At 73.1% G+C, this 109,881-nt stretch carries 111 protein-coding genes, 1 tRNA gene and 2 riboswitches (2 of these 114 only partly in view); of the genes, 55 read left to right on the plus strand and 57 right to left on the minus strand.

Going from position 1 to position 109,881, the window contains the following annotated elements:
- Positions 1-697, plus strand: the 3' portion of a protein-coding gene (locus tag HDG69_RS01635) for an ABC transporter ATP-binding protein (protein WP_171782042.1). The gene continues 302 nt to the left of window position 1, outside the view; only the last 697 of its 999 coding nucleotides appear in the window; its start codon lies off the left edge, out of view; its stop codon occupies positions 695-697.
- Positions 694-1,527: an ABC transporter permease gene (locus HDG69_RS01640; protein WP_171782043.1), complete on the plus strand. Its 834-nt coding sequence runs from the start codon at positions 694-696 to the stop codon at positions 1,525-1,527. Before HDG69_RS01635 ends, HDG69_RS01640 begins: the two co-directional genes overlap by 4 nt.
- Before the next feature lie 123 nt (positions 1,528-1,650).
- Here HDG69_RS01640 and HDG69_RS01645 read toward each other — a convergent pair whose 3' ends face one another.
- Positions 1,651-2,493: an aldo/keto reductase gene (locus HDG69_RS01645; RefSeq protein WP_171782044.1), complete on the minus strand. Its 843-nt coding sequence runs from the start codon at positions 2,491-2,493 to the stop codon at positions 1,651-1,653.
- Positions 2,494-2,608: 115 nt separating this feature from the next.
- On the opposite strand from HDG69_RS01645, the gene HDG69_RS01650 reads away from it, so the two are divergent.
- Positions 2,609-2,830 (plus strand): hypothetical protein, encoded by a 222-nt coding sequence (locus HDG69_RS01650; protein WP_171782045.1) that lies wholly within the window; start codon positions 2,609-2,611, stop codon positions 2,828-2,830.
- A gap of 13 nt (positions 2,831-2,843) precedes the next feature.
- On the opposite strand, the gene HDG69_RS01655 is transcribed toward HDG69_RS01650, so the two are convergent.
- Positions 2,844-3,197, minus strand: coding sequence for an ion channel (locus HDG69_RS01655; RefSeq protein ID WP_171782046.1), 354 nt, complete (start codon positions 3,195-3,197; stop codon positions 2,844-2,846).
- A gap of 212 nt (positions 3,198-3,409) precedes the next feature.
- Between HDG69_RS01655 and HDG69_RS01660 the strand changes: the two genes are divergently transcribed.
- The 4 genes from HDG69_RS01660 to HDG69_RS01675 all read left to right on the plus strand — a co-directional run bounded on the left by HDG69_RS01660 (position 3,410) and on the right by HDG69_RS01675 (position 7,753).
- Positions 3,410-4,105, plus strand: coding sequence for a hypothetical protein (locus HDG69_RS01660; RefSeq protein ID WP_171782047.1), 696 nt, complete (start codon positions 3,410-3,412; stop codon positions 4,103-4,105).
- 65 nt (positions 4,106-4,170) lie between these two features.
- Entirely contained in the window at positions 4,171-6,153 is a 1,983-nt protein-coding gene (locus HDG69_RS19490; RefSeq protein ID WP_171782048.1) for an ATP-binding protein, read from the plus strand.
- Positions 6,150-6,815 (plus strand): response regulator, encoded by a 666-nt coding sequence (locus tag HDG69_RS01670; protein WP_171782049.1) that lies wholly within the window; start codon positions 6,150-6,152, stop codon positions 6,813-6,815. The genes HDG69_RS19490 and HDG69_RS01670 overlap by 4 nt, the downstream gene beginning before the upstream one ends.
- Positions 6,816-7,231: 416 nt before the next feature.
- The gene (locus HDG69_RS01675) at positions 7,232-7,753 is read left to right on the plus strand and encodes a hypothetical protein (protein ID WP_171782050.1); all 522 of its coding nucleotides are present in this window, start codon (positions 7,232-7,234) and stop codon (positions 7,751-7,753) included.
- Positions 7,754-7,882: 129 nt separating this feature from the next.
- On the opposite strand, the gene HDG69_RS01680 is transcribed toward HDG69_RS01675, so the two are convergent.
- Entirely contained in the window at positions 7,883-8,350 is a 468-nt protein-coding gene (locus HDG69_RS01680; protein ID WP_171782051.1) for a hypothetical protein, read from the minus strand.
- A 150-nt stretch (positions 8,351-8,500) separates the two neighbouring features.
- On the opposite strand from HDG69_RS01680, the gene HDG69_RS01685 reads away from it, so the two are divergent.
- Positions 8,501-10,495 (plus strand): NHL domain-containing thioredoxin family protein, encoded by a 1,995-nt coding sequence (locus HDG69_RS01685; protein ID WP_171782052.1) that lies wholly within the window; start codon positions 8,501-8,503, stop codon positions 10,493-10,495.
- Positions 10,496-10,498: 3 nt separating this feature from the next.
- Here the strand turns inward: HDG69_RS01685 and HDG69_RS01690 are convergent, their stop codons facing one another.
- From HDG69_RS01690 to HDG69_RS19495, 4 genes are read right to left on the minus strand one after another with little or no spacing between them, the layout of a single operon-like run.
- Positions 10,499-11,314, minus strand: a complete 816-nt coding sequence (locus HDG69_RS01690; protein WP_171782053.1) for an SDR family NAD(P)-dependent oxidoreductase — start codon at positions 11,312-11,314, stop codon at positions 10,499-10,501.
- Between the two features lie 32 nt (positions 11,315-11,346).
- Positions 11,347-12,342, minus strand: coding sequence for a phosphotransferase (locus HDG69_RS01695; RefSeq protein WP_171782054.1), 996 nt, complete (start codon positions 12,340-12,342; stop codon positions 11,347-11,349).
- Between the two features lie 43 nt (positions 12,343-12,385).
- Entirely contained in the window at positions 12,386-13,063 is a 678-nt protein-coding gene (locus HDG69_RS01700) for a response regulator (protein ID WP_171782055.1), read from the minus strand.
- Complete coding sequence (locus tag HDG69_RS19495; RefSeq protein WP_171782056.1) at positions 13,060-14,328, minus strand: histidine kinase; 1,269 nt, start codon at positions 14,326-14,328, stop codon at positions 13,060-13,062. Before HDG69_RS19495 ends, HDG69_RS01700 begins: the two co-directional genes overlap by 4 nt.
- Positions 14,329-14,456: 128 nt before the next feature.
- On the opposite strand from HDG69_RS19495, the gene HDG69_RS01710 reads away from it, so the two are divergent.
- Positions 14,457-15,245 carry a GAP family protein gene (locus HDG69_RS01710; RefSeq protein ID WP_246255946.1) on the plus strand — a complete coding sequence of 263 codons (789 nt, stop codon included), beginning with the start codon at positions 14,457-14,459 and terminating at the stop codon, positions 15,243-15,245.
- A 72-nt stretch (positions 15,246-15,317) separates the two neighbouring features.
- Positions 15,318-15,728 (plus strand): TM2 domain-containing protein, encoded by a 411-nt coding sequence (locus HDG69_RS01715; protein ID WP_171782057.1) that lies wholly within the window; start codon positions 15,318-15,320, stop codon positions 15,726-15,728.
- Positions 15,729-15,743: 15 nt separating this feature from the next.
- On the opposite strand, the gene HDG69_RS01720 is transcribed toward HDG69_RS01715, so the two are convergent.
- Complete coding sequence (locus HDG69_RS01720) at positions 15,744-16,394, minus strand: HAD family hydrolase (protein WP_171782058.1); 651 nt, start codon at positions 16,392-16,394, stop codon at positions 15,744-15,746.
- A 186-nt stretch (positions 16,395-16,580) separates the two neighbouring features.
- Between HDG69_RS01720 and HDG69_RS01725 the strand changes: the two genes are divergently transcribed.
- The gene (locus HDG69_RS01725) at positions 16,581-17,438 is read left to right on the plus strand and encodes a sugar phosphate isomerase/epimerase family protein (protein ID WP_171782059.1); all 858 of its coding nucleotides are present in this window, start codon (positions 16,581-16,583) and stop codon (positions 17,436-17,438) included.
- Positions 17,439-17,479: 41 nt separating this feature from the next.
- On the opposite strand, the gene HDG69_RS01730 is transcribed toward HDG69_RS01725, so the two are convergent.
- Positions 17,480-18,085 (minus strand): TetR/AcrR family transcriptional regulator, encoded by a 606-nt coding sequence (locus HDG69_RS01730; RefSeq protein ID WP_171782060.1) that lies wholly within the window; start codon positions 18,083-18,085, stop codon positions 17,480-17,482.
- A 52-nt stretch (positions 18,086-18,137) separates the two neighbouring features.
- On the opposite strand from HDG69_RS01730, the gene HDG69_RS01735 reads away from it, so the two are divergent.
- From HDG69_RS01735 to HDG69_RS01745, 3 genes are all read left to right on the plus strand, one after another.
- Positions 18,138-18,689 carry a DinB family protein gene (locus HDG69_RS01735; protein ID WP_343036205.1) on the plus strand — a complete coding sequence of 184 codons (552 nt, stop codon included), beginning with the start codon at positions 18,138-18,140 and terminating at the stop codon, positions 18,687-18,689.
- 65 nt (positions 18,690-18,754) lie between these two features.
- Positions 18,755-19,759: a hypothetical protein gene (locus HDG69_RS01740; protein ID WP_171782061.1), complete on the plus strand. Its 1,005-nt coding sequence runs from the start codon at positions 18,755-18,757 to the stop codon at positions 19,757-19,759.
- A gap of 729 nt (positions 19,760-20,488) precedes the next feature.
- A complete protein-coding gene (locus tag HDG69_RS01745; protein ID WP_171782062.1) occupies positions 20,489-21,535 on the plus strand; it encodes a pirin family protein in 1,047 nt (348 codons plus the stop codon).
- Between the two features lie 21 nt (positions 21,536-21,556).
- Here the strand turns inward: HDG69_RS01745 and HDG69_RS01750 are convergent, their stop codons facing one another.
- Together HDG69_RS01750 and HDG69_RS01755 are read right to left on the minus strand one after the other, a co-directional pair.
- Positions 21,557-22,909: a hypothetical protein gene (locus HDG69_RS01750; RefSeq protein ID WP_171782063.1), complete on the minus strand. Its 1,353-nt coding sequence runs from the start codon at positions 22,907-22,909 to the stop codon at positions 21,557-21,559.
- A 109-nt stretch (positions 22,910-23,018) separates the two neighbouring features.
- Positions 23,019-23,513, minus strand: coding sequence for a DUF6328 family protein (locus HDG69_RS01755; RefSeq protein WP_171782064.1), 495 nt, complete (start codon positions 23,511-23,513; stop codon positions 23,019-23,021).
- Positions 23,514-23,593: 80 nt separating this feature from the next.
- Here HDG69_RS01755 and HDG69_RS01760 point away from each other — a divergent pair, with 80 nt between their 5' ends.
- Complete coding sequence (locus HDG69_RS01760; protein WP_171782065.1) at positions 23,594-24,082, plus strand: GNAT family N-acetyltransferase; 489 nt, start codon at positions 23,594-23,596, stop codon at positions 24,080-24,082.
- 73 nt (positions 24,083-24,155) lie between these two features.
- Here the strand turns inward: HDG69_RS01760 and HDG69_RS01765 are convergent, their stop codons facing one another.
- The 3 genes from HDG69_RS01765 to HDG69_RS01775 all read right to left on the minus strand — a co-directional run bounded on the left by HDG69_RS01765 (position 24,156) and on the right by HDG69_RS01775 (position 25,459).
- Positions 24,156-24,863 carry a hypothetical protein gene (locus HDG69_RS01765; RefSeq protein WP_171782066.1) on the minus strand — a complete coding sequence of 236 codons (708 nt, stop codon included), beginning with the start codon at positions 24,861-24,863 and terminating at the stop codon, positions 24,156-24,158.
- Positions 24,853-25,050, minus strand: a complete 198-nt coding sequence (locus tag HDG69_RS01770) for a hypothetical protein (protein WP_171782067.1) — start codon at positions 25,048-25,050, stop codon at positions 24,853-24,855. Before HDG69_RS01770 ends, HDG69_RS01765 begins: the two co-directional genes overlap by 11 nt.
- A gap of 338 nt (positions 25,051-25,388) precedes the next feature.
- Positions 25,389-25,459 (minus strand) — tRNA-Gly (locus HDG69_RS01775).
- A 172-nt stretch (positions 25,460-25,631) separates the two neighbouring features.
- Between HDG69_RS01775 and dcd the strand changes: the two genes are divergently transcribed.
- The 8 genes from dcd (at position 25,632) to mnhG (ending at position 33,863) form a co-directional block, all read left to right on the plus strand.
- Positions 25,632-26,207 carry a dCTP deaminase gene (dcd, locus tag HDG69_RS01780; RefSeq protein WP_171782068.1) on the plus strand — a complete coding sequence of 192 codons (576 nt, stop codon included), beginning with the start codon at positions 25,632-25,634 and terminating at the stop codon, positions 26,205-26,207.
- A 104-nt stretch (positions 26,208-26,311) separates the two neighbouring features.
- Positions 26,312-27,436, plus strand: a complete 1,125-nt coding sequence (locus HDG69_RS01785; protein WP_171782069.1) for a hypothetical protein — start codon at positions 26,312-26,314, stop codon at positions 27,434-27,436.
- 81 nt (positions 27,437-27,517) lie between these two features.
- Positions 27,518-30,400, plus strand: coding sequence for a Na+/H+ antiporter subunit A (locus HDG69_RS01790; protein WP_171782070.1), 2,883 nt, complete (start codon positions 27,518-27,520; stop codon positions 30,398-30,400).
- Positions 30,397-30,918, plus strand: coding sequence for a Na(+)/H(+) antiporter subunit C (locus tag HDG69_RS01795; protein ID WP_171782071.1), 522 nt, complete (start codon positions 30,397-30,399; stop codon positions 30,916-30,918). The genes HDG69_RS01790 and HDG69_RS01795 overlap by 4 nt, the downstream gene beginning before the upstream one ends.
- Positions 30,915-32,519, plus strand: a complete 1,605-nt coding sequence (locus tag HDG69_RS01800; RefSeq protein WP_171782072.1) for a Na+/H+ antiporter subunit D — start codon at positions 30,915-30,917, stop codon at positions 32,517-32,519. The genes HDG69_RS01795 and HDG69_RS01800 overlap by 4 nt, the downstream gene beginning before the upstream one ends.
- On the plus strand, positions 32,516-33,130 hold the full coding sequence (locus tag HDG69_RS01805) for a Na+/H+ antiporter subunit E (protein ID WP_171782073.1): 615 nt from the start codon (positions 32,516-32,518) through the stop codon (positions 33,128-33,130). The genes HDG69_RS01800 and HDG69_RS01805 overlap by 4 nt, the downstream gene beginning before the upstream one ends.
- Positions 33,127-33,465, plus strand: coding sequence for an MrpF/PhaF family protein (locus tag HDG69_RS01810; RefSeq protein WP_171782074.1), 339 nt, complete (start codon positions 33,127-33,129; stop codon positions 33,463-33,465). The genes HDG69_RS01805 and HDG69_RS01810 overlap by 4 nt, the downstream gene beginning before the upstream one ends.
- A complete protein-coding gene (gene mnhG, locus HDG69_RS01815; protein WP_171782075.1) occupies positions 33,462-33,863 on the plus strand; it encodes a monovalent cation/H(+) antiporter subunit G in 402 nt (133 codons plus the stop codon). Before HDG69_RS01810 ends, mnhG begins: the two co-directional genes overlap by 4 nt.
- A gap of 8 nt (positions 33,864-33,871) precedes the next feature.
- Here the strand turns inward: mnhG and HDG69_RS01820 are convergent, their stop codons facing one another.
- From HDG69_RS01820 to HDG69_RS01835, 4 genes are all read right to left on the minus strand, one after another.
- Entirely contained in the window at positions 33,872-34,387 is a 516-nt protein-coding gene (locus HDG69_RS01820; RefSeq protein ID WP_171782076.1) for a methylated-DNA--[protein]-cysteine S-methyltransferase, read from the minus strand.
- On the minus strand, positions 34,384-35,898 hold the full coding sequence (locus tag HDG69_RS01825) for an AlkA N-terminal domain-containing protein (RefSeq protein ID WP_171782077.1): 1,515 nt from the start codon (positions 35,896-35,898) through the stop codon (positions 34,384-34,386). The genes HDG69_RS01820 and HDG69_RS01825 overlap by 4 nt, the downstream gene beginning before the upstream one ends.
- Positions 35,899-35,962: 64 nt before the next feature.
- A complete protein-coding gene (locus HDG69_RS01830) occupies positions 35,963-36,934 on the minus strand; it encodes an alpha/beta hydrolase (protein ID WP_171782078.1) in 972 nt (323 codons plus the stop codon).
- A gap of 29 nt (positions 36,935-36,963) precedes the next feature.
- Positions 36,964-37,962, minus strand: coding sequence for an LppM family (lipo)protein (locus tag HDG69_RS01835; protein WP_171782079.1), 999 nt, complete (start codon positions 37,960-37,962; stop codon positions 36,964-36,966).
- A 126-nt stretch (positions 37,963-38,088) separates the two neighbouring features.
- Between HDG69_RS01835 and clpB the strand changes: the two genes are divergently transcribed.
- A complete protein-coding gene (gene clpB / locus HDG69_RS01840; protein WP_171782080.1) occupies positions 38,089-40,728 on the plus strand; it encodes an ATP-dependent chaperone ClpB in 2,640 nt (879 codons plus the stop codon).
- A gap of 30 nt (positions 40,729-40,758) precedes the next feature.
- Here the strand turns inward: clpB and HDG69_RS01845 are convergent, their stop codons facing one another.
- From HDG69_RS01845 to HDG69_RS01875, 7 genes are all read right to left on the minus strand, one after another.
- Positions 40,759-41,418, minus strand: a complete 660-nt coding sequence (locus tag HDG69_RS01845) for a response regulator (protein ID WP_171782081.1) — start codon at positions 41,416-41,418, stop codon at positions 40,759-40,761.
- A complete protein-coding gene (locus tag HDG69_RS19500; protein WP_171782082.1) occupies positions 41,415-42,773 on the minus strand; it encodes a histidine kinase in 1,359 nt (452 codons plus the stop codon). Before HDG69_RS19500 ends, HDG69_RS01845 begins: the two co-directional genes overlap by 4 nt.
- Positions 42,774-42,851: 78 nt before the next feature.
- Complete coding sequence (locus HDG69_RS01855) at positions 42,852-43,724, minus strand: hypothetical protein (protein WP_171782083.1); 873 nt, start codon at positions 43,722-43,724, stop codon at positions 42,852-42,854.
- Complete coding sequence (locus HDG69_RS01860) at positions 43,724-44,437, minus strand: ATP-binding cassette domain-containing protein (protein WP_171782084.1); 714 nt, start codon at positions 44,435-44,437, stop codon at positions 43,724-43,726. Before HDG69_RS01860 ends, HDG69_RS01855 begins: the two co-directional genes overlap by 1 nt.
- Before the next feature lie 198 nt (positions 44,438-44,635).
- Positions 44,636-45,499: a C40 family peptidase gene (locus HDG69_RS18800; protein ID WP_246255948.1), complete on the minus strand. Its 864-nt coding sequence runs from the start codon at positions 45,497-45,499 to the stop codon at positions 44,636-44,638.
- A gap of 1 nt (position 45,500) precedes the next feature.
- Positions 45,501-45,650, minus strand: a riboswitch (cyclic di-AMP (ydaO/yuaA leader).
- A 314-nt stretch (positions 45,651-45,964) separates the two neighbouring features.
- Positions 45,965-46,708 carry a septum formation family protein gene (locus HDG69_RS01870; protein WP_171782085.1) on the minus strand — a complete coding sequence of 248 codons (744 nt, stop codon included), beginning with the start codon at positions 46,706-46,708 and terminating at the stop codon, positions 45,965-45,967.
- A 9-nt stretch (positions 46,709-46,717) separates the two neighbouring features.
- Positions 46,718-47,536 carry an exodeoxyribonuclease III gene (locus HDG69_RS01875; protein WP_171782086.1) on the minus strand — a complete coding sequence of 273 codons (819 nt, stop codon included), beginning with the start codon at positions 47,534-47,536 and terminating at the stop codon, positions 46,718-46,720.
- A 31-nt stretch (positions 47,537-47,567) separates the two neighbouring features.
- Here HDG69_RS01875 and HDG69_RS01880 point away from each other — a divergent pair, with 31 nt between their 5' ends.
- Complete coding sequence (locus tag HDG69_RS01880) at positions 47,568-48,341, plus strand: SDR family NAD(P)-dependent oxidoreductase (protein WP_171782087.1); 774 nt, start codon at positions 47,568-47,570, stop codon at positions 48,339-48,341.
- Here the strand turns inward: HDG69_RS01880 and HDG69_RS01885 are convergent.
- From HDG69_RS01885 to HDG69_RS01895, 3 genes are read right to left on the minus strand one after another with little or no spacing between them, the layout of a single operon-like run.
- On the minus strand, positions 48,332-49,351 hold the full coding sequence (locus tag HDG69_RS01885) for a TetR/AcrR family transcriptional regulator (protein WP_171782088.1): 1,020 nt from the start codon (positions 49,349-49,351) through the stop codon (positions 48,332-48,334). The genes HDG69_RS01880 and HDG69_RS01885 overlap by 10 nt on opposite strands.
- Positions 49,352-49,382: 31 nt before the next feature.
- The gene (locus HDG69_RS01890; protein ID WP_171782089.1) at positions 49,383-50,204 is read right to left on the minus strand and encodes an ABC transporter permease; all 822 of its coding nucleotides are present in this window, start codon (positions 50,202-50,204) and stop codon (positions 49,383-49,385) included.
- Complete coding sequence (locus tag HDG69_RS01895) at positions 50,201-51,190, minus strand: ATP-binding cassette domain-containing protein (protein WP_171782090.1); 990 nt, start codon at positions 51,188-51,190, stop codon at positions 50,201-50,203. The genes HDG69_RS01890 and HDG69_RS01895 overlap by 4 nt, the downstream gene beginning before the upstream one ends.
- A 135-nt stretch (positions 51,191-51,325) precedes the next feature.
- Here HDG69_RS01895 and pyrE point away from each other — a divergent pair, with 135 nt between their 5' ends.
- On the plus strand, positions 51,326-51,907 hold the full coding sequence (gene pyrE / locus HDG69_RS01900; RefSeq protein WP_171782091.1) for an orotate phosphoribosyltransferase: 582 nt from the start codon (positions 51,326-51,328) through the stop codon (positions 51,905-51,907).
- 94 nt (positions 51,908-52,001) lie between these two features.
- On the opposite strand, the gene HDG69_RS01905 is transcribed toward pyrE, so the two are convergent.
- On the minus strand, positions 52,002-52,778 hold the full coding sequence (locus tag HDG69_RS01905; RefSeq protein ID WP_171782092.1) for an HAD-IIA family hydrolase: 777 nt from the start codon (positions 52,776-52,778) through the stop codon (positions 52,002-52,004).
- Positions 52,779-52,828: 50 nt separating this feature from the next.
- Here HDG69_RS01905 and HDG69_RS01910 point away from each other — a divergent pair, with 50 nt between their 5' ends.
- From HDG69_RS01910 to fbaA, 3 genes are all read left to right on the plus strand, one after another.
- The gene (locus tag HDG69_RS01910) at positions 52,829-53,800 is read left to right on the plus strand and encodes an undecaprenyl phosphate translocase family protein (protein WP_171782093.1); all 972 of its coding nucleotides are present in this window, start codon (positions 52,829-52,831) and stop codon (positions 53,798-53,800) included.
- Positions 53,793-54,434, plus strand: coding sequence for a TrmH family RNA methyltransferase (locus HDG69_RS01915; RefSeq protein ID WP_171782094.1), 642 nt, complete (start codon positions 53,793-53,795; stop codon positions 54,432-54,434). Before HDG69_RS01910 ends, HDG69_RS01915 begins: the two co-directional genes overlap by 8 nt.
- A 159-nt stretch (positions 54,435-54,593) precedes the next feature.
- Complete coding sequence (gene fbaA, locus HDG69_RS01920) at positions 54,594-55,613, plus strand: class II fructose-bisphosphate aldolase (protein WP_171782095.1); 1,020 nt, start codon at positions 54,594-54,596, stop codon at positions 55,611-55,613.
- An 85-nt stretch (positions 55,614-55,698) separates the two neighbouring features.
- On the opposite strand, the gene HDG69_RS01925 is transcribed toward fbaA, so the two are convergent.
- Positions 55,699-56,121 carry an STAS domain-containing protein gene (locus tag HDG69_RS01925; RefSeq protein WP_343036206.1) on the minus strand — a complete coding sequence of 141 codons (423 nt, stop codon included), beginning with the start codon at positions 56,119-56,121 and terminating at the stop codon, positions 55,699-55,701.
- A 114-nt stretch (positions 56,122-56,235) separates the two neighbouring features.
- Here HDG69_RS01925 and HDG69_RS01930 point away from each other — a divergent pair, with 114 nt between their 5' ends.
- Positions 56,236-58,494 (plus strand): ATP-binding SpoIIE family protein phosphatase, encoded by a 2,259-nt coding sequence (locus tag HDG69_RS01930; protein ID WP_171782096.1) that lies wholly within the window; start codon positions 56,236-56,238, stop codon positions 58,492-58,494.
- Positions 58,495-58,504: 10 nt separating this feature from the next.
- Here HDG69_RS01930 and HDG69_RS01935 read toward each other — a convergent pair whose 3' ends face one another.
- Positions 58,505-58,948, minus strand: a complete 444-nt coding sequence (locus tag HDG69_RS01935) for a DUF3151 domain-containing protein (RefSeq protein WP_216645133.1) — start codon at positions 58,946-58,948, stop codon at positions 58,505-58,507.
- A 92-nt stretch (positions 58,949-59,040) separates the two neighbouring features.
- On the opposite strand from HDG69_RS01935, the gene HDG69_RS01940 reads away from it, so the two are divergent.
- The 3 genes from HDG69_RS01940 (at position 59,041) to purD (ending at position 62,114) form a co-directional block, all read left to right on the plus strand.
- The gene (locus tag HDG69_RS01940) at positions 59,041-59,418 is read left to right on the plus strand and encodes an STAS domain-containing protein (RefSeq protein ID WP_171782098.1); all 378 of its coding nucleotides are present in this window, start codon (positions 59,041-59,043) and stop codon (positions 59,416-59,418) included.
- Between the two features lie 85 nt (positions 59,419-59,503).
- Positions 59,504-60,799 (plus strand): adenylosuccinate synthase, encoded by a 1,296-nt coding sequence (locus tag HDG69_RS01945; protein ID WP_171782099.1) that lies wholly within the window; start codon positions 59,504-59,506, stop codon positions 60,797-60,799.
- Between the two features lie 22 nt (positions 60,800-60,821).
- A complete protein-coding gene (purD, locus tag HDG69_RS01950; RefSeq protein ID WP_171782100.1) occupies positions 60,822-62,114 on the plus strand; it encodes a phosphoribosylamine--glycine ligase in 1,293 nt (430 codons plus the stop codon).
- A 15-nt stretch (positions 62,115-62,129) separates the two neighbouring features.
- On the opposite strand, the gene HDG69_RS01955 is transcribed toward purD, so the two are convergent.
- Positions 62,130-63,242 (minus strand): serine hydrolase domain-containing protein, encoded by a 1,113-nt coding sequence (locus HDG69_RS01955; protein WP_171782101.1) that lies wholly within the window; start codon positions 63,240-63,242, stop codon positions 62,130-62,132.
- A gap of 104 nt (positions 63,243-63,346) precedes the next feature.
- On the opposite strand from HDG69_RS01955, the gene HDG69_RS01960 reads away from it, so the two are divergent.
- A complete protein-coding gene (locus tag HDG69_RS01960) occupies positions 63,347-64,330 on the plus strand; it encodes a phosphoribosylaminoimidazolesuccinocarboxamide synthase (protein ID WP_171782102.1) in 984 nt (327 codons plus the stop codon).
- Here the strand turns inward: HDG69_RS01960 and HDG69_RS19505 are convergent.
- Positions 64,308-64,841, minus strand: a complete 534-nt coding sequence (locus tag HDG69_RS19505; protein WP_171782103.1) for a DUF4190 domain-containing protein — start codon at positions 64,839-64,841, stop codon at positions 64,308-64,310. The two genes, HDG69_RS01960 and HDG69_RS19505, sit on opposite strands and share 23 nt — an antisense overlap.
- Positions 64,842-65,059: 218 nt before the next feature.
- Between HDG69_RS19505 and purS the strand changes: the two genes are divergently transcribed.
- From purS to HDG69_RS01980, 3 genes are all read left to right on the plus strand, one after another.
- Positions 65,060-65,332 carry a phosphoribosylformylglycinamidine synthase subunit PurS gene (gene purS / locus HDG69_RS01970; protein WP_171782104.1) on the plus strand — a complete coding sequence of 91 codons (273 nt, stop codon included), beginning with the start codon at positions 65,060-65,062 and terminating at the stop codon, positions 65,330-65,332.
- The gene (gene purQ / locus HDG69_RS01975; RefSeq protein ID WP_171782105.1) at positions 65,332-66,063 is read left to right on the plus strand and encodes a phosphoribosylformylglycinamidine synthase subunit PurQ; all 732 of its coding nucleotides are present in this window, start codon (positions 65,332-65,334) and stop codon (positions 66,061-66,063) included. Before purS ends, purQ begins: the two co-directional genes overlap by 1 nt.
- 96 nt (positions 66,064-66,159) lie before the next feature.
- A complete protein-coding gene (locus tag HDG69_RS01980; protein ID WP_171782106.1) occupies positions 66,160-66,669 on the plus strand; it encodes a GNAT family N-acetyltransferase in 510 nt (169 codons plus the stop codon).
- 86 nt (positions 66,670-66,755) lie between these two features.
- Here HDG69_RS01980 and HDG69_RS01985 read toward each other — a convergent pair whose 3' ends face one another.
- Genes HDG69_RS01985 through HDG69_RS01995 form a run of 3 tightly spaced genes read right to left on the minus strand, consistent with a single transcriptional unit; the run spans position 66,756 to position 69,521 of the window.
- Positions 66,756-67,643, minus strand: a complete 888-nt coding sequence (locus HDG69_RS01985; protein WP_171782107.1) for an LLM class flavin-dependent oxidoreductase — start codon at positions 67,641-67,643, stop codon at positions 66,756-66,758.
- Between the two features lie 40 nt (positions 67,644-67,683).
- Positions 67,684-68,475: an MBL fold metallo-hydrolase gene (locus HDG69_RS01990; RefSeq protein WP_171782108.1), complete on the minus strand. Its 792-nt coding sequence runs from the start codon at positions 68,473-68,475 to the stop codon at positions 67,684-67,686.
- Positions 68,475-69,521 (minus strand): LLM class flavin-dependent oxidoreductase, encoded by a 1,047-nt coding sequence (locus HDG69_RS01995; protein ID WP_171782109.1) that lies wholly within the window; start codon positions 69,519-69,521, stop codon positions 68,475-68,477. Before HDG69_RS01995 ends, HDG69_RS01990 begins: the two co-directional genes overlap by 1 nt.
- A 124-nt stretch (positions 69,522-69,645) precedes the next feature.
- Between HDG69_RS01995 and HDG69_RS02000 the strand changes: the two genes are divergently transcribed.
- Both HDG69_RS02000 and HDG69_RS02005 read left to right on the plus strand, forming a co-directional pair.
- Complete coding sequence (locus tag HDG69_RS02000; protein WP_171782110.1) at positions 69,646-70,362, plus strand: hypothetical protein; 717 nt, start codon at positions 69,646-69,648, stop codon at positions 70,360-70,362.
- Positions 70,363-70,467: 105 nt separating this feature from the next.
- The gene (locus HDG69_RS02005) at positions 70,468-71,523 is read left to right on the plus strand and encodes an FUSC family protein (RefSeq protein WP_171782111.1); all 1,056 of its coding nucleotides are present in this window, start codon (positions 70,468-70,470) and stop codon (positions 71,521-71,523) included.
- Here HDG69_RS02005 and HDG69_RS02010 read toward each other — a convergent pair whose 3' ends face one another.
- The 6 genes from HDG69_RS02010 to HDG69_RS02035 all read right to left on the minus strand — a co-directional run bounded on the left by HDG69_RS02010 (position 71,524) and on the right by HDG69_RS02035 (position 76,635).
- Positions 71,524-72,795: an O-succinylhomoserine sulfhydrylase gene (locus tag HDG69_RS02010; protein ID WP_171782112.1), complete on the minus strand. Its 1,272-nt coding sequence runs from the start codon at positions 72,793-72,795 to the stop codon at positions 71,524-71,526.
- Positions 72,792-73,247: a rhodanese-like domain-containing protein gene (locus HDG69_RS02015; RefSeq protein WP_171782113.1), complete on the minus strand. Its 456-nt coding sequence runs from the start codon at positions 73,245-73,247 to the stop codon at positions 72,792-72,794. Before HDG69_RS02015 ends, HDG69_RS02010 begins: the two co-directional genes overlap by 4 nt.
- Before the next feature lie 188 nt (positions 73,248-73,435).
- Positions 73,436-74,017: an OmpA family protein gene (locus tag HDG69_RS02020; protein ID WP_171782114.1), complete on the minus strand. Its 582-nt coding sequence runs from the start codon at positions 74,015-74,017 to the stop codon at positions 73,436-73,438.
- A 5-nt stretch (positions 74,018-74,022) separates the two neighbouring features.
- Complete coding sequence (locus HDG69_RS02025) at positions 74,023-74,679, minus strand: hypothetical protein (protein ID WP_171782115.1); 657 nt, start codon at positions 74,677-74,679, stop codon at positions 74,023-74,025.
- 100 nt (positions 74,680-74,779) lie between these two features.
- Positions 74,780-76,024 carry a protein kinase domain-containing protein gene (locus tag HDG69_RS02030; protein WP_171782116.1) on the minus strand — a complete coding sequence of 415 codons (1,245 nt, stop codon included), beginning with the start codon at positions 76,022-76,024 and terminating at the stop codon, positions 74,780-74,782.
- A complete protein-coding gene (locus tag HDG69_RS02035; protein WP_171782117.1) occupies positions 76,021-76,635 on the minus strand; it encodes an RNA polymerase sigma factor in 615 nt (204 codons plus the stop codon). The genes HDG69_RS02030 and HDG69_RS02035 overlap by 4 nt, the downstream gene beginning before the upstream one ends.
- 90 nt (positions 76,636-76,725) lie before the next feature.
- Positions 76,726-76,841, plus strand: a riboswitch (SAM riboswitch).
- A gap of 31 nt (positions 76,842-76,872) precedes the next feature.
- Here HDG69_RS02035 and HDG69_RS02040 point away from each other — a divergent pair.
- Positions 76,873-78,309, plus strand: a complete 1,437-nt coding sequence (locus HDG69_RS02040; RefSeq protein ID WP_171782118.1) for an aminotransferase class V-fold PLP-dependent enzyme — start codon at positions 76,873-76,875, stop codon at positions 78,307-78,309.
- Positions 78,310-78,324: 15 nt separating this feature from the next.
- Here the strand turns inward: HDG69_RS02040 and HDG69_RS02045 are convergent, their stop codons facing one another.
- Entirely contained in the window at positions 78,325-78,795 is a 471-nt protein-coding gene (locus tag HDG69_RS02045; RefSeq protein WP_171782119.1) for a redoxin family protein, read from the minus strand.
- Between the two features lie 72 nt (positions 78,796-78,867).
- On the opposite strand from HDG69_RS02045, the gene HDG69_RS02050 reads away from it, so the two are divergent.
- Entirely contained in the window at positions 78,868-79,338 is a 471-nt protein-coding gene (locus tag HDG69_RS02050; protein WP_171782120.1) for a MarR family winged helix-turn-helix transcriptional regulator, read from the plus strand.
- 14 nt (positions 79,339-79,352) lie between these two features.
- Here the strand turns inward: HDG69_RS02050 and HDG69_RS02055 are convergent, their stop codons facing one another.
- The 4 genes from HDG69_RS02055 to HDG69_RS02070 form a co-directional block, all read right to left on the minus strand.
- On the minus strand, positions 79,353-80,801 hold the full coding sequence (locus HDG69_RS02055) for an amidase (protein WP_171782121.1): 1,449 nt from the start codon (positions 80,799-80,801) through the stop codon (positions 79,353-79,355).
- Between the two features lie 83 nt (positions 80,802-80,884).
- Positions 80,885-81,874, minus strand: a complete 990-nt coding sequence (locus HDG69_RS02060) for a MaoC/PaaZ C-terminal domain-containing protein (RefSeq protein WP_171782122.1) — start codon at positions 81,872-81,874, stop codon at positions 80,885-80,887.
- Positions 81,871-83,220, minus strand: a complete 1,350-nt coding sequence (locus HDG69_RS02065) for a 3-oxoacyl-ACP reductase (RefSeq protein WP_171782123.1) — start codon at positions 83,218-83,220, stop codon at positions 81,871-81,873. Before HDG69_RS02065 ends, HDG69_RS02060 begins: the two co-directional genes overlap by 4 nt.
- A gap of 16 nt (positions 83,221-83,236) precedes the next feature.
- Positions 83,237-84,580: an acetyl-CoA C-acetyltransferase gene (locus HDG69_RS02070; RefSeq protein WP_171782124.1), complete on the minus strand. Its 1,344-nt coding sequence runs from the start codon at positions 84,578-84,580 to the stop codon at positions 83,237-83,239.
- 90 nt (positions 84,581-84,670) lie between these two features.
- On the opposite strand from HDG69_RS02070, the gene HDG69_RS02075 reads away from it, so the two are divergent.
- Positions 84,671-85,396, plus strand: a complete 726-nt coding sequence (locus HDG69_RS02075; RefSeq protein WP_171782125.1) for a TetR/AcrR family transcriptional regulator — start codon at positions 84,671-84,673, stop codon at positions 85,394-85,396.
- A complete protein-coding gene (locus HDG69_RS02080; RefSeq protein ID WP_171782126.1) occupies positions 85,396-87,489 on the plus strand; it encodes an acyl-CoA dehydrogenase family protein in 2,094 nt (697 codons plus the stop codon). The genes HDG69_RS02075 and HDG69_RS02080 overlap by 1 nt, the downstream gene beginning before the upstream one ends.
- 81 nt (positions 87,490-87,570) lie before the next feature.
- Here HDG69_RS02080 and HDG69_RS02085 read toward each other — a convergent pair whose 3' ends face one another.
- Together HDG69_RS02085 and HDG69_RS02090 are read right to left on the minus strand one after the other, a co-directional pair.
- Entirely contained in the window at positions 87,571-87,885 is a 315-nt protein-coding gene (locus HDG69_RS02085; protein WP_171782127.1) for a hypothetical protein, read from the minus strand.
- Positions 87,886-88,039: 154 nt separating this feature from the next.
- Complete coding sequence (locus HDG69_RS02090; RefSeq protein WP_171782128.1) at positions 88,040-88,516, minus strand: hypothetical protein; 477 nt, start codon at positions 88,514-88,516, stop codon at positions 88,040-88,042.
- Between the two features lie 154 nt (positions 88,517-88,670).
- Here HDG69_RS02090 and HDG69_RS02095 point away from each other — a divergent pair, with 154 nt between their 5' ends.
- Positions 88,671-89,210 (plus strand): hypothetical protein, encoded by a 540-nt coding sequence (locus HDG69_RS02095; protein ID WP_171782129.1) that lies wholly within the window; start codon positions 88,671-88,673, stop codon positions 89,208-89,210.
- Here the strand turns inward: HDG69_RS02095 and HDG69_RS02100 are convergent.
- Genes HDG69_RS02100 through HDG69_RS02125 form a run of 6 tightly spaced genes read right to left on the minus strand, consistent with a single transcriptional unit; the run spans position 89,176 to position 94,240 of the window.
- On the minus strand, positions 89,176-90,072 hold the full coding sequence (locus tag HDG69_RS02100; RefSeq protein ID WP_171782130.1) for a prenyltransferase: 897 nt from the start codon (positions 90,070-90,072) through the stop codon (positions 89,176-89,178). The genes HDG69_RS02095 and HDG69_RS02100 overlap by 35 nt on opposite strands.
- On the minus strand, positions 90,069-90,380 hold the full coding sequence (locus tag HDG69_RS02105) for a lycopene cyclase (RefSeq protein ID WP_171782131.1): 312 nt from the start codon (positions 90,378-90,380) through the stop codon (positions 90,069-90,071). The genes HDG69_RS02100 and HDG69_RS02105 overlap by 4 nt, the downstream gene beginning before the upstream one ends.
- On the minus strand, positions 90,377-90,727 hold the full coding sequence (locus HDG69_RS02110; RefSeq protein WP_171782132.1) for a lycopene cyclase domain-containing protein: 351 nt from the start codon (positions 90,725-90,727) through the stop codon (positions 90,377-90,379). Before HDG69_RS02110 ends, HDG69_RS02105 begins: the two co-directional genes overlap by 4 nt.
- Positions 90,724-92,331: a phytoene desaturase family protein gene (gene crtI / locus HDG69_RS02115; RefSeq protein WP_171782133.1), complete on the minus strand. Its 1,608-nt coding sequence runs from the start codon at positions 92,329-92,331 to the stop codon at positions 90,724-90,726. The genes HDG69_RS02110 and crtI overlap by 4 nt, the downstream gene beginning before the upstream one ends.
- Positions 92,328-93,188 carry a phytoene/squalene synthase family protein gene (locus tag HDG69_RS02120; RefSeq protein WP_171782134.1) on the minus strand — a complete coding sequence of 287 codons (861 nt, stop codon included), beginning with the start codon at positions 93,186-93,188 and terminating at the stop codon, positions 92,328-92,330. Before HDG69_RS02120 ends, crtI begins: the two co-directional genes overlap by 4 nt.
- Positions 93,185-94,240, minus strand: coding sequence for a polyprenyl synthetase family protein (locus HDG69_RS02125; RefSeq protein ID WP_171782135.1), 1,056 nt, complete (start codon positions 94,238-94,240; stop codon positions 93,185-93,187). The genes HDG69_RS02120 and HDG69_RS02125 overlap by 4 nt, the downstream gene beginning before the upstream one ends.
- Before the next feature lie 86 nt (positions 94,241-94,326).
- Between HDG69_RS02125 and HDG69_RS02130 the strand changes: the two genes are divergently transcribed.
- Together HDG69_RS02130 and purL are read left to right on the plus strand one after the other, a co-directional pair.
- Positions 94,327-94,893, plus strand: coding sequence for a MarR family winged helix-turn-helix transcriptional regulator (locus HDG69_RS02130; protein WP_343036207.1), 567 nt, complete (start codon positions 94,327-94,329; stop codon positions 94,891-94,893).
- Positions 94,894-95,063: 170 nt separating this feature from the next.
- Positions 95,064-97,397, plus strand: coding sequence for a phosphoribosylformylglycinamidine synthase subunit PurL (purL, locus tag HDG69_RS02135; protein WP_171782136.1), 2,334 nt, complete (start codon positions 95,064-95,066; stop codon positions 97,395-97,397).
- A gap of 260 nt (positions 97,398-97,657) precedes the next feature.
- On the opposite strand, the gene HDG69_RS02140 is transcribed toward purL, so the two are convergent.
- A complete protein-coding gene (locus tag HDG69_RS02140) occupies positions 97,658-98,143 on the minus strand; it encodes a Dps family protein (RefSeq protein ID WP_171782137.1) in 486 nt (161 codons plus the stop codon).
- Positions 98,144-98,335: 192 nt separating this feature from the next.
- Here HDG69_RS02140 and HDG69_RS02145 point away from each other — a divergent pair, with 192 nt between their 5' ends.
- The 3 genes from HDG69_RS02145 (at position 98,336) to HDG69_RS02155 (ending at position 100,487) form a co-directional block, all read left to right on the plus strand.
- Positions 98,336-98,728, plus strand: a complete 393-nt coding sequence (locus HDG69_RS02145; RefSeq protein ID WP_171782138.1) for a hypothetical protein — start codon at positions 98,336-98,338, stop codon at positions 98,726-98,728.
- Between the two features lie 185 nt (positions 98,729-98,913).
- Positions 98,914-100,008 carry a fatty acid desaturase family protein gene (locus HDG69_RS02150; RefSeq protein ID WP_171782139.1) on the plus strand — a complete coding sequence of 365 codons (1,095 nt, stop codon included), beginning with the start codon at positions 98,914-98,916 and terminating at the stop codon, positions 100,006-100,008.
- A 116-nt stretch (positions 100,009-100,124) separates the two neighbouring features.
- Positions 100,125-100,487: a LapA family protein gene (locus tag HDG69_RS02155; RefSeq protein WP_171782140.1), complete on the plus strand. Its 363-nt coding sequence runs from the start codon at positions 100,125-100,127 to the stop codon at positions 100,485-100,487.
- 63 nt (positions 100,488-100,550) lie between these two features.
- On the opposite strand, the gene HDG69_RS02160 is transcribed toward HDG69_RS02155, so the two are convergent.
- The gene (locus tag HDG69_RS02160; RefSeq protein WP_171782141.1) at positions 100,551-102,788 is read right to left on the minus strand and encodes an NADP-dependent isocitrate dehydrogenase; all 2,238 of its coding nucleotides are present in this window, start codon (positions 102,786-102,788) and stop codon (positions 100,551-100,553) included.
- Between the two features lie 122 nt (positions 102,789-102,910).
- Here HDG69_RS02160 and HDG69_RS02165 point away from each other — a divergent pair, with 122 nt between their 5' ends.
- The 6 genes from HDG69_RS02165 to HDG69_RS02190 form a co-directional block, all read left to right on the plus strand.
- Positions 102,911-104,407, plus strand: coding sequence for an RNB domain-containing ribonuclease (locus HDG69_RS02165; RefSeq protein ID WP_171782142.1), 1,497 nt, complete (start codon positions 102,911-102,913; stop codon positions 104,405-104,407).
- Positions 104,408-104,608: 201 nt separating this feature from the next.
- Positions 104,609-106,342, plus strand: a complete 1,734-nt coding sequence (locus HDG69_RS02170; protein ID WP_171782143.1) for an ABC transporter substrate-binding protein — start codon at positions 104,609-104,611, stop codon at positions 106,340-106,342.
- Between the two features lie 53 nt (positions 106,343-106,395).
- Positions 106,396-107,388 carry an ABC transporter permease gene (locus tag HDG69_RS02175; RefSeq protein WP_171782144.1) on the plus strand — a complete coding sequence of 331 codons (993 nt, stop codon included), beginning with the start codon at positions 106,396-106,398 and terminating at the stop codon, positions 107,386-107,388.
- Positions 107,381-108,391: an ABC transporter permease gene (locus HDG69_RS02180; protein WP_343036208.1), complete on the plus strand. Its 1,011-nt coding sequence runs from the start codon at positions 107,381-107,383 to the stop codon at positions 108,389-108,391. The genes HDG69_RS02175 and HDG69_RS02180 overlap by 8 nt, the downstream gene beginning before the upstream one ends.
- Positions 108,388-109,281, plus strand: coding sequence for an ABC transporter ATP-binding protein (locus tag HDG69_RS02185; protein ID WP_171782145.1), 894 nt, complete (start codon positions 108,388-108,390; stop codon positions 109,279-109,281). The genes HDG69_RS02180 and HDG69_RS02185 overlap by 4 nt, the downstream gene beginning before the upstream one ends.
- Positions 109,278-109,881: the 5' portion of an ABC transporter ATP-binding protein gene (locus HDG69_RS02190; protein WP_171782146.1), read on the plus strand. Its footprint extends 230 nt past the window's final position; only the first 604 of its 834 coding nucleotides appear in the window; the start codon lies at positions 109,278-109,280; its stop codon lies beyond the right edge, outside the window. Before HDG69_RS02185 ends, HDG69_RS02190 begins: the two co-directional genes overlap by 4 nt.

Here is a 109,881-nt window from a genome sequence, read left to right on the forward strand (position 1 = left end):
CCAGGGGCGCTTCTACGGGCTCACGCCTGCCGAGTACAAGCGCCGGGCGAGCGACCTGGTCGAGGCGCTCGAGCTGAACGGGCTCGAGAAGCGGACCGTGCAGTCGCTCTCCGGCGGTCAGCGCCGACGGCTCGACGTCGCCCTCGGGCTGATGAACCACCCGCCGCTGCTCTTCCTCGACGAGCCCAGCACCGGCCTCGACCCGCACTCGCGCGCCAACCTGTGGGGCCACATCACCGCGATGCGCGAGCGCTACGGCATGACCATCGTGCTCACCACGCACTACCTCGACGAGGCCGACGACATGGCCGAGCGCGTCGTGGTCATCGACCACGGCGAGATCATCGCCGACGCCCGCCCGGACGTGCTCAAGCGCGAGCACGCCGACGACGTCCTCACCCTCGACGTGCGCGGCGGCTCGCCGGACGCCGTCCGCACGGCGCTCGCCGCCGTCGTCGGGCCGGGGACGGCGCACCCCGGGGAGGTGACCGTGCCCGACGACGGCGCACCGGACGGGCCTGACGGCCTGCGGGTGCGGGTGGCCACCTCGCGCGGGGCCGACCGGCTGCCCGAGGCGATCGAGGCGCTGCGGATCGCGGGCCTCACCACGACGTCGGCGACCGCCAAGCAGGCCAGCCTCGACGACGTCTTCCTCAACCTCACCGGCCGCAGCCTGCGCGAGGAGGCAGCAGCATGAGTGCTCAGACCCAGACGACCGGAACCGCCAGGCGGGAGGAACCCCGCATCGTCGTGCGCACGGGGCCCGGCAAGTTCGTCACCGACACCCGCGCGGTGTTCACCCGCGAGATCCTGCTGACGCTGCGCGACCCCTTCACGCTGATCTTCTCGCTGCTGCAGCCGCTGGTGTTCCTCGGGTTGTTCGCCCCGCTGCTCACCGGGACGTTCGCCGACACCGGGATGACCACGGCACAGACGCTGCAGTGGTTCGTGCCGGGCGTGATCGTCATGATCTCGCTGTTCGGCACCTCCATGACCGGTTCGAACCTGCTGTACGAGCTGATGACGGGCTCCTACGAACGGGTGCTGGCGACCCCGCTCGACCGCTCGGCGATCCTCGTCGGGCGCGCTCTCAAGGAGTTCGCCCCGCTGGTGGTGCAGGGCCTGCTCATCGCGGTGCTGTGCCTGCCGTTCGGGTTCCGCTTCAACCCGCTGCACGCCGTGGCCGCGTTGGCGCTGCTGGGGATCTTCGGCATCGGCGTCGGGGCGCTGTCGTACGCGCTGGGCCTGGCCGCCAAGAACCGCGAGTGGCTGTTCTGGGGGGTGCAGCAGGCGCTGATCTTCCCGCTGCTCATCCTGTCCGGCATGATGCTGCCGCTCGAGACCGGCCCCGGCTGGATGCAGGTCGCCGCGCGGTTCAACCCGCTGACCTACATCGTGGACGCGGAGCGGGCGCTGTTCGCCGGCGACGTCACCGACCCCGTGGTGCTCTGGGGCCTGGTGGCTGCCGTCGTGACGTGCGCGGGCGGGCTGCTGGTCGGCGTCCGCACCACCCGTCGCCACACCTGACCTGACCCGACCCCACCCGACCCCCGCTGAGCGCTGTGGGCGGGAAATCTGGCCCTTTTTGCACTTGATGCACCTTTTCCGGACCCAGATTTCCCGCCCACAACGCTCGGCAGGGGGCGGAGCTCAGCGGCCGGTGTTGTTCATCTCGTCCGGGTGCGAGCCGGTGCGCTCGCCGCGGTCCAGCGCCGTGATGTCCGCGACGTCAGCCTCGGAGAGCTCGACGTCGAAGATCCGGAAGTTCTCCTCGATGCGGGCGGGCGTCACGGACTTGGGGAAGACGACGTCACCGCGCTGCACGTGCCAGCGCAGCACCACCTGGGCGGGCGTCTTGCCGACGTTCTCGGCGATGCGCATGATCGTGGGGTCCTCCAGGAGGCGCCCGCGGCCCAGCGGCGACCACGCCTCGGTGACGATGCCGTGCTCGGCGTTCACCGCTCGGACGTCCTCGTTGCCCAGCCACGGGTGGACCTCGATCTGGTTGACGGCCGGCACCACCGTCGTGGAGTCCATCAGGCGCCGCAGGTGGTTCGGCTGGAAGTTCGACACCCCGATCGCCCGGGCACGACCGGACCGGTAGATCTCCTCCAGGGCGCCCCACGCCTCGACGTACTTGTCCACAGCCGGGAGCGGCCAGTGGATCAGGAACAGGTCGACGTGCTCCAGCCCCAGCTCCTCCAACGACTGGTCGAAGGCCGCCAGGGCGTCGTCGTGCGCGTGGAAGGCGTTGTTGAGCTTGGTCGTGACGAACAGGTCGTCGCGGGCCAGGCCGGAGGCGGCCAGCGCCTCGCCCACCCCGCGCTCGTTGCGGTACATCTGCGCGGTGTCGATGTGCCGGTAGCCGACCTCCAGGGCGGTCGTGACGACGTCGCGCGTCTGCTCCGGCGGGATCTTGAAGGTCCCGAACCCGAGCTGCGGGATCGCGACGCCGTTGTTGAGAGGAACGGTGGGGATCGGCTCGTTGCTCATCGGCCCATCCTGCGCACATCGGGCGTCCGGACGCGAGTGACGAACGTCGGCGCGCCCCGCCCTGTCCTCCGTGCACCGGTCGGGGGCACAATGGAAGGACACCGGGAGGTGCCTGATGGTCACGAGGGACGAGGCGCGAACAGCCAAGAGCGCGCTGCGCCACACGCTCGAGCACGTCGACGGCGTGTGCGGCGTCGGGCTCACGCAGCGCGGCGACGACCACGACTGGGTGCTGCAGGTCAACGTGCAGAGCGTGAGCGCGCGCAAGGACGTGCCGCCCGACGTCGACGGCGTTCCCGTGCGGGTCCACGTGGTCGGAGCCGTCGAGGCGCTGTAGCCGCCCGGCCGGCTCAGGCCTCCGCGTCGACGCCGTGATCCTCCCGGAAGGCGTCCACGATGCGCTCGGTGCCGCCACCCACGTGCAGGAACTGGTCGTCGAGCACCCGGGCGAGCTCGTCGAGCGCATCCTCGAGGACGCTGCCCATCCGACGGACGCGCCGGCGGGTCAGCGCCGGGTAGACCTGCAGCACCCAGGACACCGCAGCCGTGAGCAGCGCGAAGCCGAGGAGGCCCTCGACCGGCGCGGCGATCCGCAGCCACGGCGTCAGCGGGGTGATGTCGCCGTAGCCCACCGTCGTGAGGGAGACCAGCGAGAGGTAGAGCGCGTCGACCACGGCGCCCAGGCCCGTCAGTGTCCAGCTCACCCTCGGACGCTAGGCGTGCGGGCGGTCGCAGGCACGCCGGAGCCGCGCCGCGAGGCCGGGTGCCCTCGCCGCAGCTCATCCCTGGACCGGTCGGTCGCCCGGCAGCCCGGGACAGCCACCCCTGGTGCCCGGGACACCTCCCGCCGGATCGTCCTTCCCTAGCGACCAGTCCGCGGCAACCCGCTGCGGCCGCACCAGGAAGGACCGTTCCCGTGCACCCCAGCACCCCCACCACCGCACCGTCCACCGCAGCCACGACGTCGCGCCGCACCGCACGTCCGTCCCGCCGGGCCTGGGCATGGACCGGCGTCGCCGCCGGCGTCCTCGGCATCGTGTCGATCCAGGCCTCGATGGCGCTCAGCGCCAACTGGGAGGCCGTCGCCGGCGACGCCGAGGCGGTGGTCACCGACCTCGGTGGCCGCACCGGCACGCTGCTGCTCTTCCACACGACGACGATCGTCTGCGCCCTGCTGCTGCTCGTCTTCGCCGCGGGCCTCCGGCGACGCCTCGACGCCCAGGCGCCCGCCGGCTCGCTGCTGCCCACCGTCGCGGCATGGGGCCTGGTCCTGACCTCGGTCGCCGGTCTGCTCGGCTCCGGGCTCGACACCCAGTTCATGTTCGCGGTCACCGAGCCGAGCACGATGGTGGTCGAGTCCGGGGCGTTCTACAGCGACTGGGTCGCCACGATCCCGTGGCTCTGGGTCGGGGCCGGGCTCGCGGGCGTCTCGCTCGGCCTCGCCGCCCTGCGGCACGGGGCGGCCCCCCGATGGATCGGCGTCGTCGGGCTCGCGCTCGGTGGCATCGCGCTCCTGGCCGGAGTCTCGCCCTTCCAGTACCTCGCCGGCTTCGTCGCCCCGGTGTGGTTGCTCGTCACCGCGCTCGGGTTCGCTCTCGGGGACCGGCGCTGAACGCACCGGGTGAGGTTCTGCCGAGGACCTGGCCGGAGGCTCGGCCGCGGACCTACCGTGAGTCCGTGGCCGAGCCCCGGCCCGGCCGCGCCGGGATGCCCCGCACCGCGTGGGTGGTCGGCGCCCTCGCGTGGCTGCTCGGCCTGTCCGGGCTCGTGCTGCAGCTCGCCTCCGGTGTCACCGTGCTGCTCGGGGACCTGCTCTTCGTCGTCGTCGACGCCTCCGTCGCGCTCGTCTACGGGACGGTCGCCGCCGTGGTCCTGGCCCGTCGGCCGCACGTCGTCGGCTGGCTGACGGCGCTCGCGGCACTCGGCGGCGGGATCGCCGCGCTCGGTGGCGGGTGGCGCAGCTACGCGTCCACGCATCCCGCGCTGCCGCCCCTCGAGCGGCTCGCCGACGCCTACGGCTGGGCGTGGGTCCCGGGCACGGTCGGGCTGTTCGTCGTCCTGCCGTGGTTCGTCCGATCAGGCCGACCCGGGCCGGCCGGCATGCTCGGCGCGGCGGGAGGCGTCACCTCGATCGTCGCGTTCCTCCTGGTCGGCTCGGACCCTCGCCCTGCGATCGTCGGCGTGGTGGTCATGGGACTCGTCACGGCGGGTGCGACCGCGTGGCGCTGGCGGCGCGGGCCGGTCTCCGACCGGCGCGGACTCGGTCTCCTCGCGCTCGGCACCGCCCTCATGGCGCTGTCCTTCCTCCCGCTGCTGGTGACGTGGGCCTCGCCCCAGGTGACCTATGCGCTGCCGCTCACCCACCTGGCGTGCCAGGCGCTGTTCCCCGCTGCGATCCTCGTGTGCATCCTGCGCAACCGGCTGTGGGGCATCGACCTCGTGCTGTCGCGGGCGACGGTCGCCGCGATGCTCGCGGTCGGCCTCGCAGTCGTGTACGGCACCGTCGTCGTGGTCGCTGCGACGATCGTCGACGGGCCGGCGGTCCAGGTCGTCGCCGCGGTCGGTGTGGCGGTCGCCGTCCAGCCCTTGCACTCCTGGCTGCGGAGCCGGGTCCGCACGCTCGTCTACGGGGACGCCGACGATGCCGGGCACGCGGCGCTCAGTGTCGGCCGCCGCCTCGCGGCGACGGCGGAGGCGACAGACCTGGTGAGCACGCTCGGAGCCGGGGTGCGCGAGGCGTTGCGCCTCGAGTCGGTGACGATCGAGTGGCCCGCAGGGCAGTCCACCGTCGGTCCGCAGCCCGACGCCGCGTCCGCCGAGACGGTGCTCGACGTCGAGCACGGCGGGCGCCTGCTGGGCCGGGTGCGCGCCCGGCCGCGTGCGGGCGAACGGCTCGACCGACGCACCCGGGAGGCGTTCGACCAGATCCTGCCCGTCGTGGGCGCAGGCCTCGCGCTCGCCCAGGCCACGCGTGAGCTCGAGGACGCCCGGGACGCGACCACGCGGGCCCGGCTGGCCGAGCGGCGGGTGATCCGCCGGGAGCTCCACGACGGGATCGGCCCGTGGCTCAACGGCCTCCGCCTCGGTCTCCAGGGTGCTCGCAACACGGTCGAGGTCGACCCGCAGGCCGCTGCCGAGGTCCTCGACGTGCTCGGTGCGGAGGTCCGCCGTCGGGTGGAGGATGTCCGCATGCTCTCCCGCAGCCTGCTGCCGCCGTCGCTGGACGACCTCGGCCTGGAGGCTGCGCTCGGTGAGCTGGCGGGCCGGCAGGCGGTCGCCGGGTTCGTCGTCGACCTGCGGTGCGAGCCGTGCACCGGGCTCGACCCCCGTGTCGCCGCCGCCGCGTACGGGATCGCGAGCGAGGCCGTGGTCAACGCGGCACGACACTCCGGCGCGGACGAGTGCCGGCTCACCGTCGAGGTGACCGCCGACACCCTCGTCGTGACGTGCGAGGACGCCGGACGTGGCATCCGGGCAGAGGCACGGCCCGGTGTCGGGTCCCGGTCGATGCGTGAGCGTGCCGAGGAGCTCGGTGGCCGGCTCGTGGTCGAGCCGCTCGACCACACCGCCGAAGACCCGGGAACACGGGTCCGCGTCGAGCTGCCGCTCGAGCCCGGCCGGGGGGCCGGCGTCGGCGGGACGATCGAGGGGGTGCGATGAGCCCGCCCGTGCACGTCGCTGTCGTCGACGATCACCCGGTCTTCCGGCTGGGCATGGTCGCGCTGCTCGACTCGCTCGCCGGGATCGAGGTCGTCGGGCAGGCCGCGTCCGCCGCCGAGGCACGGGGACTCCTCGGGCTCGGGTCGGGCGACGGCTCGAGCGTCGACGTCGTGCTCATGGACGTCGACCTCGGGGACGGGTCCGGCGTCGAGGTCACCCGTGACCTCGTCCGGGCACGGCCGGACGTCCGCGTTCTCGTGGTGACGATGCACGAGACCGACGACGCCGTGGTGTCCGCCGTGCGGGCCGGGGCGCGCGGCTATCTCGTGAAGTCGGCGAGCCCTGCCGAGGTCGAGCGGGCGGTCCTCGCGGTGGCCGACGGCGCGATGATCCTCTCGCCGACCGTGGCGGAGCGTGCGATGGCCTACGTCGTCGGCGGTGGTGCGGCCGTGCGCATGCCGTTCCCCCAGCTGACGGCTCGTGAGCGCGAGGTGCTGGATCTCGTCGCCGCCGGCCTGGACAACAGCGCGATCGCCCACCGGCTGTCGCTGAGCCCCAAGACGGTGCGCAACACGGTCTCCGCCGTGCTCACCAAGCTCGCGGTGCGCGACCGGGCCGCGGCGATCGTCCGTGCGCGAGAGGAGGGGCTCGGGACGGCGTGACCGGTCCGGGGGCGAGCCGGTGCGCTCGCCACGGTCCAGCGCCGTGATGTCCGCGACGTCCGCCCCGGAGCTCGACGTCGAAGATCTGGAAGCTCTCCTCGATGCGGGCGGGCGTCACCGACTGGGGGAAGACGAGGGGCGAGGCGCGAACAGCCAAGAGCGCGCTGCGCCACACGCTCGAGCACGTCGACGGCGTCCCGGTGCGGGTCCACGTGGTCGGAGCCGTCGAGGCGCTGTCGGTCCACAGAAGTCGGCCGGCCTTGATGTCCGGCAGGTGCCAACGTCTGTGGGAAGCGTGGACGGACAGCCCGAGGTTGTCTTCGCCGCGTCCGCGCTCAAGAGGCAGCACGACCTCGACTACGACGAGGGCGACCTGGAGCGGATCATCCGATCCGACCTCTTCGTGACAGAGGTGGATGGAGGCGGTGATCGAAGTGGCGCGCACACTGGAAGAGCTGATTGCCTACGGCGAGGATCTCGCCGCGCAGTTCGAGGACGACGGCGACCGCAGGATGTTCCGCGAACCGTCGACCCGGAGCAAGTTGGCCCTCGCTGCGATGCGGCGGTCGTACGCGGAGCGGGACCTCCGCCTCGCTGTCGTGGAAGCCAAGGGCGAAGGCATGTCCTGGGACCAGATCGGCGAGACTCTCGGCGTCTCGGGTGAAGCCGTGCGCAAGCGGTACTCGAAGGCCGTGGGCGAGGAGAGGGATGCGTCCCCGAAGGAGGGCAACGTGGGCCTGCGCCCGGCCAGCGTGCGGTCAAGAGCGACGAGACCCTCGAAGGACCTGTCCGGACTCCTCCATCGCCTTGACTTCACCGAGCTCGGGCAGGTTCGCGAGGTCGTCATCATGCTGCACCACGAGGCGCAGGGCGCGGAGACCGAGAGGTTCGAGGAGCCTGAACCGACTCCTCGGGGGCGCCTGACTGGATCACCCTGATCTGATGGAGGCTCTGGTCTGCCCCCGGCTTCCGTGGAGCCAGCCCAGGTCGAGAGCCGCCTCACCCGAACCGTCGCAGCAGCGATCCTCGCCCGCCCAGCATGGTCGCGCCGTCGGGCGCGGAGGGTCTTACTCGCCGAGCGCGACAAGGACGAGGGTCGCATCGTCGACGTCGAGATACGCCGCCGTGACGAAACCGGACTCCGCGAACCTCTCGTCCAGGGCAGGTCCGGTGAGCAGCGGGCCGTCAGGCAGGGCGGGCACGAGGGCGTCGACGACGTCCGGTGCATCAGTCGTCTCCACCGGCGAGGTCTCGGCCGCCAGGGCTTGCGCGACCGCCGGGTCGACCTGAATGACGGCGTCGATCCAGTAGGTCGTCGGGCCCGGGACCTCGCGGTCGCCCGTGGTGCCGGACGCCCACGTCGCGCCCACCGGGGTTCCGAGCGCGGAGAACCGGTCGGTGAGCGGCTCCAGGTCCGCGCGGAGCTCGCCCTGGCCGGAGGTCGGCGAGCAGGCGGCGATCGCCAGCGCGAGGGCGAGGATCACACTCGGGCCGACGGTGCGCCCGGTTCGTCCGAGTCTGGTCGCGGTGCTCATCGTTCCTCCGGGGCGGGCGCGGCGACGACGGACCCTGCATCGTCCGTCGTCCAGGTGACCGGCCGTCCTCATGGTCCGGCATCCGGGACGCGGTGTCACTCCGGTCGGCGCCGCCGTGAAGACCCCGCGCCTCGGTCGTCACCCCACGTGATGCCGCAGAATATCCGAGTGGCTACCTCCCCCCGCCTGCCCCGTGTCCGCGCCTCCGAGCTGGTCGGCCGTGGGTGGCTGAACACCGGTGGCCGGGAGATCGCGCTGGCGGACCTGCGCGGGAAGGTCGTGATCCTCGACTTCTGGACCTTCTGCTGCCTCAACTGCCTGCACGTCCTGGACGAGCTGCGCGAGCTGGAGGAGTCCCGCCGCGAGGAGCTCGTCATCGTCGGCGTGCACTCGCCGAAGTTCGCGCACGAGGCCGACCCGGACGCCCTGGCCGCGGCGGTGGAGCGGTACGACGTGCGCCACCCCGTCCTGGACGACCCGGAGCTGACCACCTGGGACGCCTACACCGCCCGGGCCTGGCCCACGCTCGTCGTCGTCGACCCGGAGGGGTACGTGGTGGCGCAGATGGCGGGGGAGGGGCACGCGTCCGCGATCGCGGCGATCGTGGACGAGCTGGTGGCCGAGCACGAGGCCAAGGGCACCCTGCACCGGGGTGACGGCCCGTACGTGCCGCCCACACCCGAGCCGAGCACCCTGCGGTTCCCGGCCGAGGCGGTGCAGCTGCCGGGTGGCAACCTGCTCGTGGCCGACGCCGGCCACCACTCGCTGGCCGAGCTGGCGCCCGACGGCGAGACCCTGGTGCGGCGCATCGGCTCGGGCGAGCGCGGGTTCGTCGACGGCGGACCCTCGACGGACGGGAGCCACGCGGCCCGGTTCAGCGAGCCGAACGGGCTGTGCCTGGTCCCCTCCGAGCTACGCGCCCGCCTCGGCTACGACGTGCTGGTCGCCGACACCGTGAACCATGCGCTGCGCGGTGTACATCTCGACTCCGGTCAGGTGTACACGGTCGCGGGGACGGGTCGGCAGTACATGGTCGGCGGGCAGGAGAACGTCGCCGCGCCGGACGAGGCGCCCCGGGCGCACGAGACGGGCGACCAGTACCCACCCACCTGGGTCAACCTCTCCTCGCCCTGGGACGTGGCCTGGTCGCCGGACCTGGCCGCGTTCGTCGTCGCGATGGCGGGCAACCACACGCTGTGGATGTTCGACGACGAGCAGGGTTCGCTCCGGCTGCTCGCCGGCACGATGAACGAGGGTCTCGAGGACGGCGGCGGCGACGGCGCCTGGTTCGCGCAGCCGTCCGGCCTCGCACCGTCGCTCGATGCCGACGGTCGACCCGACGGCGGCCTCTGGCTCGCCGACGCCGAGACCTCCGCGCTGCGCCACGTCGCACCCGACGGCGGCTCGGGCGTCCGGGTGACCACCGCCGTCGGGCAGGGGCTGTTCGACTTCGGGCACCGCGACGGCCCGGCCGCGCAGGCCCTGCTGCAGCACCCGCTGGGCGTGGCCACGCTGCCCGACGGCAGCGTCGTCGTCGCCGACACGTACAACGGCGCGCTGCGCCGGTACGACCCGACCGCAGGCGAGGTCACCACCCTGGCGACCGGCCTCGCCGAGCCGAGCGACGTCGTCGTGCAGGCCGACGCCGACGGCGGCACCGTCCACCTGCTGGTGGTCGAGTCCGCCGCGCACCGGCTCACCCGGGTCGCGCTGCCCGCCGACCTCGCCGGGGAGGTGCTCGACGGCGGCGCGCACCGCGTCGCCCGCACGGCCACCGACGTCGCCCCGGGCGAGCTGCTGCTGGACGTGCCGTTCACCCCCGCGCCGGGCCAGAAGCTCGACGACCGGTTCGGACCCTCCACCGAGCTGCAGGTCAGCGCCACACCTCCCGAGCTGCTGCTCGACGGCGCGGGCGGCGGCACCGCGTTGAGCCGCGACCTACGCATCAACCCTGAGGTGCCCGAGGGAGTCCTGCACGTCACCGCGAAGGCGGCCTCCTGCGACGAGGTGCCCCTGGGCCCCGACGGCGAGCCGGACCCGGACGTGTTCCCCGCCTGCCACCTCGCCCAGCAGGACTGGGGCGTACCGGTGCGCGTCGTGCCCGACGGCGGCGCCACCCTGACGCTCCCGCTGCGCGGGGCGTAGGGGTCACACCATCGCGGCGGAACGTTCCCACAGCTCGCGCGCCGCGCCAGGGTCGGCCTTGCGCCGGACGCCCGTCGTGATCCGGCGGTGCTCGTAGTACGCCCCGGGGGCGAAGGTCTCCCCGGGTGTGCCCTCCGCCAGCCAGACGAGCTGGTCGGCGCCGCGCTCCGGGCTGACGGTGAACAGCCGCTTGAGCCGCCCGTGGTAGATCCGCCGCAGGACGTGCGTGGTGTCGCCCGCGAAGCCGGTGGCGACCACCCCGGGGTGGAAGGCGACCGCGCTGATCCCCTGGTCGCCGTACCGGCGCTGCAGCTCCTCGGTGAACAGGATGTTGGCCAGCTTGCCGTTGCCGTACGCCCGGTGCGGGGCGTAGCGCTCGGCGTTCTGCAGGTCGTCGACGTCGAACCGGCTGAACACCTGCGCGGCCCGGCTGGCGGTCTGGATCACCGTGGCCCGCCCGGCCACCAGCGCGGGCATCAGCAGCTCGGTGAGCAGGAACGGCGCCAGGTGGTTGACCTGGAACGTCTTCTCGTAACCGTCCACGGTCAGGGTGCGGTCGCCCATGATTCCGCCGGCGTTGTTGGCGAGCACGTCGATCCGCGGGCAGGCGCCCAGCAGCTCCTCGGCGAGGCGGCGCACCTGGGCCAGCTCGGCGAAGTCCGCCACGAAGGACGGGACGCCGAGCTCGTCGGCGACGGCCGCCGTCTTCTCCGCCGAGCGACCGACGAGGACGACCTGGTGCCCGTGCCGCACGAGCCGTCGGGCGGCGGCGGCACCGATCCCGTCGCTCGCCCCGGTGATGACGATGGTGCGGGGCACGGACCCTCCGGTGGTGTCGGTCGGCAGGCGGATCAGGCCGCCTCGAGCTCGTCGAGCATCCGCTCGAGATTCGCACGGGACGTCCCCACGTACCCGGTGACCCAGTCGCCCGAGTAGGCGCGCGGCACGACCTCGACCACGAGCAGGCAGGCGAAGTAGGCCCGGTACAGGCGCAGCCGCGTCCAGGCGGCCGGGTCGCCGTGTCCGGGCGTCCCGTCACCGAGACCGAGGTCGCCGCCGGCGTCCCGGTAGCCGCCGAGCACGTCGGGGTCCACGGCACCGGCCCCGAGCTGGTCGGCGCCGACCATCTCGAACAGAGGGTCTCCCCACAGGGCGCGCTCGGCGTCGAGCGCGGCGGCCAGCCCGTGGCCGGCGGGGTCCAGCAGGATGTTGCCCGGCCACAGGTCGGCGTGCACCAGGCGCGGCGTCGTGACGGTCGCCAGCACCTCGGCGTGGGCGTCGACGGCGGCCCGCAGGCGGCCGTGCGGCAGCGGGACGTCCCAGCGCACGGCGTCGTCCAGGACGGCCTCGACCATGGCGGCGAACGCTTCCGGCCACGTCGCCCGGCCGAGCCCGGACTCCGGGGCCGGGTAGCCGAAGCGATCGCCCGTGATCCGGTGCAGACCGGCCATGAAGCGGCCGAGCTCCCGACGCACCCGACGGGTGGTCTCGCCGTCGAGGCCCGCCTGGTGCCAGAGGACACCCGGCACGTGCTCGGTCACCAGGACGTCCCCGTCGACGTGCTCCCGGCTGCGGTCCGTGTGCAGGAGCGCCGGCACGGGCAGACCGGCCCGGCGGGCGAGCAGGTAGGCGTGCGCCTCCGTGCCCGCGATCCCGTGCTCGTAGCGCAGCAGCCGAGCGGTGTCCGCGCCGGTCACCTTCACCACGACCTGGCGGCCGTCGGTCAGGTCGGCGCGCAGCACGGTGGCGAACAGACCGCCCGCCAGGGGCTCGACGCCCCGCACGGTCCCGAGGGATGCCAGCACGGCGGCGACCTGGTCCTCGGTGACGGTGGTCTTGGTCAGCACCCGTCGAGCCTAGCCGCGCGCCCACCGGCCCGGAAGGGTCGCGTCACGCCAGGCCGCACTCGCGCGCGACCACGGCGGCCTGCATCCGGGAGGACACCTGCAGCTTGGTCAGCACCCGCGACACGTGCGTCTTCGTGGTGGCCTCGGAGATGACCAGCCGGGCGGAGATCTCCTGGTTCGACAGTCCTCGGCCCAGCGCGGCGAGCACGTCCGTCTCGCGGGGCGTCAGCCCGCCGACCCGCGGGTCGGCGGGCACGGGTGGTCCCGGGGCGGACGACGACGGCGCGGTCGCCGCGCTGAGCCGGGCCAGCACTCGACGGGTCACCTCGGGGGCGAGCACCCCGTCGCCGGCGGCGACCTGCCGCACGGCGCGCAGCAGGTCGGCGGGCTCGGCGGACTTGAGCAGGAAGCCCGCCGCGCCCGCCTGCAGCGCGCCGTCCACGTACTCGTCCAGGTCGAAGGTGGTGAGGACCAGCACGTCGGCCAACCCTCCTCCGACGATGGTGCGCGTCGCGGAGAGGCCGTCCGTGCCGGGCATCCGCAGGTCCATGAGCACGACGTCGGGGCGCAGCGCCCGCGCCATCGTCACGGCCGCGTCCCCGTCGGCCGCCTCGCCGACGACCTCGACGTCGTCTGCGGTCTGCAGCAGCAGCCGCAGGCCTGCCCGGATGGCGGCGTGGTCGTCCGCGACGAGCACCCGGACGGGGTGGGGTGCCGTCATGCCACGGTCCTGTCGTGCAGCGGCAGCTCGACCCGGACCACCCAGCGGTCCTGCGGGTCGTGCTCCGGCCCGGTGGACGTCGGCACCGCGGAGAACGTGCCACCGAGGGCCTCGGCACGCTCCCGCATGGTCAGCAGCCCGTCGCCGGCGCTGAGCACCTCGGGCGCGAGGGGCTGGGTGGTCGTCGCGGACAGCGCGTTGACGACCTCGAGCCGCAACGGGCCGTCGGCCGACCGGCGCAACGTCAGACGCACCGCGCTGCCGGGTGCGTGCTTGCGGACGTTGGTCAGGGCTTCCTGGACGATGCGGTGCATGGCCTGGCTCACCGCGGTGGGCCACGGCTCGTCCGCCAGGCGGTCGGGGTCGTCGACCAGCACCTCGTGGCCCCACGAGCGGGCCGTCTCCACGAGCCGGTCGAGGCGGTCCATGCGTTCCGGGGCGGACACGGGGTCGCGGGGCGCGTCGGCACGCAGCAGCTCGATCATCGACCGCATCTCCGTCAGCGACTCGACCGCGCTGTGGCGCACCTGGTCCAGGGCCTCGCGGTCCCGACGGGTGTCCGGCGTGCCCGCCAGCGCGGCTCCCGCGTGCAGGGCGATGCTGGACAGGTGCGAGGCGACGACGTCGTGCAGGTCGCGTGCCATCGCCGCTCGTTCCGCCTGGACCGCCTCGTGCCGCCGTGCGGTGGCGAGCCGGTCGAGGTCGGCGGCGCGTCGGCGCTCGAGCTCGGCGGCACGTGCCGCCTCGTCGGCGCGGGCACGCTCCAGCTCCGCGAGCTCGGTCTTCTGCCGGACGTTGTCGGCCCACCACATCGGCACGAGCAGGATCGCGCCGAGCTGGATGCCCGCGAAGACGAAGACCTGCAGGCTCCGCGTGGCCTCCCCGGCGACGACGGCACCCGCGACGCTGAGGACCGCCGCCGTCGTCCACAGGGCGGTCCGGGCCCGGCGCGACGACCACAGGGCGGCGGCGTACAGCAGGTCCCAGAGCACCAGGAGGATCGCCAGGCTGCCGCCCCACGCGAGATCGACCAGGGTGACGGAGACGCCGCCCGCCAGCGCCAGGAGGGGATGGGTGCGCTTGGCGAGGATGAGGAGGCACCCGGCGCCCAGCAGGGCGACGCGCCACCACGGCCGCGGTTCGACGGGCGTGAGGAGCCCGAGGTCCGGGGTGAGGCCGACGAGGCCCACCTGGAGAGTGACCAGGCCGCCCACGAACGTCAGCAGGGCTGTGCGCAGGTCCGCCCGGCGTGCGCTGGTGTCCACGACTCCCATCCCAGCACGGCCGGAGGATCTGCGCGTCGGTCGAAGGGTGTACACGGCGGTGCGGGGGAGCGGCAGGATCATCCGTCCGGGCGACGACGGCGCGGGTCGTGCCGGTCGATCCTGCTCGCATGGACCTCCTCGACCTCCCCGGCGCCGACGGCATGCTCCCGCTGGTCGGCGCTCTGGTGGTGCTCGCGCTGATCGACTCGACGAGCTTCGGCACGCTGCTCGTCCCCGTGTGGTTGCTGCTCGCCCCCGGGCGACCCCGGGTGGGCCGGATGCTCCTCTACCTCGGCACCGTGGCGGGGTCCTACCTGGTGATCGGGGTGGCGATCGCGCTCGGCGCCGGTCTTCTGCTCGACAGGTTCGACGGTGTGCTCGAGTCGCGACCGTGGCTCCTCGCCCAGCTTCTCGCGGGGGTCGGCCTGTTCGCGTGGAGCTTTCGCTTCGACGGCAAGCGGGCCCGCCGTCGGGCGGAGCAGGGGCGACCGTCCCGACTGGTCCGCTGGCGGGAGCGGGCGATGGGGACCGCTCCGGCCGGGAGCGGCCACGGCTCGGGCCCGAGCTCGGTGGCGACCACGAGCCTGACGCCGCTGCTGGGCCTCGCCGTCGGTGCCGTGCTGCTGGAGGTGGCCACGATGCTGCCCTACCTCGCGGGGATCGGGCTCGTCACCGCCGCGGACCTCCCCGCCGCCCTCGCGCTCGCCCTGCTGGCGGGCTACTGCCTCGTCATGGTGCTGCCCGCGCTGCTGCTGCTCGCCGCACGGAGGGCGGCTGCCCGGCGGGTCGACCCGCTGCTGCAGCGCGCGGAACGGTGGTTGTCCAAGAACGCCGCGGAGATGACCGGCTGGGTCCTCGGTATCGTGGGAGTGCTCCTCGCGCTGAACGCGCTCGGGCGGCTGGGGTGGACCGGCTGACACGACGGCGCGCCGCCGTCACGTGGGGCGATACCCTCCGGTGGTTCTCGATCCCGTCCGAAAGGCCCCCTCATGTCCGACCAGCCTCAGGACCCGCAGCAGCCGGGTCAGCCGCAGCCCGGTCAGCAGCCGTACGCCCAGCAGGGCCAGCCGTACCAGCAGCCGTACGCCCAGCCCGGTCAGCAGCCCTACGCCCAGCAGCCCTACGCGGCCTACCAGCAGCCCTACGGGTACGCCGACCCGAACGCCAAGTCGCGCATCGCCGCCGGCCTGCTGGGGATCCTGCTCGGCACGCTCGGCATCCACCGCTTCTACCTCGGCTACACCGGGCTCGGCCTGACGATGCTGCTGATCTCGGTGCTGTCCTTCGGCTTCCTGTCGTGGGCGGTGGCGATCTGGGGCCTGGTCGAGGGGATCCTGTACCTCACCGACAAGACCGGGAGCTTCTCCCGGGACGCCAAGGGCGTGCCGCTGCGCGACTGAGCCGGGCCGGTCGGCTCAGTCCGGCCGGCCGAGGCAGGCCGCCAGCTCGTGCAGGGAGTCGACGACGTCGACGCGCGCGGCCTCCGGACGGGTGGCGTGCAGGTAGCCCCACGGGCCGCGGCGGATCAGCACGGGCCGCATGCCGGCGTCGGCGGCGGGCAGCACGTCGTTGTCGAGCCGGTCGCCCACGTAGGCGATGCCGGACGGCGGCACCCCGGTGAGGTCGGCGACCCGTGCGAAGAACTCCGGGTCGGGCTTCTCCACGCCCCACTCGTCCGAGGTGCGGATGCTGTCGACGGGCAGGTCCATGGCCTCCAGCGCGCGCCGGGCCTGCGGCGGCTGGTTGCCCGCGACGACGACGGCGTACCCGGCGTCGCGCAGGGCGGCCAGGGCCGGCCGGACGTCGTCGTAGAGGTCGTCCGCGTCGAAGTTCTCCCGCAGGCCGTCGGGCTCGTCCGCCGCCCACCGGGCGATCTCCGCGGGCACGTCGAACCCTGGCCGGGCCAGCTCGAAGGCGTGCTCGAGCGGCCTGTCGGTGGCGGCGCAGGCGCCGATCAGGCCGAGGAACGTGCCACGGGGCAGGCCGAGCCGGTCGGCCCACCGGGAGAAGATGCGGGTCTCGTCGATCAGGGTCTCGCCGACGTCGAGGACCACCGCGCTCACCATGCCGCCGAGCCTATCCGCCGCCCCTCTCGCCTACCCCTCCCACACCGACCGCGAAGTAGTACCTCCGGTGCTGCGGAAGGACGCGCGGGGTACTTCCGCAGCACCGGAGGTACTACTTCGCGGCCGTCGACGTGCCGGAGTAGCGTATTCAGCGGACGTCCAGACCTCGGACCTAGGGTGAGAGACATGACCGAACCGGCGATCCCTGTGACGCTGTCGACAGCGTCGGTGTACCCGCGTCGTGCCGCGTTCGCCTTCGAGTCCGCCGCCGAGATCGGCTACGACGGCGTCGAGGTGATGGTGTGGCACGATCCGGTCTCCCAGGACCGGCGCGCCCTGTCGCGCCTCGCGGAAGACACCGGCATGCCGATCCGTTCCATCCACGCCCCGACGCTCCTGGTGAGCCAGCGGGTGTGGGGCCGTTCACCGGCGGACAAGCTCGCTCGCGCGGTGGACATGGCCGGCGAGCTGGGGGCGCGGACCGTCGTCGTGCACCCGCCGTTCCGCTGGCAGTACCGCTACGCGCGCACCTTCGAGGAGCAGGTCCGCACGCTCAACGCGTCCAGCGAGGTGACGGTGGCGGTGGAGAACATGTACCCGTGGCGCCCGCACTCACGGCTGGACCGGGAGCTCAAGGCGTACCTGCCCGGCTGGGACCCGATGGAGCACGGCTACGACGCCGTGACGCTCGACCTCTCGCACGCCGCGATCGCGCAGCAGGACGGGCTGACGCTGCTGCGCCAGTTCGGCGACCGGCTGCGTCACGTCCACCTGGCCGACGGCACGTTCAACGCCCGGGACGAGCACCTGGTGCCGGGCCGCGGAGACATGCACTGCGACAAGGTGCTCACCGAGCTCGCGCAGACCGGGTTCGACGGCGACGTCGTGCTGGAGATCTCCACCCGGAAGGCCTTCGACGCCCACGAGCGGCACACCGACCTCGTGGCCGGCCTCGAGTTCGCCCGGTCCTACCTTGCGCCGGAGCCCGTGCCGTACACGCCCCCCGAGCCGGAGCACCGCCACCTCCCGGCGGACGCCTGGTAGGTCGCGCGCCGCGCGGTCGTGCGGCAGATGGTGCGAGGCAGTCAGGCGGCCAGCGCGGGCCGTGCTCCGACCGCCCGCAGGACGAACGTCTCGGCGGCGCGGATGGCACGTTCGCGCGTCTCGGGGTCCTCGGGGATGAGCCGGCCCGACAGGCAGGCGTTGACGAGCTGCACGGTGGGCTCGATGTCCTGCCGGGGGAACGACCCGAGGGCGACGCCGTCGTGCAGGATCCGCTTGAGGATCGACTCCACGATCTCGGCGTGCTCCCGCAGCCGGGCCTGGGTGGACCGGGACAGCACCGTCCGCAGGTCGGGCCCGGGTGCCAGGTGGAAGACCCGGGCGAGCTGCGCCTGCTGGCGGATGTAGGTGCGCAGCTTCTCGACCGGGTCCTGCACCTCGGCCAGCGCCCGCTCGAGCGTCAGGGCGTACTGCTCGGTCTCGTGGGTGATGAAGCCCAGGAGCAGCGACTCCTTGTCGGAGAAGTGGTTGTAGACCGCGGTGCGCCCCACGCCGGCCGCGGTCGCGATGTCGGCCAGCGTGATCGTGTCGAAGCCGCGCTCCGCCATGAGCGTCGACAACGCCGTGAACAGCTTGTGTCGAGTCATCTGACGGTGCTCGTGCAAACTCTTCCCGATGATCTTGGGCATGCTGACATCATAGGCAGGCTGTGTCAGGTCAAAGGCCGCTATTGTCGCCGCTGTGACTGATGACACCGCTGCGGAGAATGCGTCGGACGGCATCTCGCCGGACACCAAGGACTGGACGTGGGTCGTCGAGCGGTCCTGCCCGGAGTGCGGCTTCGACCCGACCGCGGTCGACCCCCTCGCCGTCGGTGCCGCCGTGCGGGCGACCGTGCCCGTCTGGCGCGCGGTGCTCGCCCGCCCGGAGGTGCGACGTCGTCCCGCCCCTGGCGTCTGGTCGCCCCTGGAGTACGGGGCGCACGTCCGGGACGTGTTCCGGGTCTTCGACGAGCGGCTCGCGCTGATGCTGGACGCCGACGGCGCCGAGTTCGCGAACTGGGACCAGGACGCGGCGGCGGTCGAGGGGCGCTACGAGCAGTGCGACCCCGCGGTCGTGGCCGAGGAGCTGACCGAGGCGGGCGAGGCCGTCGCGCACCGCTTCGACGCTGTACGGGCCGATCAGCTCGAGCGGGTCGGACGCCGCTCGAACGGTTCCGTCTTCACGGTGCGGACCTTCGGGCGGTACTTCCTGCACGACGTGGAGCACCACCTGTCCGACGTCCGCGCCTGAGCCGACACGGCCGGCGTCACACGCCGGAAACACGGGGGGCTGCCGAGAGGAGTAGTTTGCGCCACATGTCGTACGTGCAGACGCTCGTCCCTCCGGAGCACGCCTCGAACCACGTGCTCGTCGTCCCGGACTCGTGGGAGCCTGCTCAGGTGAAGGGCCTGGCCGACGCCTGGTTCCCCGACGTCCAGTGGCTGCGCGAGCCGCAGGCGGACACCGGACCGCGTCCGACGGGTGGAGCACGGTTCCGCGGCATGGCGGCCGAGCGTGCCCAGCAGGCCGAGCCGGGCGTGCTCGGCATCGGCACCGAGCACGGGGCTGCTGGCCCCTTCCCGGTGGCGGACGGGCTGTCGCCGCAGGCGGGGCTGAGCGGCAGCGCAGCCGCCTACGCCCTCGGCCGGGTGGACGGGATGTTCGACCAACGGGCCGGCCGGCCCGTGTCCACCGACGACCGCGACGGGATCTCGCGTGCCTTCGCCGCCGGCCTGCCGGAGGGCGAGGAGCTCCGGCTCGTCCAGTGGGGCGTCGCGGTCGCCCGCAAGACCGGGGGCACCCTGCTCGCCGACGGGCGCCAGCTCCTGCATCCTGATCCCACCAGCGCCGTGGACCTCACGCTGTACGCCGCGCACCCGGTCGTCGCGGGCGAGCTCCTCGGGCTGCTGAGATCCCTCGTCGCGACGGCGGAGGTCGAGGCGCAGGAGAGTGCCGCGGACGGCACGGCCCGCACCAGGCTCGTGGCACGCACGCCGTACGACGGGACGATCGTGGTCGAGGCCGAACGGGTCGAGCGGGTGCCGCGGGCGCTGGCGGGGCTCGAGTGGCGGGAGTACGGGCCGCACGTCGCCCGGATGTCCTGGCTGCCGCAGGACTCCTTCGAGCTGGAGGTCGAGCGCCCGTCCGGGGTCCACGTGATCGCCCGGGCGCGGATGCGGGTGCTCGTCGCGCGGCTCGCTCTCCTGCTGCACGACCAGGTCGGCGGCGCGATGGTGGACGACGGCGCGTTCCTCGTGTCGACGGCCGAGGTCGAACGTCGGACCGACGAGCAGCGCACCGCTTCACGGGCCTGGATCTGACGTCTCTGCCGCGACGAGCGTGATGTTGTCCACAGGCGTGTGGACCGTTCCGCAGCGGGCCGGGCATCGGTGCCCGCCCTGGTGAACGCAGGATTCCCGGTGGTGGCGGCCTCCCGGCGCGACGAGTCGGACATCCTCCGCGAGACGCCCCGAGCCGCATGATCCTGCGGTTCCTTCCTGTTACCACGTCGTTCCCGCGGACGACAACCTGAACGCCCCACACCGTTCCGTGGGATGCGCGGCGCGCCGGATCTGGCGTGTCGTCCACAGATTTTGTCCACAGGGGTGTGGACGGTATGGGGATTCCGGGGGTCCTGCTGTGGACGAGCCTGTGGTCGAAGATCTCCTGCCCCGGACCTCTTGCAGTACCCACCGAGCGGGTCTAGAAACGTGCCTAACGGTCTCGACAGGATGAGCCTCGAGCTCATCGGTCGGGGCGAAGGTCGACCGGAGAACGACGGACCGATCCGCACCGAGTGCGGGCCGCGGGTGACGACGCGGGTGTCCGGCGGGGCCGGAAGACCACCCGCGTCCGGGATCCTGCGGAGAACGGGCCGGTCGGGGCGACGACGCACCAGGCCCTGACCGATCCGGTGGGAGGCCCGGGGCTGTGACGTCGACACAGCGCCCCGACTGCGATCGCCGGGGAACGCGGCAATCGCCGAGGCCCCCGGCCGCCCCGGGGGCCTCGGCCGTACCTGGGAGCGCGACCGCACGTACCCTCGGGCCATGAGCAACCTCGAGACGCGCCCGGACGAGCAGGTGTGCGCACCCGGCTCTGCCGTCGGCGGCGTGGAGCTGCTGGAAGCGCGGGACGTCCCGCTCGGCGGCCCGCGCGCCATGACCGTGCGCCGGACGATCCCGCAACGGCAGCGCTCCCTCATCGGTGCCTGGTGCTTCTGCGACCACTACGGGCCCGACGACGTCTCGTCGTCGGCGGGGATGCAGGTGCCGCCGCACCCGCACATCGGGTTGCAGACCGTCAGCTGGCTGTTCGCCGGGGAGATCCTGCACCGGGACTCGGTGGGGTCGTGGCAGACGGTGCTGCCCGGCGAGCTCAACCTCATGACGGCAGGGCACGGCATCTCGCACTCGGAGGAGTCGCCTGCGACCTCGGCGGGCCGTCCTCGCCCGCCCACGTTGCACGGCGTCCAGCTCTGGACGGTCCTGCCTCTTGCGGTGAAGGACAGCGCGCCGAGCTTCGAGCACCACGCTGACCTGCCCGTCGTCGTCCACGACGGTGCCCGGGTGCAGGTCTTCCTCGGGACGTTGCGTGTCGCGGACGAGGAGCTGGTGTCGCCGGCGCGCACCTACACCCCGCTCGTCGGCGCACAGATCGACCTGGAGGCCGGTGCGTCGGTCGTCCTCGACGTCGACCCGGTCTTCGAGCACGGGCTGCTCGTGGACGACGGCGACGCGCGCCTCGAGACCGACGCCGTGCCGCCCGGTGCGCTCGCCTACACGGCCCCCGGGCGGGCCCGGCTGACCGTGGCCGCCGGCGAGAGCCCGGTGCGTGCCGTCCTGCTCGGGGGCGAGCCGTTCGCCGAGGACGTCGTCATGTGGTGGAACTTCGTGGGACGCACCCACGAGGAGATCGTCCGCGCGCGGGCCGACTGGGCGGCGCAGCTCACCGACCTGGACGACGGTGGCACGGACTTCGAGCCGGGTGCCGGTGAGCGTCGCTTCGGCAGGGTCGACGGCTACGCCGGCGGGCCGTTGCGCGCCCCGGCGCTGCCGGAGGTCCGGCTGCGTCCCCGGCGTCGCCCCGGCTCCTGAAGGGTCGCTCGCGGGCCGGTCTCAGGGGAACGTGATCCGGAGCTTGGCGTTCTTCATCCCCTTGCCGACGTTGACGACCTTGATCTTCATCCCTCCGCTGCGGGTGGTGAAGGTCTGTCCCTCGCGCATGGTGGAGCGACGGGTCGACTCACGGCCCATGGGGACCACGAGGTGCTCGCCCGGGTACGCCCACGTGGACCGGCTGCCCGCCATGCGGGAGACCGTGATGCCGTAGCGCACGGTGTAGTCGGAGCTCGCCCGGTAGGGCAGGGGTGTGTACGGGTACCGCACACCGGGCTCGTTGCTGCGCAGCTCGATGAAGTAGACCTCCCCGGTCCGGGGGTCGCGGGCCCGGACGAGGGTCGGGCGCTTCGTGTCCCGGTGCCGGGCGGTGAGCAGGACGGTGCGGTTGCCGCCCTTCGCGCCGACGAACCGCTGCTCGGACTTCGGCAGGACGCCGAGGCGTCGCTTGTGCGCGCCGGAGAGCGAGGGGATGCCCTGCGCGGCGAACTCGGCACCCATCAGGTCCAGGGGGTCGAGCCCTTCGGCAGCGCCGCACCGCGAGCTGCGGAACCCGCCGTCGTTCTTGCCCCGGCACCACCCCACGCCGGAGTGCTCCAGCCCCAGGTTGTGGGCGAGCTCGTGCGCCAGCGTGGCCACGCCCTTGTCGTACTGGCGGTGGTTCCACCGGTTGGTGGACCTGAGCCCGTCGGGCCCGCCGAACAGGGAGAACGCCCACCCTCCCGGCGAGTCCCGGCCCGCCTTGGAGGGCATCGAGGCGAGCCCGACCTTGCCGGCGCAGGTCTTGCCGTAGCGAGACCCGCCGGCGTAGTCGCCCTTGCCGTACGGGTAGAGCACCACGAGGTGGGCGCGACGGTCGGGCCCCCGGTTCTTCGCGGAGTACCAGCCCTTCCCGTAGTGCTTGGCGCCGCCCCGCTTGACCTGCTTCAGCACCTGCTGGGTCGTGCGGCAGGCGCCGTCGCCGGTGTTGATGCGGTGGATCTTTCCCGATCGGACAAAGGTGACCTTTCCCCTGGACTGCTTCGACCAGTAGGAGGAGGTCCGGGAGAGAAGTCGGTCGACGTCGGTGTCCCGGACCATTTTCTTGACGCGCTTCTTCGACATGTTCTTGGGTGTCGCGACGACGACCTGCACGGTGTGGGTCTTCTTCTTGGTGCGGACCGCCGTCGCGAGCGCGCGGGTCCCGTCGTTGGTGGACGTCCGCCCGAAACGGGACGAGTCGACGGCGGACTCCCAGGTCACCGGGCTCCCGCCGTGCGGCTCCCGCACCTCTGGCGCGGCAGCGGCCGCCGTCGCGTCGACGAGGAGCAGTGCACCCACGATGGTGGCGACGACAGAAAAGCGCAGCGACATTCCGGATCCCCCGAACCGATCGACGTCGATGATTCGGAGCGTATCGACGAATATCGGAATGCGCCCGTCGGAAAGGAATGTCCTTTTGGTCGGGAAGATCCGGACGGGGCTATTGGTTCCGATGCCGGACGATGATCGGCAGGACGGCCCACAGGCCGAGGAGCAGCACCGCGCACGCACTCCCGACCACCAGTCCGGCCGTGCGGTCGAGGACGACGTCGAAGACCAGCAGCGCCGTGCAGGAGAGCGCGACGGCGAGCAGCACCAGCGCCGCCCTGGTCATCCGGTCTCCGATGGTGACCACCGGCCGCTTGAGGTGGCGGCGGAACAACGACCGGTGGATCGCCACCGGGGCGACGAACAGGCCGGTCGCCGTGATGCAGACGAGAAGGTCCACCAGGTACACGTTGCGCTGGAAGGCGTCGAGGTCCTGGAACCGGGACTGGAAGGGCAGGATCAGCAGGAAGCCGGTGAGGATCTGGACGCCGGTCTGCATGACCCGCAGCTCCTGGAGCAGCTCGACCCAGTTGCGGTCGGAGCGTTCCTCCGACGTCTCCTCCCGGCCGTGCTCCCGGGGCTCCGGCCTTCTTGCGGCGTCCGTCATCGCCCCTCCTCCGTGACTGCTGGTGGGCACCTCATCGTGCCACCGGGGGGCCGTGGGCGCAGCGACGGCACGATGTCGCGATGCTGGCTCCGTTCACGCTCCGTGCCGCGACACCCGACGACGCCGCCGGGTGCGCCCTGGTCCATCACACCTCGTGGGTCGAGACGTACTCCGGGCTGCTCCGTGCGGACCACTGGGACACCGACACCCTGGAGCGACGCACCCTGCTGTGGCAGCGCTGGCTCGCCGGCGACGGGGTCGTCGTGGCCGAGGCCGGGGGTCGTGTCGTGGGCATCGCCTCCGACGGCAGCGGGCGGACCGTCGGGGGCCACGAGCCCGTGCGTGAGCGCGAGCTGTACCTCCTCTACGTTCTGCAGGCGCACCACGGGTCCGGGGCAGGCCAGGCCCTGCTCGACGCCGTCCTGCCGCCATACGCAACTGCCCAGCTCTGGGTCGCGGAGCACAACCCGCGCGCGCGTCGGTTCTACGAGCGCAATGGGTTCGTCCCCGACGGTGCTCGGTGCGTCGATGAGCAGCTCGGCCTCGCCGAGGTCCGCCACGTGCGGTGACACCCCGTCGGGGTGCGCTGAGCGGGTGACGGGAATCGAACCCGCGCTATCAGCTTGGAATGGCGGGGGTTGCTCACCACTGCTTGTACGGCGCCAGGTGCGGCGTGAAGCCCTTCGTGGGCGGCGAGACGGTCCAGCCGTACTTCTGGAGGGTGGCTGCCGCTTCCTGCTGGAGGTCGCGGACGGTGGACCGGAACTGCCTCATGCGCCACCGCTCGCGTCCGGCTTCGAGCGCAGCCTGCCATCCTTCGACCGCGTCGACGCCGCAGTCCTTGATGAGCATCTCGAGCACGTCCTCCAGGCATGGCCTGAATCTCTCTCCGCCGACAGGGAGATGAACGCTGGAGAGATCGTGAGGCTGCTTGACCCGCCGACTGTCCTTGGCGTGCGCGATGGCGAGCAGGTGGCTGAAGGCACCGCGCTCTCCGTGGAACTGCCAGTGGCAGATGGGATCGGTTCGCATGTCGCTGAGGTACTCCAGCCGGACCAGCGGTGTGCTGTCCAGTGTCGAGTACACGGCGATGTCGGTGCGCGTCGCCTTCAGGTGCTCGCGGGCGTGGTCGAGCTGGAGGAAGACGGCGACGGCCAGGTCTGCGAGGTGCTGGCCCTGGACGTGCAGCGGGACCCGTTGGTTCTTCTTCGTCGTGCCGTCGGGTCGGACGGCGTATCGATCCCCGAGCTTCACGGAGACCATCTGCACGTGGTCGCCCAGGGTGGCGGCGATCATGTCGCCGATCTCACCGGCGAACTCGCGGGATCGCTCTTCGAGTTCAGAAGTCATCGGTGGTTTCCCCGAGGAGAAAAGCGATCTCCTCGAGTTCTTCCACCGCGTCCCATTCGAAGCCGGCCAGAGAGCCGCGGGCCACACGCTCGCGGAAGTCGTCCAACGTGGTCCCGAGCGTCGTGAGGATCTCCTCGCGCCGACGCTCGAGGTCGGCGCGAGTCACTTCGATCGTGCGGGGGGCCATGTCAGCGTCCTTCCGTTCGTCGGTAGTCCACCATCCTGCTACGAGGCACCGACACACACCAGATCGGGTGGAGTGTCTGTGCGAACGCGCTCATCGGGGGGCTGCCCTGTCGTGCGCGCGCCGCTCGAACTCCTGGCACACGGCCGAGTGCCATCGCACGGGAGCCTGGTTCATCTGTCGCGTGGCCGGCTCCGAGTGCCGTAGCCATCCGACCGTCCGGTCGTGCGATCCAGGTGCCGTCGTGGACGGAGCCGGTCGCGGCCTGGGAAGGGGTGCCAGAACCGGCCTCCGGCAGACGACGAGAGGCCCGGCCGTGACGGCCGGGCCTCTCGGTGCTGAGCGGGTGACGGGAATCGAACCCGCGCTATCAGCTTGGGAAGCTGAAGTTCTACCATTGAACTACACCCGCACGCCGGTCCTCGCGGGCCCAGGAAGGGCCGCCACGACGACGCGCGTCCCGATCATACCCAACACCCCGCCCGACGCCGAAACCGGGACGGAACCGGGGGCGTCGAGCCGCGCCGTCGGACGCCTCGCGAGACCGCGGTGCGCGCCGGGGGAGCGCCGACTACCGTGTCCCCGTGCTGCTCTCCGACCGCGACATCCGTGCCGAGCTCGACGCCGGGCGCGTCGCCCTGGACCCCTACGACCCGGCGATGGTGCAGCCGTCGAGCATCGACGTGCGCCTCGACCAGTTCTTCCGGCTCTTCGACAACCACCGGTACCCGTTCATCGACCCGTCGCAGGAGCAGCCGGAGCTGACCCGGCTGGTCGAGGTCGACCCCGGTGAGCCCTTGGTGCTGCACCCGGGGGAGTTCGTCCTGGGGTCCACCTACGAGGCGGTCACGCTGCCCGACGACGTCGCCGCCCGGCTCGAGGGCAAGTCCAGCCTGGGGCGGCTGGGCCTGCTCACCCACAGCACGGCGGGGTTCATCGACCCGGGGTTCTCCGGCCACGTGACGCTCGAGCTGAGCAACGTGGCGACGTTGCCGATCACGCTCTGGCCCGGCATGAAGATCGGTCAGCTCTGCTTCTTCCGGCTCAGCTCGCCCGCGGAGCACCCCTACGGTTCGGAGCGCTACGGGTCGCGGTACCAGGGGCAGCGCGGGCCGACGGCGAGCCGGTCCTGGCAGTCCTTCCACCGTTGGGGCGTATGAGCGCGTACTACCGAGGCGGCCGACGTCGGTACGCTCGGTCCCGCCGCGCGGGGTCGACGACCAGGAACGACGCGGCGCCCCGGTCCCGGAAGGAGCTCCGTCAGATGGCCAAGCAGTCGCCACCGTCCCTGCCCCCGCTGCCACGTGCGACCACGCAGGGGCACCAGGCGCGCCACCTGCTGGCCGTGCCCGCTGACGTGGAGGTCGACGAGGTCGAGGTGCTCGCGATGTCCCGGTTCTCCGGGGCGCGCTGGGACGTGGCGCCCGCGTCGCTGCTCGGCGCCGACCTGCCTGCCGGACGCATCGCCGCCCCCGGTGAGCCCGGCGTGCTGCGACTGACCCGTCACAGCCACGTCCACGGCCCCTACGCGCCGCGGGGTGACGGCTTCGAGACGGGTCTGCCCAGCGGCACGGCCATGGTCTTCGACGTCGTGACGCCGCGGGAGCGCTGGGACGACCCCCCGCTCCCGGGCGGCGGGGACCGGGACGGGCTGGCCCGGTCATTCCCTGCCGGTCTGCCGAACCGTGAGGAGGAGCGGGTCGTCGCCTGGCTCGTGGCGGCGGCTCGGCGGCTCGGCGGCTCGACCCGGCTCGACGTCGCGGCCCTGTGGGACCCCGCGGAGGCCGCGCGCCGCGACGCCGGGGCCGGTGTCGTGCTCACGCCGGACCCGGGCGCCGCCGTCGATCTCACGGTCTGGTCGGACATCTGGCTCGACCCGCAGGCCGCGCACCGGGTGCTCCAGGCGGTCCACCCGCGCGTCGTCCTCGCGACCGAGGGGGCGGACTACCAGGGACCGCCGCCCGGCATCGCCGACAAGCCGCTCTACCCCGGCGAGAAGATGGACCCGGAGGTGCGCCGGGCACTGCACGCCCGCGCCGACGACATCGACATCGCCGCGCTCCAGGAGCCGGTGGTGCTGGACGGCTACGGTCTGACGATCGACCTCGGCCACGACGGGTTCGTCACGGTGGAGGTCAGCGGCGACGAGGTGCTGCCGCTGCTGGTCAAGGAGCTGCCGTGGGCGGCCGGCGGGGCGATCTGCTACCGCGTCGTCTGGGACCCGCCGGACCTGCACGAGGCGCAGCGGGAGTTCCCGCAGCCCGCGCTGGTCGTGGCGCGCAGGCGGTCCGCGGACCTGGTCGGCAAGGTGGCCTCGGCCATCCAGGGTGCCGTCGGCGGCGAGATCGCCGACGAGTCCGAGTTCCTCCTGGCGCCCGAGGACCTGTAGCACCTCGGTCGTGGCGCAGGCCGGTCGGAGCCCGCGCCGATAGAGTGAAGCCCCGCCCCGCCCCCGGACGGACGGAGTGCCGTGCTGCTGGTCCTGCTGCTGACGTTCGTGCTGGCCCTTGCTGCGCCGGTGCTGGTGGGCTGGTGGGGCCGCCGGGCCTTCTGGGTCCTCGCGCTCGGCCCGGCGTCGGCCGCCGCCTACGCCCTCGCGGTGACGGGGAGGGTGTCCGCGGGCGACGAGCCTGCCTCCAGCACCCCGTGGGTCCCGGGCCTGCAGCTCTCGATCGACCTGCGGCTCGATGCGCTGTCGTGGCTGATGCTGATCGTCGTCGGGGGCGTCGGAGCACTCGTCCTCGTCTACTGCTCGGCGTACTTCGCGCGGGACGCCGTCGGCACCGGCCGGTTCGCCGCGATCCTGACGGCGTTCTCCGGGGCGATGATCGGCCTGGTCACGGCGGACGACCTGCTCCTGCTGTTCGTCTTCTGGGAGCTGACCACCGTCTTCTCCTACCTGCTCATCGGGCACTACGCCGACCGCAAGGCGTCACGCCGCGCGGCGATGCAGGCCATCGTGGTGACGACCGCGGGCGGGCTGACGATGCTCGTCGGCCTCATCCTGCTGGGGGTGAGCACGGGCACGTGGCAGGTGTCGCAGGTGGTGGCCGACCCGCCCACCGGGACGGCCGCCGTCGTCGCCTCCGTGTGCGTGCTGGCCGGGGCCGCCACCAAGGCCGCGCTCGTCCCGTTCCACTTCTGGCTGCCCGCGGCGATGGCAGCCCCCACCCCGGTGTCCGCCTACCTGCACGCCGCGGCGATGGTGAAGGCAGGCGTCTACCTCGTCGCGCGCTTCGCCCCGGCCTTCGCCGAGCTGACCGCGTGGCGCTGGCTGGTGCTGCTGCTCGGTGGCGGCACCCTGCTGCTCGGCGGCTACCGGGCGCTGCGCCAGCACGACCTCAAGCTCGTGCTGGCCTTCGGCACGGTCTCCCAGCTCGGCCTGCTCGTCCTCCTGCTGGGCCTGGGCACCCGGGCACTGGCGCTCGCCGGGCTGGCGCTGCTCGGCGCGCACGCGATGTTCAAGGCAGCGCTGTTCCTCCTCACCGGAGCGATCGACGTCGCCACGGGGACCCGCGACCTGCGCCGGCTCTCCGGGCTGTGGCGCACCATGCCGGTGGCCGCCCTGACCGGTGCGCTGGCCACCGCCTCCATGATCGGGGTGCCGCTGTTCGCGGGCTACGTGGCCAAGGAGGCCGCGTTGGAAGGGCTGTGGCACGACCTGTCCGACGGCGCCGAGGGACTCGAGGTGGCCGCGCTGGTCGCCGTCGTGGTCGGTTCGGTGCTGACCGTCGCCTACGGCCTGCGGTTCTGGTGGGGGGCGTTCGCCACGAAGCCCGTCGGCGTCGACGGCGTCGTCGCGCCGAGCGTCGTGGGTCGTCGGTCGTGGTTGCTCGTCCTGCCGCCGCTGGTGCTGGCCCTCCTGGGCCTGGCCGTGGCGCTGGTGCCGGCGGTGGGCGAGCGGATGCTCGGGCCGTTCGCCGCCACCTACCCCGCCGGGGAGCCGGGCCACCTGGTGCTGTGGGCCGGGCCGACGCCCGCCCTCGGGCTGTCGGTGCTGGCACTGGCCCTCGGTGCGCTGCTCTTCTGGCAGCGGCAGCGCGTCGAGGGGCTGCAGGAGCGCCTCTGGTCGCCACCTGCGGCGGACCGTGCGTACCGCCGCACCATGCGGCGGCTCGACGACGCCGCGGCGGACGTCACCGCGGTGACGCAGCGCGGTTCCCTGCCGTTCTACCTCGGGGTGATCCTCGTCGTCCTGGCGGTGGCCCCGGGCGCGGTCGTCGCCACCGGCCTGCTCGGCGGGCGCAGCGTGCAGGTGAGCGCCGTGGCCTGGGACCGCCCGGCGCAGGCCGCGGTCGTGGCCGTCGTGGTCGTCTCCGCGATCCTGGCCGCCAACGCCCGCCGCCGGCTCAAGGCCATGGTTCTCGTCGGGGTCGCCGGGTACGCCAACGCCGGGCTGTTCCTGCTGCACGGTGCGCCGGACCTGGCGCTCACGCAGGTGCTCACCGAGACGGTCACGATCGTGATCCTCGTGCTGGTGCTGCGCCGGATGCCCCCGTACTTCTCGGACCGGCCGCTGGCCGCCAGCCGGTGGATCCGGTTGAGCCTCGGGGTGGTCACGGGCGTGGTGATGATGGCGCTGACGGTCGCGGCGCCGCTGGCACGCGTGGACGTGCCGATCAGCGTGAACTTCCCCGAGGAGGCGGTCGAGTTCGGCGGCGGCAACAACATCGTCAACGTGATCCTCGTCGACATCCGGTCCTGGGACACCGTCGGGGAGATCTCGGTGCTCCTCGTCGCCGCGACCGGGGTCGCCTCGATGGTGTTCCTGCGCCAGCGCAGCGGCGAGGTGCTGCGGCTGTCGCGGGTCGACGACGAGACCCTCCACGACGACGTCCAGACCCGCAGCGTCTGGCTCGCCGCAGGCCGCACGGTGGCTCCCACGCGACGTTCGGTCATGTTCGAGGTCGTGACCCGGGTGATCTTCCACGCCATGGTCGTGTTCGCCCTGTTCCTGCTGTTCTCCGGGCACAACGCCCCCGGCGGCGGGTTCGCCGCGGGCCTGATGGTCGGCATCGCGCTGGCGGTGCGGTACCTCGCCGGCGGACGGTACGAGCTGGGCGAGGCGCTGCCGATCCAGCCGGGCCTGCTGCTCGGCACCGGCCTGTTCCTGTCGGCGGGGGTGGGCCTGGCCGCGCTGCTGACCGGCAACGAGGTGCTGCAGAGCGTCATCGTCGACCTGCACCTGCCGGTGCTGGGGGACGTCCACCTGGTGACGTCGTTGTTCTTCGACATCGGGGTGATGCTGCTGGTGGTGGGGCTGGTGCTGGACCTCCTGCGCACGCTCGGCGCCGAGATCGACCGTCAGGGTGACCCGGGCGTGCGGATGCCGCTGGTGGTGAGGGCGCCGTGATCGTCCTGGAGAACACCCCGTCGGCGGTGCTGGTGCTCGCCGTCGGCGTGCTGTGCGGCACCGGTGTGTACCTGCTGCTCGAACGCCCCCTGACACGGGTGCTGCTCGGGTTCATCCTGCTGAGCAACGGCGTGAACCTCATGCTGCTCGTGGCCGGGGGCCGTGCGGGGGCGTCACCGGTGGTGGGCAACGCCCCGCCCGGGGAGCGGATGAGCGACCCTCTGGCCCAGGCGATGATCCTCACCGCGATCGTCATCACGCTCGCGCTGACCGCCTTCGTGCTGGCGCTGGCGTACCGCTCGTGGCAGCTGCACGGGCACGACGAGGTCGCCGACGACGTCGAGGACCGGCGCGTCGCCCGGCAGGCGGCGCTCAACGCGCCGGCGTACGAGGACGCCGACGCCGCCGAGACGGGCGAGTCCCTCGACGAGGAGGCCGCCGAGGTCTACGACGAGGTCGCCGACGACGGCGGGCGCGACGACCGCCCGCGCCCCGGCGGGCAGGGTGGCGAGCCATGATCGACCTCGACGCGCTGTGGTCCGCGCAGACGCTCGTCCCGCTGCCGGTGCTGCTGCCGCTGTTCGCGGCCGGGCTGACGCTCGCCCTGCACCGGTTCGCGAACGTGCAGAGGACCATCAGCGTCGCGGCGCTGGCGACCACGACCGTGGCGTCCGGGGCGCTCATGGTGGCCGCCGACTCCGGCCCGGTCGTGGTCGACGTGGGCGGCTGGGCAGCACCCGTGGGTATCGCGCTGGTCGCCGACCGGCTCGCCGCGCTCATGGTCACCGTGAGCTGCGTGATGCTGCTCTGCGTGCTCCTGTACTCCCTCGGCCAGGGCATCGCCGAGGGCGAGGAGCCGTCGGACGGGATGGTCGCCGGGGCGATCCCGGTGGCGATCTTCCACCCGACGTACCTGGTGCTCGCCGCCGGGGTGGCCAACGCCTTCCTGTCGGGCGACCTGTTCAACCTCTACGTGGGCTTCGAGATCCTGCTCGCGGCGTCCTCGGTGCTCCTGACCCTCGGCGGGACGGCCGAGAGGGTCCGCGCGGGCTCGGTCTACATCGTGGTGGCGCTGCTGTCCTCGGTGCTGTTCCTGTCGGCGATCGCGCTGGTCTACGCCGCGACGGGCACGGTGAACATGGCCCAGCTCGCCGAGCGGCTGCCGGAGGTCGACCCGACCGTGCGCCTCGCGCTGCAGCTCCTGCTGCTGCTTGCCTTCGGGATCAAGGCCGCGATCTTCCCGCTGTCGGCCTGGCTGCCGGACTCCTACCCGACCGCCCCGGCGCCGGTGACCGCGGTGTTCGCCGGCCTGCTCACCAAGGTCGGCGTGTACTCGATCCTGCGGACCCAGACGCTGCTGTTCCCCGACGACGCCGTCGTCGACCGGGTGCTGATGGTGCTCGCCCTGGCCACGATGGTGGTCGGCATCCTGGGAGCCGTCGCACAGAACGACGTCAAGCGGCTGCTGTCCTTCACCCTGGTGAGTCACATCGGCTTCATGCTCTTCGGTGTCGCGCTGGCCTCGGAGGCGGGGACGGCGGCCGCGATCTTCTACGTGGTGCACCACATCTCCGTCCAGACGGCCCTGTTCCTCGTGGTCGGGCTGGTGGAGTGGCGAGGAGGGTCGACGTCGCTGGACCGGCTCGGCGGCCTGGCCCGCCTGGCACCGGCCCTGGCCGTGCTGTTCTTCGTCCCTGCGCTGAACCTGGCCGGCATCCCGCCGCTGTCCGGGTTCCTGGGCAAGGTCGGCCTGCTCACCGCCGGGGTGGAGGACGGGTCCGGCCTGGCCTGGGTGCTGGTCGTGGGGTCGGTCGTCACGTCGCTGCTGACCCTCTACGCCGTCGTGAAGGCGTGGAACAAGGCGTTCTGGCAGGCGGCACCGCCCGAGATCGTCGCGGACGTGCCGCTGCCCAAGGGGCTGGTCTGGCCGGCGGGCACCCTCGTCGCCCTCGGCGTGGCGCTCACCGTGGTCGCGGGGCCGCTGTACGGGTACGCCGAGCGGGCCGCACGGACGTCGATGGACGGGTTCACCTACGTGAACGCCGTCTTCCCGGACGGCGCGGACCGGGGGACGGGCGAGTCCGTCGACGTCTCCGCCGACACCGAGGAGCTGCCATGAGCGACCAGTCGTTGCGGGAGCTCGTGCGAAGTGGTCTGCGCCGGGCGCTGGTGCAGTGGCCCGCCGTGGTGCTGCTCACCGGGGTGTGGGTGCTGCTGTGGGGAGACGTGTCCTGGGCGAACCTGGTCGGCGGTGCGGCGCTCGCCGTCGTCGTCGTGACCCTGTTCCCCCTGCCGCCGGTGCGCACGGAGGCGACGTTCCGACCGGTCGCGGTCGGCCGCCTCGTGGTGTCCTTCGCCGCGGACCTGTTCGTCGCGTCGTTCCAGGTGGCCTGGCTCGCCCTGCGGCCGGGGCCCGTGCCCCAGGGGGCGGTGGTGCAGGTTCGGCTGCACAACCCCGACGACGTCTTCCTGACGGTGACAGCGGTGCTCGCCACCCTCGTCCCGGGTTCGCTCGTGGTGGAGACCAGCCGGCGCCGGGGCACGCTGTTCCTGCACGTGCTCGACGTCGAGGGGTCGGGCGGGGTGGAGGGCGTGCGTCGCCACGTCCAGCAGCTGGAGGAGCGGGTGCTGCGGGCGTTCGCCGCGGCCGCTGTCCTGGAGCGGACCGGCGTCGCGGTCCGGCCGACCGGGCGGCCGGACCCGCGCGCCGGGAAGGGGGCCGGAGCATGACGGTCGTGGTGGTCGTGGCGGCCGTGCTCGTGGCGGTGGCCGCCCTGCTGGCGCTGGTGCGCATCGAGCGTGGCCCGTCGATGCTCGACCGTGCGCTGGGCCTCGACCTGCTCACCGCGGGCCTCGTGGGAGCGATCGCGATCGAGGCGGCCTGGTCGCGTCGCACGGAGACGGTACCGATCCTGGTCGCGATGTCGTTGGTGGGCTTCGTCGGGTCGGTGGTGCTGTCCCGCTTCGCGGCCCGCGAGCCCGGCAGCGAGCCCGGCAGCGACGCCCACGCCTCGGGTGAGGTCCCGCCGGAGGACCGGATCGACGGTCAGGGGGGACGGCAGTGACCGAGGTCGACGCCGGGCTCTGGACGACGGTGGCGGACGTCGCCGCGGCCCTCTGCCTGCTCGCCGGTGCGTTCCTGACGTTCGCGGCCGGCGTCGGCGTGGTCCGGTTCCCCTCGCTGCTCGCCCGCATGCACGTGGTGACCAAGCCGCAGGTGCTGGGGCTGGTGCTGCTGCTCCTCGCGCTCGGTCTGCGCGTGCGGAGCTGGTCGGCGGTCGCCCTGCTGCTGCTGGTCGTCGTCTTCCAGCTCGCCACCGCCCCGGTGGCGGCACACCTGGTGAGCCGGGCCGGCTTCCGGACCGGCAAGGTGGACGAGACCGGGCTGCACCCCAACGAGATGGGGGAGGTCCCGGACGACGACCCGCCCGCCTCCGCGACGTCCGGACCTCGCGCTCCCTGACCGGCCGGTCAGACGGCCGCGCGCTCCCGGGCGAGCAGGGACTCCTTGATCGGCAGCCCGTAGCGGAAGCCGCCGAGGGTCCCGTCGCTGCGCAGCACCCGGTGGCACGGCACGAACAGGGCTGCGGCGTTGCGGGCGCAGGCCCCGGCCGCCGCCCGCACCGCGGCGGGGCGTCCCGTGCGGTGGGCGTACTCCGTGTAGGTGACCGGGTCGCCTGCCGGGACGTCGCGCAGCACCTGCCAGGCGTGCTCCCGGTACGGCCCGGAGCGCTGGCGCACGGGTACCCGCCCGACGGCGTCGACCTCGCCCGCGTAGTAGGCGAGCACGGCGTCCGCGGGGACGGCCACACCGGCGTCCGACGCGGGGACGGTCGGCACGTCGGCCCGGGCGGGGCGCAGGTCCGGGTGGATCAGGGTCAGGAGCGCGTCGACGTCGTCCGTCCAGCCGGAGGCGAGGACGACGCCGTCGTCGGCGAGGAGCGTGAACGGGCCGTCGGGCGTCTCGAGGGTGGTCGTGGAGGTCATGCGGAGGTCCTTCCGGTGAGGGCGGCACGCCAGACGTGCCGGGCGGCGTAGGAGCGCCAGGGCGCCCAGGTGGCGGCGCGCTCGGCCAGGGCGCGGGGGGTGTCGGGCAGGCCGAGCGTCCGGGCGCCGGCGCGCAGCGCGACGTCGCCGGTCAGCCAGGTGTCCGGGTGGCCCAGCACCCGCAGCGCGACGTACCCGGAGGTCCACGGGCCGATCCCGGGGCGGGCCTCGAGGTCGGCGCGCAGCGTGGCGACGTCGGCACCCACCCCGACGGCGAGCGCGCCGTCGGCGAGCGCCCGGGCGGTCGCCGTCACGGTCCCGCGCTGCCGGGCGGGCAGCGCGAGGTGGGCGCCGTCGTCGTCGGCGACCTGCTCCGGGGTGGGGAACAGGCGGGTGAGCCCGGGCAGGCGGGAGACGTAGGGGGTGCCGGTCGCGGTGGCCAGCCGACCGAGGTGCGTGCGTGCGGCGGGCACCGAGATCTGCTGGCCCACGATCGCGCGGACCACGAGCTCGTGCGCATCCGTGGTGCCGGGGACCCGGGTACCGGGTGTGGCGGTGACGCTCGCGGCCAGCACCGGGTCCGCCCCCAGCGCGGTGTCGACGGCGACGGGGTCGGCGTCGAGGTCCAGCAGGCGGCGCACGCGGGCGACGGCGGTGGCGACGTCCTGCAGGGACGTGAGCTCCAGGTGGAGGGCGACGGCGCCGGGGCCGACGGCGGCACCTGCCCGCACCTGCACGGCGCCCGGGCCGTGGGGGAGCCGCAGGGTGCGCGCGTACGTCGCGTCCGCGCCGTCGATCGTCGCGGACTCGACGCCGTCGACGGCTCGGGCTGCCAGGTAGGCGATCGTGCCGACGGCGTCGAACGGCTCACGGACCGGCAGGTCGAGGTCCAGGCGGACCGGCGCGGCGTCGTCGCGCCGGGGGTCGTGAGCGGCGGGCGTCCCGGCCGGGCGCCGGGCGCGCAGCGCCGTCGGCGTGGTCGCGAAGATCTCGCGCACGGTGTCGTTGAGCTGGCGGATGCTGCCGAAGCCCGCGGCGAACGCGACGTCGGCCACGGGCAGGTCCGTGCTGGTCAGCAGCGTCCGCGCGGTCTGTGCACGGTGGGCGCGGGCGAGCGTCAGGGGCCCGGCGCCGAGATCGGCGCGCAGGACGCGGTGCAGGTGACGAGGGCTGTAGCCCAGGCGGCCCGCCAGGCCCTCGACGCCCTCCCGGTCGACCACGCCGTCGGCCACGAGCCGCATGGCGCGGCCCGTCAGGTCGCCGCGCAGGTCCCAGGCGGGGGTGCCGGGCGTGGCCTCGGGCAGGCACCGCTTGCAGGCGCGGTACCCGGCGTCGTGGGCGGCGGCGCTGGTGAGGTAGAAGGTGACGTTCTCGCGGCGGGGGGTGCGGGCCGGGCACGACGGCCGGCAGTAGATGCCGGTCGTGCGCACGGCGGTGACGAACTGCCCGTCGAACCGGGCGTCGCGCGCGGCGATCGCCCGGTACCGCTCGGTGAAGACGTCGGGGGTCATGCCCCCATCGTCGCGCGGCGGACGGGGCGACGGCTAGCGGGAATCGGACACGGCGGTGGGCCGGTCAGACGCTCGCGCCCAGCCAGCCGACGACGGCACGCAGGTACTCCTCGCGGGCTTCCGGCGGCGACAGCGCCAGGTCGTGGGCCCCGCCGCGGATGGTCATGAGGCTGACGTCGTCGCCGAGCGCCGGCGCGACCGCGCGGATGTGCTCGACGGCCAGGACGGTGTCGGTGGTGAGGTGCTCGTCGGTCCCCGAGCGGTCGGAGGTGAGCACGAGCACCGGGACGTCGAGGTCGAGGCCGCGGGCGAGACGTCGTTGCGAGCGCAGCACCGAGCGCATCCAGCCCGCCCGGACGGGGAACGGCTCGTGCCACTTCCACGCCGGGTCGAAGTCCCACTCGCCGCCGTGGTCGGAGTGCATCGCGAGGGCGTAGTCGGGCTCGAGGTGGCTGACCACCGCGCGGGGGGCGACCAGGCCCAGGCCTGCGACGAGGACCGTGGCCGCCCACCGCTGGGGAGCGGGTCGGTTCAGGACGAACCAGGGGCTGTTGAGCACGACGGCGTCGGCCCGTCCGGGGCGCGCGGCGGCCCACAACGGGGCGACGAGTCCTCCCGTGGAGTGGCCGAGCACCACGAGTCGTTCGTGGCCCGCGGCCCGGATCCGCGCCGCCGCGGCGTCGAGGTCCTGGGCGTAGACCGCGATGTCACGCACCTGGTTGGGGTCGTGCCCGGCGGCCACGTGGGCGTCCCAGGACCGTCCGTGCCCGCGCAGGTCGACGGCGTAGAACGCGTGGCCGGCGGCCGCGAGGGCCTGCGCCGCGTGCGGGTGGAAGAAGTAGTCGACGAACCCGTGCACCGCGAGCACCGCGACCCGGGCCGGCGCACCGTCGGGGGCGACGGACGGCGCGTACCGCACGAGCGTGGCCTCGGCGTCGTCGGGCAGCGGCAGGGTGCGGGCCTCGAAGTCCTCGCCCAGCACGTCGGGCCGCCAGGCCGAGGTGCGGAGGTCCTGGGGGTCGGGTGCGGTGCTCATCGCATCGAGCCTACTCAGCCCGAGCCTGCTCAGCGCGGCGCGTCCGGTCCCTGCTCGGGGCTCGTTCCGGGGCCGGGGCCGGGGCCGGGGTCCGTCGGTTCCGCGGACGGGGAGGTCGGGTCCGTCGGGGGCGTGCCCTGCTCCGGAGACGTCCCCGGGGCCACGGGCGGCTGCTGGACGCCGAGCGGCGGGCCGGGCTGCGGCGGTGTCCCTCCGGGGGTGTACGGGTCCGGGACGGGCGTGGCGCCCGGGGTGGCGCCTGCCGTCGCGGTGCCCGGCGCCGCGGTGCCCGCCGTCGCGGTGCCCGGCGCCGCGGTGCCGTCCGCCGTCGGCGAGGTGCGCCGGTTGCTGCGGACGACGAGCACCGCGACCAGGGCGAGCACGGCGATGCCCAGCACCGCGCCGATGATCCACCAGGGGAACCCGCCGGAGCCGAGCCCGCCGCTGGCCTCGCCGCGGGCGAAGATCTCCGTGCTCTCGCCCATCGCGGGGCGCCACTCGACGGTGCTGCCGTCCACGGTGCCGTTGGTCTCGATGACCTCCCCGGGGAAGGTGACGGCCACCCGGACGTCGAAGCTGTCGGCGACCCCCGGGGGCAGCCCGCTCATCTGGCCGGTGTCGTCGGACATGTCCATCGTGCCCTGCACCACGAACTCGTCGCCGTCGCGGGTGACCGACAGCTCGTCGGTCCCGGTGCCGGCGAGCTCCTCGAGGGGCATGTCGGTGAAGGTCACGGTCGTGCCCGTGTACTCGCCGTCGGCGTAGGCCTCCTGCGAGCTGCCGTCCGGGAGGTCGCCGGCGATGTCGTCGCCCGCCTGGTCCCACAGGGCCTGCGGGTCCATCCCCATCGTCTCGGCCAGCTGGTCGGAGAACGCGACGGTCATCGACCCGGAGACGGTGTCGTCCGAGGAGAGGGTGAGGTCCATGTCGACCTTCATGCACCCGGCGAGGGCGAGCAGCCCCACGGCGGCGAGCACGGCGACGGCGGCGGTGCGGAGGCGGCGCGGGCCGCGGGTGGGTGTCTGCACGTCCTCAGCATCCCCCAGGTCGGCACGCGGGGCACCCGCTGGGCGGCGCGACAGGGTTGAGTGGAATAGACTCAACTTTGCGGAGGTTTATCCGAACAGACCACCCCGAGCGGACCCGGAGGATCCATGGACACCAAGTTCACCACGATGTCGCAGCAGGCCATCGGCGACGCCGTGCAGTCGGCGTCGGCCGCGGGCAACCCCCAGCTCGAGCCGGCCCACCTGCTCGCCGCGCTCCTGCAGCAGACCGGTGGTGTCGCCGTCGGGCTGCTGGAGGCCGTCGGCGCGAACCCGCAGCAGATCGGGCAGAAGGCGCGCGCCGCGCTCGTGGCGCTGCCCACCGTCAGCGGTGACGGCGTCGCCCAGCCCGCACCCTCCCGGCCGATGCAGTCCGTGCTCACCACCTCCGCCCGGGAGGCCGAGGCGCTCGGTGACGAGTACGTCTCCACCGAGCACCTGCTCATCGCGCTCGCCGCCGGGCAGTCCGCCGCCGCCCAGGCGCTGACGGGCGCCGGCGCGACCGCCGAGGCGCTGCGCGCCGCGCTGCCGTCCGTGCGCGGGTCGGGGAGGGTCACCAGCCCGAACCCGGAAGGGACCTACCAGGCGCTCGAGCAGTACGGCACCGACCTCACCGCTCGCGCCCGGGACGGGCGCCTCGACCCGGTCATCGGCCGCGACGCCGAGATCCGACGCGTCGTGCAGGTGCTGAGCCGCCGGACCAAGAACAACCCCGTGCTCATCGGGGAGCCCGGTGTCGGCAAGACCGCCGTCGTCGAAGGGCTCGCCCAGCGCATCGTCGCCGGCGACGTCCCCACCTCCCTGCAGGGCAAGCGGCTCGTCGCGCTCGACCTCGCCGGCATGGTCGCGGGCGCGAAGTACCGCGGCGAGTTCGAGGAGCGGCTCAAGGCGGTCCTGGAGGAGATCACCGCCTCCGACGGCGAGGTCATCACGTTCATCGACGAGCTGCACACCGTCGTGGGGGCCGGTGCGGGCTCCGACGGGGCGATGGACGCCGGCAACATGCTCAAGCCCATGCTCGCCCGGGGCGAGCTGCGCATGGTCGGGGCGACCACGCTCGACGAGTTCCGCGAGAACATCGAGAAGGACCCGGCCCTGGAGCGCCGCTTCCAGCAGGTGTTCGTGGGAGAGCCGTCCGTCGAGGACACCGTCGCGATCCTGCGCGGCCTCAAGGAGCGGTACGAGGCGCACCACAAGGTCACCATCGCCGACTCCGCCCTCGTGGCCGCCGCCGCGCTGTCCGACCGGTACATCACCGGTCGCCAGCTCCCCGACAAGGCGATCGACCTCGTCGACGAGGCGGCCTCGCGCCTGCGCATGGAGATGGACTCCTCCCCGGTCGAGATCGACGAGCTCCAGCGGGCCGTCACCCGGCTCGAGATGGAGGAGGTCGTGCTCAAGGACAACGAGAGCTCGGGGGACGCCGCCTCGCGCGCCCGGCTCGAGAAGCTCCGCGCCGACCTCGCCGACCGCCGCGAGGAGCTCGCGGCGCTGACTGCCCGGTGGGAGTCCGAGAAGGCGGGCCACAACCGCGTCGGCGACCTGCGCGCCCGCATCGACGAGCTGCGCACCGAGGCCGACCGGCTCCAGCGCGACGGCGACCTCGAGGCTGCCGCCCGGCTGCTCTACGGCGAGATCCCGTCCGTCGAGCGCGAGCTCGTCGACGCCGAGCTCGCCGAGGCCGACCAGCAGGTCGCCGGCGGCGCGGACACGTCCGCCGAGCCCGGGACACCGATGATCGCCGACAAGGTCGGTGCCGACGAGATCGCCGAGGTCGTCTCCGCCTGGACCGGCATCCCCGCCGGGCGGATGCTGCAGGGCGAGACCGAGAAGCTCCTCGGCATGGAGGACGTGCTCGGGCAGCGCCTGATCGGGCAGACCGGTGCCGTGTCCGCCGTGTCGGACGCCGTCCGGCGCTCGCGGGCCGGCGTGGCCGACCCGGACCGCCCGACCGGGTCGTTCCTGTTCCTGGGACCGACCGGCGTGGGCAAGACGGAGCTGGCCAAGTCGCTCGCGGAGTTCCTCTTCGACGACGAGCGGGCGATGGTCCGCATCGACATGTCCGAGTACTCCGAGAAGCACAGCGTCGCCCGTCTGGTCGGCGCCCCTCCGGGGTACGTCGGTTATGAGGAGGGCGGCCAGCTCACGGAGGCGGTCCGCCGTCGGCCCTACTCCGTGGTGCTGCTGGACGAGGTGGAGAAGGCCCACCCCGAGGTCTTCGACATCCTGCTGCAGGTGCTCGACGACGGTCGCCTGACCGACGGCCAGGGACGCACCGTCGACTTCCGCAACACCATCCTCGTGCTGACGTCGAACCTCGGGTCGCAGTTCCTCGTCGACCCCACCCTGGACGACGCCACCAAGCGGGAGAACGTCATGACCGCGGTGCGCACGGCGTTCAAGCCGGAGTTCCTCAACCGGCTCGACGACGTGGTCGTCTTCGACGCGCTGACGCTCGACGAGCTGGGGCGGATCGTCGACCTGCAGGTCGACGCGTTCGCGGCCCGGCTGGCAGACCGTCGGATCACGCTGTCGGTGACCGACGCCGCGCGCGAGTGGCTGGCCCTGGAAGGCTTCGACCCGGCGTACGGTGCCCGACCGCTGCGGCGGCTGGTGCAGCGCGAGATCGGCGACCGGCTCGCCCGGCAGCTGCTGGCCGGCGACGTGGCCGACGGCGACGCCGTCGTCGTCGACCGTGACCCCGAGGGTGCAGGGCTCACCGTCGCGCCCGAGGTGCTCAACGCCTGACCACGTCCCGCCGGGCGCTGAGCGTGCAGCTCAGCGCCCGGCGGTCGCCACGCCGCGCTCGAACGCCCACACCACGAGCTGGACCCGGTCGCGGGTGCCGGTCTTGGTCATGATGCGACCCAGGTGGGACTTCACGGTGCTGGCCTCGAGGTAGAGCGCGGCGGCGATCTCCGCGTTGGAGGATCCCCGGCACAGCAGCGCGAGGATGTCGTGCTCGCGGGGCGTGAGGAGCGCGGCCGCGTCGTCGTCCCGGGCGGCGGGCGCCCGGCGCCGGGCGAACTCCTCCAGGACCCGTCGGGTGAGGGAGGAGTCCACGAGCCCGTCGCCGCCGGCCACCCGTCGCACCGCGTCGACCAGCACCTCGGGCTCGGCGTCCTTGAGCAGGAACCCGCTCGCGCCCGCCTCGAGAGCGCCGAACACGTAGTCGTCCAGGTCGAAGGTGCTCACGACCAGGACCGGCACCGGGTCGGCCACGCCGGGCCCGGCGAGCTCGCGGGTCGCGGTGATGCCGTCGCCACCGGGCATGCGCACGTCCATGCACACGACGTCCGGTCGCAGCTCCCGTGCGACCCGGACACCCTGGGCTCCGCTCGACGCCTCGCCCACGACGTCGATCCCCTCGGAGCCGAGGATGACCGCGAACCCTGCGCGGACCACGCTCTGGTCGTCCACCAGCACGACGCGGATCACGGGGCCTCCTGCGCGACGGGCTGCCCGGTACGGCCCGGGACCGTGCGGGCACCGCAGGGGACCGCGAGCCGCACCCGCCAGGCACCCCCGGGCACGGCCCCGGCCTCCAGGGTGCCCTCGACCAGCGCGGCGCGCTCCCTCATCCCGATGAGCCCGTGCCCCGGCGGTGCGACCCGGCCGGGCCGGTCACCGGTCGACGTCGACGGCGCGAGGGCTGTGCTGTCCACGGAGACCCGGTTGCGGACGGTGAGGACGAGCTCGGCCGGACGGTGGTCCACGACGACGTCGACCGGCTGACCGGGGGCGTGGCGGCGTGCGTTCGCCAGCGACTCCTGCAGCACCCGGTAGACGGTGCGCTGGGTGTTCGGCGGGACGTCGCCCTGCGTGCCCCGCACCTCGTGGCGGATGTCGGCCCCCGCGGACCGTGCGAGGGCGAGCAGCTCCGGCAGGTCCTCCAGCGTGGGCTGCGGAGCGTCCTCGAGGTCGGCGCCGGTCCCGCCGTCCGACCGCAGCAGCCCGACGACGAGCCGCAGGTCGTCCAGGGTCGAACGGCCCTGGGTGCGGATCCAGCGCAGCGACTCCCGGGCACGCTCCGGGTCGTGGTCGACGAGGCGCTCCGCGGCTGCCGCCTGCACCACGATCCCGGACAGGTGGTGCGCGGCGATGTCGTGCAGCTCGCGCGCCATGCGGCCGCGCTCCTCGAGCACGGCACGGGCCGCCCGCGCCTCGCGTTCGCGCTCGGCCTGCTCCACGCGCCCGCGCAGCTGGGCCTCCAGCTCGCGCCGGGTGCCGACGTAGACGCCGATCAGCGTGGCACCGACGTAGGCGAGGACGGCGGAGACCAGACCCGCCCCGAGCTGGGTCGCGGCCGAGCCGGTGGCTGGGAGGTGCTCGGGGACCGGCCCGACGAGCACGAAGCTCAGGAGCGTGAGCGCCACGGAGGCGACCACGGCCCACCCCACCGCGGCGCGCCGCGGGACGTACGCGCCCACGGAGTAGGCAGCGACCAGGGTGGCCGGCGCCTGGAAGGACAGGAACGGGGGTAGCACCGCCACGAGCGCGACCTGGCCCGCGGTGACGAGCGCGAGGCAGAGCAGGGGGGAGCGCCGGCGCAGGCACAGCAGGGACGCCTGGGCGAGCATCACGGCGGTGACCGAGAGCCGGCCGGCGCCGTCGATCTGCGCGTCGTCGGCACCCTGGCCGACGAGCGGGACGACGACCTCGTCGAAGGCCACCCGCTCCACGACCAGGAACAGTGCGACCGTCAGCAGGCCGACCGCGACCCCCAGCAGCGCGTCGCGCCGACCAGGAGTGGAGCGGACGGCGTCGAGACGCCGGCGCGGGGGTCCGGTCACGGGGAGGCCGCCTCTCGTCGGGTGCTGGGGCGAGACTACTGTCCGGCCCGGCGGGTCCCCCCGCCGGGCCGGACGGGCTCACAGGAGGTCGCGGCGGGAGAACGTGACCGCGCCGGAGCCGAGCACGACGGCGACCCAGGCCGCCAGCCCGGCGAGCGCGGCCGCCGCCCCGGTCGTGGCGACGTCGCCGAGGAGCCCGGCCGCCTGACCCGCCGACGCCGTCGCGCCGAGGGTCAGCGGCAGCCAGGTCAGCGCCGACGACGTCCCGGCGGACACCAGCGCGACGACCGCCTGGACCAGCGGCTCGACGAACGCGACCGCGACGACGACGACGATCGCCGCGACCTGGTTGCGCACGAGGATGCCGACGCCCAGCCCGAGCCACGCGAACGCCACCAGGACGGCCAGGCCCCGCGCCCAGGTGCCGAGGACGTCTCCGCCGTCGACGGCGAGCCCGGCACCCGGCGTGCTCAGGACCGCCGTGGCCAGGCCGAGCGCCGAGACGAGCGCGAGGCCGACGCCGATCGTCGCCGCGGCGACCGCCGTCGCAGCGGCCTTGCCGAGCAGCACCCGGGTGCGCGAGGGGACCACGAGCGCCGTCGGGACGATCCCGCCCGTGCGGAAGTCGGTGGTACCGGCCAGCGCGCCGAGGATGAGCATGCACAGGGTCGCGACACCGACCGACCCGGTCCCCGAGGGGCCGTTGCCGAGGAGGTCGAGCATCCCTCGCTGGGCGCCGGCGGTGCCGAGGTCGGTGAGCGCGACCAGGTCGGGGACGAGGTCGGTCGCCGGTCCGGGGGAGGTGAGCGCGTCCAGCCGGTCGAGCCGGTCGAGCACCCGCGGCATCACGACGGTCAGGGCCTGCACGAGCACCGCGCCGGCGAGGGCGACGATGCCGATGACCCAGGCGGAGCGGGTGGAGCGGAGCTTGAGGATCTCGGCACGGAACATCAGCGGACTCCTGCGGTGGTGGCGGTCAGGTCGAGGTAGACGTCCTCGAGCGAGGCGTCCCGGACCAGCTCGTCGAGCGGTCCGGCGGTGATGACGCGGCCCTGCCCCAGGACCACGACGTCGTCGGCCACCTGGGTGACCTCGGCGAGCACGTGGCTGGCGAGCAGGACGGCACCGCCGCCGTCCGCGAAGGAGCGCAGCATCTCGCGCAGCCAGCGCATGCCCGCCGGGTCGAGACCGTTGGCGGGCTCGTCGAGGACGAGCACGCCCGGATCGCCGAGGAGTGCTGCGGCGAGCCCGAGCCGCTGCCGCATCCCCAGGGAGTACGTGCGCACGCGGCGGTCCGCGGCGGGCGTCATCCCCACGATCTCCAGCACGTCGTCGACCCGGCCGGCGGGGAGCCCGGCGGCCAGGGTGAGGATGCGCAGGTGGTCGCGGCCGGTGCGCCCGGGGTGCAGGCCGCCCGCGTCCAGGAGCGCCCCCACGGTCCGCGCGGGGTCGTCGAGGTCGCCGTGGCGCCGGCCCTGGACGAGCGCCTGGCCCGCGGTGGGGGCGGCGAGTCCGAGCAGGACGTGCAGGGTGGTCGTCTTGCCGGCCCCGTTGGGTCCGAGGAGCCCGACGACGCGTCCCGGCTCGACCGTGAGGTCGACGTCGCGGACGGCGTCGAACCCCCCGTACGACTTGCGCAGACCGGTGATCTGGATGGCGGGCACGTGTTCCCCTCTCGTGGTGGCCCGCACCGTGGCCGGCGCGGTGCTCCCAGACTGGCCGGGGCGACGTCGTCGTCGCTTCTGGCGGGAGGGGGAAGGTGACCTACGACTTTTGGTGGAACGCCGAACAGGAGCCTGGGCCCGTATTCCTCGCGGAATACGGGCCCAGGCTCCTGTTCGGCGTTCGCTTGCGGGAGAGTCTCAGACGCGGACGAACGTGGGGTTGCTCTGCCACATCTTCCGCTTGATGACGCCGGTCCCGGGGCGGGCGGCCTCGATGACCTGGCCCTTGCCCGCGTAGATGGCGACGTGACCCGGGGTGTAGACGATGTCGCCGGGCTTGGCGTTCTGGCGGGAGACCTTCTTGCCCGCCGAGCGCTGCGCGGAGGACGACCGCGGCAGGTTCTTGCCGGTCGCCTTCTTGTAGACGTACGACGTGAACCCCGAGCAGTCGAAGCCCGTCGCCGGGCTGGTGCCGCCGTAGGAGTAGCGGTGGCCGACGTACCGGTTGGCCACGTTGACGACCTTCGAGCCGCTCGTCTTCTTCGCCTTCACCGTGATGGTGCGGTTGCGCTGTACCTGGGCCAGCCCGGTGGACCTGGCCGGCACCACCGTCAGGCGGACACGGTTCTTGCCGACGTCGTAGCGCTTCAGCTGCGGCTTCATGCGCACGATGCCGTTGTTGTTCAGCTTCTTGACGTTGACCTTCTTGCCGTCGACGAAGAGGCGGACGCGACCCTTGACCGGGTCGCCACCCTTGGTCGCCTTGACCGTGAAGACGGGCCGCGTCTTCTTGCTGCCCTTCTGCGCGGACTTCCGGGACACGGAGACCTTGACGGCCGGCTTGGACTTCTTCGCGGCGACGAGCGCCTGACCGGCGACCGACACGTTCGCCACCGTGGAGGAGGTCGACGGGGCGGGTGCGGCGGACGCGGTACCGGCACCGACGACGAGCGTTCCGCCCGCGAGCGCGGCGGACAGGGCGACGGCGACGGCGGAGCGTCGCAGGCGCGGTGATCGTTCGGTGCCCTGCGGGCGCGCAGGACTGTACTGAGTGTGGGACATGGGTACCTCTCCAGCCTGCGAGATGAGCTGTCGGATGAGGCCGAGAAGTGATGGCCCGCCGTCGTGGGACGGCTTAACCCCAAGGACGGAACGAGTCCGCCCGAAGAACGTGGTTCTCCCGCTGCTGCCGTGGGTTCGGTGAAGCCGGACCACCGGCAGCACTGGGCTTGCGGTCCGACCTTTCACCCCGGACACGGGGCGACCCGGGCACGCTAACGGCAAGTGGCCGCTGATCACAATCAGGTAACGGCGCGTTGTCCGTCTTCTTTGCGGAGGAATGGTGAAGCATTCCGGAGGCGTGCTGATGACCGAATTGACCGATCAATACCTTCTCAGTCGGACAAGCCGCTCAGAATGCACGCCCGAGATGTACCGTCTCGGCTGGATATGCGCGCTCGTCGTCGCGGTCGACACCGCTCGTCCGTGCAGGTCGCGGGCGCCTCTTCACGACCGGGGTGACGATGGTCACTCCAGGAGGCTTCCCGTCCTCGGGGCTGTGGTCACCGCCACACACAGTCCGGCACGGTCACCCTGCGCCCAGGACTCCTCGCTCGGGGTCCAGACGACCCACGAGAGATCGGCGCCCGCGGAGGAGCCGACCTCCGACCCGCTCGGTCCGAGCAGATCGGGGCCGCAGGTCCGCGAGACCCGCGTGGCCAGGGCCTGTGCGCCGGGCCACACCTCGTCCACCGCCGAGTCGTGCCGTCCGACCACCTGCCCGGTGTGCTCCTCGGCGCACGGGACCGCCTCGACCGCCTCGACCGTCGCACCGTCCGGGACGTCGGCCAGGCACGAGCCGAGCACGAGCTGGACGGCGTTGACCCGCCTCGTCTCGTCGAGGTCCGCGGCCACCGGCTCCCAGGCCTGGTCGCGCGACTGGTTCACCGTCCAGGCCCCACCGGCAGCCACGCCGACCACGAGGACGATCACGCCGACCATCGACGCGACCCAGATCCTGGCCCGTCGGCGCGCGGCCGCCCGGTCCGCCGCCGTCGGGCCACCGGGAGCTCCCCACCGGGCGCCGAAGGTCGCCGGGTCGTCGGCGCCGACGACCGGGCCTGGTGCGCCGCTCCCGTGCGCACCCGTGCCGTGCGCACCCGTGCCGTGCGCACCTGTGCCGTGCGCCGCCGGCGCGGCCGGTGCGGCGTCCGCCGCCGGCCCCGGGGAGGTGAACAGCGGGTCCTCTGCGCGGTCGGGCACGTCGGTCATGAGAACAACCTAGTGGGGCGAGGGCGGGGCGTCCGCGAGGTCGACGACCACCGGGACGTGGTCGCTCGCGCCCTTGCCCTTGCGCTCGTCACGATCGATCGCCACGCCGGTGACGCGCTCGCGCAGCGCCGCCGAGGCGTAGGCGAAGTCGATCCGCAGACCCTTGTCCCGCGGGAAGGCGAGCTGCTGGTAGTCCCAGTAGGTGTAGGTGTGCTCGGCCGGCAGGTGCTCGCGCGTGACCTCGGTGTAGCCGGCCTCCTCGAACGCCGCGAAGGCCGCACGCTCGGCGGGCGAGACGTGCGTGTGGCCCTCGAACGCGGTGGCGTCCCAGACGTCGGTGTCGAGGGGGATGACGTTCCAGTCGCCCAGCAGGGCGACCTGCGCGGTGGGGTCGGCGGCGAGCCAGCCCTCGGCGTCCCGCCGCAGCCCGTCGAGCCAGGCGAGCTTGTAGGCGTAGTGCGGGTCGTCGAGGGCGCGCCCGTGCGGGACGTACAGCGACCACACGCGGACCCCGGCGCACGTCGCCCCGAGGGCACGGGCCTCGACCCGGGGCTCCTGGTCGGCCTTGCCGAAGGCGGGCTGACCGGCGAACGACGTCGCGACGTCCTGCAGGCCCACCCGGGAGACGATCGCGACGCCGTTCCACTGGTGGTACCCGGTGTGGGCGACCTCGTAGCCGGCGGCCTCGAACGCGGCGACGGGGACCTGCTCGTCCCGGCACTTGGTCTCCTGGATCGCGAGCACGTCGGTGCCCGACCGTTCCAGGAAGGCCAGCACTCGGTCGAGCCGGGTCCGCAGAGAGTTGACGTTCCACGTGGCGATACGCACGACACGCACCCTAGGCCTCTAGAGTGCGTCCATGGGAACCGCGCTCGTCACCGGTGCTACCGCCGGCCTCGGACTGGAGTTCGCCTGGCAGCTCGCCACCGCGCGCCACGACCTCGTGCTCGTGGCGCGCACCACCGAGCGCCTGGAGCAGGTGGCAGGGCAGATCCGTGCCGCCGCCGGGGTCCGGGTGGAGGTCCTGCCCGCCGACCTGGCCGTGCCCGACGACGTCGCCCGGGTCGCGGAGCGGCTGGCGGTCACGGGGGAGGAGCCGGGCGACGAACGCAACCCGGTCGGGCTGCTCGTCAACAACGCGGGGTTCGCCACCGCGCAACGGTTCGTCGGGGGCGACGTCCAGGTCGAGCTCGGGGCGATCGACGTCATGGTGCGGGCCGTCGTCGAGCTCACCCATGCCGCCGCCGGACAGATGACCGCCCGGGGGCGCGGTGCGGTGCTCAACGTCGCCTCGGTCGCAGCGCTGACGGCCGGGGGGACCTACGCCGCGGCCAAGGCGTACGTGCGTTCCTTCACCGAGGGGCTCGCGGTGGACCTCCAGGGCACCGGGGTCACGGCGACGGTGCTGTGCCCCGGGTTCGTCCGGACCGAGTTCCACGACCGGGCCGAGCTGGACATGACGTCGGTGCCCGCGATCGGCTGGCTGGACGCCCCGTACGTCGTCTCGCAGGCGCTCGCCGACGTCCGCCGCGGCGTCGTCATCTCCACCCCGTCGTTGCGCTACAAGGCCGGCTCGGCGTTGCTGCGGCTCCTGCCGCGCTCCGCCGTCCGGGCCATCGGCCACTACCGCTGAGCGGCCTGACGGGCGGCAGCGGCCTGCGCCGCCTCCGCCTCGGCCCTGCGGGCGTCGCGTAGCGCCTTCTCGTGCTCGCGCACCTTCTTCTGCGCCTCGCGGACCTTGCGCTCGGCCTCCTTGCGCTTCGCCGCGGCCTTCTTGACCTTGGCGTCGGAGGAGTAGGCCTGGACGACGGCGGCGACCTCGGCGAGCGCCGCCTCGTCGTCCGGTGCGCCGGCGAGGCCGCCCGCGTGCTCCTCGACGCGGTCACCGCCGTCGGAGGGGGCGCACCGGGTGATGAACGCCGCCACCCCGTCGAGGGTGCGTTCGAGACCCCAGGCGACGTCGTCGACCTCATCGAGCTCGGGGACCTCCGGCACGTACGACCCGCGTTCGACGAGCGGACGCAGGTACGGGAAGCGGATCTCGTCGACGAGCATCCGCAGGGTGTCGGCGATCCCGGCGGCGTCGTACGTGCCGTCCGTCTCGCCGGCCGCTCGGTGGAGGTCGCGGCCGAGCAGGGCGGCGTTGCGGGTGTAGCCGTTGACGAGCAGGATCGTGGCGACCTTCGCGCCGTCGCCGAGCGGGGTGGAGCGCAGCGCGCGCAGGGCGACGTCGGCGGCGCGCAGGTTGTTCGGGGTCATCGGGGCGCCGCTGATGGGGATGTCCAGCACCCAGGGGTGCTGCCGGTAGGTGGCGAGCACGAACAGCGCCCACTCGCGCAGCTCGGCGCGCCAGTCCGGCGGCTCGTGCGCGGGGGGGAACTCGACGTCGAACGCCATCTCCTGCATGAGCAGCAGCAGGTCGTCCTTGCTGGTGACGTACCGGTACAGCGACATCGTGGTGAAGCCGAGACTCTTGGCCACCCGGGCCATGGAGACCCCGGCGAGGCCCTCGGCGTCGGCGATCTCGACGGCGGCCTCGACGATCCGCTCGATGCTGAGCTCCCGGCGAGGGGCCCGCTCGGGACGTTCGGCGACCCCCCAGGTGAGCGCGAGGCGGGCGGGGAGCTCGGGCACGTCGGTCATGGCCCCATCATGACCGACGTGCCCGGGCCCGTCATCGAGCCGTTCGCCGGCGGTAGGTCACGGACCCGGCCAGGATGCTCGCCGCCAGGAAGCCGGCGAGCCACGCGCAGGCGGCGAGGAGGGTGCCCGCGTCGGGAGTGTCCATGAGGAGCCCGCGCACGGACTCGATGACCGGGGTGAACGGCTGGTTCTCGGAGAAGCCGTGCAGCCAGGTCGGCATCGTCTCCACGGGGACGAAACCGGAGCTGAGGTACGGCAGGAAGAGGAAGATCATGGTGACGGACTGGGCGGCCTCGACGCTCATCACCAGGCCGAGCGTGGCGCTGATCCAGGTGAAGGTCAGGACGGCGAGCACGGCGAGGCCGAGGAACCCGAGCCAGCCGGCGATCCCGGCATCGGGTCGGAAGCCCAGGGCCACGGCGGCGAGCACGACGACGACGGCGGAGGCGAGGTTGCGCACGACGCTGGCGATCACGTGTCCCCACAGGGCGGACGGACCGAAGATCGGCAAGGTCTTGAAGCGGTCGATGGTGCCGGTCGTCATGTCCTGCGAGACGCCGATCGCTGCGCTGGCGGAGTTCATGCCCAGGCACATGACGAGCACGCCGGGCACGACGTAGTCGATGTAGTCGCCATCGGTGCTGCCGGAGATCGCCCCGCCGAAGATGACGACGAACACGATCATGATCAGCACGGGCAGGGCGAAGGCGGTGATGAGCCCGTCGACGGAACGCAGCGAGCGCCTGGTCTCGCGCCGGGTCATGGTGACGACGTCGCGCACGGCGGAGCGGTGCTTCAGCGGGGCAGCGGCGCGGGGGGACGCGGTGGTCGCGACGGGCAGGGTGGTGGTCATCGTCGTGCCTCCTGGCGGTCGCGGTCCGAGGTGGCCGGCGACGCGGGCCGGTGGGTCAGGGCGAGGAAGACGTCGTCGAGCGTGGGCTTGACCACGCTGACGGCGGCGATGTCGAGCCCGTCGCGCTCTGCGCGGGCGAGGATCTCGCGGATCGTGTGCACGGGGGTGCTGGTCGGCAGGGTGAGCGTGAGCTGCTTGTCGTCCGACTCGGCCTCGGTGAGTCCGGCGATGCCGGCGAACGAGCGCTCGCGCGCGGTGGTCAGTCCGTCCGTGTCGTCGAAGGTGACCCGGACCCTGTCGTCGTCGACGAGCGCCTTGAGCTCGGAGGCGGTGCCGCGGGCGGCGATGCGGCCGTCGGCGAGCACGGCGATCGTGTCCGCGAGCTGGTCGGCCTCCTCCAGGTACTGGGTGGTGAGCAGGATGGTGGTGCCGTCGGCGGCCAGCGAGCGCACCACCTCCCACAGCTGGGTGCGCGACGCCGGGTCGAGCCCGGTGGTCGGCTCGTCGAGCACGAGGACCTCCGGGTCGGCCACGAGGCTGATCGCCAGGTCGAGCCGGCGGCGCATGCCTCCGGAGTAGGTGGAGACCCGGCGTCGCGCGGCGTCGGCGAGGTCGAAGCGCTCGAGCAGCTCGGCGGCGCGTCGGCGGACGGCGCGCCGCGGCAGGTGGGCGAGGTCCGCCATCATGACGAGGTTCTCCTCGCCGGTCTGGAACTCGTCGACGGACGCGTACTGGCCGGTCAGGGCGATGCTGCGGCGCACGGCACCGGGCTGTCGCACGACGTCGGCGCCCGCGATGGCCGCCGTGCCGCCGTCGGGCCGCACGAGGGTGGTGAGGATGTTGACGCACGTGGTCTTGCCGGCACCGTTCGGGCCGAGCAGCGCGAAGATCTCGCCGCGGCGGACGTCGAGGTCGACGCCGCGCAGCACGGGGTGACGCCCGTAGGACTTGTGCAGCCCACGGACCTCGATCAGCGGGTCGTTCATGGCCGGGCTCCTGGGTCGGTGTGTGTATGACGTACACGAGCGTACGTCATACACAACGGTGTAGGAAATACATCTGGTGTGGTGCGTAGACATCCCTGCCGCCCCCTGCTCAGGCACCCGGATATCCTGGGCCTCGTGACTTCCGCCGACTTCTCCCCGACCCCCCGTGAGCAGCTGCTCGAGCTCGTCCAGGAGCTCGCCGTCGTGCACGGGAAGGTGACGCTCTCCTCCGGCAAGGAGGCCGACTACTACGTCGACCTGCGCCGGATCACCCTGCACCACCGTGCGGCCCCGCTGGTCGGGCACGTGCTGCTGGACCACCTCGAGGAGGTCGGGCTCGGTACGGCCGACGTGGACGCCGTCGGCGGGCTCACCCTCGGGGCGGACCCCATCGCCGACGCGCTGCTGCACGCCGCCGCCTCCCGCGGGCAGGAGCTCGACGCCTTCGTCGTGCGCAAGTCCGCCAAGACCCACGGGATGCAGCGGCAGATCGAGGGGCCCGACGTCACCGGGCGGCGCGTCGTCGTCCTCGAGGACACCACCACCACGGGCGGCTCACCGATCACCGCTATCGAGGCGCTGCGTGCGGCCGGGGCCGAGGTGCTCGGCTGCGCCACCATCGTGGACCGCGACACCGGTGCGGGGGCGAAGATCGAGGCTCTCGGGGTGCCCTACCACTACCTCTTCGACCTGGACGACCTCGGCCTGAGCCGGTAGCGCAGCGGAGGTCGTGGTTGTGGGCGCGATTCTTGGGGCCTGAAACTCCTATTTTCCATGCATATCGGGCCAGGGTTCGCGCCCACAACCGGGTTCAGACGCGGTCGACCAGGTCCGCGATCGAGTCCACGACGTGCGAGGGCCGGAACGGGTGATGGTCCACCTCGTGCTCCGCGGTGGACCCGGTGAGCACGAGGAACGTCTCCAGCCCGGCCTCGATCCCGGCCACGACGTCGGTGTCCATGCGGTCGCCGATCATCGCGGTCGTCTCCGAGTGCGCATCGATCCGGTTGAGCGCCGAACGGAACATCATCGGGTTGGGCTTGCCCACGTAGTAGGGCGACCGGCCCGTCGCCGCGGTGATCATCGCCGCGACCGCACCGGTGGCGGGCAGCGGGCCCTCGGTGGAGGGGCCGGTCGTGTCCGGGTTCGTGGCGATGAACCTCGCGCCGGCCTTGATGAGGCGGATCGCCTTGGTGATCGCCTCGAACGAGTAGGTGCGGGTCTCGCCCAGCACCACGTAGTCCGGGTCCGTCTCGGTGAGCGTGTAGCCGGCCGCGTGCAGGGCCGTGGTCAGCCCGGCCTCGCCGATCGCGTACGCCGAGCCGTTCGGCACCTGGTCGGCGAGGAACTTGGCGGTCGCCAGGGCCGACGTCCAGATCGCCTCCTCCGGCACCTCGATGCCGGACCTGGCCAACCGTGCGGACAGGTCGCGCGCGGTGAAGATCGAGTTGTTGGTCAGCACCAGGAAGGGACGACCGGCCTCCCGCAGCGCGCGGATGAAGTCCGCCGCCCCGGGGATCGCCTCGCCCTCGTGCACGAGGACGCCGTCCATGTCCGTCAGCCAGCACTCGATCGTCCGTCCGCTCATGCGCACACGCTATCGCCAGCGGCGCCCGGTGGGGCCGTAGGCTTCCCTCCGTGACCGACGAGCCGCAGGAATCGACTCACTCCGGCGCCGTGCGCCGCCACGCCGCGCCGCATCCCGGTACGCCCTGGCGCGCCGCGCCCGGCCTCGCCGTCCGTGGCGGGCTGGTCGGCATGGCCGAGTCGGTCCCCGGCATCTCCGGCGGCACCGTCGCCCTGGTCACCGGCCTGTACGACCGGCTGCTCGCGGCCGCGAGCCAGGTGGTGCACGCCGGCCGCGAGCTCGTCCAGGGCATCGCCCGGGGCCGTGGCCTGCGACCGGCAGGACGTGCCCTGCGCGCCGTCGACGCCCGGTTCCTCGTGCCGGTGCTCGTCGGCATGGCGGTGATGCTCCTGGTCTCCCTCAGCCTGGTCGCGCCGCTGCTGGAGGAGAACCCCGTCCCGGTGCGGGCGGTGTTCTTCGGCATGATCGCCGTCTCGGTGATCGTGCCCCTGCGGATGATGCCGGACCGGTTCCGCCCGCTGGACGCCGGCCTCCTCGTCGTCGCCGCGGTCGCCGGGTTCTTCCTGGTCGGCCTGCCCCCGAGCGACCTGTCCGACCCGTCGCTCTGGTACGTCGCCGGGTGTGCGGCGATCGCCATCAACGCGCTCGTGCTGCCCGGCGTCTCGGGCTCGACCCTGCTGGTCGTGCTGGGGATCTACATCCCCGTGCAGCAGGCGATCTCGGACCGTGACCTGGCGTTCGTCGGCGCTTTCGCGCTCGGTGCGATCGTCGGCCTGGCGTCCTTCGTCAAGCTCCTGCACTGGTTGCTGGAGCACCGGCGGCAGGTGACCATGGCGGTGCTCGCCGGCCTCATGATCGGCTCGCTGCGTGCGCTGTGGCCCTGGCAGGACGCCGACGGCGGTCTCCTCGCGCCGCCCGACGCCGGCGCCACCGTCGGGCCGGTGATGCTCGCCGTGGCGGGTGCCGCCGTCGTCGGCGCCGCGATCTGGTGGGAGTCGGTGCGGGGCGACGAGGATGCCTGAGGCGGACGGTGCCGGGGAGCAGGTCGGCGTCGGGCCCTGGTCCGGCGGCTCGCCGCCCGACGACCCCCGCTACGACCCCGAGCTGCTCGCGCACGGCGACCGCCGCAACGTCGTCGACCGCTACCGGTACTGGACGGTCGAGGCGATCCGGGCCGACCTCGACGCGCGGCGTCCGCCGGACCGTCACCTGCACGTCGCGATCGAGAACTGGGCGCACGACCTGAACATCGGGTCCGTGGTGCGCACGGCCAACGCCTTCAACGCGGCCGGGGTGCACATCGTGGGACGGCGGCGGTGGAACCGCCGGGGCGCGATGGTCACCGACCGGTACCTGCACCTGCACCACCACCCGGACCCCGCGGCGTTCGCCGCGTGGGCCGCCCACGCCGACGACGGTGCGCGGCTACCGGTCGTCGGGGTCGACAACGTGCCCGGGTCCGTCCCGCTCGAGGGGCGCGAGCTCCCGGCGCGGTGCGTGCTGCTCCTCGGGCAGGAGTCGAGCGGGCTGACGCCCGAGGCGCAGGCCGCGTGCGACGTCGTCGTGCACATCACCCAGCACGGCTCGACACGCTCGCTGAACGCGGGTGCGGCGGCGGCCGTCGCGATGCACTCCTGGGCCCTGCAGCACGCGTGATCGGGGCGACCGTCTCGCTGGGCGGTACCGGATGTGACGGCCATGACCCGCTCGTGAGAAAATCGGGGCGCATGTGGTCCTGGCGATCGCTCGCCACCAGTGAGGGTGTGTCGCCGCCCGCCTGCGTTCCTCGTACGTTCCCTCATTGGAGTACCGCAGATGCCTATCGCAACCCCCGAGGTCTACGCCGAGATGATCGACCGGGCGAAGGCCGGCAAGTTCGCCTACCCCGCCGTCAACATCACGTCGTCGCAGACCGTCACCGCCGCGCTCCAGGGCTTCGCCGAGGCGGAGTCGGACGGCATCATCCAGGTCTCCGTGGGCGGCGGTGAGTACGCCTCGGGCGCCACGATCAAGGACCGCGTCACCGGCTCCCTGGCCCTCGCCGCGTACGCCGCGGAGGTCGCCAAGAACTACCCCGTGAACATCGCGGTGCACACCGACCACTGCGTCAAGAAGAACCTCGACTCCTGGGTCCGCCCGCTGCTCGCCCTCGAGGCGGAGCAGGTCAAGGCCGGCAAGAACCCGACCTTCCAGTCCCACATGTTCGACGGTTCGGACATCCCGCTCGAGGAGAACCTCGTCATCGCCGAGGAGCTGCTCGAGCTGTCGCAGGCTGCGCGGACGATCCTCGAGGTCGAGATCGGCGTCGTCGGCGGCGAGGAGGACGGCCACGAGGCCGAGATCAACGACAAGCTGTACACGACGGTCGAGGACGGCCTGGCCACGGTCCGGGCGCTCGGCTCCGGCGAGAAGGGCCGCTACCTCACGGCGCTGACCTTCGGCAACGTGCACGGCGTGTACAAGCCCGGCGCCGTCAAGCTGCGCCCGGAGATCCTCGCCGAGATCCAGAAGGCGGTCGGTGACGAGATCGGCAAGGAGAACCCGTTCGACCTCGTGTTCCACGGTGGTTCGGGCTCCACCGCCGCGGAGATCTCCGAGGCGGTCGACAACGGCGTCATCAAGATGAACATCGACACCGACACCCAGTACGCGTTCTCGCGCCCGGTGGCCGGCCACTTCTTCACCAACTACGACGGCGTCCTGAAGGTCGACGGCGAGGTCGGCAACAAGAAGGCCTACGACCCGCGCGCCTGGGGCAAGCTGGCGGAGGCCGGCATGGCCGCCCGCATCGTCGAGGCGGCGCAGCAGCTGCGCTCGGCCGGTCACAAGATGTGATCGTCGCCTGACGTGCGCAGTGCCCCTCCACCGACCGGGTGGAGGGGCACTGTGCGTTCTGCGCTGCCTGGGGGAGCGGGTCGGGCTACCGCGGCCCGGCGGCGGTGATGTCGAGGTCGACGCCCGGGTCCTCGTCGACGATCTCGAGGAGCTCGCCGATGCGGGTGACGTCGAGGAGGAAGCGGACGGTCGGCGGGGCGCGCAGCACCCGGACCTTGTGCGGGCTGCGCGACGCCAGGCGAGCCAGGAAGGCCACGCCGGAGGAGTCCATGAACGTGACGTGGTGCGCGTCGAGCTCGACCGGCAGGCCGGAGGCCTCGGCGTCGGAGATCGCCTCGCCGAGCTCGGCGCTCACGTCGGCGTCGATCTCGCCCGACAGCACCACCCGGGCCCGTGACGTCCCGACGATGACGTGGATGCTCGCAGGGTCACCGATCTGGGGCGCCGTGGAGGCTGCGCCGTCCCCGTTCCCAGGGGTGCCCGGCGTCGTGTTCGATCCGTCCTGCACGGTGCTCCTTCCTTGAGCTGTTCGCTCTCCTCAGGTCTCAGCGGACACCAATCTACGGTTGAATGTGCAGCGAATGCACCAACTTGGCCGTGACACGACGGAAACGGAGGGCGTATGACCGATTTGCCCTACCCCGTGTCGACGACGGCACCGGTTTCCGGGGAGCAGCTGGCTCTCGCGCTCACCACGACCACCGTCCCGGCGTTCGTCACCGGGCCCTGGGAGGCCGGCATGCCGGTCATCTGGGTGAACGAGGCGTTCGAGCGGCTCGTCGGTGTCGGGGCGGAGGACCTCGGACTGCTGGGACCTCATCCCCTGCTGGCCCTGGTCGAGGACGACCCGCACCGCGCGGCGGCCCAGGCGGACCTCGCCGCCGGACGGGCGATGCGGCGCATCGTCAGCGCCCGCAAGCGTGACGGCGGGGTGAGCTGGCTGCAAGTGGACGTCACGCCGATGCCGCGCGCCGAGGGCGAGGAGCTGCGCTGGGTGGGCGTGACCACCGACGTCTCGGAGTACGTGGACCAGCAGGCGGCGCAGCTCGCCTCCCTCGAGGTCGAGCGCCGCGAGCGGGCCGACCTCGACCTCATCGCGCAGACCACGGAGCTGCTGGGTGACCTGGAGTACCCGTTCGCGCTGCGGGACATCGCCGACCTGCTGCGGTCGCTGGTCCCGTGGAGCGGCTTCTACCTGAACGACGACGGGTTGCAGTACGCCGACGGCGTCGACGTCGCGTCCCCGCCGACGGGGCGCGGTCGTCGGCACACCCGGTACGTGCCGGAGACGTGGCACGTCGACCTCGCCGGCGACCCCTCCGGGGTGGTCGGCGGTCACGCTGACGTCCACGACGTCGGAACCGCTCCCAGCCCGGACGCCGCGCCCGCCGTCGACCACGTCCAGGAGCTGCTCGACGGCGTGGTCGACGGCCCCGTACGGCTCGACCTGAGCGGGTCCTACGGTCCGCACACCGCCTCGGGATGGTTGCGGCGGGACCTGGTGCGGCGCGTGGTGGAGGAGTCCGGCGTGGTGCCGCGCTCCGTCGTCGTGCACGCGGTCGCCGGACGACGGCGGGTGCTCGGCCTGCTGGCGACGTGGCACGGCGACGCCGCCCGCGGCCCCGGCGCCGATGCCGGCGGCCGGGCCGAGCCCGCGCCCGAGCACATCTTCACCGTGGTCGAGGTGGTCGCCCGCCGGGCCGGGACGGCGATCGACAACGCCCGGCTCTACGCCCGGGAGCACCGGCTCGCCGAGGCGCTCCAGCGCGCCATGCTCCCCGAGCAGGCCGACGTGACCGGGCTGGACGTCTGGACCTACTACGCCCCCAACGCCGAGCACGCCCAGGTGGGTGGCGACTGGTACGACGTCCTGCAGATCTCCGAGGGAACCGTCGGGCTCGTGATCGGCGACGTCGTCGGGCACGACGTCGAGGCCGCGGCCGCGATGGGGCAGCTGCGCTCGGTGGTCCGTGCCTACGCCTACGAGCTGACCACCCCCGGCACCGTGCTCGACCGGGTCGACCAGCTCGTCACCGGGATGCGCGTGCCGCGCCCGGCCTCCATGGTCTACGCCACCCTGCACCACGTGACCGACGACGACTCCTGGTCCGTCGAGTACACCCGGGCAGGTCACCTGCCACCCCTGCTGCTGCGCGACGGCGACGTGCGGCTGCTGTCCGGTGCCAGCGGCTCGCTGGTGGGGTTCGGCACCGCGGCACGCAAGACCGGCCGTGAGGTGCTGCGCCGCGGCGACGTGCTGCTGTTCTACACCGACGGGCTCATCGAGCGTCGCGACCGTTCGTTGAAGGTGGGGCTCGACACCCTGGTGGAGATGTCGGGCCGGATCACCGCACGGGACGCCGCCGGCGTCGGCGAGGAGCTGCTCTCCCGGCTGGCGGACTCCCCGGAGGACGACGTCGCGATCGTCGTGGTGCGGGTGCCCGACCCGGTCCAGGACGCCCAGGTGACGGCGCTCAGCCCGCGGTCCCGCCGGTGGTTGCTGCCGAGCGAGCCCGCCTCGATCGGGCGCGCACGCCACGCGGTGCTGCGGACCTGCCAGGCCTGGGGTCTGGTGGAGTCCGCGGCGGCCGAGCTCGTGGTCTCCGAGCTCGTCGCCAACGGGGTGCTGCACGGCTGGGGCAACATCGCGCTGCGCCTCTTCGACACCGGCGACGGTCTGCGCATCGAGGTCGAGGACGCCAACCCGGCGCCCCCGGTGGCCACCGACGGTCACCCAAACCGAGTCGGCGGGTTCGGCATGCAGATCGTCGAGCGGCTCGCCGACTGGGGCTGGCGGCCGGCGGGGACCGGCAAGCTGGTCTGGGCCAAGCTCCGGCCGCAGCCGATGCAGCCCGACGAGCCGGCCCCCGCCCTCGGCTGAGGGTGACGACTCAGGCCAGCGCGCGGACCTCGCCCACGGAGGTCCCGGAGTCCACGAGGAACTGCCGGCACCGGTCCGCCTCGGCCGTCTCCCCGATGCGGCCCGCGGCCCGGGAGAGGGCCAGCACGGACCGCAGGAACCCCTGGTTGGGGAGATGGTCCGCGGGGATCGGCCCCTGGCCTCGCCAGCCGGCCCGGCGCAGTGCGTCCAGCCCCCGGTGGTAGCCGGTCCGGGCCTGCGCATAGGCGGTCACGGCGTGGACGACGTCGTCGCCCCCGTCGAGGGTCTGCTCGGCCAGCACGGCCCAGGCCAGGCTGGACGCCGGGTGCGCCGCGGCGACGTGCGCCGGGACGCCCCCCTCCGCCAGTGCGGCGCGGGCAGCGGCGTGCTCGTCCGGCAGGTAGGTCGGTGCCGGACCACCGAGCAGGTTCTCCACAGGATCACTTGGGCTCATGCGGCCCATTGTTCCAGGCAACAGGAGTGGCGCGTGCCCGCCGCGGGTGTTCAGGGCGTCGCCGGGCTCCCGACGCGGGTAGTCTCGTGCGCATGATCGAGATCGCGACGTCCTCGACGACGACGACGCTCGTGATCGCCGGTGATCTCGACCTCGCCGAACGGGACCAGTTCCCCGAGATCGCGGCGCGGGTCGTCGGGCTGCGCCGACAGCTCCTGGTGATCGACATGTGCCGGGTGACCTTCATGGACTCCACGGGCGCGGCGTTCCTCATCTCGCTGGCGGACTCGGGGCGCAAGAGGGGCGGCGCGACGGTCCTGCGCGGCGCCGACGAGCGTGACCTGTTCGTGCTGGAGGTGTGCGGTGCGCTCGACCTGTTCCGCGTCGACCACGACCACCACTGCGAGCAGTCGGACGTCTCCACGGGCGCCACACCGGTACATCTCCCGCAGCGGCACCGTCCTTCCTGACCCGCAGACAGGTCACGGGCGGGTAAACTCTGCCGAGGCCCGGCGGCAGCCCCCGGGTCCACCGATTCACGAGGAGAGTTGATCCATGCCAGCCGTGGTGCTCGTCGGCGCCCAGTGGGGCGATGAGGGCAAGGGGAAGGCGACCGATCTTCTCGGAGACCGCGTCGACTACGTGGTGAAGTTCAACGGCGGCAACAACGCCGGGCACACCGTCGTCATCGGGGACGAGAAGTACGCCCTGCACCTGCTGCCGTCCGGCATCCTGTCGCCCGGCGTCACGCCCGTCATCTCGAACGGTGTCGTGGTGGACATCGAGGTCCTCTTCGAGGAGCTGGACGGCCTGATCGAGCGTGGGGTGGACGTGTCGCGTCTGCTCGTCTCGCAGGGAGCCCACGTGATCGCCGGGTACCACCGCACCGTCGACAAGGTGACCGAGCGGTTCCTCGGCAAGCGCAAGATCGGCACCACCGGTCGTGGCATCGGTCCGGCGTACGCGGACAAGATCAACCGGGTCGGCCTGCGGGTCGCGGACCTCTTCGACGAGAAGATCCTCGCCGAGAAGATCGAGGGCGCGCTCGACCAGAAGAACCACCTGCTGGTGAAGGTCTACAACCGGCGTGCGATCGAGGTGCAGGAGACGGTCGACGAGCTGCTGCAGCACGCCGAGCGGCTGCGGCCGATGGTGGCCGACACGGGGCTCGCCCTGAACCAGGCGTTGGACCGTGGCGAGACCGTCCTGTTCGAGGGCGGCCAGGCGACCATGCTCGACGTCGACCACGGCACGTACCCGTTCGTGACGTCGTCGAACGCGACGGCGGGCGGCGCGGTGACCGGGTCGGGCGTCGGGCCCACGCGTGTGGACTCGGTGATCGGTGTCGTCAAGGCCTACACGACCCGGGTGGGCGAGGGACCGTTCCCCACCGAGCTCTTCGACGACAAGGGTGCCTACCTGCAGAAGGCCGGCGGCGAGTTCGGCGTCACCACCGGGCGGCCGCGCCGCTGCGGCTGGTACGACGCCGTCATCTCCCGCTATGCCGCCCGCGTCAACGGCCTGACGGACCTGGTGCTGACCAAGCTCGACGTGCTCACCGGGCTCGAGAAGGTCCCGGTGTGCGTGGCCTACGACGTCGACGGCGAGCGGTACGACGAGATGCCGATCGACCAGACGGCGTTCCACCACGCGAAGCCGATCTACGAGGAGCTCGACGGGTGGTGGGAGGACATCTCGCACTGCCGCACCTTCGAGGACCTGCCGGTCAACGCCCAGCGCTACGTGCGCCGGCTGGAGGAGATCTCCGGCTGCCGCGTCTCCGCCATCGGTGTCGGTCCTCGTCGCGACGAGATCATCGGCATCCACGACCTGGTCCACCCGCGGGCCTGAGCGCCGCCTACACTGGCTGCCCGTGAAGATCCTCGTCGTCGGGAACGGTGCTCGCGAGCACGCCATCGTCCATTCCCTCGCAGCGGAGCCGGTCACGGTCGGCGTCACGCACGAGCTGCACGCCGCCCCGGGCAACCCGGGGATGGGTGCGCAGGCCAGGTTGCACGCGGTCGACCCGGACGACGGCGGAGCGGTGGCGACGCTCGCCACCTCACTGGGCGCTGACCTCGTCGTCGTCGGCCCGGAGGCACCGCTCGTCGCCGGCGTCGCGGACGCCGTGCGCGACGCGGGGATCCCGGTGTTCGGGCCGTCCGCCGAGGCGGCGCGGCTGGAGGGCTCGAAGGCCTTCGCCAAGGAGGTCATGGCCACCGCGAACGTGCCGACCGCGATGGCGCACGTGTGCACCACCCTCGACGAGGTGGCTGCCGCGTTGGACGCCTTCGGTCCGCCCTTCGTGGTCAAGGACGACGGGCTGGCCGCCGGCAAGGGCGTCGTGGTGACCTCCGACCGGGACGCCGCGCTGGAGCACGCGCGCGCCTCCCTGGTCGCTCGCGGGGACGCAGGCACGGTGGTGGTCGAGGAGTACCTCGACGGTCCCGAGGTCTCGCTGTTCTGCCTGTGCGACGGCTCGACCGTGGTGCCGCTCGTCCCGGCCCAGGACTTCAAGCGCGTGGGCGACGACGACGCCGGTCCGAACACGGGCGGGATGGGCGCCTACACCCCTCTCGACTGGGCGCCTGCGGGGCTCGTCGGCGAGGTGGTCGACCGCATCGCCCAGCCCACCGTCGACGAGATGGCCCGCCGCGGCACCCCGTTCTCCGGTGTGCTCTACGTCGGGCTCGCGCTCACGTCCCGCGGCACCCGCGTGGTGGAGTTCAACGTGCGCTTCGGCGACCCGGAGATCCAGGCCGTCCTCGCGCGGCTGCGCACGCCCCTGTCCGGGGTGCTGCTGGCCGCCGCCCAGGGTGGTCTCGCCCAGCTCGAACCCCTGACCTGGACCGACGACGCCGTCGTCAACGTCGTCGTGGCCTCGCAGGGCTACCCGGAGTCCCCCCGGAAGGGCGACCCGATCACCGGGATCGACGCCGCAGCCGCGCTGGACGGCGTGCACGTGCTGCACGCGGGCACCGCGGTCGACGACGGCGCGCTGGTGAGCGCGGGCGGTCGCGTGCTGTCCGTGGTCGGGCGGGGTGACGACCTCGCCGCCGCGCGCGCCGCGTCGTACGCGGGGGTCGCGCTGATCGACCTGCCGGGGTCGCACCACCGGACCGACATCGCCCTGAAGGCCGAGCGTGGCGAGGTCGCGGTTCCCTGACCTCGCGCCGGGCGGCTACGCGGACGTGACGTGGTCGAGGACCGGTGCCAGCAGCCGAGGCAGCGGCCCGGTGTCCAGCCCGCCGTCGTAGCGTCCGGTGGTCTGCACGACGACGAGGTCGTGCTCGGGGAGCAGGTGCAGGCGCTGGTCGCCGTTGCCGATGCCGCCCACCCAGCGGTCCCGCCCCTCGCCCTGCAGGTACCACTGGTAGCCGTAGCCGCCCCAGCCGGTCGACGTGTGCCGGGTGAGCATCGTGGCGATCCAGTCGGCGGGGACGACCTGCTGCCCGTCCCAGGTGCCGCCGTCGAGCACGGTCTGCCCGATCCGGGCGAGGTCGCGCGGCGCGAACCGCAGCCCCGAGCAGGCGATGGGCGTGCGGTCGGTCGTGGCGGTCCACTCGACCCTCCCGAGACCGAGCGGGGCGAACAGGCGGCGTCGCGCGAACTCTGCCAGCGGCAGGCCGGTGCCGCGCGAGATCAGCCGGCCCAGAACCTCGGTGGTGCCGCCGCTGTAGTTCCACCGCTCGCCCGGGGGTGACACGACGGGACGCCCCAGGACGTAGCGGTACGGGTCCGCGGCCAGTCGCATCGCGATCTCGCCGTTGCGGGGGTCGGTGTACGGCGGCCGCTCCCACCACTCCAGCCCGGTGGTCATGGTCAGGGCGTGCCCGACGGTGATCCGGGCACGCTGCGGGTCCGTCGCCAGGTCGGCGTGCTCCGGGAACTGCTCCAGCAGCGGCGCCTCGGGGTCGGGCACCGAGCCGTCGGCCAGCGCGATGCCGTACAGCAGGGCCACGACGCTCTTGGACACCGAGCGCACGTCGTGCAGCGTGCGCGGCCCGAACGTCACGGTGCCGAGCGGCCTGCCCTGCCGGAAGTCCTTCCCGCGCCCGTACCACTCGGCGACCAGCTCGCCGCGGTGCACCACGACGACGCCGTGCAGCCCGGGGACCTGGTCCGCCACCTGCCCGACGGCGGCACGCAGCTCCGCGGACGCCCCGCCGTCGGGCAGGGGCGCGCCCGAGGGCGCCGACCACGGTGCGCCCGGTTCGCCGTCACCGATGCGCAGCGTCGGGTTGAGGACGAACTCGCGCAGCGTCTTGACCGGGTGGGACGCGAACAGGTGCATGCTGCCTATCGTGGCGCACGGGCGAGGGCGTGAACAGGGTGGGTGCCGCGGCTGTCCTCGGACGCCGACGTCACCGGTCGAGCGGCAGTGAGAGACTGGGCGCCGTGACCGACGCGCGCCCCTCGACCACGCCCGACGCCTTCGCCGGCGGCCCGCTCCCGCTGCCCGGCTGGCGGCACGTCTACTCCGGCAAGGTCCGGGACCTGTACGCCCCGGACCTGCCCGCGCTGGGCGGCGTGCACCCGCTGGGCGACGTCGTCCTCGTCGTGGCGAGCGACCGGGTCTCGGCCTACGACCACGTGCTCAGCCCCGGCATCCCGGACAAGGGCGTGGTCCTGACCCAGCTGAGCCTGTGGTGGTTCGACCAGCTCGCGGACCTCGTCGACAACCACGTGGTGTCGATCGAGCCCAGCGCCGAGCCGGGGGACGGGCTGGTCCCCGACGTCGTCGTCGGGCGCGCCATGGTCTGCCGGCGGCTGGAGATGTTCCCGGTGGAGTGCGTGGCCCGCGGCTATCTCACGGGGTCAGGGCTCGCGGAGTACCGCGCGAACGGTGAGGTCACCGGCATCCCGCTGCCCGACGGCCTCGTGGACGGCTCGCGCCTCCCGGAGCCGATCTTCACCCCGGCCACCAAGGCCGAGGTCGGCGAGCACGACGAGAACGTGTCGTTCGACGAGGTGGCCCGGCGCGTCGGCGACGACGACGCCGCTCGCCTGCGCGACCTGACGCTGGCGGTCTACGGCAGGGCCGAGGAGATCGCCCGCGAGCGTGGCGTCATCCTCGCGGACACCAAGCTGGAGTTCGGTGTGGTGCCCGACGGCGCCGCGGGCGCCGGGCGGATCGTGCTCGGCGACGAGGTGCTCACCCCGGACAGCTCGCGCTTCTGGCCCGCGGACTCGTGGGAGCCGGGGCGCGCCCAGCCGAGCTTCGACAAGCAGTTCGTGCGCGACTGGCTCACCTCGGACGCGTCCGGGTGGGACCGCGCGAGCGACGGCGTGCCACCCGTGCTGCCGGACGACGTCGTCCGGCGCACCCGGGACCGCTACCTCGAGGCGTACGAGCGGATCACGGGCGCGGCGCTGCACTGAGCGCGTCGGTCGTCAGGTCCGGCTCCAGCTCCACGGACTGCTGGGAGAGCTCGTTGATGCCCTCCTGGACGCCGTCCTGGAACTCCTCGGTGGTCACGATCCAGAGTAAGAACGCCACGAGCAGCGTCCAGGCGATCGTGCTCAGCACGCCGAGCACGAGGCCCGCGATGGCGAGGCCCCTCCCGGAGCGGCCGGACCTCTTGGTGCGGACCATGCCGGCGATGCCGAGGCCGACGGCGAGCAGCGCCGTGCCGAGCAGCCCTGCCACGAGGGCTGCGATGGCGACACCGTCCGTGCCTGCGGGCTGCTGCTGCGGCGCGGGGTAGGGCGACGGCCCGCTCGTCGGTGGCTGGGCCGGACCGTAGGGCGCGGCGCCCTGGGGCGGACCGTAGGGAGAGCTGCTCGGCGCCGGCGTCGTGCCGGGAGCGCCGTACGGGTCCGCGGGCCCCGGTCGCGCGGGGCCGGCGTCGTCGGGCGGCCGGTAGGGGTCGGGCGAAGAGGTCGACGTCACGAGGTTCTCCCAGGGTGTTCGAGGTCGTGTCCGACCTCGACCCTAGCGGCGCCCACCGATGTCGGGCGAGACACGGCACCGGGCCGACGGCGGGTAGACTGACCGCGGAATCCCGCCGTCGTGCTCCCGCCCCGTCTCGCGCCGCGTCGTACGCACCGCTCGCGCGCGGACCGGGAACCCGGAGCGACGGCCCGTGCTGAGCCCCTGAGGAGCCCGAAGTGGGACGCGTCGTCGTCGAGGTCATGCCCAAGCCCGAGATCCTGGACCCCCAGGGCAAGGCTGTGGTCGGGGCGCTGCCGCGTCTTGGCTTCACCCAGTTCTCCGGTGTCCGCCAGGGCAAGCGGTTCGAGCTCGAGGTCGACGGCGAGGTGACGTCGGAGGTCCTGGACGCCGCGCGCCAGGCCGCGGAGACGCTGCTGTCGAACCCGGTCATCGAGGACGTCGTGCGGGTCGCCGACGCCTCCGAGGAGTCGGCCGGAGCGGTGGCCTGATGAGCGCCGGCTCCGCCAGCACCACCTTGGACAGCGCCCGGATCGGCGTCGTCACGTTCCCCGGCACGCTCGACGACCGCGACGCCGCCCGGGCGGTCCGCCTCGCCGGTGGTGAGCCGGTGTCGCTGTTCCACGCGGACGGCGACCTGCAGGGCGTCGACGCCGTCGTCCTGCCCGGCGGCTTCTCGTACGGGGACTACCTGCGGGCCGGGGCGATCAGCCGGTTCGCGCCGGCGATGGACGCCCTCGTGGACGCCGCCAAGGGTGGGTTGCCGGTGCTCGGCATCTGCAACGGCTTCCAGGTCCTCACCGAGGCGCACCTGCTGCCGGGGTCGATGATCAAGAACGACCACCTGCACTTCGTGTGCCGCGAGCAGGTGCTCGCCGTCGAGAACGCCGAGACGGCCTGGACCAACGCCTACACCGCGGGGCAGCACATCACCATCCCGCTGAAGAACCAGGACGGCCAGTTCGTCGCCGACGAGCGCACCCTCGACGAGCTCGAGGGGGAGGGGCGCGTCGCCTTCCGGTACGTCGGGGGCAACCCGAACGGGTCGCGCCGCGACATCGCCGGCATCTCGAACGCGGCGGGCAACGTCGTCGGCCTCATGCCGCACCCCGAGCACGCCGTCGAGGCAGGGTTCGGCCCGGACAGCCCTGCCGGGCAGCGTGCGGGCACCGACGGGCTCGGCTTCTTCACCTCGGTGCTGGCGTCCCTCGTCCACGCATGAGCACGAGGAGCCCCCGCGGAGGTGCGCCGAGGGACGAGGTGTGCCGGAGCGAGGCACCGCAGGGTTCATGCGCAGGGAACCCCTCATGAGCCACGCATGACGGCTCAGACCTGCACCAGCACCGTCGAGGTCGGCGAGGTGCCGTGGGACCACCCCGACGCCGTCGCGCTGCGCGCGGAGGCGGTCGCGGACCTCGGACGCCGCTACGGCGGTGACGAGGACGCACGTGAGGTCATCGACCCCGCCACGATCGTGACGACGGTGCTGGCCCGGCTCGGTGGCGCCGTCGTGGGCTGCGGCAGCGTGCGCGACGTCTCCGGCACGCGCGACAACCGCGGCCCGGCGTCGACGCACCCCGCGGCGACCGGAGAGGTCAAGCGGGTGTTCGTGGCACCGGCGGCTCGCGGTCACGGCGTCGCCCGCTCGATCATGGGCGACCTGGAGCGCACCGCGCGGCGGGCAGGGTTCCGCCGCCTCGTGCTGGAGACCGGCACCGCGCAGCCCGAGGCCATGGGGCTCTACGAGACGCTCGGGTACGCGTCGATCGAGTCCTACGGCCGGTACGCCGCCGAGGCGGACCAGCGCTGCTACGGCAAGGACCTCTGACCCGGCCCTCGCTCCGGCACGCATCACTCGGCAGTTCTGGTTCCACTCGGCAACTCCAGCAGCCGAGCGGAGCTGGAACTGCCGAGTCAACCGACCGACGTCAGCAGCGGCCGCACCTCGGCACCGAGGAACCGTGCGAACGCCGGCAGGTCCGGCTCGGAGGCGCTCGGCTGGATCGCCACGGCCGTGGCCCCGGCGTCGACGAGCGTCCGCACCGCCGCAGCGATCGACGCGGCGTCGCCGGCCGCGCCGATCCCTCGTCCCGGTTCGGCACCCCACTGCGGCAGCTCGGCGTCGAGCCGCTCCTGGGCGCGGGGCCCTGTCGTGGCGATGAGCGTGGCGTGCACGTCGGTCAGCTCTCGCCCGGCGTCCTGCGCGGCGCTCCGGGCCGCCGCCACCGACCCCCGCACGTCGTCGGGCGTCAGGGCGTTGGCGAGGATCAACCCGTCGCCGAGCTCTCCCACCAGCGCGAGCGACCGCGGGCCCACGCCGCCCAGCCACAGGGGGACCGGCTCCGTCGGCGGCCAGTCGAGCCGGACGGCGTCCAGCGAGACGTAGCGGCCCGACGTCGTCACCTCGTCGCCGGCGAGCAGCCGTCGCAGCGCCTCGGTGTGCTCGCGCAGCAGCGTGAGCGGCGACGAGACCCGCACGCCGGACTGGCCCATCCACTCCTGGACGCCGTGCCCGACACCGGGCACGAACCGTCCGGGGAAGGTGCGTGCCAGGGTCGCGACCTCCATGGCCGTGACGGCGGTGCTGCGCAGGGGGACGGGCAGGAGCCCGAGACCGACCCGGATCCGGTCGGTCCACGCGAGCGCCGCGGCCGCCGAGGCGAGTCCGCTCTGCTTGAAGCAGTCCTCCCACACCCACAGGTCGTCGAGCCCTGCGGCTTCCGCCGCCTCGGCGAGCGCGCGCAGGGTCTCGGGGGCGTGCGTGGGGACGTGGGCGATGCCCAGACGAACGTCGGTGGTCATGCGCCCATCGTGCCGCACGGTGCCGACAGGGCGGCAGGCCTCAGGTGTCCGTGCTCGGGAGGGTGCGCAGGTAGTGGAGCTGGGCCGCCACCGACTGCCGTGCGGCGCCGATCACCGACGCGTCGACGTCCGCGTACACGCGCGCGACGACGTCGCCGACCGTGGCGTCGGACCCGAGCTCCGCCAGCACGGCCCGGACCTGGTCGAGCCGTTCCAGGCGGTGCTCCCGGTAGGCGCGGACGGCGGTACCCAGGTCCTCGATCACCGGACCGTGCGCGGGCAGCCCCCGGCGGCCGTCACCAGCACGCTCCAGCACGTCCAGGCTGGCGAGGTAGTCGCCCAGCGACCCGTCCGGTGCCGCGATGACCGTGGTGCCCCGTCCGAGCACCGTGTCGCCCGTGAGCACCACCGGGTCCTCGCCGGGCGCGCGGACCACGAAGGACACGGAGTCGGCGGTGTGTCCCGGGGTCGCGAGCACCTCGATCCGCAGACCGGCGGCCTCGATCACCTCGCCTCCGCGCAGGGGCGCGGCCGAGGCGCCGTGGCAGTGGGCGAGGTCGGCCGCCCGCACCGGGGAGCCGGTCATGGCGTGCAGGGCGGTCGAGCCGGCGGTGTGGTCGGCGTGCCGGTGCGTGACGAGGACGAGCTCGACCGGACCGGAGGCCAGCGCACCGAGGTGGACGGCGTCGTCGGGCCCCGGGTCGACCACGACGGCGCTCGGCGCCCCCGGTGCGCGCAGCACGTACGAGCGGGTACCGTCCAGCGTCATCGGGCCCGGGTTGTCCGCGCGGCGCACGGACGCGAAGGGGGTGACCGGTGCCAGCCCGGGCATCACGCCATGGCCTCGGCCAGCAGCTCGAGCGTCGCCACCCGGCCGGGCGTCGCGTCCAGGGGTTCGGTGGCGTACGTGCCGGCCACGGGCACGACCATCACCTCGTCGACCTGGTGCCGGTCGGCGAGCCGGCGGATCTCGGCGGCGGCGTCGTCGGGCGTGGCGATCAGCCACCGGCCGCGCATGTCCTCGATCATCTGCTGGCCGAGACCGTCCAACGGCGTGGCCAGTGCCTCCTCCACCGTCTCGCTGCGCCCCATCGGCTTGCCGGTGCGCAGCCGAGCCATCGCGCGGAGCTGGGGGAGCGCCCGCTCGTGGGCCTCGTCGCGCGTCGGGGCCACGACCGCGTTCACGGTGAGGAAGGTCCGCGGTTCCGGGTGCTCGGCCGACGGGCTGTAGCCGTCCCGGTAGAGGGCGAGCACCTGGTCCATGCCCGCTCCCGAGAAGTGGTTGGCGAAGACGTACGGCAGGCCGAGCTCGGCGGCGAGGCGCGCCGAGTAGTCGCTGGAGCCGAGCAGCCACAGCGTCGGTGCCGAGTCGGCCGCCGGGGTCGCGTGCACGTCGTACACCTTGCCGTCGGTGAGCCGCAGCCGGGCACCGTCCGGGGACATGAGCGACTGGATGTTCTGCACGTGGTCGGGGAAACGGTCCACGTCCGAGGTCGGCCCGGACGAGCGCAGCAGCGCCGTCACCACCGGGTCGGACCCCGGTGCCCGGCCGATGCCGAGGTCGATCCGTCCCGGAGCGAGGGCCTCCAGCGCCGCGAACTGCTCGGCGACCACCAGCGGGGCGTGGTTCGGCAGCATCACGCCGCCCGAGCCGACCCTGATCCGGGAGGTGCGGGCGGTGGCGGCCGCGATCATCACCGGCGGCGTGGAGGCGGCGACGGCCGCCATGTTGTGGTGCTCGGCGAACCAGTAGCGCTCGTAGCCGAGCGCGTCGGCGCGCTCGACGAGCGCCATCGAGGAAGCCAGCGCCTGGGCGCTCGACTGCTCGGTGCGGACCGGTACCAGGTCCAGGACGGAGAGGGCGGGCGAGGTAGTCATCAGACCGGTGAACGCTCGCCGCGGGGCCGAGCATTCCGACGGTCCTCTCATCGTCGTCTCATGAACGCCCGGTAGCGTCCGCCCAGCACTGAGACGATCCACGAACGCACCCGGGGGAATGGGCATGCAGCACGTCCGGCGCGTCGCAGAGACGCTCGGCGTCCGGCGCGGACCGGCCGCCACCGTGCTGGCCATGTGCTGGGGGACGCTCGCGATCCTCGTCGTGGCGCACGTCGGGTTCCGGCAGTACCGGGTCCCGGGTGACGTGGACTTCGCCCTCGGTCGTGAGCGCGGGTACGGCGAGGTCTTCTTCATGATCATGACGATCTGGTGCGTCGCGCTCTGCCTCGCCCTGATGTGGCGCCTGCGCGCCCCGGTGATGGGTGGCTGGGCGCTGGGGTTCGGCATGTTGTTCGTCGACGACTGGTTCCAGCTCCACGAACGGTTCGGCGCCGTGCTCGGACCGTCGCTCGGGGTGCGCAACGCGCTGGGTGAGATCGTCTGGCTCGGCGCCCTGGCCCTCGTGGTCGGGGTCGCGCTGGTCGTTCTCCACCTGGTCGCGCCGGCCGGGACGAGATCCATCTCGGCCGTGCTGTTCGGCCTGGCTGCCGCGCTGGCGGTGGCGGGCGTCGGGATGGACTACCTGCACTCGCTGACGTCCGGGCACGGGCGGTGGCTCAACACCGTCATGATCATCCTGGAGGACGGCGGCGAGATCCTCGTGATGTGCCTGGTGACCTGCTACCTCTTCGCGGTACAGGCGCTCGGTCACCGTCCACGGGTGAGCGGCTGGTTCGGCCGGGTCACGGGCGTCCCGGCCGAGCATCGCGCCCTGCGCTGACGGCCGGCGCATGCTCCTCGTCCGGTCTCCGGGTGCGGCGGACGCCCGCCGCGCCCACCATCAGCTCAGGGACGGCGGGGGCTGGACCGGGAGGTGGCGGACAGCATGGACCGACGCAAGGTGGTCAGAGCGTTGGCGAGGGTGCACCGGACGTGGTTGCGTCACCCGCGCTGGTCGTTGGCGAGCCGGGGCGCGCTCGCCGCGGGCATCGCATGGTTCGTGGGGGTCCTCGCCCCCGCCCCGTTGTCCGACTACCCGTACTACGCGCCGCTCGGCGCGGTCATCGCCACCACGAGCACCCTGGTGCGGTCCGTGCGGGACTCGGTCCAGGTCACCGCGGCGCTGCTCGTCGGCGCCGGGATCGCGCGGGCGGCAGATGTCTTCCTGTCGCCCGGGGCGCTGTCGGTCGCGCTGGTCGTGGGTGCCTCGCTCCTCATCTCCGGTTGGCGGGGCTTCGGCGAGATGGGGAGCTGGGTCGCGACGTCGGCGATCTTCGTGCTGATCCTCGGCAACGTCGACGCCCTGGAGTACGTGGGGTCCTTCGCCGGTCTCGTCGTGGCGGGTGCCGCGGTCGGGGTCGCGATCAACCTGGCGCTGCCTCCGCTGCCGCTGAGGCTGACAGAGGACGCGCTCGAGCAGCTCAGCGACGTCCTGGCCGACGAGATGGAGGATCTGGCGGACGACCTGGACGAGCCGGGAGCGTTGGTGGTCGACGCCTGGGACCTCCGCCGCCGAGCGGTCCACGGGACGCTCGACCGGACCCGTGCGGCGGTCGAGGGGATCCGCGAGGCGGGCCGGGCCAACGTGCGGGTGCGCCGTCACCGTCGCTGGAGCAGGGGCCAGGAGGTCCGGTCCCGGGAGCTCGAGACGGCGGCGGCCTCGGTAGAACAGGTGCTGGGCCTCCTGGTCGACGTCACCGCCCCGATCGACCTCGGTGTGTCGTTGCGGTCGGCCCTGGTGGACGCCCTGCGGTCCACGGCCGCGGTGCTGCGCGCGGACGCCTGGGACCCTGAGCGGGACGAGCTGGTCGATCGCCTGGCCGAGGTGGTGCGGGAGTTCGAGCGAAGGGTCCGGGAGGAGGCCCCGCAGGTCGAGGTGGAACTGGTCGCCGGAGCGCTGGTCGTGTCGCTGCAGCGCGCCGTCGAGGCCTTCCGGGAGTGATCAGGCCCGCAGCGCCTGCTCCACGTCCTCGATGATGTCCAGCGGGTCCTCGAGCCCGACGGACAGCCGCACCGTCGTGTCGGTGATCCCGACGGCGGCACGCCCCTCCGCGCCGAGCTTGCGGTGCGTGGTGGTGGCCGGGTGGGTCATGATCGACTTGGCGTCGCCCAGGTTGTTGGACAGGTCGATGATCCGCAGGGAGTCGAGGAACGCGAAGGTGTGCTTCTTCGCCTCGTCCGGCCCGGCGCCGTCGGGCACGGCGAGCTCGAAGGTGACGACGGTGCCTCCTCCGGTCTGTTGCGCCTTCGCGAGCTCGTGCTGCGGGTGCGAGGGCAGGTACGGGTAGAGCACGCGCGCGATCTCCGCACGGCCCTCGAGGGCCGTGGCGACCTGCAGGGCGGCGGCGTTCTGGGCGCGCACCCGGACGTCGAGGGTCTCGAGCCCCTTGAGCAGCACCCAGGCGTTGAACGGGCTCATCGAGGGCCCGGTGTGCCGCAGGAAGGTCTGGACCGGGCCGGCGAGGAACTCCTCGGACCCGAGGATCGCCCCGCCGAGCACGCGCCCCTGCCCGTCGATGTGCTTGGTCGCGGAGTAGACGACGACGTCGGCGCCGAGCGCGAACGGCTTCTGCAGGATCGGCGTGGCGAACACGTTGTCGACCACGACGACGGCGCCGGCCGCGTGGGCGAGCTCGGCCACGCGGCGCACGTCCACCAGGTCCTGCATGGGGTTGGACGGCGTCTCGAAGAACACGACGTCGGCGGGGGTGGCGAGGGCCTGCTCCCACTGCTCGGGGACGTGTCCGTCCACCAGGTCGACCTGCACGCCCCACGTGGCGAGGATCTCGTCGTAGATGACGTTGGTCGAGCCGAACAGCGCGCGGGCGGAGACGATGCGTGAACCGCTGGACACCAGGGCCGCCAGCGTGGTGAACACCGCGGACATGCCGCTGGCGGTCGCGTAGCAGGCCTCGGCGCCCTCGATGAGGCGCAGCCGCTCCTCGAAGGTGCGCACGGTGGGGTTGCCGTAGCGCGAGTACATGAAGCGCGAGGTCTCGCCGGCGAACGCCGCCTCGGCGTCGGCGGCCGAGGAGTACGTGTAGCCCTGCGTCAGGAAGAGGCCCTCGGACATCTCCTCGAAGTCGGAGCGGCGGTGACCGCCGCGCACGGCGAGCGTGGCCGGGCGGACGCCGTCGGGCAGCGGGCCACGGCCGGAGCCGCCCGGCCTGGTGGCGTCGGCGCCGGGCCCGGTGGGGACCTCGGCGCCGGTCACGCCGTGGCCTCGTCGTAGGAGCCCCAGGGCAGTCCGCGCACCTTCCAGCCCTGCTGGTCGCGGACGCCGCCGAAGCCGGGTGCGCCCTCGAAGCCCTCGAGGACGTTGTAGGACGGCCCGATGCCGGCGGACGTGGCCAGGCGGGCGGCACCGATGGAGCGCTGCCCCGAGCGGCACAGGAAGACGACCGGCTTGTCGGGGCCGACGCCGGCGGTCTCCAGCTCGGCGAGGAACGCGGGGTTGGGCCGACCGTCCGCGGTGACCCACTGGCTGAAGACGGTGTCCTTGCCGAGCCCGGTGACGTCGGGGACGCCGACGGTGCGCCACTCGCCGTCGGTGCGGACGTCGACGAGCACGGCGTCCGGGTCGGCGGAGAGCAGGTCCCAGGCCTGCTGCGGGGTGATGTCCCCGGCGTAGCCCTGCGCGGGGCGGGCCTCGATCGGTGCGGTCATGGCACTCCTCCCATCGGTCGTGGCGGTAGCACCGCGTCCGAGGGCTGAAGGCCCCCGCGGGTTGCTGCGGCGTCGACGTGCCACGTCACTCGGCCGCTCGGGATGGTCAGGGCGATCGTACGACACCGCGTCCGTTGGATGGACAGTCCGTCTCGCAGGCTGGGCACCGGGTCGGGTGCACACCGCGGTCAGCCCTCGTAGCGGAGCTCGACGCGACGGTTCTGCTCGCGGGCCTCGGCCACTGCGTCCTCGTCGCCGCGCTCGTCGACCTTGAGCCGGCTCTCGCCGAAGCCCTCGACGTCCAGGTCCAGGTCGTCCCGGGCCTGCTCGATCGCTGCGGCGACGGCATCTGCGCGCCGTTCGGACAACCCTTGGTTGAACTCCGCGGTGTCGACCGTGTCGGTGTGACCGTGGACCTTCACCGTGGCGTCCTGAGGGATGTCGGCGACCAGCTCGCCGACGCGCCGGACCGCGTCGTCGGACAGCTCCGACTCCGAGGGGTCGAAGAGGATGTCGGAGGACAGCGTCACGACCGTCTCCTCGTCCTCCTGCTCGACCGTCTGCACCTCGTGGACGCTCCGGGCGGGGTCTGCCCAGGAGGTGACGGAGCGGCCCGGGTCGGACCACTCGACGATCGACTGGGCGATCTCCCGGGGCGTCGGGTCCTCGAAGCCCAGTTCCTCCGGTGTGGGCCACTCCGCGGTGGACGGGGTGGAGGCCACGAACGCCAACGTGAGCGCGGCGGCGAGGTGGATGCTGTGCGCGGGCACGCGGATCACTCCCCGGAGGTCAGCGGGACGTCGTCGAACACGGGCCACGAGCTGCTGATCTGGACGTCGACGGCCGAGACGTCGTCCTGGGGGGCCGCGAAGAAGATCTGGAACCCGATCGACTCGCCCTGGGCCGCCTCGGCGTCGTGCCAGTTGGCGTGGTGGATCGGCTGGTACGTCTTCAGGTGGGCGCGGTCGACGAGCTGCGGCCTGTCCGTGCCCAGCAGGGTGTACACCGAGGACAGGCCGTTGCCGCTGCCCACGAACTGGGGCGTCAGGACCAGGCGTAGCTCGGTGGTGCTGCCGTCGGTGGTCAGCGACTCGATGCCGACGCGTACGTCGTCGTCGGTGCCGGGGAGGGTGAAGGTCGCGTCGGCGACGACCTGGTCGGGGTCGGCAGGCGTCACGCCGATGACATCCGTCCGGGAGGCGTCGGCGGTGGTGTCGTTCTCGGGCGCCGGGGTCGCGGCGTCGTCGTCGCTGACGTCGTCGCCCTCGTCGTCTGTGTCGGGATCGGACGGTGCCCCGTCGGTCTCGGGCTGCGTGCTGCTCTGGACGGCCTCGCCCTCGAACGTGGCGTCCTCGGTGCCGAACAGCGCGCAGCCGGACAGGCTGAGCGAGGCGAGCAGGGCGACCGGGACGAGTCGGGTGATGGTGCGCATGGCGTTCTCCTTGATCGGTGGACACCTGGTGGGTCGTCGAGCAGCCCGGAAAAGTTGCATGCGGGGGCGCGCCGATGTCATTCGATGATGTCGGTGCTGGTCATGGCGTGACCCGCAGGGGAAGATCGGCCTCGAGCGGGCGGTCGCCGTCGCGAGTCTGGAGGCGTACCCGCGCCTGGCCGGTGGACGCCGGCGTGAGCGTGATCGACGGTTCGTCGGCCACGTACTGACCGGTGGGCAGCACCCAGACCCAGTGCTCGGTCCCCGCGACGTCGGCCACGAAGGTGGCTGTCTCGCCGACGGAGACCTGCGTGGGCCCCTCGATCGCCACCCGGACGGTATCGGTCCGGTCCGGTGGCGCCGGGCCGGGGCCGAGCAGCGCACCCAGCGTCAGCCCTGCGACCAGTGCCGCCGTCGATGCCGTCGCGGCGACGCGGACCGTCCGTCGCCGCCGTGGCGGTGCGTCCGGTGCGTCCTGCGCGGGGGCGGCAGCGACGGGCTGTGCGTCCTGTGGTGGGCGCGGCACGGGTGGTGGGGTGAGCGCGCGCTCGACGTCGGCGAGCCACTGTGCGGCGTCGTCGTGCCGGTCGGTGGGGTCTGCGGCCAGGGAGCGGTGCAGGGCGTCGTCCAGCGCGTCGGGCAGCTCGGCGCCGTCGCACAGCCATCGCATCAGCGCCGACATGGCCCACAGGTCGGCTCTGGTGTCGACGCGTCCCGGCCCGGCGGACTGCTCAGGCGGACGGAAGCCCTCGGTGCCGCCCGCCACGGTGAGCCCGGAGCTGACCGCCAGGTCTTTGCACATGCCCAGGTCGGCGACGAGCAGACGTTCGTCCTGGGCGACGACGCGTCCGGGCGCGGTGCCGTGCGGTGTCTCGTCGGGCGCCGCGGTCGTGGCCTCTGCCGACGTCAGCAGCACGTTGCCGGGGCTGAGGTCCCGGTGCACGATCTGCACGCGGTGCACGGCCTCGACGGCCGCTGTCAGGCCGCGGGCGACGGCGAGCACGTCGTCGACGGACGCCGTCCACCCGCTCGAGCGCAGGCGTCGCACCCGGTCCCGGAGCGTGCCCCGGTCGGCGCGCTCCAGCACCAGGAACGGCTGCTGACCTGCCGACTCGCCGATGTCGTGCACGGCGACCACGTGCGGGCTCCGGACTCGCCGCAGCGCGCGACCCTCGGCGATGAACCGTTCGCGGACCTCGGGGTTGATGCTGTGGTTCTCCGCGAGCACCTTGACGACGACGTCGTCGTCGAGCCGGTCGTCCCGGGCGGCGTGGACGGTGGCGAAGGAACCGGCGCCGAGCACGATCCCCAGACGGTAGCGGCCGACCCGTGACGCGCCCGTCACATCTCCCCCAGGCGGGCCGCGACCAGCGCGCGACCCCGGGAGACCTGGGCCTTGACGGTGCCGACCGGGCGGCAGAGCCGTTCGGCGACCTGCGCGTAGGTGAGACCATCGATGTCCCGCAGCGCCACCGGTGCGCGGTAGATCTCCGGCAGGCCGGACAGGGCGTCCCGGACGCTGGCGCGTGTCGCCAGCATCGAGCTCATCCGTTCCCCGGGGCCGATGTCGTCGTCGGGCAGGGAGGTGGTGGCGCGGCGCCGGCGCAGGTGGTCCACGACGCGGCGCCGGACGATGCTGTGCACCCAGGTCGTCACCCTGGACGTCCCGGCGAAGCCGTGGATCGACGTCGCCACCGAGATCAGCACGTCCTGCGAGACGTCGTCCACGTCGTTCTCGTCGAGGAGGGCGGCTCGTACGAAACGCCGGACCACGCCGGAGTCGTCGAGGAGCTCGACCAGCAGCTCGACGGCGAGCTCGTCGCCGTCGGCCGCGTACCGGGCGAGCGTCGCGAGGGCGTCGTCGTCGGCGGCCTCGAAGGCGATCCGGCGCGCCGTCGCGGGGTCCGCACCCTCCAGTGCCCGTGCCAGGCCGTCGAGCATCCCGTCCCCCCGCATCGATCTCCGATCGATCCTATCCATACCAGATGATGAGACATGGAGCCCACCTGTTGACACCGCCCGTGTCGATTGGTGACCATGACGACAGGTCATGAGCGCCAGCGCGAAGCCCCGGCTCGCTGGCCGGCAACCCTCCCCTCGCGGCGGGGTGCCCCGGGTGACGACCAGGCACGGCGCCGACCGGCGTCCGGCAAGCGCGGGGAGGCCCCTCCCCGAACGAACGAGGAGGACGTCATGACCACGCTCACCGAGCACCCCGCCTGTCCGGGCACGGACGCCACCGTCGCGGACCTCGCCCCGCTGCTGCCCGTCGTCGGGCACGAGACGCTCGCCCCCCTCGTCGACGGCCGGCGCGTGCCGTACGCGAACCTCGACGTCGCCGCCTCGGCCCCGGCGCTGCAGGCCGTCGCCGACCGCATCACCCGCACGCTGCCGCTGTACGCCTCCGTGCACCGCGGCGCCGGCTACCTCTCGCAGGTCTCCACCTCCCTCTACGAGGCGGCGCGACGCACGATCGGTGCGTTCGTCGGTGCCCGCGAGGACGACGCGACGCTCATCGTGCGCAACACCACCGACGCGCTCAACCTGCTCGCCGGTTGCCTCCCGACCTCCGACGACGGTGCCCCCGGCCGCGTCCTCGTCCTCGACGTCGAGCACCACGCGAACTTCCTGCCCTGGCAGCGCGGCGCCGACGCCACCGTGCTGACCGGCCGGGCCACGGCCGCCGAGACGGTCGTCGCGCTGCGTGACGAGCTGACCGCGGGTGCCACGTCCGGGCGGCCCTACGCGCTGCTCGCCCTGACCGGTGCCTCGAACGTCACCGGCGAGGTGCTGCCGGTCGCCGACATCGTGGCAGCGGCCCACGCCGTCGGCACGCGCGTGCTCCTCGACGGGGCCCAGCTCGTGCCGCACCGCCGCTTCTCCCTGGCCGGGACCGGCGTCGACTACCTGGCCTTCTCCGGGCACAAGACGTACGCGCCGTTCGGCGCCGGGGTGCTCGTCGGCCGGCGCGACTGGCTCGACGCCGGCACCCCCTACCTGGCCGGCGGCGGCGCCGTGCGCAGCGTGCGCGTGGACGGCACCGAGTGGCACGACGGCCCCGCCCGGCACGAGGCCGGCTCGCCGAACGTGCTCGGCGCCGTGGCGCTCGCGGCCGCCTGCGAGGCGCTCGCCGACGTCGACGGCGAGACGTTGCGCGAGCACGAGAACGTGCTGCGCGGCCGCCTGGTGGCCGGGCTCGAGACGATCGACGGTGTGGAGATCGTGCGGCTGTGGCCCGACGCGGCCGACGCCGTCGGGGTCGTGACGTTCACCGTCGACGGCTACGAGCCGGGTCACGTCGCGGCCTACCTGTCCGCCGAGCACGGCGTCGGGGTGCGGGACGGCCGGTTCTGCGCGCACCCGCTGCTCTCCCGCCTGGGGTACGGCGCCGGCGCGGTCCGCTCGTCGGTCGGGGTCGGCACGGCCGGCGAGGAGGTCGAGCGGCTCGTGGCCGCGGTCCGGACCCTCGTGACCGAGGGGCCCCGGGCGCGCTACGACGTCGTCGACGGCCTGTGGATCGTGGTGGACGACCCGCGCCCGGTGCCGGAGGGCTCCGGCCTCGAGGGGCTGCTGGCCACCGCCGGCCCGGGCCGCGACGAGGCCTTCGGCTGCCTGCCCGAGGACGCCTGACCCTCCGATCTCGCGTCAGCGGGGGGCGAGTGCCGCGCGCACCTCGTCCGCCGAGAAGCTCGACACGGGCAGGGCAGAGGTGCGGGCCGAGCGCACCGCTCCGCCGTCGTCGACCACGAACGTGCCGCTGTGCTGCAGCAGGGCGATCTTCTGCAGTCCCACGTCGGAGTGGTCGCCGGTGGCCCAGACCTCGGCCAGCGGTGCCCGGCGCGCCGCGCGCCCGGCGGCCGTGGCGGCCTCGGGGGAGGACCCGGGGGCCAGGAGCAGGAACGCCGCGCCGTGCAGCTCCCCGGCGTCGTGCATGCGCTGGACCGTGGCCGCGTGCGCGAGGCAGACCGGGCACGTCGCCGAGCGCATGAAGTGCACGACGGCGGGGCGCCCGGCCAGCACGTCGGCGAGCGTGCGTCGCTGCCCGTCGGGAGCGACGAGCCCCAGCGGCGGCAGGGTGGTGCCCAGGGCGGGGTGGTGCGAGGCGTCGATGCTCATCGGGGTCCTCCGTCGTAGACTGGAGCCTTATCGTCAATCGGCTTGCGCATATTGTCAAGGGAGTTGCCTAGTTTGTACGACGAGACGCTCGCCCGGCTGGCCGCCGGTGCCCGCGACGACCTGGGCTTCCTCCTGCTGACCGCGGCCGACGCCGTCGTCGCGGCAACCCTCGCGGAGGTGGCCGGCCAGGGGTACCCGCAGATCCGCCGCGTCCACGTGCCCGTCTTCGTGCACCTGGACCCCGACGGCACCACGATCAGCACCCTCGCCGCCCGAGCGGGCGTGACGCGGCAGGCGATGACCGGCGTCGTGCGCGAGCTCGAGGAGGAAGGGTTCGTGAGCACCGCGCCCGACCCCGAGGACCGGCGCGCGCGGCGGGTGTCCCTCACGGCCTCGGGCGCCGAGTACTGCCGGGCCGCGACCGCCGCCAGCGAGCGGCTCAGCGCCCGGTGGGCCGACCGCCTCGGTCCGGAGGCGGTGGACGTGCTGCGCGACCAGCTCCGTCAGCTCGCGGCCGGGTCGTCGCCGACCGTCCCCGACTGAGCGGGCCGGCGGGGTCACCAGGTCGGCGGGCGTCGCTCCGGCCAGCGCAGCACGTCCTCGAGCTGGGCCGCCAGGGCCAGGAGCGTGAGCTCGCCGCCCGCGCGACCGATGATCTGGACGCCCATCGGCAGGCCGTCCTGCGTCCAGTGCGTCGGGACGGTGATCGCCGGCAGCCCGGCCACGTTGAGCCAGGACGTGAAGGGCGTGTACTGGCACTGCTGGGCGAAGTTGCGGTCCGGGTCCTCGGCGTCGAACCAGCCGACCGGCCGCGGCGTCATCGCCAGCGCCGGGGTGATGACGGCATCCAGGGAACCGAGCCCGGCGATGATCCGCCGCTCGAACGCGGACAGCACCCGCAGTGCCTCGACCAGCTCGCGTGCCGGCACCTCGCGACCCCGACGGACCAGCCAGGCGGTCAGCGGCTCGAGCTGCTCCAACGCCGCGGGGTCGTCGATCGGGACCGCAGACGCCCCGGCCATCCACAGGCTGCGGAAGGCGTCCCCGTACTCCGGCGCCGGGTCCCAGACATGGTCCGCGAGCTCGTGACCCAGCCCGGCCAGCGCCGCCACCCCTGCCTCCAGGGCCGCCGTCGCGTCCGGGGCGACGGTGATGTCGTAGTAGTCGTCCCAGGCCGACCAGGTGCTGACGCCGAGCCGGAACCGGCCGCCGTCCTCATCCCGCCCCGCGACCTCGCCGCGCTGCGCCGCAGCAAGGTAGGCCCCGGCGTGCTCGGCCGGGGTGCGCAGCGTGAACGGGCGCCGCACCGCGCCGCCGGGGTCGCGGGCGAGCATGCCCTCCAGGAGCAGCGCGGTGTCCGCCGTGGTGCGGGCGAGCGGGCCGTTGGTGACCAGCCCGCCCGCCGACTCCACCCCCGATCCCGACGGCAGCAGCCCCCGCGAGGGCTTCAGCCCGACCACTCCGCAGGCCGCGGCCGGGATGCGCACCGACCCGCCGCCGTCGGACCCCGGGGCGAAGGGCAGCATCCCGGCCGCCACCGCGACGGCCGCGCCACCGCTCGACCCACCCGCTCCGCGTCCCAGATCCCACGGGTTGCGCGCGACCGGTCCGGCGAGCGGCTCGGTGTAGGCGGGAAACCCGAGCTCGGGGGCGGTGGTGCGGCCCAGGCTGACGCTGCCGGCGGCGTCGAGGTCGAGCACCACGCCGTCGGAGACCTCCGGGACGAACCCGGCCAGGGCCCGCGAACCGAACGCGGTCGGTACGCCGGCGCGCGCGAAGAGGTCCTTGTCCGCGGTCGGCAGGCCCCACAGGGTGCCCGACGGCGGGCCGAGGGTCGCGGCGCGCTCGCGCGCCAGCTCGGGAGTCACCAGGGAGAACGCGCCGAGCTCGGCGTTGCGGGCCGCGATGCGCGCCAGGAAGTGCTCGGTCGCCTCGGCGGGTGTGAGCTCGCCGGCCCGGAGCCGGTCGCGGAGCTCGACGGCGGTCAGCTCGTGCAGGGCATCCATGCCCCGACCCTACGACGGTGCCGAGCAGGAGGTTGGGCCCGCATTGACGGCCCAAAGCGGGCGCAACCTCCTGCTCGGCAGCCTCACAGGGGTGTGACCGTCCCGCAGAAGTGCTGCAGCCGCCGGCGTCCGTTCCACCCGACGTAGGCGAACCCGTCCGTCTCCGGGGTGATCGCCACGTCCACCGTCCCGGGCAGCAGCACCGGTTTGGCGAACTCCACCGTCCAGCGGTAGGCGTCGCCGCGCACGTGCCCGACGTCGGCCAGCGCGCGGGCGGCGGTGTACATGCCGTGGGCGATCGCCCGGGGGAAGCCGAAGGCCTTCGCGGACAGGGCCGACAGGTGGATGGGGTTGCGGTCGCCCGACACCGCGCCGTACGCGCGGCCGGTGCCGGGACCCAGCGCCCAGCGGCCGGTGGGCAACGGAGGGTGCCAGTCGGCGCGGGGTGACTCGTCGCCGGTCGGCGCGTCCGGGAGCTCGAAGCCCTTGGCGAGATAGGTCGACACCCCCCGCCAGGAAGGCTGCCCGCCGTCGGCCCCGCTCTCCGCCCAGACCTCGGACACCAGGTCCACCTGCACGCCGCGCCGGTGGGGGCGCAGGTTCTCCGCCCACGCCCGCACCTCGAGGACGTCGCCGACCCGTACCGGCCCGCGCAGCTCGACGGCGTTGGCCAGGTGCACCATCCCCAGCAGCGGCAGGGGGAAGTCGCCGCGCACCATGACGGCCGTCGCCAGCGGGAACGCCAGCACGTGCAGGTACCCGGCGGGCAACGTGTCGCCGACCGGTTCGTGCAGCAGGCGTTGGTACTCGTGGAGGTGCCGGGCGAGGCCGGTGGTCGTCACACCCGGGACGCGGTAGGCGACCTCGGGCAGGGCGAGGTCGGTCGCGGCACCGGGGTCGTGGTCCGAGCGACCGGAACCGATGCCCGGCAGCCCCGGCAGGGCGCGCCCGGCAGCGATCCGGCCCGACGCCGCGGCGCCCCGTGCGTAGAGGCCGCCGAGCCCGGGGAGGCTCGGCTGGGTCTCGACGTGCAGGGCGGTGCCGTCGCCGGTCCGCAGCGGCTCGGCGGTCACTGGCCCACCAGGTGCTGCCCGCAGACCCGCAGCACCTGTCCGTTGACCCCCGCGGCGGCCGGGGAGGCCAGGAACGCGATCGCCTCGGCGACGTCGACCGGCCGTCCGCCCTGCGCGAGGGTCGGCAGCCGGCGGGCCACCTCGCGGGTGGCGAACGGGATGCGGGACGTCATCTCGGTCTCGATGAAGCCGGGGGCGACGGCGTTGGCGGCGCCCCCGCTCGACGCGAGCAGACCCGCGGTGGCCCGGGTGTGCCCGATGACGCCTGCCTTGGAGAACCCGTAGTTCGTCTGCCCCTTGTTCCCCGCGATGCCGGACGTCGAGGCGAGCGACACGATGCGCAGCCCTTCGATCCCGGCGGCGAGCAACGTCTCGTTGATCCGCAGCTGCGCGGCGAGGTTCACGGCGACCACCGAGTCCCACTGCGCCGACTTCATGTTCGCCAGCAGCTTGTCCCGCGTGATCCCGGCGTTGTGCACGACGACGTCGAGGCGACCGTGGCGCTCGCGGGCATGAGCGAGGATGCGCTCCCCGGCGTCGTCCGTCGTGACGTCGAGCTGCAGCGCGGTGCCGCCGACGGCGTTCGCGGTGGCGGCCAGCGCCTCCCCGGCGGCGGGGACGTCCACGCAGACCACCGTGGCACCGTCGCGGGCCAGGACCTTGGCGATCGACGCGCCGATGCCGCGGGCGGCACCGGTCACGACGGCCACCTCGCCCTCCAGCGGGCGGCGGCCGGTCGTCTCGGACCCCGTGGTGGCGTCGGTGGGCCCGACGCGCAGGAGCTGGCCGTCGACGTACGCGCTCCTGGCCGACAGGAAGAAGCGCAAGGTCGCGAGCGCCGACGTCGAGTCCACGCCGGCGCCGTCGGTGAGCACCACGCCGTTGCCGGTGGCTCCGGCGCGCAGCTCCTTGGCGACCGAGCGCAGGAACCCGTCGACGCCGTTGCGGGTGGCGGCCAGCGCGGGGGAGTCGCCGTCGGCGGGGGCGCGGGACACGGTGACGACGCGCCCGTTGCCGGCCAGCCGCCGCAGCACGGAGCCGGCGGCGAGGACGGTCTCGGCGACGTCGGTGGGTGCGGCGGCCTCGGTGAGCACCAGGACGACGGCGCCCCAGCGGACGTCGTCGGTGGGCTGGCGGCGGACGTCGAGGTCCCAGCCGAGGAGCGCCTGGGCGAGCGCGTCGGCGTCACCCTTCGAGGCGCCGTCGGACAGCACGAGGACAGGGCCGACGGTGAGCGGGTCGCCGGCGCGGTACCGGCGCAGGATCGCCGGGCGCGGCAGGCCCAGCTTCTTGGCGAGGGTCTTGGTGAACCCGGAGTTGACGGCCTGGGTGTAGCGGTCGGTCATCGGTTTCCTTCCCGGCTCAGACGGACTCGACGATGGCGGTGGCCCCGAGGCCGCCGGCGGCGCAGACGGAGATCAGGGCGCGGGCGGGCTCGCCCGTCTCGGCGGCGCGCTGCGCGACGAGCTTGGCGGCGGTGGCGACGATCCGGCCGCCGGTGGCGGCGAACGGGTGGCCGGCGGCCAGCGAGGAGCCGTTGACGTTGACCTTGCTGCGGTCGACGGTGCCGAACGCCCCGGCGAGGCCGAGCTCGTTCTTGCCGTAGTCGGCGTCCTCCCAGGCGGCCAGCGTGGTCAGCACGGTGGAGGCGAAGGCCTCGTGGATCTCGAAGAAGTCGAAGTCGTCGAACGACAGCCCGTTGCGGGCCAGGAGCCGCGGCACGGCGTGCGCCGGCGCCATGAGCAGGCCTTCGTGGCCGTGCACGAAGTCGACGGCGGCGGTCTCGGCGTCGACGAACCGGGCGAGCACGGGCAGGTCGTGGGACTCGGCCCACTCGCGCGAGCCGAGCAGCACGGTGGAGGCGCCGTCGGTCAGGGGGGTGGAGTTGCCGGCGGTCATGGTGGCGGGCGTCTCGAGGGACCGGCCGAACACCGGCTTGAGGCTCGCGAGCTTCTCGATCGAGGTGTCCGCGCGGAGGTTGTCGTCGCGGGTCAGGCCGCGGAACGGGGTGACGAGGTCGTCGAAGAACCCGGACTCCCACGCGGCGGCGAGGTGCTGGTGGCTGGCGAGCGCGATCTCGTCCTGCGCCTCGCGGGAGATCTCCCAGCGGGCGGTGGTGATCGCCTGGTGCTCGCCCATGGACAGGCCGGTGCGCGGTTCGTCGGTGGCGGGGGCCATCGGCTTGAGGTCGCCGGGGCGGATCGTGGCGAGCGCCTTGGCGCGGGCCTGCCAGGTCTTGGCGTGCTGGGCCTCGAGCAGCGCGCGGCGCAGGCCCTCGCTGACGGCGATGGGAGCGTCGGACACGGTGTCGGTGCCGCCGGCGACGCCGGAGTCGATCTGGCCGAGCCGGATCTTGTTGGCGACGTTGATGGTCGCCTCGAGGCCGGTGGCGCAGGCCTGCTGGAGATCGAAGGCGGGGGTGGTGGGCGACAGGGAGGAGCCGAGGACGGACTCGCGGACGAGGTTGAAGTCGCGCGAGTGCTTGAGGACGGCGCCGCCGACGACCTCGCCGAGGCGTTCGCCCTGCAGGCCGAAGCGGGCGACGAGGCCCTCGAGCGCTGCGGTGAACATCTCCTGGTTCGAGGCGTCGGCGTACTTCTTGCCGGCGCGGGAGAACGGGATGCGGTTGCCGCCGACGACGACGGCGTCGCGGACGTCCGGCCGGGCGCCGGCCGCGGGGGCGGGGGTCTGCTGGCGAGTAGCCACTGCGTGCTTCCTTACACTCCGACGATTTCAGGTAGTACTCACAGTACCTGATACTCTGATTCTCGTGAGACGAGTCACAGGGGGTGGCCGATGACGGTCGCAGCGCAGGGTTCCCAGGCCGGCCCGAGGGCCGACGGCCGCTCGACCCGGTGGGACGACCACCGCGCCCAACGGCGGACCGCGCTCGTGCGCGACGCACGCCGGGCGATCCACGAGCTCGGCCCGGGCGCGTCGATGGACGAGATCGCCGCCGTCGCCGGAACCTCCAAGTCGATCTTCTACCGGTACTTCGACGACAAGGCGGGCCTGCGGCTCGCCGTCGCGGAGGCCGTCGTGGCCGGCATGCACCGCAAGCTCGCCGAGGCCGCCCACGAGGCACCCACCCCGCACGCAGCGCTGCGGGCCATGGTGCGCGTCTACCTGCAGACCATCGAGCGCTCACCCCACGTCTACTGGTTCGTGACCCGCACGGCCATCGGCGGCAACGGCCCCGACGACGGCACCTCCGGTCGGGCCGAGGCCCTCGGCGCCTACCTGGACTCGGTCATCACGCTCGTCGCCGAACCGGCGGCCCAGGCCGCCGGCGTCCCGCAGTCCACGGCGGCCGCCTGGGCCGCCGGGGCGGTCGGGTTCGTGCGGGGCACGGGGGAGTGGTGGCTCGGCCACACCCTCGCCGCGGGCCTGACCCGGGACGAGCTCACCGACCAGATCACCACCTGGCTCTGGAACGGACCGGTCGGGGTGCTGCACCACGGCACCGCGGACCGGGCCACCGAGACGACGGAAACCACCCCCACCGAGAAGCAGGAGTCCTGATGACGACGACGTCCGACCGTACGGCCCAGCACGACAGCGCCACCTCCCCGGGCAGCGCGGACGAGCGCATCGACGTCGGCGGGCTGTCCGAGCTGCTCCTGGGCCGGTGGCCCGAGCACCGCCGCGCGGCCCGTGCCCGCGCCGGCGACCCGCGCTTCCACAAGGACGAGACGCTGACGCCGGCCGAGCACCGCGAGCGCACCCTCGAGCAGATGCGCGAGATGGTCGCCGAGGAGGACAAGCTCTCCTGGCTGGCCTTCCCCGAGCGCATGGGCGGCCTCGACCAGCCCGGCGCGAACCTCGCCTGCTTCTCCGAGCTGGTCGCGGCCGACCCGTCGCTGCAGATCAAGGCCGGCGTCCAGTGGGGACTCTTCGGTGCGGCGATCCTGCACCTGGGGACCCCCGAGCAGCAGGACCGGCTGCTCCCGGCCGCGATGGACCTCACGGTCCCCGGCGCCTTCGCGATGACGGAGACCGGGCACGGCTCCGACGTCGCCTCGATCGGCACCACCGCGACCTACGACCCTGCGACGGAGGAGTTCGTCCTCGACACGCCGTTCCGCGGCGCCTGGAAGGACTACCTCGGCAACGCGGCCCAGCACGCCACCGCCGCCACGGTCTTCGCCCAGCTCATCACGAACGGCGTGGACCACGGGGTGCACTGCTTCTACGTGCCGATCCGCGAGACGCTGGCGGACGGCTCCGCTGGGCCCTTCCTCCCCGGCGTCGGTGGCGAGGACGACGGCCTCAAGGGCGGCCTGCGCGGCATCGACAACGGTCGCCTGCACTTCAGCGGCGTCCGCGTCCCGCGCGCCGACCTGCTGGCCCGCTACGGCTCCGTGGCCCCCGACGGCACCTACTCGTCGCCGATCGACAGCCCCGGTCGCCGCTTCTTCACCATGCTGGGCTCGCTCGTCCAGGGCCGGGTCTCCCTGGACGGGTCAGCCGTCAACGCCGCCAAGATCGGCCTCGCCATCGCCGTGAAGTACGGGGCCGAGCGCCGCCAGTTCGCCGGTCCGGGGGTCGATGAGATGGTCATCCTCGACTACGCGACGCACCGCCGCCGCCTGTTCCCCCGCATCGCCGAGGCGTACGCCGGGCACTTCGCCAACGAGCGCCTGCTCGACCTGTTCGACGACGTCTTCTCCGGCGAGCACGACACCCCCGAGAACCGCGAGGACCTGGAGACGACGGCGGCCGCCCTGAAGTCGACGTCGACGGCCTTCGCGCTCGACACGCTGCAGGAGTGCCGCGAGGCGTGCGGCGGTGCCGGCTTCCTCACGGAGAACCGCATCACCTCGCTGCGTGCGGACCTGGACGTCTACGCCACGTTCGAGGGCGACAACACGGTGCTGGCCCAGCTCGTCGCCAAGCGGCTGGTGGGCGACTACGGCCGCGAGCTGAAGGGGGCCACCAAGTCACCCGCAGGCATGGCCCGGTTCGTGGTGGAGCGTGCCGCGGACGCCGCCCTGCACCGCACCGGTCTGCGCCGTGTCACCCAGGCGCTCGCCGACGTCGGGGACCCGCGCCGGGCCGCCGGGCACCTGCGCGACGCCGAGACCCAGCGCGAGCTGCTCGCGGACCGGGTCGCCACGATGGTCGAGGAGGTGGCCATGGCCCTGCGGCCCGCGCAGAAGGCGGCACCCGCCGAGGCCGCCCGCATCCTCGACGAGAACCAGGTGGCGTTGGTCGAGGCGGCCCGCGCCCACGCGGACCTGCTGCGCTGGGAGGCGTTCACCGACGCCCTGAGCTCCATCGAGGACCCGGCCACCCGTCGCGTCATGACCTGGGTGCGCGACGTGTTCGGGCTGACCGTCATCGAGCGGAACCTCACCTGGTACCTGCTGCACGGCCGTCTCTCGGACCAGCGGGCCCGCACGGTCACCGGCTACGTCGACCGGCTGCTGCTCCGCCTGCGTCCGCACGCCGTCGACCTCGTGGACGCCTGGGGCTTCGGGCAGGAGCACCTGCGCGCCAAGATCGCCTCCGGTGCGGAGGCCGAGCGGCAGGACGAGGCGCGGGCGTACTACGCGACCCGGCGCGCGAGCGGTGCCGCGCCGGTGAGCGAGAAGGCGCTGAAGAAGAAGCGCTGACCGTGGTGTGACCGGCACGGGCGCGGGACGTGGCCGCCCCCTCGGCGGCCACGTCCCGGCGGGATCGGCGTGCTGTGACGGTCAGGCAGCGACCGGAGCGGGCGTGCCGACGACGGCGCCCGCCTCGTCGGCGCGCGGGTACGCGAGCACCGCGCCCCCTTCCGCCGACTCGGCCACGTCCGCCGCCGACTCACGCAGTGGCAGGCCGAGGGTGGTCGTGGCCGGGTGCGCAGGAGCCCGGGGAGGAGGCGTCAGCAGGACGACCCCCACGACCCCGCCGGCCCCGAGGGCGGCAGCAAGGATCGTCAGGACCGGCCCTCCCAGTGCGATCGCCGATCCGAGGAGCAGCCCGCCGCAGAGCGCGACGACAGCCCCCGCAAGTACCACCCGTTGCATGTCCGACCTCCACGGTCCGCCTCATCCGTGCCACTCCAGGACACGACACTTCGTCGCCCCGCGCATCCGCAGGCGCGGGCAGGCAGGTCACAAGTCCGTCTCGACCGGCCCTGGACCTCAGGACGACCTCAGGAGGGTGTGAAGGTCGGGCTCTTCACGCGTGGGAGTGGCGCCCGGGGGCGAGGCTGTGGCCGAGCAGCAGCGGTGACGGCTGGGCGTCGGCCTGACGATGCACCTCGCCCGCGAGCCGGAGGGCGAGCTCGAAGCGGACGGCGACCGCCGAGTCGGCGCTGAACCGCCCACCGAGGCGAGGGTGCGGCATGAACGTCAGCACCTCGTCGTCCTGCGGCACGACGCCGTGCCGGGCCGCCTCGATGACGAGGTCCTCGAGGAGCAGGTCGTTCCGTCCGTCGGGTGACTCGAGCTCGGCGGTCAGGTCGACGGCGTTCGGCCAGCGCATCTCGAGCGTGCCCTCCACCGTGTCGAGGAACCACCACCCTTCGAGAGACTCCAGGAAGACGTCGCCGAAGAGCGTCGCGAAGCGCGGGGTCTTGCCCTGGATCCCCAGCCACGACCACGACGCCAGCCCGTAGGAGAAGGCAGCAGCGGGAAAAGGTCGCAGGAGGTCCACGAGCGCATCAAAGCACGGTGCACGGCCCGCGCAAACCCCTCGAACGGGATGAACAAGATGTGACGCGCTTCACGGGCGGAGGTCACCCGGTCCAAGGGTTGTTCAAGGCGTACCCGGCGGGGAACCTGGGCCGTCCCTGGCACGTTGTGACCGCATGAGCCAGTTCGACTCCTCCTCCCGCCCGCCGTCGACCGAGCGCGCCGGGGTGGACCCCCGGTCCGTCGTGATCAGCGGGGTCACGACCTTCGCCTGGTACGCGGTGCCCGACGTCGTCCGGCCACGGTGGGCCCGCGCGCTCGCCAAGACGGGCGTGCTGGCGACCGGCGTGCTGCTCGCGATGGGATCGACGCGCGAGGGCGCAGAGGCGCGGGCCGCCGTGGAGGACCTGCGCAGCGGCATCCGCTCTGCGCAGGACCAGCCACGCGCGGCCGAGCCGGAGGTCGCGGAGCTCGAGGTCGCCTCCTCCGGCCGGGCCGTCGTCGCGACGGCCGCCGTCGTCGGGGGCATGGCGGTGGCCGGCACCCTCGCCGTCCTGGGCGAGCGGTGGGTCTACCGGTTCGCCGAGCGCCTCCGGGGCCGGGGGGTGCGGGCACCGCACGCCACCGTGGGCCTCGTGCTCGGCGCTGCCGCGGCCGGGATGTCCGCGATCGACGTGCCGGTCAACGCAGAGCGATCCAGATCAGGAGCTGAGTGACCAGGAACCCGGTGACGATGTTCAGCCACAGGAACCTGCTCCATCCGGCGTGCGCCCGCTCGCAGTCGGCGTCGTCGAGGTCGCGGAACGGCGCGATGCTCACGACGTAGGGCACCACCAGCAGCGCCGCGAGCATCCCTGGCCACCCGGTCGCCAGCAGCGCGAGACCGCCGAGCACGTAGCCGACCATCGCGGCCCGCACCGTGCGCGCCGCCCCCAGCCACGTGGCCACCGAACCGAGCCCGGCCTCACGGTCGGCCTCGACGTCCTGCACCGCGCCGAACGCCTGCGAGGCCATGCCCCAGCAGAAGAACCCGGTCAGCGCGGCCAGCACGGGCGCCGTGAGCTCCCCGCCCGCCAGCGCGATGCCGAAGACGGCCGGGCTGACGAAGTGCGTGCTCGACGTCGCCGAGTCCAGCACCGGCCGTTCCTTGAAGCGGAGGCGTGGGGCGGAGTAGGCGACCACGGCGAAGATGCTCACCGCGAGCACCGCTGTCGAGGTCGCGTCGCCCACGACGACCAGGTAGGCCAGGAACGGCAGGTTGGTCACCACCGCCGACCACACCGTCAGCCGGTGCCACCGCCGCGACAGCACCACGCCCTCGATACCGCCCTTGCGCGGGTTGCGCAGGTCGGACTCGTAGTCCCACACGTCGTTCAGGCCGTACATGAGCAGGTTGTACGGGACCAGGAAGTACAGGGCGCCGACGACGAGCTCGGTGATGCCCACCGCGCCGATCCCGCCCACCATCACGTACGCGGCGGCGAACGGGTACGCGGTGTTGACCCAGCTCACGGGGCGGGAGGAGCCGATGATCTGGCGCAGCGCCGCTCTCGCGCCGTGCTCGGTGGCCGTGCTCATGCGTCGGTCTCCTTCGGTGTCGCCAGCGCCCAGAGGCTCGGCAGGAGCAGGGCTGCCACGACGGGCCAGGCGATGTCCTCGACCGGGGCGAGCCAGACGTAGGTCCCCAGCAGGAACTCGTCACCGTAACGGAAGAGGTCCGCGGCGATCATCAGGCTGTCGAACACGATGGTCAGCACGGTCAGGATCGCGGCCGTGGCGGCGGTCAGCAGCCACCACCGTGCGCCCAGCCCCCGGACGAGGGACGTGACGACGGCCACGACCAGCGAACCCACCACCACGAGCAGGGCGAGGAGTGCGTACGTCACGAGACCTCCTGACGGGCCCGGCGCGAGCGGGCGTCGGCCCACCGGGCGAGGAGCCCGTGGAGCACCAGGGTGACGTAGCAGAGGAAGAAGACGAAGAACATCTCCTCGAGCGGCAGGTGCGGGGCGAGCTCGATGCCGGTCATCGCCGCGCCACCGCGCTCGTAGTACCCCTCCGCGATGGCCACCACGTCCCAGGCGAGGAAGACCGCCGTCCCCGCGAGGAGCACGACGGCGCCCCGCACCGGGTACGGCGAGAAGAGCACGAGCCGGGCACGGTGGTCGATCAGCGCCATGGATGCGATGGCGCCGACCAGCAGGCCCAGGTAGACGAAGTGGTGCCAGGTCATGCGGCCTCCGCCGTCGTCGGGTCGGTCCGGGGGGCGGGGACGGCACCCGCCGTGGTGTCGCCACGCAGCCGCTTGAGCACGAGCTCGGCGCTGATGAGGCACATCGGCAGCCCGATGCCCGGGATCGTCGAACCACCCGCGTAGAGCAGGCCGCCCACGTGGCGCGACCGGTTCCCGGCACGGAACATGGCGCTCTGGCGCAGGGTGTGGGCCGGGCCGAGCATCCCGCCCGACCACGAGGACAGGTCGGCGGCGAAGTCGCCGGGCCCGACGGTGCGGCGCACGGCGACGCGGTCACGCAGGTCGGGCACGCCCAGGGTGTCGGCGACCCGGTCGATCGCGGCGTCCGCGACCTGCTCGACCACGGCGTCGCCCGCGCCGTCGATCCCCCCGCGTCCGATCAGCGGGTCCGCGGGGACGGGCACCAGGACGAACAGGTTCTCGTCACCGGGCGGGGCGACCGTGGGGTCGGTGCGCGAGGGGGCGCACACGTACAGCGACGCCGGGTCGGGGACGCGGCCGGCTGCGATGTCACCGAAGTTCGTGCGCCAGTCGGCGGTGAAGAACAGCGAGTGGTGGGCCAGCTCGGGCAGCCGTCCACGCACGCCCAGCATGGCCAGCACGCCGCCGGGGCCGGGGTCGCGGCGGTCCCACCAGCGCTGCGGGTAGGTCCGCAGGGCGGCCGGCAGCATCGTCGTCTCGACGTGGTGCAGGTCGGCGGCGGCCACGACGACGTCGGCCCGCGACTCGCGGGCGGTCCCTGCGCCGTCGACCCAGCGGACCCCGGTGGCGTGGGCACGGGCCCGCCGCGGCGACGGGACCCCTGCGGGCCCGCCGCCGGGCGCGGTCGCGATGCCGGTGACCCGCGTGCCGGTGCGCACCCGCGCCCCGGCCTGCTCGGTCCTGCGCAGCACCGCCGTGACCAGGGCGTCGAAGCCGCCCTGGGGGTAGCGGACGCCGCCGTCCAGGTCGAGGGCGCTCATCAGGTGGTACATGCTCGGTGCCCGGTCGGGCGAGGAGCCGAGGAACACCGCGGGGTAGCCGAGCACCTGCTGCAGGCGGACGTCGTCGAAGGACCGTGCGACGAACGACTCCAGCGAGCGTCCCAGCAGCGTGCCGAGCCGGGGCAGCCGGGTGAGCACCTCCTTCGTGGCCAGGCCGCGCCACGACGCGAACGTCGTGTACAGGAAGTGCCGCAGCGCGAGGTCGTAGGTCTCGTGCGCCGAGTCGAGGTGGCGCTCGAGCCGGGCACCGGCTCCGGGCTCGATCCGCTCGAAGGCGGCGGCGTTCGCTGCTCGGTCGCGGACGACGTCGAGGGCGTCGTCGTGGCCTTCGAAGAACACGCGGTAGGCAGGGTCGAGGGGATGCAGGTCGAGCTCTTCCTCGGCCGAGGAGCCCATGAGCCGGAACCAGTGGTCGAACACCTCGGGCATGAGGTACCACGACGGTCCGGTGTCGAAGCGGAAGCCCTGCGACTCCCAGGACCCGGCGCGGCCGCCCACCGCCTCCTGCTGCTCGAGGACCTCGACGTCGTGCCCGTCGCGGGCCAGGAGCCCGGCCGTGGCGAGCCCGGCGATCCCGCCGCCGATCACGACCACCCTCATCGCCGCACCTCCCGGGCGAGCGCTCCGGCGACGAGCCGCGCCTTGACGGGGTCGGGGACCCGGACCCGCTGCTGTCGCAGCGTGCGGGCGGGGGTCTCGCGCAGCCGTCGCGCGAGCTCGGCGAACAGGTCGTGGGCGACCTGCACGGCGACCCGGCTGGAGCGGGGCAGGTCCACGACGGCTCGCTGCGCGACGGCGAGGTCGGCGTCGATGTCGTCGAGCAGCCGGTCGCGGGTGGCGTCGTCGAACGTCGCGGGGTCGAGGCCGGGGAAGTAGCGGCGCCCCCGTGCGTCGACGTCGTCGGCGAGGTCGCGCAGGAAGTTGACCTTCTGGAAGGCGGCCCCGAGCCGGGCGGCCCCGGCGGCGCGGCGCGCGTAGGCGCCGTCGGCCCCGTCGACGAAGATCCGCAGGCACATCAGCCCGACCACCTCGGCCGAGCCGTGCACGTAGCGGGCGAAGCTCTCCTCGTCGTGCACGGCGACGGTCAGGTCGGTCCGCATGGAGGCGAAGAACGGGTCGACGAGCTCGGCGCCGATCCCATACCGGCGGGCGGTGCGCGTGAACCCGTGCACCACGAGGTTCTGGCTGTAGCCGCGCTTCTGGGCCAGCGCCACCTCCTGCTCCAGCGCGGTGAGCAGCTCGTCGCGCTCGGCGGCGGTCAGGTCCGCGGCGACGTCGTCGACGATCTCGTCGGCCACGCGGACCAGGGCGTACACGGCGCGCACGTGGTCGCGCACGGACGGGCCGAGGAGGCGGCACGCCCAGCCGAAGGACGTGGAGTAGGTGTCGACGACGGCAGCGGCGGTGCGCCGTGCGGCGCGGTCGTAGTCGGTCGTGGCCGCAGGTCGGGGGGTCATGCGGCGGCCGCCACGACGCGGGCGCCGCTCGTCAGGCGGACGGCCTCGGCGAGCCCCAGCTCGTCGGCCAGGCTCTCGGCCGCCGAGCGGTGCCGGACCACCAGCCGTTCCACCGCGGCCCGGGCGCCGCAGCGCTCCAGGGCGTCCCGGACGCGGTCGTGGTCCTGGTCGGTGGCGTCCGGGTCGCCGAGCACCGGGGCGATCTCGTCCCACGCCCCGGTGCCGCGGGCCAGCACGACGAGGGCGGTGGCCTTGCCCTCGCGCAGGTCCGACGCGGCACTCTTGCCGGTGACGGCGGGATCGCCGAAGGTCCCGTCGAGGTCGTCCTGGAGCTGGAAGGCCAGGCCGAGCTCGCGGCCGAGCCGGGTGAGGGGCTCGTCGAGGTCGGTCCGTCCGGCGAGGACGGCGGCCGCTCGCAGCGGCAGGCCGTAGGTGTAGACCGCCGTCTTGCGCTCCGCCGTCGTCAGCACGTCTTCCAGGGTGGCGCATGTCGCGACGCTCGACCACACGTCGGCCAGCTCTCCGTCGGCCGTGACGTGGAGGATCTCGTCGAACAGCTCGAGCAGCCGGGCCGTCTGTGCGGCGCCGGCACCGCTGGTGGCGACGGTGCGGAACGCACCGGCGAGGGCGAGGTCCCCGGCGAGGATGCCGGCGGCGGTCCCGTACCCACGGGCAGCGGCGTCGGTGGCGCCGGCGCTGCGGGCCTCCGTGGCGTGGCGACCGGCCACGTTGGGGCGACCCCGACGGACCAGGTCCCCGTCGATGACGTCGTCGTGCGCGAGGAAGGCGGTGTGCAGGAGCTCGACGGCGGCCGCCACGTGCCGGGCGGCCCGGGCGTCGGCCGGCGCGTCCGGGCCGGCCAGGGCGTCGTAGGCCTGCAGCAGGATCCGTGGGCGTACTCGCCGCCCGCCGCGCAGCGCGGCGAGCACGTCGTCCCACAGCCGGGTGTCGCCGGGGCGGGCGGACGCGGCGACCAGGTCGTCGAGCGTCTCGGTCCGATCGGGCGCCGGAGGCGTTCTCTCTGGCTGGCTGTCGGTCTTCCGCCGGGTCACCCGTGCCTCCTCGCCGCAATCCTCAGACTGCTTAGTAAGTATCTAACTGGGCGAGATACTAACCACAAGGAGGCTACGATGTCGCCGTGACCCAGGCAAGCAGCGGATCGACGCCGTACTGGTACGGCGACGACGACGAGGAGGCGCGCGGTCTGCTCGACGCCGTACGCGACCTCCGTCGGGCCGACGAGGCCATGCGCCTGCGCGCCAGCCGCGAGATGGACATGAACGTCAGCGACCTGCGGGCGCTGCGGTTCGTCATCGAGTGCGAGCGGGGCAGGACCCCCGTGACCCCCCGGATGCTGACCGCGCACCTCGAGATCTCCACCGCCGCGACGACGAAGCTCGTGGACCGGCTCTGCCGCTCGGGCCACCTGGAGCGCCGGCCGCACCCGAGCGACCGGCGCTCCGTGGTGGTCGTGGCGACCCGCGGCGCCCACCACGAGGTCCGGCAACGCCTCGGGGGCATGCACGCACGCATGCTCGACATCGCCCGCTCGGTGCCGGACTCGGCGCGACCGGCCGTCCGTGACTTCCTGCGGGCGATGTCCCACGAGCTCGCGCGCGAGCACGACGACCCCGCCGCCGTCGTCGCCGTCGACCAGGTGCCGGCGGGCAGGGATCCGACCGCGCGGACCGCCCCGCTAGACTGAGCCGCGCGCCGCCCCGTCCCGGCTCGTGTCCCGTCCGGGACCTTCGCCCGGAGCCCGGGGTCGCGCGCGACCTGGTCCGGACCGACGCCGGATCGGCGTGGACGTGCGGCGAACGCCGTGCGCCCCGACGATCACCCGGTCCGGCGCCCCGTGCGACCCGAGGGAAGTTCATGACCGCCGCTGCCGAGGCTGCCGCCCCCCGCCCGACGCTCGACACCGTCGAGCACGCCGCTACGACTCCCCACGAGACCCAGCCGTACGCCGAGCTCGGGCTCAAGCCCGACGAGTACCAGCGGATCCGCGACATCCTCGGTCGGCGCCCGACCGCCGCCGAGCTGGCCATGTACTCCGTGATGTGGTCCGAGCACTGCTCGTACAAGTCCTCCAAGAACCACCTGCGCAAGTTCGGCGACCGGGTGACACCGGAGATGACCGAGCACCTGCTGGTCGGGATCGGGGAGAACGCCGGCGTCGTCGACATCGGGGACGGCTGGGCGGTCACCTTCAAGGTCGAGTCCCACAACCACCCCAGCTACGTCGAGCCCTACCAGGGCGCTGCGACGGGCGTGGGCGGCATCGTCCGCGACATCATCTCGATGGGCGCCCGCCCCGTGGCCGTGATGGACCAGCTGCGCTTCGGTGCCGTGGACCACCCCGACACCGCGCGGGTCGTGCACGGGGTGGTCGCCGGCGTCGGCGGCTACGGCAACTCGCTCGGCCTGCCGAACATCGGCGGCGAGCTCGTCTTCGACTCCTCCTACCAGGGCAACCCGCTCGTCAACGCGCTGTGCCTGGGCGTGCTGCGCCACGAGGACATCCACCTGGCCAACGCCTCCGGCACCGGCAACAAGGTGATCCTCTTCGGTGCGCGCACGGGTGGCGACGGCATCGGCGGCGCGTCGATCCTCGCCTCGGAGACGTTCGAGGACGGCGTCCCCGCCAAGCGGCCGTCGGTGCAGGTGGGCGACCCGTTCATGGAGAAGGTGCTCATCGAGTGCTGCCTGGATCTCTATGCGGCGAACGTCGTCGAGGGCATCCAGGACCTGGGTGCGGCGGGGATCTCCTGCGCCACGTCCGAGCTCGCCTCGAACGGCGACGGCGGCATGCACGTCGACCTCGACGACGTCCTGCTGCGCGACCCCTCCCTCAACGCCGGCGAGATCCTCATGTCGGAGTCGCAGGAGCGCATGATGGCCGTGGTCACGCCGGAGAAGCTCGACGAGTTCCTGGCCATCACCGGCCGGTGGGACGTCGAGACCTCCGTCATCGGCGAGGTCAACGGCTCGGGACGCCTGACCATCGACCACCACGGGCAGCGGATCGTCGACGTCGACCCCAAGACCGTCGCGCACGAGGGTCCGGTCTACGACCGGCCCTACGCGCGCCCGGCGTGGCAGGACGAGCTGCAGCGCGCGTCCGTCTCGGGCCTCGGCCTGGAGCGACCGGAGTCCGGCGCCGAGCTGCGCGCCACCGCGATGCGGCTCCTCGCCTCGCCGAACCTCGCCTCCGCCGCCTGGGTGACCGACCAGTACGACCGCTACGTCCAGGGCAACACCGCGCTCTCCCAGCCCGACGACGGCGGTGTGGTGCGCGTCGACGAGGCGACCGGCCTGGGCGTCGCCCTGGCGACCGACGCGAACGGCCGGTTCGGCAAGCTCGACCCCCGTGCCGGTGCGCAGCTCGCGCTGGCCGAGGCCTACCGCAACGTGGCCACGACGGGTGCCACCCCGCTGGCGGTCACCGACTGCCTCAACTTCGGTTCGCCGGAGCACCCGGACTCCATGTGGCAGCTCGTCGAGGCGATCGAGGGTCTGGCCGACGCCTGCCAGGACCTCGGTGTACCCGTCACCGGCGGCAACGTCTCGCTGTACAACGGCTCCGGCGAGCCGGGGCACATCGACTCCTCCATCCACCCCACCCCGGTGGTCGGCGTCCTCGGCGTCATCGAGGACGTGCGGACCGCCCTGCCGTCCGGCTGGCGGGCCGAGGGCCTGACCGTGCTGCTGCTCGGCGCGACGGCCGACGAGCTCGACGGGTCCGCGTGGGCCGACGTCGAGCACGAGCACCTCGGCGGCCTCCCCCCGCGGGTCGACCTCGCTGCCGAGCGGGCGCTGGCGGGCGTGCTCGTCGGGGCGCGACGCTCGGGCGCGGCGAGCGCGGCGCACGACCTGTCCGAGGGCGGGCTGGTGCAGTCGCTGCTGGAGGCGTCGCTGCGCTACGACATCGGCGTGTCCGTCTCGCTCGACGGTGTGACGACCCGCGACGAGGTGACGCCGTTCGCGGCGCTGTTCAGCGAGTCGACCGCGCGGGCGCTGGTCGCCGTCGCTCCGGAGCGCGAGGCCGAGGTCGTCGCGGCGGCGGAGGCCGCCGGCGTGCCGGTCGCGCGTCTCGGGTCGACCGGCGGTGACGAGCTCGCGGTGTCGTTCGGCGAGGAGTCCTTCACGATCCGGCTGGACGAGGCGCGCGAGGCGCACGAGGGGACCCTGCCCCGCATCTTCGGCTGAGCCGGAGGTGCAGCGGAGGGTGGGGGCCGAGGGACGAGGCATCCGCCTGCAGCGCAGCCGCAGGTTCGGCCGACGACGGTTCACCTGAGCCGGAGGTGCAGCGGAGGGTGGGGGCCGAGGGACGAGGCATCCGCCTGCAGCGCAGCCGCAGGTTCGGCCGACGACGGTTCGGCTGAGCCGGAGGCGCTCGGCTGACCCAGGACGACGGCGCGGCCCCCGGTGGGGGACCGCGCCGTCGTCGTCCGTGCGGGGTGGGCCGCTCAGGCCTCGTCGTTCTCCGAGGAGATCATCCAGGCCTGCTTCTCCAGGTCGGCGGTGATCTCGTGCAGGAGGTCGGCCGAGGTGGGGTCCTCGGCGTCGACGTCGTCGTGGACCTCGCGGACCAGGTCGACCGTCTGGGCCAGACGTTCGACGATCGCGTCGACGGTGTCTCCGACGGAGAGCAGCCCGGCCGGGTACGGGGACAGGTCGGTGGCGGTGGCCACCGTCTCGGTGCGCCCGTCGGGCACGGCCTGGAGCGCCCGGATCCTCTCGGCCACCGTGTCGCTGTGCTCGCGGGCGACGTCGACGAGCTCGTCCAGCTGCAGGTGCAGGTCACGGAACCCGCGGCCGGTGACGTTCCAGTGGGCCTGCTTGCCCTGGACGTGCAGGTCGACGAGGGCGACGAGCACACGCTGCAGGTGCGCGTGGAGCTTCTCGGACGCGGTGGCGCGGTCCGTGCTGCGGTGGATCGACGGTGCGGACATGGTGTTCCTCGCTCTCTCGGGGATCGCCCGGTGGCGGTCACCGTGCTTCTCGGTGATCCTCGTTCTCTTGAACGGTTCCAGACTAGGAGCATTCCCGCAGGTCCGCCAGCAAGGCGAGGCGACCCTCTGCGGGCGAGGTTTCCCTCGCCTGCACGCCGCCCGGTCCCTACACTGGAGGGCAGGAGGCGCACGATGTCGTGGCTTGCGATGTACCTGCTGGCGCTGGGGCTCTGCGCCGTCGGACTGGCGGCGCGGTCCTGGTTGCGCTCGGCGGGCCACCGAGAGGCGTCTGCCCGGCGTCGACGTCGACGGGCGGGCCCGGATCCCTGGGAGACGCTCGCCATCCAGGTGCGGCTCGGGGAGCTGGCGCAGGAGCTGCGCACGGTGACCGACGACCCGGGGCTGTTCGCCCGTGCCCACCACTGGCGTGCCGTCCAGGACGCCTACGACGCCATGCTGCGGGACGCCTGCCGGGTCGCCGGGCTCGCCGTCGTCGACCATCCGCTGCGCGCCGACGAGCACGTCACCGAGGACGAGCGGCTGCGTGAGGAGCTCGCGCTGGCTTCCCGCGGCTGGTCCTGGTGAGTGCCGCCGGGTGTAACCTCGAAGTGTGGTGCCCTCGACGCGACCGCCCTGTCCGGGGCCGCGTCGACGGCGTTGAGCCTCACCTGAAGCCCGGCCCCGTCGGGTTGCTTGACCGGGACGTCTGACGCCTCTCGCTCCGCCTCGACGGCGGAGGACACGAGCCTTCACGGCCCGAGGAGCAGATCATGACCGTCTCGACCTCCCCTCCTGCCGGGCCGCCGACGCCGCGCGCCCGCCCGACGAGCAACGCGACCGTGCGGGACTACTCGGTCCTGGCGAAGATCGTCCGGGAGTCCGGGCTGCTCCGGCGCCGGTACACCTACTACTGGACACGCCTGAGCCTCGCCGTCCTCGCGTTCGGTGCGGTCTGGGCAGGAGTCGCGCTGGTGGGGGACTCCTGGTGGCAGCTCGCGCTCGCGGCCGCGCTCGCGTTCGTCCTGGCGCAGCTGGCGTTCCTCGGGCACGACAGCGCCCACCGCCAGGTCTTCCGCTCCCGACCCTGGAACGACTGGACGGCCCGCATCATCGCGAACGCCTTCGTCGGGCTGAGCATCTCGTGGTGGACGGCCAAGCACGACGCGCACCACACCGCGCCCAACCAGGTGGGTCAGGACCCCGACATCTCGCCGGGGGTCGTCGCCTTCACCCCGGAGGTCCTCGCGAGCCGTCGCGGCTGGCGAGGCGTCCTCGCCCGCCGGCAGGGGTGGTTCTTCTTCCCGCTCCTGACGCTCGAGGGGCTCTACCTGCACGTCGCGAGCGTGCGCCGGCTCGTGTCGCGCCGGCCCGTCCCGCACCGGGGGGTGGAGCTGCCGCTCCTGCTGAGCCGTCTCGTCCTCTACGTGGCGGCGCTCGCGGTCCTGCTGCCGCCCGGTATCGCGGCAGCGTTCCTCGGCACCCAGCTCGCCGTCTTCGGTGTGCTGCTGGGCGCCGCCTTCGCCCCGAACCACAAGGGGATGCCGATCGTCCCGGCCGGCGCCGACGTCGACTTCCTGCGCCGGCAGGTGCTCATGTCCCGGAACATCCGTGGCAACCCGGTCGTCGACCTCGTCATGGGAGGTCTCAACCGCCAGATCGAGCACCACCTGTTCCCGAGCATGCCGCGACCGAACCTCAAGGACGTGCAGCCGCTGGTCCGTGCGTACTGCGCCGAGCTGGGCGTCACCTACACCGAGGTGGGGTTCTTCGCGTCGTACCGGATCGTGATCGGCTACCTCAACGACGTCCCGGGGCGTGCCCGGGACCCGTTCTCCTGCCCGCTGGCCGCCAGCCTGGGGCGGTAGGGCCGGACGCGCCCGCCGCCCCGGGGACCCGCTGAGGGACGGGGTGTAGCGTCGAGGTATCCGGGCGAACGTGCCCCGTCTGAGGTGCGCGGGCCCGGAACCGCAAGGAGGCCGTCATGGCCGCCCCACACGTCTACCGCACCACCAACGGTCAGCTCAGCACCCCGGGCCCCCTGCGGACCGGGCCGGAGACCACACCACGTTCGCGTCGATGGACCTCGACGGTCCCGAGGACGCCACGGACCCGTGCCGGCGCGACCTGGGTGGGGATCTGTCTCGCAGCCCTGCTCCTGGTCGCTCTCATCGTGTTCATGTTCCAGAACACCCAGCCCGTGCTGGTGTCGTTCCTCGGTACTCAGGCCACGGTCCCGCTCGCCCTCGCGCTGCTGGTCGCGGGAGTCGGGGTGGGCGTCATCGCCCTCGTCGTCGGGACGGTCCGCATCGGGCAGCTCCGTCGGCGCCTCGCGCACGGCGGCTGATCGAGACGCCGACGGCCCGGGGCTCACCCGAACAGGTGAGCCCCGGGCCGTCGGCGTCGTGGGTCAGAAGGTGTCGATCGCCGTGTTGAGGGTCTGCGACGGGCGCATCACGGTGGTGGCCAGGTCACCGTCCGGGTAGTAGTACCCGCCGACGTCGACCGGGTTGCCCTGCGCGGCGAGCAGCTCGTCGACGATCGTCGCCTCGTCCTCGGCGAGCCGGGTGGCGAGCGGGGCGAACGCCGCGGCGAGCTCGGCGTCCTCGGTCTGCGCGGCCAGCTCCTGCGCCCAGTACAGGGCGAGGTAGAAGTGCGACCCACGGTTGTCGATGCCACCGATGCGGCGCGTGGGCGACTTGTCCTGGTCGAGGAACGTCCCGGTGGCGCGGTCCAGGGTGTCCGCGAGGACCTGGGCGCTCGCGTTGCCGGCCACGCGGGCCAGGTGCTCGAACGACGCCGCCAGCGCGAAGAACTCCCCGAGGGAGTCCCAGCGCAGGTAGTTCTCGGCCAGCAGCTGCTGCACGTGCTTCGGGGCCGAGCCGCCGGCACCGGTCTCGAACAGCCCGCCGCCGTTCATCAGCGGGACGATCGAGAGCATCTTGGCGGACGTGCCGACCTCGAGGATCGGGAACAGGTCCGTGTTGTAGTCGCGCAGCACGTTGCCGGTGACCGAGATGGTGTCGAGGCCCTCGCGGATGCGGTCGAGGGAGTAGCGCGTCGCCTCGGCCGGGGCCATGACGAGGATCTCCAGACCGTCGGTCTCGTGGTCCGGGAGGTACTTCTCCACCTTGGCGATGAGCTGGGCGTCGTGCGCCCGGTTCGCGTCGAGCCAGAACACGGCCGGGTCGCCGGACTCGCGGGCGCGGCGCACCGCGAGCCCCACCCAGTCCCGGATCGGGGCGTCCTTGGTCTGGCAGGCGCGCCAGACGTCGCCCGCGGCGACGTCGTGGGAGAAGAGCACCTCGCCGGCGCTGTTCACGACCTCGACGGTGCCGTCGGCGGGGATCTCGAAGGTCTTGTCGTGCGAGCCGTACTCCTCGGCCTTGCGTGCCATCAGCCCCACGTTGGGCACCGAGCCCATGGTGGCCGGGTCGAGGGCGCCCTTGGCCTTGCAGTCGTCGATGACCGCCTGGTACACGCCGGCGTAGGAGGAGTCGGGGATGACCGCGAGGGTGTCGTGCTCGGCGCCGTCCGGGCCCCACATGTGACCGCCGATGCGGATCATGGCGGGCATGGACGCGTCGATGATGACGTCGGAGGGCACGTGCAGGTTGGTGATGCCCTTGTCGGAGTCGACCATCGCCAGCGCGGGCCCGTCCTCGAGACCCTTCGCGACGGCGGCCTTGATCGCCTCACCGTCGGGCAGGGCGTCGAGCCCGGACATGATGCCGCCCAGGCCGTCGCGCGAGGAGAGGCCGGCGGCCTTGAGCTGCTCGCCGTACGTCTCGAAGACCTCGGGCAGGAACGCCTCGACGATGTGGCCGAAGATGATCGGGTCGGAGACCTTCATCATGGTGGCCTTGAGGTGGGCGGAGAACAGGACACCCTCGGTCCTGGCGCGCTCGATCTGCTCGGCGAGGAAGCGGTGCAGCGCGGCGACGGAGAGGAACGTGCCGTCGACGACCTCGCCCTCCTCGACGGCCAGGCCGTCCTTGAGGACCTGGGTGCCCTCGGCGGTGCGCAGCCGGATGGCGAGCGTGTCCGCGGCGGGCATCGTCACGGACTTCTCGTTGGAGAAGAAGTCGTCGGAGCCCATCGTCGCGACCTGGGTCTTCGAGCCGGCCGACCACTCGCCCATGCGGTGCGGGTGCTTCTTGGCGTAGTTCTTCACGGCGGCGGGGGCGCGCCGGTCCGAGTTGCCCTCGCGCAGGACGGGGTTGACCGCGGAGCCCTTGACCTTGTCGAAGCGGGCGCGTGCGTCGCGCTCGGCGTCCGTGGTGGGGTCCTCCGGGTAGTCCGGGATCGCGTAGCCCTGGGCCTGCAGCTCGGCGACCGCGGCCTTGAGCTGGGGCACCGAGGCGGAGATGTTGGGCAGCTTGATGATGTTCGCCTCGGGCGTGGTGGCCATCTCGCCGAGCTCGCCGAGGGCGTCGCCGACGCGCTGGTCCTCGGACAGGTGCTCCGGGAACTGGGCGAGGATGCGGGCCGCGAGGGAGATGTCACGGGTGTCGACCTCGACGCCGGCCTTCGCCGCGTACGCCTGGACGATCGGCAGGAACGAGTACGTCGCCAGCAGCGGGGCCTCGTCGGTGTAGGTGTAGATGATCCGGGCAGCGTCCGGCTGGGGCTGGGGCTGGGTCGTCATGCGGAGATTCTCCTGAGGACGTCGAGATTGCTTGATATCAAGATACTTTGCCGCGACCGGCCGTGTCGAAACAGCGTCTCGCTCCGCGCGCGTCCGCGCAGCGGCAGAACTACGGTCGTGGCGTGCCTATCCGAGATCTCCGGCTCGCGCCCACCAGCACCGAGGACGTCGTGTCCGCGTTCGCCGCCCTGCGGGCGGAGATCGGCGTCCCGGCCATGTACCCGTCGGACGCGCGGGCGGAGGCTGAGCGGGCGGCGCGCGGGGACCTCAAGGACTTCCGTCAGGACCGGCGTGACATCGACTTCGTGACCATCGACCCGGCGGGCTCCCTCGATCTCGACCAGGCCGTGCACGTCGCGTCCTCCGGCCACGGCTACATCGTGCGCTACGCGATCGCCGACGTCGCGGCGTTCGTCTCGCCCGGCGGTGCCCTGGACGCCGAGGTGCACCGGCGGGGCGTGACCTTCTACGGACCCGACTCACGCACGCCGCTGCACCCGACCGTGCTGTCGGAGGGGGCGGCGAGCCTGCTGCCCGACGAGGACCGGCCGGCGGTGCTGTGGACGATCGCCGTGGACTCGTCGGGCGAGATCTCCAGCACCACCGTCACTCGCGCCGTCGTGCGCTCGCGGGCGCGGCTGACCTACGGCGAGGCCCAGACCGCGCTCGACGCCGGGACCGCGCCGGAGTCGCTGACGCTCCTGGCCGACGTCGGGCGCCTGCGGCACGCGCGGGAGCAGGAGCGTGGTGGCGTCTCGCTCGCGGTGCCCGAGCAGGAGGTGGTGCGGCGCGCCGACGGCGCCTACGACCTGGAGCTGCGCCGCACGCTGCCGATCGAGGAGTGGAACGCGCAGATCTCGTTGCTGACCGGCATCGCCGCCGCCGGGCTGATGCGCGAGGCCGGCGTCGGGCTCCTGCGGACGCTGCCCCCGGCCGCGGCGCGGGACGTGGCGCGGCTGCGTCGGACGGCGGCGGCGCTGGGCATCGTCTGGCCCGAGGAGATGTCGTACGCGGAGCTGCTGCCGCGCCTGGAGTCCCGACGGTCCGCGCACGCCGCGTTCCTCAACGAGGCGACCACGCTGTTCCGGGGGGCGGGCTACCTGGCGTTCGGCGTCCCGGGGCCGGGGGGTGGCGCTCCGCTCGGCCTGCCTCTCGACGCGCGGCACGCGGCAGTCGGCGCGGAGTACGCCCACGTGACCGCGCCGTTGCGACGACTGGCCGACCGCTACGCCACGGAGGTCTGCGTGGCGCAGTCGGCGGGCCGCGACGTGCCCGGCTGGGTGCTGGCGGCACTGCCCGACCTGCCCGCGACGATGCAGAGGGCCGCCCAGCGTGCCGGCGCGTTCGAGCGTGCGTGCGTGGACATCGTCGAGGCGGTGCTGCTGGGGCCCCGCGTCGGGCGAGGGTTCGACGCGGTGGTGGTCGACGCCGACGGCGGCGGGTCGGGCGACGACGGGAGACCGCGTCGGCCGCGGGGGCAGGTCGTGCTGCGCGACCCGGCGGTCCGTGCGGCGGTCGTCGGCGCGGAGGGTGCGGACCTGCCGCTGGGGGAGCGGGTCAGGGTGACCCTGGCCGAGGCGTCGGTGCCCGAGCGGCGGGTCCTCTTCACCCTGCCCTGAGCCCGGGGCGGCCGTCGGTGGTCGGTGGCGCGGAGCAACCGCACGACACGTTTTGGTAACACTCCTGCGTTACATCGTTAGAATGGCTGGCGCCACGGTACCGGGTATTTGTTAGGTTGCCTGTCAACCGAGCGGTACCCCTCCGGCGCAACGACCGCGCCGTGGCCCGGCGCACTGGAGCGCCGTGAAAGGAAGGCCCCCATGCACGGACCCACGAGGCGCCGACGCTGGCTCCGCGCCACCGCACTGGCCGCGACCGTGACTCTCCTGGCCGCCGCCTGCGGGGGCGGCACCGCCGAGGCGCCGGAGGACGGCGCGGCACCCAGCGCAGCCGGTGGTGACACCGACAGGGAGCTCGTGATCTGGGCGGGGTCCCAGACGCCGATCACCGCGAACTTCAACCCGTTCAACGCGGCCGGCGTGCTGCACCTCGCCAACGGCGGGATCTACGAGACGCTCTTCGCCTACAACAAGGCGGCCGACACCGAGCCCGTCCCGCTGCTCGGCACCGACTTCGCGTGGAGCGAGGACGGCACCGAGCTCACCGTCACGCTGCGCGACGGCGTCGAGTGGAACGACGGCGAACCGTTCACCACCGACGACGTCGTCTACTCGTTCCTGAACGAGGCGTCCAAGCCGGCCTACCTCGCCGACGCCGTCGCCACCGACGACTCCGCGGTGCTGCTGTCCTTCGACGAGCCGCAGTTCACCAACGAGTTCGCCCTGCTCGGCGCCACCTACATGGTCCCCGAGCACGTCTTCAGCCAGCACGAGGACGCCGAGGACGCCGAGGCGGAGCTCAGCGGGATCGTCGCCTGGCCGAACGCCGAGTCCCCCGTCGGTACCGGCCCGTACCTCGTGGAGACCACCTCCGACGCCGCCTACACCGCCGTGGCGAACCCCGGCTACTGGGGCGGGGAGCCGGCCGTGAAGAACCTGCGCTACGTCGGCATCGACTCGAACCAGTCCGCCGAGGACCTGCTCGCCACCGGCCAGGTCGACTGGGCCACCATGTTCGTCCCCGAGCCCGAGCGGATCGAGGCGGCCGGCTACGGCTATCTCAACACCCCGGTCGACCCCACGGTGCTGTACACCTGCGCCAACGCCGACCTCGGCTGCGAGGGTGACCAGACCGACGTCGCCGTCCGGCAGGCGCTCAGCGTCGCGATCGACCGTGGTCAGATCGCCGAGAAGGCCTTCGTCGGGCTCACCGCGGACATCTCGCCCACGTTCGCGCTCCTCGGCAGGGACGACAAGTGGATCGCCGACGGCATGCCCGCCGCGATCGAGCAGTCGGCCGACGCCGACCAGGCCGGGCAGATCCTCGAGGACGCCGGCTACGAGAAGGACGCGGACGGGTTCTACGGCAAGGACGGCGAGCCCATCGAGCTGACCCTGACCTCCGTCGACGGCTGGTCCGACTACAACAACGCCGCCAAGCTCATCGAGGAGCAGGCGGCGGCCGCGGGCATCAAGGTGATCGCCTCGACGGTCTCCTGGAACGAGTTCGCCGACTCGCGCACCGGCGGCGAGTTCCAGCTCGTCATGGGCGGCGTCATCGGCACCTCCTCGGCCGACCCGTACCAGATCTACCGGGACTGGTTCTCCGGTGACTACACCACCCCGGTGGGCACCGCCCTCGAGCCGGGCTTCTGGAACTTCTCCCGGTACGCGAACGACGAGGTCGACGCCGCGGTGAAGGTGGCCGCCGGGACCGACGACGAGTCGGTGAAGGCCGACGCGTACGCCACGGTCCAGGAGCACATCGTCCACGACGTGCCGTACATCCCGCTGGTCGTCAACGCCACGCAGACGTTCTACAACAGCACCGACTACACCGGCTGGCCCACCGAGGAGGACCTCTACCTCTTCCCGCCGGCCTGGCAGGGACCGACCTCCGGCGTGATCCTCGGCAACCTCACCGGCACCGAGTGAGGCGCTGAGGACGGACCGAGGAGGAGTCGCATGCTGACCAAGGACGGAACGCCATGAGGTTCTACGCCCGGCGGGTCGGGTTCTACGCCCTGACGCTGTGGATAGCGGTCTCGCTGAACTTCCTGCTCCCGCGCCTGCTGCCCGGAGACCCGTACACGATCCTGCTCGCGCGGCTGCAGCGCAGCGGAGACGTGTCCCCGGCAGTACAGAACAGCCTGCGACTCCTCCTCGGCGCCACCGAGGACCAGAGCCTGTGGCAGCAGTACGTCAGCTACTGGGGCAACCTGCTGCGCGGAGACCTCGGGGTGTCGGTGACACAGTTCCCCACCCCGGTCACCGACCTGATCGCCGGAGCCCTGCCCTGGACCATCGGCCTGGTCGGCACCGCCACGATCCTGTCGTTCGTGCTGGGTGTCGGGCTCGGTGCGTGGGCGGGCTGGCGACGTGGCTCCTGGGTGGACGGGGTCATCCCGTCCACGACGCTCCTGCAGTCGCTGCCGTACTTCTGGGTCGCGCTGCTCTTCATCTACGTGTTCAGCGTCGAGCTGCGGTGGTTCCCGATCATCGGCGCCTACGACGTGTTCACCTTCAACGGCCCCGAGCTGAGCTGGGCGTTCGTCGGGTCGGTGCTCTACCACGCCGTCCTCCCGGCGGTGACGATCATCATCTCCTCCGTCGGCGCGTGGATGCTCGGGATGCGCAACATGATGGTCTCGACGCTGTCCGAGGACTACGTCATGACCGCCCAGGCCAAGGGGCTGCACACCCGCCGCATCGCCCTGACCTACGCCGTGCGCAACGCCGCCATCCCGTCGGTGAACGGGTTCGGCGTCGCGCTGGCCTTCGTCGTGGCCGGTTCGCTCGTCACCGAGCAGGTCTTCAGCTACCCCGGTCTGGGCAAGCTGATGATCGAGGCCGTCCGCAACAACGACTACGCCCTCATGCAGGGCGTGTTCCTCATGATCACGCTCGCCGTGCTCGCCGCACTCCTGGTCATGGACCTCGTGCACGGCCTCATCGACCCGAGGGCCCGCCACCGTGACTGACCAGCCCACGGACCGACCAGAGGTCCGCCGCCCGGCCCGCCGCCGCCCGTCCCGCGACGCCAAGCTCGTCGTCGGCCTCGCCGTCGTCGGCGCCACCGTGCTCTTCGCGATCTTCGGGCCGATGCTCACCCAGGACCCGCGCAGCTCCGACAACCCCGTGCTGGTCCCGCCGCAGCCCGGCCACTGGCTCGGCACCACGAGCCTCGGGTACGACGTCCTCGCTCAGCTCGCCGAGGGCGCGCGCGGATCCCTGCTCGTGGGTGTCGTCGCCGGGCTGCTCGCGATCGTGCTGTCCCTGGTCTTCGGCGTGGTGGCCGGCTATGCCCGGGGCGCCACGGACGAGGGGCTGTCCCTGATCACGAACGTCATGCTCGTGATCCCCGGGCTTCCGCTGATGATCGTGGTCTCCAGCTACCTGGAGGTGCGCAGCCTGTGGGTGGTCGCGATCATCCTCGGGGCGACCGCCTGGCCCGGCGCCGCCGTCGTGCTGCGCCTGCAGGCCCGCTCGCTGCGCAGCCGCGACTACGTCTCTGCGGCCCGGGTCGCCGGCGAGTCCACCCCGCGCCTGCTGGGCATGGAGATCCTGCCCAACCTCCTGCCGCTGCTCACCGCCCAGTTCCTCTTCGCGGTGGTGCTCTCCATCCTCGGCGAGGCCGGGCTGTCCTACCTCGGGCTGGGTCCCAACGGGTCGATCACCTGGGGGACCATGCTCAACGAGGCCCAGGGCGGTGGTGCCCTCACGCGCGGCGCCTGGTGGTGGTTCGTCCCGCCGGGACTGATGATCGCCGTCCTCGGGTGCGCGATGAGCCTGATCAACTTCGCCATCGACGAGGTCATCGACCCCAAGCTCCGACAGGCACCCACCGCAGCCAAGCTCCAGCGCAAGGCCCGCAAGGCCGGCCTGGACATCACGTCACCGGCGCACGACGACGACACCCCCCGGCCGGCCCCCGCAAGCCGGGCCCCGGACCCCGACGACCACAAGGAGAGGGTGCAGGCATGAGCGGGACCACCACGGCACCCGGCCCGCTGAGCTCGGCGGCGCACGCGGCCCACGTCGCGCGGCTGACCCCGGTGCTCACCGCGCGGGACGTGTCGATCGAGTACGAGGTCGACCCGCCTGTCCGCGCCGTCCGGGACGTGTCCCTGACCCTGCACCGGGGCGAGATCCTCGGGCTGGCCGGCGAGTCCGGCTGTGGCAAGTCGACGCTGGCCTACGGCCTCGACCGGCTCATCAGGCCGCCCGCCGTCATGACGTCCGGCCAGGTGACCTTCCACGACGCGGACGGCACCGAGACCGACGTCGTCGCCCTCGACGGCGACGCCCTGCGCGCGTTCCGCTGGGACAAGGTGTCCATGGTCTTCCAGGGCGCCATGAACTCCCTCAACCCGGTGATCAGCGTCCGGGCGCAGCTCGAGGACGTCCTGACCACCCACCGCCCGCACCTGACCAAGCAGCGACGGCGGGAACGCTGCGCGGAGCTGTTGCAGCTGGTCGGCGTCGACCCCGGCCGCCTCGACGCGTTCGCCCACGAGCTGTCCGGCGGGATGCGCCAGCGGGTGATGATCGCGATGGCGATGGCGCTCGACCCGCAGGTCATGATCATGGACGAGCCGACGACGGCCCTCGACGTCGTCGTCCAGCGGGAGATCCTGCGCCAGATCATGCGCCTGCGCGAGACGTTCGGCTTCGCCGTCGTGTTCATCACGCACGACCTGCCGCTGCTGCTGGAGATCGCCGACCGCATCGCCGTCATGCGGGCCGGCGAGATCGTCGAGCTCGACACGGCCGAGCAGCTCTACGCCGAGCCGCAGCACGAGTACACGCAGCAGCTGCTGTCCTCCTTCCCGAGCCTGCTCGGGGAGTTCTCCTACGACGAGGAGCGACGATGAGCACCCTCGAGGTCCGCCACCTCGTCAAGGACTTCCGGGTCCGCGACGGGCTGAGGCGCGGCACGCTGCGCGCCGTCGACGACGTCTCGTTCACCCTCGCCGCGGGCCGGACGGTCGCCGTGGTGGGGGAGTCCGGGTCCGGCAAGTCGACCGTGGCGCGGATGATCGCCCAGCTCGAGACCCCCACGGCGGGCGAGATCCTGCTCGACGGCGAACCGATCGGCCGGCGCGGCCGGGCACTGGCGCGCTACCGCAACCAGGTGCAGATGGTGTTCCAGGACCCGTTCGCCTCCCTGAACCCCTACCACCCCGTGAGCTACCACCTCGAGCGCCCGCTGAGGATCCACGGCGTCGCCCGCGGCAAGGAGGTGACCCCGGCGGTCCACCGGCTGCTGCGCAGCGTCGAGCTCGACCCGCCGGAGGTCTTCGCGGCCAAGCGACCCCACGAGATGTCCGGCGGGCAGCGACAGCGCATCGCCATCGCCCGGGCGCTCGCCCCCGGCGCCCGGTTCCTCGTCGCCGACGAGCCGGTCTCCATGCTGGACGTCTCCATCCGCCTCGGGGTGCTCAGCCTGCTCGCCCGGCTGCAGCGCGAGGAGA

This window comes from Isoptericola halotolerans (assembly GCF_013149785.1).
Lineage (GTDB): Bacteria > Actinomycetota > Actinomycetes > Actinomycetales > Cellulomonadaceae > Isoptericola > Isoptericola halotolerans.

Excerpts from the sequence above, each read along its gene's own strand:
- HDG69_RS01810 (WP_171782074.1), top strand. The coding sequence starts at position 33,127 with ATGACGGTCGTGGTGGTCGTGGCGGCCGTGCTCGTGGCGGTGGCCGCC.
- HDG69_RS01730 (WP_171782060.1), bottom strand. The coding sequence starts at position 18,085 with ATGCCCAAGATCATCGGGAAGAGTTTGCACGAGCACCGTCAGATGACT.
- HDG69_RS01985 (WP_171782107.1), bottom strand. The coding sequence starts at position 67,643 with ATGACCACCGACGTTCGTCTGGGCATCGCCCACGTCCCCACGCACGCC.
- HDG69_RS01765 (WP_171782066.1), bottom strand. The coding sequence starts at position 24,863 with ATGACTTCTGAACTCGAAGAGCGATCCCGCGAGTTCGCCGGTGAGATC.
- HDG69_RS02035 (WP_171782117.1), bottom strand. The coding sequence starts at position 76,635 with ATGCGGGGGGACGGGATGCTCGACGGCCTGGCACGGGCACTGGAGGGT.
- HDG69_RS01870 (WP_171782085.1), bottom strand. The coding sequence starts at position 46,708 with ATGACCGACGTGCCCGACCGCGCAGAGGACCCGCTGTTCACCTCCCCG.
- HDG69_RS01995 (WP_171782109.1), bottom strand. The coding sequence starts at position 69,521 with ATGACTACCTCGCCCGCCCTCTCCGTCCTGGACCTGGTACCGGTCCGC.
- HDG69_RS01915 (WP_171782094.1), top strand. The coding sequence starts at position 53,793 with ATGCCTGAGGCGGACGGTGCCGGGGAGCAGGTCGGCGTCGGGCCCTGG.
- HDG69_RS02185 (WP_171782145.1), top strand. The coding sequence starts at position 108,388 with ATGAGCGGGACCACCACGGCACCCGGCCCGCTGAGCTCGGCGGCGCAC.
- HDG69_RS01940 (WP_171782098.1), top strand. The coding sequence starts at position 59,041 with ATGATCGAGATCGCGACGTCCTCGACGACGACGACGCTCGTGATCGCC.
- HDG69_RS01800 (WP_171782072.1), top strand. The coding sequence starts at position 30,915 with ATGATCGACCTCGACGCGCTGTGGTCCGCGCAGACGCTCGTCCCGCTG.
- HDG69_RS02005 (WP_171782111.1), top strand. The coding sequence starts at position 70,468 with ATGGACCGACGCAAGGTGGTCAGAGCGTTGGCGAGGGTGCACCGGACG.
- HDG69_RS01740 (WP_171782061.1), top strand. The coding sequence starts at position 18,755 with ATGTCGTACGTGCAGACGCTCGTCCCTCCGGAGCACGCCTCGAACCAC.
- HDG69_RS01785 (WP_171782069.1), top strand. The coding sequence starts at position 26,312 with ATGGCCAAGCAGTCGCCACCGTCCCTGCCCCCGCTGCCACGTGCGACC.
- HDG69_RS01890 (WP_171782089.1), bottom strand. The coding sequence starts at position 50,204 with ATGACCACCACCCTGCCCGTCGCGACCACCGCGTCCCCCCGCGCCGCT.
- HDG69_RS02100 (WP_171782130.1), bottom strand. The coding sequence starts at position 90,072 with ATGAGCACGGCCACCGAGCACGGCGCGAGAGCGGCGCTGCGCCAGATC.
- HDG69_RS01675 (WP_171782050.1), top strand. The coding sequence starts at position 7,232 with ATGGAGGCGGTGATCGAAGTGGCGCGCACACTGGAAGAGCTGATTGCC.
- HDG69_RS01710 (WP_246255946.1), top strand. The coding sequence starts at position 14,457 with ATGGACCTCCTCGACCTCCCCGGCGCCGACGGCATGCTCCCGCTGGTC.
- HDG69_RS02065 (WP_171782123.1), bottom strand. The coding sequence starts at position 83,220 with ATGACCGACCGCTACACCCAGGCCGTCAACTCCGGGTTCACCAAGACC.
- HDG69_RS02120 (WP_171782134.1), bottom strand. The coding sequence starts at position 93,188 with ATGACCCCCCGACCTGCGGCCACGACCGACTACGACCGCGCCGCACGG.
- HDG69_RS01880 (WP_171782087.1), top strand. The coding sequence starts at position 47,568 with ATGGGAACCGCGCTCGTCACCGGTGCTACCGCCGGCCTCGGACTGGAG.
- HDG69_RS02150 (WP_171782139.1), top strand. The coding sequence starts at position 98,914 with ATGACCGTCTCGACCTCCCCTCCTGCCGGGCCGCCGACGCCGCGCGCC.
- fbaA (WP_171782095.1), top strand. The coding sequence starts at position 54,594 with ATGCCTATCGCAACCCCCGAGGTCTACGCCGAGATGATCGACCGGGCG.
- HDG69_RS01820 (WP_171782076.1), bottom strand. The coding sequence starts at position 34,387 with ATGACCTCCACGACCACCCTCGAGACGCCCGACGGCCCGTTCACGCTC.
- HDG69_RS02055 (WP_171782121.1), bottom strand. The coding sequence starts at position 80,801 with ATGGATGCCCTGCACGAGCTGACCGCCGTCGAGCTCCGCGACCGGCTC.
- purQ (WP_171782105.1), top strand. The coding sequence starts at position 65,332 with ATGAGCGCCGGCTCCGCCAGCACCACCTTGGACAGCGCCCGGATCGGC.
- HDG69_RS01770 (WP_171782067.1), bottom strand. The coding sequence starts at position 25,050 with ATGGCCCCCCGCACGATCGAAGTGACTCGCGCCGACCTCGAGCGTCGG.
- clpB (WP_171782080.1), top strand. The coding sequence starts at position 38,089 with ATGGACACCAAGTTCACCACGATGTCGCAGCAGGCCATCGGCGACGCC.
- HDG69_RS01755 (WP_171782064.1), bottom strand. The coding sequence starts at position 23,513 with ATGACGGACGCCGCAAGAAGGCCGGAGCCCCGGGAGCACGGCCGGGAG.
- HDG69_RS01685 (WP_171782052.1), top strand. The coding sequence starts at position 8,501 with ATGCCGCAGAATATCCGAGTGGCTACCTCCCCCCGCCTGCCCCGTGTC.
- HDG69_RS01725 (WP_171782059.1), top strand. The coding sequence starts at position 16,581 with ATGACCGAACCGGCGATCCCTGTGACGCTGTCGACAGCGTCGGTGTAC.
- HDG69_RS02075 (WP_171782125.1), top strand. The coding sequence starts at position 84,671 with ATGACGGTCGCAGCGCAGGGTTCCCAGGCCGGCCCGAGGGCCGACGGC.
- crtI (WP_171782133.1), bottom strand. The coding sequence starts at position 92,331 with ATGAGGGTGGTCGTGATCGGCGGCGGGATCGCCGGGCTCGCCACGGCC.
- HDG69_RS01980 (WP_171782106.1), top strand. The coding sequence starts at position 66,160 with ATGACGGCTCAGACCTGCACCAGCACCGTCGAGGTCGGCGAGGTGCCG.
- HDG69_RS02155 (WP_171782140.1), top strand. The coding sequence starts at position 100,125 with ATGGCCGCCCCACACGTCTACCGCACCACCAACGGTCAGCTCAGCACC.
- HDG69_RS02000 (WP_171782110.1), top strand. The coding sequence starts at position 69,646 with ATGCAGCACGTCCGGCGCGTCGCAGAGACGCTCGGCGTCCGGCGCGGA.
- HDG69_RS01955 (WP_171782101.1), bottom strand. The coding sequence starts at position 63,242 with ATGCACCTGTTCGCGTCCCACCCGGTCAAGACGCTGCGCGAGTTCGTC.
- HDG69_RS02110 (WP_171782132.1), bottom strand. The coding sequence starts at position 90,727 with ATGACCTGGCACCACTTCGTCTACCTGGGCCTGCTGGTCGGCGCCATC.
- HDG69_RS02040 (WP_171782118.1), top strand. The coding sequence starts at position 76,873 with ATGACCACGCTCACCGAGCACCCCGCCTGTCCGGGCACGGACGCCACC.
- HDG69_RS02170 (WP_171782143.1), top strand. The coding sequence starts at position 104,609 with ATGCACGGACCCACGAGGCGCCGACGCTGGCTCCGCGCCACCGCACTG.
- HDG69_RS01760 (WP_171782065.1), top strand. The coding sequence starts at position 23,594 with ATGCTGGCTCCGTTCACGCTCCGTGCCGCGACACCCGACGACGCCGCC.
- HDG69_RS02085 (WP_171782127.1), bottom strand. The coding sequence starts at position 87,885 with ATGCAACGGGTGGTACTTGCGGGGGCTGTCGTCGCGCTCTGCGGCGGG.
- HDG69_RS01650 (WP_171782045.1), top strand. The coding sequence starts at position 2,609 with ATGGTCACGAGGGACGAGGCGCGAACAGCCAAGAGCGCGCTGCGCCAC.
- HDG69_RS01700 (WP_171782055.1), bottom strand. The coding sequence starts at position 13,063 with ATGACGGCACCCCACCCCGTCCGGGTGCTCGTCGCGGACGACCACGCC.
- HDG69_RS01680 (WP_171782051.1), bottom strand. The coding sequence starts at position 8,350 with ATGAGCACCGCGACCAGACTCGGACGAACCGGGCGCACCGTCGGCCCG.
- purL (WP_171782136.1), top strand. The coding sequence starts at position 95,064 with ATGACCGCCGCTGCCGAGGCTGCCGCCCCCCGCCCGACGCTCGACACC.
- HDG69_RS01670 (WP_171782049.1), top strand. The coding sequence starts at position 6,150 with ATGAGCCCGCCCGTGCACGTCGCTGTCGTCGACGATCACCCGGTCTTC.
- HDG69_RS01930 (WP_171782096.1), top strand. The coding sequence starts at position 56,236 with ATGACCGATTTGCCCTACCCCGTGTCGACGACGGCACCGGTTTCCGGG.
- HDG69_RS01805 (WP_171782073.1), top strand. The coding sequence starts at position 32,516 with ATGAGCGACCAGTCGTTGCGGGAGCTCGTGCGAAGTGGTCTGCGCCGG.
- HDG69_RS01885 (WP_171782088.1), bottom strand. The coding sequence starts at position 49,351 with ATGACCGACGTGCCCGAGCTCCCCGCCCGCCTCGCGCTCACCTGGGGG.
- HDG69_RS01825 (WP_171782077.1), bottom strand. The coding sequence starts at position 35,898 with ATGACCCCCGACGTCTTCACCGAGCGGTACCGGGCGATCGCCGCGCGC.
- HDG69_RS02025 (WP_171782115.1), bottom strand. The coding sequence starts at position 74,679 with ATGCGCACCATCACCCGACTCGTCCCGGTCGCCCTGCTCGCCTCGCTC.
- HDG69_RS02080 (WP_171782126.1), top strand. The coding sequence starts at position 85,396 with ATGACGACGACGTCCGACCGTACGGCCCAGCACGACAGCGCCACCTCC.
- HDG69_RS18800 (WP_246255948.1), bottom strand. The coding sequence starts at position 45,499 with ATGTCCCACACTCAGTACAGTCCTGCGCGCCCGCAGGGCACCGAACGA.
- HDG69_RS02175 (WP_171782144.1), top strand. The coding sequence starts at position 106,396 with ATGAGGTTCTACGCCCGGCGGGTCGGGTTCTACGCCCTGACGCTGTGG.
- HDG69_RS01990 (WP_171782108.1), bottom strand. The coding sequence starts at position 68,475 with ATGCCCGGGCTGGCACCGGTCACCCCCTTCGCGTCCGTGCGCCGCGCG.
- HDG69_RS01895 (WP_171782090.1), bottom strand. The coding sequence starts at position 51,190 with ATGAACGACCCGCTGATCGAGGTCCGTGGGCTGCACAAGTCCTACGGG.
- HDG69_RS01745 (WP_171782062.1), top strand. The coding sequence starts at position 20,489 with ATGAGCAACCTCGAGACGCGCCCGGACGAGCAGGTGTGCGCACCCGGC.
- HDG69_RS02015 (WP_171782113.1), bottom strand. The coding sequence starts at position 73,247 with ATGACCGCACCGATCGAGGCCCGCCCCGCGCAGGGCTACGCCGGGGAC.
- HDG69_RS01855 (WP_171782083.1), bottom strand. The coding sequence starts at position 43,724 with ATGTTCCGTGCCGAGATCCTCAAGCTCCGCTCCACCCGCTCCGCCTGG.
- HDG69_RS02045 (WP_171782119.1), bottom strand. The coding sequence starts at position 78,795 with ATGAGCATCGACGCCTCGCACCACCCCGCCCTGGGCACCACCCTGCCG.
- HDG69_RS01715 (WP_171782057.1), top strand. The coding sequence starts at position 15,318 with ATGTCCGACCAGCCTCAGGACCCGCAGCAGCCGGGTCAGCCGCAGCCC.
- HDG69_RS02145 (WP_171782138.1), top strand. The coding sequence starts at position 98,336 with ATGTCGTGGCTTGCGATGTACCTGCTGGCGCTGGGGCTCTGCGCCGTC.
- HDG69_RS02160 (WP_171782141.1), bottom strand. The coding sequence starts at position 102,788 with ATGACGACCCAGCCCCAGCCCCAGCCGGACGCTGCCCGGATCATCTAC.
- HDG69_RS01645 (WP_171782044.1), bottom strand. The coding sequence starts at position 2,493 with ATGAGCAACGAGCCGATCCCCACCGTTCCTCTCAACAACGGCGTCGCG.
- HDG69_RS01750 (WP_171782063.1), bottom strand. The coding sequence starts at position 22,909 with ATGTCGCTGCGCTTTTCTGTCGTCGCCACCATCGTGGGTGCACTGCTC.
- HDG69_RS01640 (WP_171782043.1), top strand. The coding sequence starts at position 694 with ATGAGTGCTCAGACCCAGACGACCGGAACCGCCAGGCGGGAGGAACCC.
- HDG69_RS01830 (WP_171782078.1), bottom strand. The coding sequence starts at position 36,934 with ATGAGCACCGCACCCGACCCCCAGGACCTCCGCACCTCGGCCTGGCGG.
- HDG69_RS01720 (WP_171782058.1), bottom strand. The coding sequence starts at position 16,394 with ATGGTGAGCGCGGTGGTCCTCGACGTCGGCGAGACCCTGATCGACGAG.
- HDG69_RS01935 (WP_216645133.1), bottom strand. The coding sequence starts at position 58,948 with ATGAGCCCAAGTGATCCTGTGGAGAACCTGCTCGGTGGTCCGGCACCG.
- HDG69_RS01905 (WP_171782092.1), bottom strand. The coding sequence starts at position 52,778 with ATGAGCGGACGGACGATCGAGTGCTGGCTGACGGACATGGACGGCGTC.
- HDG69_RS01945 (WP_171782099.1), top strand. The coding sequence starts at position 59,504 with ATGCCAGCCGTGGTGCTCGTCGGCGCCCAGTGGGGCGATGAGGGCAAG.
- HDG69_RS02095 (WP_171782129.1), top strand. The coding sequence starts at position 88,671 with ATGAGCCAGTTCGACTCCTCCTCCCGCCCGCCGTCGACCGAGCGCGCC.
- HDG69_RS02140 (WP_171782137.1), bottom strand. The coding sequence starts at position 98,143 with ATGTCCGCACCGTCGATCCACCGCAGCACGGACCGCGCCACCGCGTCC.